This window comes from Clostridium sp. FS41 (genome assembly GCF_000954015.1).
Lineage (GTDB): Bacteria > Bacillota > Clostridia > Lachnospirales > Lachnospiraceae > Enterocloster > Enterocloster citroniae.
In genome coordinates this window covers 461,369-557,812 of the sequence record NZ_JYHN01000059.1, presented here as the reverse complement: position 1 = coordinate 557,812, position 96,444 = coordinate 461,369, and the positions used below count along the sequence as shown (strand labels likewise).

At 49.3% G+C, this 96,444-nt stretch carries 78 protein-coding genes and 2 pseudogenes (1 of these 80 running past the window's edge); 12 read left to right on the top strand and 68 right to left on the bottom strand.

Features of this window, described 5'->3' with window-relative positions; genetic code table 11:
* Positions 1–274: 274 nt before the first annotated feature.
* The 8 genes from CLFS41_RS14525 to CLFS41_RS14490 all read right to left on the bottom strand — a co-directional run bounded on the left by CLFS41_RS14525 (position 275) and on the right by CLFS41_RS14490 (position 10,093).
* Positions 275–1,156, bottom strand: coding sequence for a tyrosine-type recombinase/integrase (locus CLFS41_RS14525; protein WP_045092652.1), 882 nt, complete (start codon positions 1,154–1,156; stop codon positions 275–277).
* Between the two features lie 307 nt (positions 1,157–1,463).
* Positions 1,464–4,238 (bottom strand): transporter substrate-binding domain-containing protein, encoded by a 2,775-nt coding sequence (locus CLFS41_RS14520; RefSeq protein WP_045092651.1) that lies wholly within the window; start codon positions 4,236–4,238, stop codon positions 1,464–1,466.
* A 158-nt stretch (positions 4,239–4,396) separates the two neighbouring features.
* Positions 4,397–5,302, bottom strand: a complete 906-nt coding sequence (locus tag CLFS41_RS14515) for a dihydrodipicolinate synthase family protein (RefSeq protein WP_007871014.1) — start codon at positions 5,300–5,302, stop codon at positions 4,397–4,399.
* A 69-nt stretch (positions 5,303–5,371) separates the two neighbouring features.
* Positions 5,372–6,130, bottom strand: a complete 759-nt coding sequence (locus CLFS41_RS14510; RefSeq protein ID WP_007871013.1) for a GntR family transcriptional regulator — start codon at positions 6,128–6,130, stop codon at positions 5,372–5,374.
* Positions 6,131–6,138: 8 nt separating this feature from the next.
* Positions 6,139–7,167, bottom strand: a complete 1,029-nt coding sequence (locus CLFS41_RS14505) for an SIS domain-containing protein (RefSeq protein WP_045092650.1) — start codon at positions 7,165–7,167, stop codon at positions 6,139–6,141.
* A 34-nt stretch (positions 7,168–7,201) separates the two neighbouring features.
* The gene (locus tag CLFS41_RS14500; RefSeq protein WP_007871009.1) at positions 7,202–8,491 is read right to left on the bottom strand and encodes a TRAP transporter large permease; all 1,290 of its coding nucleotides are present in this window, start codon (positions 8,489–8,491) and stop codon (positions 7,202–7,204) included.
* Complete coding sequence (locus CLFS41_RS14495; protein WP_007871006.1) at positions 8,488–8,985, bottom strand: TRAP transporter small permease; 498 nt, start codon at positions 8,983–8,985, stop codon at positions 8,488–8,490. The genes CLFS41_RS14500 and CLFS41_RS14495 overlap by 4 nt, the downstream gene beginning before the upstream one ends.
* A 19-nt stretch (positions 8,986–9,004) precedes the next feature.
* Positions 9,005–10,093 carry a TRAP transporter substrate-binding protein gene (locus CLFS41_RS14490; protein ID WP_007871003.1) on the bottom strand — a complete coding sequence of 363 codons (1,089 nt, stop codon included), beginning with the start codon at positions 10,091–10,093 and terminating at the stop codon, positions 9,005–9,007.
* A 123-nt stretch (positions 10,094–10,216) separates the two neighbouring features.
* On the opposite strand from CLFS41_RS14490, the gene CLFS41_RS14485 reads away from it, so the two are divergent.
* Entirely contained in the window at positions 10,217–11,257 is a 1,041-nt protein-coding gene (locus CLFS41_RS14485) for a PfkB family carbohydrate kinase (protein ID WP_007871000.1), read from the top strand.
* A 92-nt stretch (positions 11,258–11,349) separates the two neighbouring features.
* On the opposite strand, the gene sufU is transcribed toward CLFS41_RS14485, so the two are convergent.
* The 5 genes from sufU to sufC form a co-directional block, all read right to left on the bottom strand.
* A complete protein-coding gene (gene sufU / locus CLFS41_RS14480) occupies positions 11,350–11,781 on the bottom strand; it encodes a Fe-S cluster assembly sulfur transfer protein SufU (RefSeq protein WP_007870997.1) in 432 nt (143 codons plus the stop codon).
* Positions 11,771–12,991, bottom strand: coding sequence for a cysteine desulfurase (locus tag CLFS41_RS14475; RefSeq protein ID WP_045092649.1), 1,221 nt, complete (start codon positions 12,989–12,991; stop codon positions 11,771–11,773). Before CLFS41_RS14475 ends, sufU begins: the two co-directional genes overlap by 11 nt.
* A complete protein-coding gene (locus CLFS41_RS14470; protein ID WP_045092648.1) occupies positions 12,981–14,117 on the bottom strand; it encodes a SufD family Fe-S cluster assembly protein in 1,137 nt (378 codons plus the stop codon). Before CLFS41_RS14470 ends, CLFS41_RS14475 begins: the two co-directional genes overlap by 11 nt.
* 79 nt (positions 14,118–14,196) lie before the next feature.
* The gene (gene sufB / locus CLFS41_RS14465) at positions 14,197–15,603 is read right to left on the bottom strand and encodes a Fe-S cluster assembly protein SufB (RefSeq protein WP_045092647.1); all 1,407 of its coding nucleotides are present in this window, start codon (positions 15,601–15,603) and stop codon (positions 14,197–14,199) included.
* The gene (gene sufC / locus CLFS41_RS14460) at positions 15,578–16,390 is read right to left on the bottom strand and encodes a Fe-S cluster assembly ATPase SufC (RefSeq protein WP_007870986.1); all 813 of its coding nucleotides are present in this window, start codon (positions 16,388–16,390) and stop codon (positions 15,578–15,580) included. Before sufC ends, sufB begins: the two co-directional genes overlap by 26 nt.
* 190 nt (positions 16,391–16,580) lie before the next feature.
* Here sufC and CLFS41_RS14455 point away from each other — a divergent pair, with 190 nt between their 5' ends.
* Entirely contained in the window at positions 16,581–16,988 is a 408-nt protein-coding gene (locus tag CLFS41_RS14455; protein WP_007870983.1) for an Rrf2 family transcriptional regulator, read from the top strand.
* 213 nt (positions 16,989–17,201) lie between these two features.
* Here CLFS41_RS14455 and CLFS41_RS14450 read toward each other — a convergent pair whose 3' ends face one another.
* The 23 genes from CLFS41_RS14450 to CLFS41_RS14340 all read right to left on the bottom strand — a co-directional run bounded on the left by CLFS41_RS14450 (position 17,202) and on the right by CLFS41_RS14340 (position 49,207).
* Entirely contained in the window at positions 17,202–18,848 is a 1,647-nt protein-coding gene (locus CLFS41_RS14450) for an ATP-binding protein (RefSeq protein WP_048930411.1), read from the bottom strand.
* Between the two features lie 77 nt (positions 18,849–18,925).
* A complete protein-coding gene (locus tag CLFS41_RS14445; RefSeq protein ID WP_045092646.1) occupies positions 18,926–20,308 on the bottom strand; it encodes a GntR family transcriptional regulator in 1,383 nt (460 codons plus the stop codon).
* Between the two features lie 111 nt (positions 20,309–20,419).
* Positions 20,420–22,303 (bottom strand): extracellular solute-binding protein, encoded by a 1,884-nt coding sequence (locus CLFS41_RS14440; RefSeq protein WP_045092645.1) that lies wholly within the window; start codon positions 22,301–22,303, stop codon positions 20,420–20,422.
* Positions 22,304–22,312: 9 nt separating this feature from the next.
* Positions 22,313–24,433 carry an ATP-binding protein gene (locus CLFS41_RS14435; protein WP_045092644.1) on the bottom strand — a complete coding sequence of 707 codons (2,121 nt, stop codon included), beginning with the start codon at positions 24,431–24,433 and terminating at the stop codon, positions 22,313–22,315.
* Positions 24,430–28,767 (bottom strand): PAS domain-containing protein, encoded by a 4,338-nt coding sequence (locus CLFS41_RS14430; protein WP_045092643.1) that lies wholly within the window; start codon positions 28,765–28,767, stop codon positions 24,430–24,432. The genes CLFS41_RS14435 and CLFS41_RS14430 overlap by 4 nt, the downstream gene beginning before the upstream one ends.
* A 60-nt stretch (positions 28,768–28,827) precedes the next feature.
* On the bottom strand, positions 28,828–32,418 hold the full coding sequence (locus CLFS41_RS14425) for a response regulator (RefSeq protein WP_045092642.1): 3,591 nt from the start codon (positions 32,416–32,418) through the stop codon (positions 28,828–28,830).
* 407 nt (positions 32,419–32,825) lie between these two features.
* A complete protein-coding gene (locus CLFS41_RS14420) occupies positions 32,826–33,800 on the bottom strand; it encodes an ROK family protein (protein WP_045092641.1) in 975 nt (324 codons plus the stop codon).
* Positions 33,793–34,257, bottom strand: coding sequence for a ribose 5-phosphate isomerase B (rpiB, locus tag CLFS41_RS14415; protein WP_007870960.1), 465 nt, complete (start codon positions 34,255–34,257; stop codon positions 33,793–33,795). Before rpiB ends, CLFS41_RS14420 begins: the two co-directional genes overlap by 8 nt.
* Before the next feature lie 130 nt (positions 34,258–34,387).
* Positions 34,388–35,464: a D-allose transporter substrate-binding protein gene (gene alsB, locus CLFS41_RS14410; RefSeq protein WP_045092640.1), complete on the bottom strand. Its 1,077-nt coding sequence runs from the start codon at positions 35,462–35,464 to the stop codon at positions 34,388–34,390.
* Between the two features lie 103 nt (positions 35,465–35,567).
* The gene (gene alsK, locus CLFS41_RS14405; protein WP_007870954.1) at positions 35,568–36,476 is read right to left on the bottom strand and encodes an allose kinase; all 909 of its coding nucleotides are present in this window, start codon (positions 36,474–36,476) and stop codon (positions 35,568–35,570) included.
* 12 nt (positions 36,477–36,488) lie between these two features.
* Positions 36,489–37,166: a D-allulose 6-phosphate 3-epimerase gene (gene alsE, locus CLFS41_RS14400; protein ID WP_007870952.1), complete on the bottom strand. Its 678-nt coding sequence runs from the start codon at positions 37,164–37,166 to the stop codon at positions 36,489–36,491.
* Positions 37,167–37,180: 14 nt separating this feature from the next.
* Positions 37,181–38,149, bottom strand: coding sequence for a D-allose ABC transporter permease (gene alsC / locus CLFS41_RS14395; RefSeq protein WP_007870950.1), 969 nt, complete (start codon positions 38,147–38,149; stop codon positions 37,181–37,183).
* A gap of 17 nt (positions 38,150–38,166) precedes the next feature.
* The gene (locus tag CLFS41_RS14390) at positions 38,167–39,687 is read right to left on the bottom strand and encodes an ATP-binding cassette domain-containing protein (RefSeq protein ID WP_007870948.1); all 1,521 of its coding nucleotides are present in this window, start codon (positions 39,685–39,687) and stop codon (positions 38,167–38,169) included.
* A gap of 48 nt (positions 39,688–39,735) precedes the next feature.
* On the bottom strand, positions 39,736–40,734 hold the full coding sequence (locus tag CLFS41_RS14385) for a LacI family DNA-binding transcriptional regulator (RefSeq protein ID WP_045092639.1): 999 nt from the start codon (positions 40,732–40,734) through the stop codon (positions 39,736–39,738).
* 288 nt (positions 40,735–41,022) lie between these two features.
* Positions 41,023–42,021 (bottom strand): LacI family DNA-binding transcriptional regulator, encoded by a 999-nt coding sequence (locus tag CLFS41_RS14380; RefSeq protein ID WP_045092638.1) that lies wholly within the window; start codon positions 42,019–42,021, stop codon positions 41,023–41,025.
* A 210-nt stretch (positions 42,022–42,231) separates the two neighbouring features.
* Positions 42,232–42,849 (bottom strand): 4Fe-4S binding protein, encoded by a 618-nt coding sequence (locus CLFS41_RS14375; RefSeq protein ID WP_007870940.1) that lies wholly within the window; start codon positions 42,847–42,849, stop codon positions 42,232–42,234.
* Between the two features lie 167 nt (positions 42,850–43,016).
* A complete protein-coding gene (locus CLFS41_RS14370; protein WP_045092637.1) occupies positions 43,017–43,715 on the bottom strand; it encodes a carboxymuconolactone decarboxylase family protein in 699 nt (232 codons plus the stop codon).
* 39 nt (positions 43,716–43,754) lie between these two features.
* Complete coding sequence (locus tag CLFS41_RS14365; RefSeq protein WP_045092636.1) at positions 43,755–44,774, bottom strand: aldo/keto reductase; 1,020 nt, start codon at positions 44,772–44,774, stop codon at positions 43,755–43,757.
* Between the two features lie 52 nt (positions 44,775–44,826).
* On the bottom strand, positions 44,827–45,495 hold the full coding sequence (locus CLFS41_RS14360) for a DUF4405 domain-containing protein (RefSeq protein WP_045092635.1): 669 nt from the start codon (positions 45,493–45,495) through the stop codon (positions 44,827–44,829).
* A 34-nt stretch (positions 45,496–45,529) separates the two neighbouring features.
* Positions 45,530–46,984, bottom strand: a complete 1,455-nt coding sequence (locus CLFS41_RS14355) for a flavodoxin (RefSeq protein ID WP_082082589.1) — start codon at positions 46,982–46,984, stop codon at positions 45,530–45,532.
* A 12-nt stretch (positions 46,985–46,996) separates the two neighbouring features.
* Positions 46,997–47,707, bottom strand: coding sequence for a flavodoxin (locus CLFS41_RS14350; RefSeq protein WP_045092634.1), 711 nt, complete (start codon positions 47,705–47,707; stop codon positions 46,997–46,999).
* Between the two features lie 18 nt (positions 47,708–47,725).
* Complete coding sequence (locus CLFS41_RS14345; protein ID WP_330610907.1) at positions 47,726–47,980, bottom strand: hypothetical protein; 255 nt, start codon at positions 47,978–47,980, stop codon at positions 47,726–47,728.
* 324 nt (positions 47,981–48,304) lie between these two features.
* Positions 48,305–49,207, bottom strand: coding sequence for a LysR family transcriptional regulator (locus CLFS41_RS14340; RefSeq protein ID WP_045092633.1), 903 nt, complete (start codon positions 49,205–49,207; stop codon positions 48,305–48,307).
* Between the two features lie 255 nt (positions 49,208–49,462).
* On the opposite strand from CLFS41_RS14340, the gene CLFS41_RS14335 reads away from it, so the two are divergent.
* Positions 49,463–50,101, top strand: a complete 639-nt coding sequence (locus CLFS41_RS14335; protein ID WP_045092632.1) for a hypothetical protein — start codon at positions 49,463–49,465, stop codon at positions 50,099–50,101.
* A 71-nt stretch (positions 50,102–50,172) separates the two neighbouring features.
* Here CLFS41_RS14335 and CLFS41_RS14330 read toward each other — a convergent pair whose 3' ends face one another.
* From CLFS41_RS14330 to CLFS41_RS14300, 6 genes are all read right to left on the bottom strand, one after another.
* Entirely contained in the window at positions 50,173–51,426 is a 1,254-nt protein-coding gene (locus CLFS41_RS14330) for an anti sigma factor C-terminal domain-containing protein (protein ID WP_045092631.1), read from the bottom strand.
* The gene (locus CLFS41_RS14325; RefSeq protein ID WP_045092630.1) at positions 51,416–51,916 is read right to left on the bottom strand and encodes an RNA polymerase sigma factor; all 501 of its coding nucleotides are present in this window, start codon (positions 51,914–51,916) and stop codon (positions 51,416–51,418) included. The genes CLFS41_RS14330 and CLFS41_RS14325 overlap by 11 nt, the downstream gene beginning before the upstream one ends.
* A gap of 186 nt (positions 51,917–52,102) precedes the next feature.
* Positions 52,103–53,857, bottom strand: a complete 1,755-nt coding sequence (locus CLFS41_RS14320) for a GGDEF domain-containing phosphodiesterase (protein ID WP_052665736.1) — start codon at positions 53,855–53,857, stop codon at positions 52,103–52,105.
* Positions 53,854–54,903, bottom strand: a complete 1,050-nt coding sequence (locus CLFS41_RS14315) for a cobalamin-dependent protein (protein WP_045092629.1) — start codon at positions 54,901–54,903, stop codon at positions 53,854–53,856. The genes CLFS41_RS14320 and CLFS41_RS14315 overlap by 4 nt, the downstream gene beginning before the upstream one ends.
* Before the next feature lie 40 nt (positions 54,904–54,943).
* Entirely contained in the window at positions 54,944–55,180 is a 237-nt protein-coding gene (locus tag CLFS41_RS14310; protein WP_045092628.1) for a hypothetical protein, read from the bottom strand.
* A gap of 547 nt (positions 55,181–55,727) precedes the next feature.
* On the bottom strand, positions 55,728–57,011 hold the full coding sequence (locus tag CLFS41_RS14300) for a hypothetical protein (RefSeq protein WP_045092626.1): 1,284 nt from the start codon (positions 57,009–57,011) through the stop codon (positions 55,728–55,730).
* Positions 57,012–57,360: 349 nt separating this feature from the next.
* Here CLFS41_RS14300 and CLFS41_RS30755 point away from each other — a divergent pair, with 349 nt between their 5' ends.
* Together CLFS41_RS30755 and CLFS41_RS30750 are read left to right on the top strand one after the other, a co-directional pair.
* A complete protein-coding gene (locus tag CLFS41_RS30755; protein ID WP_242856863.1) occupies positions 57,361–58,032 on the top strand; it encodes a hypothetical protein in 672 nt (223 codons plus the stop codon).
* Positions 58,033–58,090: 58 nt separating this feature from the next.
* Positions 58,091–59,050, top strand: coding sequence for an EAL domain-containing protein (locus CLFS41_RS30750; RefSeq protein ID WP_242856862.1), 960 nt, complete (start codon positions 58,091–58,093; stop codon positions 59,048–59,050).
* A 101-nt stretch (positions 59,051–59,151) separates the two neighbouring features.
* On the opposite strand, the gene CLFS41_RS14290 is transcribed toward CLFS41_RS30750, so the two are convergent.
* Both CLFS41_RS14290 and CLFS41_RS14285 read right to left on the bottom strand, forming a co-directional pair.
* Complete coding sequence (locus CLFS41_RS14290) at positions 59,152–59,646, bottom strand: GNAT family N-acetyltransferase (RefSeq protein ID WP_045092680.1); 495 nt, start codon at positions 59,644–59,646, stop codon at positions 59,152–59,154.
* A 1,175-nt stretch (positions 59,647–60,821) separates the two neighbouring features.
* Positions 60,822–62,810, bottom strand: a pseudogene (locus tag CLFS41_RS14285) (FAD-dependent oxidoreductase); the annotation flags it as partial.
* 166 nt (positions 62,811–62,976) lie between these two features.
* Between CLFS41_RS14285 and CLFS41_RS14280 the strand changes: the two are divergent.
* Positions 62,977–63,609, top strand: coding sequence for a TetR/AcrR family transcriptional regulator (locus CLFS41_RS14280; RefSeq protein ID WP_045092625.1), 633 nt, complete (start codon positions 62,977–62,979; stop codon positions 63,607–63,609).
* A 160-nt stretch (positions 63,610–63,769) separates the two neighbouring features.
* On the opposite strand, the gene CLFS41_RS14275 is transcribed toward CLFS41_RS14280, so the two are convergent.
* From CLFS41_RS14275 to CLFS41_RS30740, 3 genes are all read right to left on the bottom strand, one after another.
* A complete protein-coding gene (locus tag CLFS41_RS14275; RefSeq protein WP_045092624.1) occupies positions 63,770–64,795 on the bottom strand; it encodes a hypothetical protein in 1,026 nt (341 codons plus the stop codon).
* Positions 64,796–65,108: 313 nt separating this feature from the next.
* Positions 65,109–67,349: an ATP-binding protein gene (locus tag CLFS41_RS30745; RefSeq protein WP_242856860.1), complete on the bottom strand. Its 2,241-nt coding sequence runs from the start codon at positions 67,347–67,349 to the stop codon at positions 65,109–65,111.
* Positions 67,346–68,995 carry a PAS domain-containing protein gene (locus CLFS41_RS30740; protein WP_242856852.1) on the bottom strand — a complete coding sequence of 550 codons (1,650 nt, stop codon included), beginning with the start codon at positions 68,993–68,995 and terminating at the stop codon, positions 67,346–67,348. The genes CLFS41_RS30745 and CLFS41_RS30740 overlap by 4 nt, the downstream gene beginning before the upstream one ends.
* Positions 68,996–69,177: 182 nt before the next feature.
* On the opposite strand from CLFS41_RS30740, the gene CLFS41_RS14265 reads away from it, so the two are divergent.
* Entirely contained in the window at positions 69,178–70,620 is a 1,443-nt protein-coding gene (locus tag CLFS41_RS14265) for a GntR family transcriptional regulator (protein ID WP_045092623.1), read from the top strand.
* Positions 70,621–71,095: 475 nt separating this feature from the next.
* Complete coding sequence (locus tag CLFS41_RS14260) at positions 71,096–73,714, top strand: response regulator (protein WP_242856850.1); 2,619 nt, start codon at positions 71,096–71,098, stop codon at positions 73,712–73,714.
* Positions 73,715–74,157: 443 nt separating this feature from the next.
* On the opposite strand, the pseudogene CLFS41_RS29485 reads toward CLFS41_RS14260, so the two are convergent.
* The 11 genes and pseudogenes from CLFS41_RS29485 to CLFS41_RS14210 form a co-directional block, all read right to left on the bottom strand.
* Positions 74,158–74,307 (bottom strand): annotated as a pseudogene (locus CLFS41_RS29485) (recombinase family protein); the annotation flags it as partial.
* Positions 74,308–74,502: 195 nt separating this feature from the next.
* Positions 74,503–75,300, bottom strand: coding sequence for a class I SAM-dependent methyltransferase (locus CLFS41_RS14250; protein ID WP_045092621.1), 798 nt, complete (start codon positions 75,298–75,300; stop codon positions 74,503–74,505).
* Between the two features lie 34 nt (positions 75,301–75,334).
* On the bottom strand, positions 75,335–75,922 hold the full coding sequence (locus CLFS41_RS14245) for a WHG domain-containing protein (RefSeq protein WP_045092620.1): 588 nt from the start codon (positions 75,920–75,922) through the stop codon (positions 75,335–75,337).
* 333 nt (positions 75,923–76,255) lie between these two features.
* The gene (locus tag CLFS41_RS14240) at positions 76,256–77,632 is read right to left on the bottom strand and encodes an IS1182 family transposase (RefSeq protein WP_045092619.1); all 1,377 of its coding nucleotides are present in this window, start codon (positions 77,630–77,632) and stop codon (positions 76,256–76,258) included.
* Between the two features lie 206 nt (positions 77,633–77,838).
* Complete coding sequence (locus CLFS41_RS14235; protein WP_347468410.1) at positions 77,839–78,393, bottom strand: PDDEXK nuclease domain-containing protein; 555 nt, start codon at positions 78,391–78,393, stop codon at positions 77,839–77,841.
* Positions 78,394–78,488: 95 nt separating this feature from the next.
* The gene (locus CLFS41_RS14230) at positions 78,489–79,451 is read right to left on the bottom strand and encodes an MATE family efflux transporter (RefSeq protein ID WP_161797492.1); all 963 of its coding nucleotides are present in this window, start codon (positions 79,449–79,451) and stop codon (positions 78,489–78,491) included.
* Positions 79,387–79,662: a hypothetical protein gene (locus tag CLFS41_RS30095; RefSeq protein ID WP_007870824.1), complete on the bottom strand. Its 276-nt coding sequence runs from the start codon at positions 79,660–79,662 to the stop codon at positions 79,387–79,389. Before CLFS41_RS30095 ends, CLFS41_RS14230 begins: the two co-directional genes overlap by 65 nt.
* A gap of 42 nt (positions 79,663–79,704) precedes the next feature.
* On the bottom strand, positions 79,705–80,079 hold the full coding sequence (locus CLFS41_RS14225; RefSeq protein ID WP_007870822.1) for a hypothetical protein: 375 nt from the start codon (positions 80,077–80,079) through the stop codon (positions 79,705–79,707).
* Positions 80,080–80,103: 24 nt separating this feature from the next.
* Positions 80,104–81,207, bottom strand: coding sequence for a HAMP domain-containing sensor histidine kinase (locus CLFS41_RS14220; protein WP_045092617.1), 1,104 nt, complete (start codon positions 81,205–81,207; stop codon positions 80,104–80,106).
* A complete protein-coding gene (locus CLFS41_RS14215; RefSeq protein WP_007870818.1) occupies positions 81,204–81,875 on the bottom strand; it encodes a response regulator transcription factor in 672 nt (223 codons plus the stop codon). Before CLFS41_RS14215 ends, CLFS41_RS14220 begins: the two co-directional genes overlap by 4 nt.
* A gap of 170 nt (positions 81,876–82,045) precedes the next feature.
* The gene (locus tag CLFS41_RS14210) at positions 82,046–82,414 is read right to left on the bottom strand and encodes a hypothetical protein (RefSeq protein ID WP_007870816.1); all 369 of its coding nucleotides are present in this window, start codon (positions 82,412–82,414) and stop codon (positions 82,046–82,048) included.
* 182 nt (positions 82,415–82,596) lie between these two features.
* On the opposite strand from CLFS41_RS14210, the gene CLFS41_RS14205 reads away from it, so the two are divergent.
* Together CLFS41_RS14205 and CLFS41_RS29000 are read left to right on the top strand one after the other, a co-directional pair.
* A complete protein-coding gene (locus tag CLFS41_RS14205; protein ID WP_052665735.1) occupies positions 82,597–83,112 on the top strand; it encodes an SDR family oxidoreductase in 516 nt (171 codons plus the stop codon).
* Positions 83,113–83,311: 199 nt separating this feature from the next.
* The gene (locus CLFS41_RS29000; RefSeq protein WP_052665729.1) at positions 83,312–84,391 is read left to right on the top strand and encodes an aldehyde dehydrogenase family protein; all 1,080 of its coding nucleotides are present in this window, start codon (positions 83,312–83,314) and stop codon (positions 84,389–84,391) included.
* 92 nt (positions 84,392–84,483) lie between these two features.
* Here CLFS41_RS29000 and CLFS41_RS14195 read toward each other — a convergent pair whose 3' ends face one another.
* A complete protein-coding gene (locus tag CLFS41_RS14195; protein WP_045092616.1) occupies positions 84,484–85,845 on the bottom strand; it encodes an MATE family efflux transporter in 1,362 nt (453 codons plus the stop codon).
* 258 nt (positions 85,846–86,103) lie between these two features.
* On the opposite strand from CLFS41_RS14195, the gene CLFS41_RS14190 reads away from it, so the two are divergent.
* A complete protein-coding gene (locus CLFS41_RS14190) occupies positions 86,104–87,042 on the top strand; it encodes an AraC family transcriptional regulator (RefSeq protein WP_242856848.1) in 939 nt (312 codons plus the stop codon).
* Positions 87,043–87,119: 77 nt separating this feature from the next.
* On the opposite strand, the gene rpmF is transcribed toward CLFS41_RS14190, so the two are convergent.
* The 6 genes from rpmF to CLFS41_RS14160 all read right to left on the bottom strand — a co-directional run bounded on the left by rpmF (position 87,120) and on the right by CLFS41_RS14160 (position 92,362).
* Positions 87,120–87,302 (bottom strand): 50S ribosomal protein L32, encoded by a 183-nt coding sequence (gene rpmF / locus CLFS41_RS14185; protein ID WP_002564324.1) that lies wholly within the window; start codon positions 87,300–87,302, stop codon positions 87,120–87,122.
* 3 nt (positions 87,303–87,305) lie between these two features.
* Positions 87,306–87,833, bottom strand: coding sequence for a YceD family protein (locus CLFS41_RS14180; RefSeq protein WP_007870803.1), 528 nt, complete (start codon positions 87,831–87,833; stop codon positions 87,306–87,308).
* Positions 87,834–87,930: 97 nt separating this feature from the next.
* Positions 87,931–89,127 carry an acetate kinase gene (locus CLFS41_RS14175; RefSeq protein ID WP_007870800.1) on the bottom strand — a complete coding sequence of 399 codons (1,197 nt, stop codon included), beginning with the start codon at positions 89,125–89,127 and terminating at the stop codon, positions 87,931–87,933.
* A 24-nt stretch (positions 89,128–89,151) separates the two neighbouring features.
* Positions 89,152–90,147 (bottom strand): phosphate acetyltransferase, encoded by a 996-nt coding sequence (gene pta / locus CLFS41_RS14170; RefSeq protein WP_007870799.1) that lies wholly within the window; start codon positions 90,145–90,147, stop codon positions 89,152–89,154.
* A 284-nt stretch (positions 90,148–90,431) separates the two neighbouring features.
* Positions 90,432–90,764, bottom strand: a complete 333-nt coding sequence (locus CLFS41_RS14165) for a cyclic-di-AMP receptor (RefSeq protein WP_007870796.1) — start codon at positions 90,762–90,764, stop codon at positions 90,432–90,434.
* A gap of 134 nt (positions 90,765–90,898) precedes the next feature.
* Positions 90,899–92,362, bottom strand: coding sequence for a trypsin-like peptidase domain-containing protein (locus CLFS41_RS14160; protein ID WP_045092614.1), 1,464 nt, complete (start codon positions 92,360–92,362; stop codon positions 90,899–90,901).
* Between the two features lie 266 nt (positions 92,363–92,628).
* Between CLFS41_RS14160 and CLFS41_RS14155 the strand changes: the two genes are divergently transcribed.
* Complete coding sequence (locus CLFS41_RS14155) at positions 92,629–93,888, top strand: nucleotidyltransferase (RefSeq protein WP_007870789.1); 1,260 nt, start codon at positions 92,629–92,631, stop codon at positions 93,886–93,888.
* A 54-nt stretch (positions 93,889–93,942) separates the two neighbouring features.
* Here the strand turns inward: CLFS41_RS14155 and CLFS41_RS14150 are convergent, their stop codons facing one another.
* The 3 genes in view from CLFS41_RS14150 to CLFS41_RS14140 are tightly spaced (at most 45 nt apart) and all read right to left on the bottom strand, a layout consistent with a single transcriptional unit that may run on beyond the window.
* Complete coding sequence (locus CLFS41_RS14150; protein WP_045092613.1) at positions 93,943–95,160, bottom strand: SAM-dependent methyltransferase; 1,218 nt, start codon at positions 95,158–95,160, stop codon at positions 93,943–93,945.
* A 43-nt stretch (positions 95,161–95,203) separates the two neighbouring features.
* Positions 95,204–95,839 carry an HAD family hydrolase gene (locus CLFS41_RS14145; protein WP_007870785.1) on the bottom strand — a complete coding sequence of 212 codons (636 nt, stop codon included), beginning with the start codon at positions 95,837–95,839 and terminating at the stop codon, positions 95,204–95,206.
* 45 nt (positions 95,840–95,884) lie between these two features.
* Positions 95,885–96,444, bottom strand: the 3' portion of a protein-coding gene (locus CLFS41_RS14140) for a histidine phosphatase family protein (protein WP_007870782.1). 82 nt of this gene lie beyond the right edge of the window; the window shows 560 of its 642 coding nt (coding positions 83–642); its start codon lies beyond the right edge, outside the window; its stop codon occupies positions 95,885–95,887.

Here is a 96,444-nt window from a genome sequence, read left to right as displayed (position 1 = left end):
GCTTTCATTCTGCGGTCAGCCAAATTATGGAAATACCACAGAATATTCATTCTGTGGTGCCATGTCAACATATTTAAATAATTAGGACTTAGACTCCTTGTATTTTATAACAAAAACTGGATGGAGTCAATATACATACACTTATTTTTCTCAAACCAAACAGACCGGGAAGGAAAATATATGCTTGCCGGCCTGTTTGTGCGTCAAAAAATACAATTGTTGTTTTTTCAATATACGAAACATCCCCCCATGTCCATCTCAACCTTGAAAAATACTATGGAAGTACCGCAGAATGAATATTCTGTGGTATTTTTTCGTCCACCACAATGTTCATCCGGTTCATCACCTTTTCATACTGTTTTATGCTGGCTGCCACATAGATCCGCGTTGTTTCAATGGAGGAATGGCCCAGGATGTCCGCCAGATGAGCCAGGTTTTTTTCAATCGCGTAAAAACTTTTAGCAAACAGGTGACGGAAATTATGGGGAAATACTTTTGATTTCTCCACCCCTGCTTCCTGGCATATCTTTTTCATGGAATGGCATATATTGCTTCTGTCCAGACACCGTCCGCTCCTGGTCCTGAAAATACAGCCGCTTTGTATTTTCATGTTTTTTATATATTCTTTCAGCTTTTTAACAAGATTTCTTGGAAAAATAATCACCCGGTACTTTCCTTTCAAATATATTTCCGCTTTTCCCTGGTCCACTGCTTCCACAGTTACATAGGGAAGTTCACTGATTCTGATGCCGGTGCCGTATAGAACCTGCATAAGGAAATACATCTGGGTCTTTCCCTGGCGGATGGTGGTTTCCAGCAGCCGCTTATAATCGCACTCGGTCATCTCCCTCTTTTCATCCACATATGCCTTTCTTTGGACCTTCAGGAATTTGACTTTATACATCTCCATGTTCATATATCTTAAATACGAGTTCACTGCTGATAATTTTCCGTTCACTGTCTGTGCCCTGCACTGTGTGCTTAGATACTGCCTATACTGTATGAGCATTTCTTTGTTTATTTCCCCAAACTTCCCAGCATCCATAAAATCCAACATTTCCGCTGCATCATGCAGATATTTACTGATAGTGGCATCTGATTTCTCCTCCATCTGCAGATAATCCGCAAATTCCTTTATAAGCCTTTCCCTTTCCATAACAACCTCCGTTTCATGGTCGTGTACTCCCAAAGTCTCCTTAGCATCCTGCTTTACGAGAATACACTAATCTTTTAATATGACCTTTTTAGTTTCTTTATTGTAAGGTATATTTATTCATCAAAAAACCGGGGGGTTATTTTCCGGTATGTTTCGGAATCAAAAAACCGCATCCACAACATTTCCTGTGAATACGGTTTTTTGCTTTTTTTATTCTGCTTATTCTGCGGGTGATATCAGAAATCGGATATTAGGGAAGACTGAAAATCCAGTCGGCAATGTCCTTGATCTCCGGGTTATCCTTCTCCTACCCCAAAAATCTCCTCAACACCCGGTAAAGTTCTTCCATCTCAAGAGGCTTTGCCAGATACTCGTCTATCCCGGCTTCCATTGCCTTTTTCCGGTCCTCCGCAAAGGCGTTTGCGGTCATGGCTGTAATGGGGGTTGATACTCCCAGGCTGCGTATGCGGCGGGATGCTTCATATCCATCCATCCGCGGCATCATAATATCCATAAAGATAAGGTCATACGTTCCCGGGCCCGTCTTTTCCATGGATTCCATGATCTCCACCGCCTCCAAGCCATCGGAGGCAGTGTCAACCGTGAGTCCGGCGTGTGACAAAATGGTGGCCGCGATCTCCCTGTTCACTTCATTGTCTTCAACCAGCAGGACTCGCTTGTCATTGTAAAGGGGCGCTTCTGATCTCTCCTTTTCTGTTTCAGCCGGACAGGTATCGATCTCAAGGCGGAATGAAACCGTTATCTCAGTCCCCTTTCCCAGCTCGCTTTCCACCTGGATCTCCCCGCCTATCATATCCACGATATGCTTGACAATAGACAGTCCTAAACCGGTTCCTTCCAGCTTGCTGTCCGTGCTGCTGTGCTCCCGTTCAAACGGCTCAAACAGCCGCTGCTGGAATTCTCTGCTCATGCCCCTTCCATTGTCGCTGACCTTCAGCTGGTATGCGGCCATATTTTCCTGATCCCATTCCTGTTCCGTCAAGCTTACCCTGATCCACCCGCCGGCTTTTGTGAATTTTACAGCATTGTTGATCAGGTTCATGGCAATGCGGTTTAAGTGATCCCCATCCCCGATCACGTGGTCATGGAGGAGACCGGACATGTCCATCTCAAATCTCAGCGATTTGTCTTTGGTCTGCTGCTCCACGATACCGGCAAGTCCGCTTAGCCTTTCTGTGATCTGAAAGGGTGCCCTCTTCTCGGTAAACTTCCCCTTCTCGATGGCGCTCATATCCAGAACATCATTGATAATGGCAAGCAGGTGGATGGAGGATTTTTTGATCTGGCGTACGCATCTTCGCATTTGGTCCACATTGTCCTCTTCCATCCCGGCAATGGTAGCCATCCCGATGATCGCGTTCATGGGAGTACGGATATCGTGTGATACATTGGCCAGGAAATCGGTCTTGGCCTGATTGGCTATTTCCGCATCATGCAGGGCCAGTCTGAGCCTCCGGTGATACCGTCTCTGCACAATAGTGGCTGTACATAAAACCGCGATTACGGCCAGAAAGAGGAACATGGCCGCCATCAACTGGGGAAACTCGTAGAACAATCTGGTGAGACTCATGGGACGCTCTCCGAATTCCGTATTCCTCCAGGTTACATTTTCCAAATAATAAGCATCCAGGCTGTTTACGCCTTTATTCAGAATCGTAAGCAGATTGGAATCCAGATGATGACCAACGCCAATACTGAAACGTTCATAGTGGGATGTGAGCACGGTTGCCAGTTCATTGTGTACATCATCAAACACAAACCGTTCCGCCTGGAAGGTATATGTATAGTAACCGTCCGCCTTTCCGCTGCGCACCGCATTGAGGCATTCTGCCACCGAGTCAAAATAAAGGACCTGGGCATCTCCCACCAGTTCAGGCAAAACCGTGGTAGCTGCAGCGCTGGGGCCAATGGTTGCCACCCGTTCCATTGTCCCGTGAAAATTTTTGCGGACGACCCAGGAAAAATCAGTTAATAAATAACTGTCGGTAATCTTCATCCCCATGGATTCCGCCCTGGAGAAATCGTCATGAATGTCCATACACAGATCCGCCTTATGTGAACTTAGCAGGTCCACATACTCTGGGCGGCTGGCTGTCTCTATGATCTCATAGCGGATGCCTGCCCTCCTGGCTATCTCGGCAAACAGTTCCGGCATGATCCCCCTCGCCGTTCCGTCCTCAAACCAGGAATATGGATAGCGGTCCGGGTTCATTGCAACTTTAAACACAGTGCCCTTCTGGTCGTTTAAAAACTCCCGCTCCTCCACTGACAGATGAAGCTGCTCGCCCATGCCTCTCTGATAGTATTTACTGTAAAGTCCATCCCTCCATTTAGGCGAATCCATATCCAATTTCTCAATAGCATTGTTTACCATGGACAGTATGTGGGAATCCCCTTTTTTTACCATCACATAGAAGGGAACCGTTTCAAACACATTTAAAATCCATTCATCTCTTAATGTCCTGAGATTACTGGTCAGGGCAGCGTCTATCCTTTGGTCTTGAAGGGCATCTGTCAATTCCTGTTCCGATATGAAATACTCAGGGACGTAGCTGAATCCATGTTCCCTGGCAAAATCTGCAAAGCGGTCATTTCTGCTGTTGTCAGCGATCATTCCCACACGGATTCCGTCATAGGTGGTGTAATTACCTGCCACCAGTCTGTCGTTGCCGGCTTTAACCGTTAAAATGGTGCTGCTGGAACCTATGTCACGCTCTGAAAAATCAAATTTTTCCAACCGCTCAGATGTTTTCTCCGCTGATGTAAGAAGGTCAAGTTCACCGGCCTCCAGCATCTCAAGCATCTGGGACCAATTCTTTTCATATCCTGTATATTCGTAAGTGACGTTTTCATATCGGGCCAGCAGCTGCAGGACCTCATAACCATAGCCGCTTTTATTTCCCATGTCATCCATCTCATGATAACCGTCATATTGAAAGAAACCAACGCGAAGCATCTCAGGGTTACTGTTTTTCTGTCCATAAGATACCGTAGGTATGGCCAATGCCATAAATACGGTACATATCAAAACCATGATCAGAATGCCTGAATGTTTTTTCATCCGCCCTCCATCTATCTGAATTCCTGCATTATTTCCTTAAATCAGTATAGCATAACCTGGGGCAAATACAAATATTTTTTTGGTGCAGGAGTTGTATGTGATGAGCCGTATAACATAGAAAGCCTCCGGGGCAAATCCGCCGGAGGCTTTGGGATCTTTTATGATTGGTTCATTTCCTTTATCCTTTTTATGATATTCATTTCTTCCTGTGGAAGCACCTCCACAAAGGGGCGGCTGACCTTGTTGGTACTGTACAGGCCCATCTCCCGCAGAGCCGTCTTGCATGCGCTCTGATATGCGCCGGTGTCAACCATCTCCAGGAAGGTGCAGTACTCCATGATCCGATCCTGCAGGGCCATTGCCTTCTCATAATCTTTTTGGTTGTGGGCGCTCCAAATGCCTGTAAGCTCTCCGGGTATCACGTTGGCTATGGAGGAGACAGAGCCGTCCCCGCCCACACAGTATGAGGGAAGCGTACAGTAGTCTTCCCCATTTAAGACGGAAAACTCAGGATCGCCCTTCATTGTATGTACAAGATTGGTAAAGTAAAAGAAATCATCCCCGCATGCCACCTTGATTCCACAGATGTTGGGATGCTTTGATAAAGCCATCACAGTTTCAGGATCCAGGCTCAGTTTGGTTTCCCCCGGCTGCTGATAAATCCACAGGGGCACCTTTGCCTTGTCGGCAATTGTCTGGTAAAACGTAAGTATGGCCCTCTGGTCGATCCTTGAATAATAGGGAGGGGTAAGCATTACTTCGTCCGCCCCTTCCTCCTGGGCCATTTTAAGTAATTCCAGTACATTTGCGGTGGAACAGTCGCTGATCAGCGCCACAAGAGGCACCCGTTTTTTTATTGTGTCTGCAGCAGCTTTTATTAACTGCCTTTTCTGCTCAAATGTCAGGTTAGCAAATTCCCCTGTTCCGCTTGGGATCAGGAGGGAATCCACCTGGTGTTCCAGCAGAAACAGCAGGTGCTCCTTAAATTCATTGATCGCTATTTCGCCGTTGATGTCAAACGGCGTTAAGACAGGGACCATGATTCCCTGAAAATGTTTGCCCATAACTTCCTCCAATACATATTCGAGCACCCTTGGAAACTCCAAGAGTACGCCTTATTATGTCTGCAGCCGTCACTCCCCGATCACATAAGTGGCCCGGTGCTGTCCGGCGTCCGTATCAACCACGATCTCATATTTGTCAGCCCTGTAAATACTCTCTTCCAGGGATATCAGCCTGTCGTACTGGTCATAGACCCTGCCTTCCATACGAAATGCAGGGGACTTCTTTTTCTGATCCAGGAGCTTTGCATGCTCCTCATCCAGCAGCACCGCGTTATATGTCTCATGTGATTTAAGCACACAGATATCATACGTATCCTTTAAAAATGCGTACAGGGAATTCCCCTGATATAAATGAATGATATCCCTGCAGGTTTCCGTTGTAAAGTAATTTGTCTCTATGCTGTAGGGAATCCCGGCAATCTTCCTGACCCTTACAAGTTTATATAATTCCGTCTTAAAGGGAACTTCAAACCGTTTGGAAAGGAGATGATCCGCCTTGATCTGCTCCGCGGATATGAGTTCTATGGTGCTTTCGATTCCCATTGCTTTGAACAGTTCAGTCCCGCTCTGCAGTACCGTAATATTGTTGGAAATCTTTTTATCCGTCAAAAAGGTGCCCTTCCCCCTTTTTCTGACCAGCAGATCTTCGGACACAAGATTTTCCACCGCATTGCGCACAGTGATCACACTGACCCCATACTTTTCTACGATCTCCTTATCGCTTAAAAACAGATCGCCCGGTTTGTACTGGGTCATTACCAGTTTCCTTAATTCTTCCGTCAACTGATAGGTTAATGTCAATGGACCTTCCCGTTCTAACTTTTTCATAAGATTTATTATTCCTTTTTACATATTTTATTGGTAATATGGAATTCCCCGGCTGCCACACCTCTCATGGACGCCACCTGGTATAAAAGGATCTCCATAAAAAGCGCACCAGCCATCGCAAATCCTTCTTCCGCCATGCTGCCCACAAAGAAATGGGATCCAAAATCTATGGACTGATTGGAAACGATTACCACCTCACTACCATAATACTGCATTTCCCTGGCTAAATTCAATATCTTTTCCATATATTTTCCGTCACTGAGATATAAAACCGCCCGGTGCTGCTTAGAACAGATCTCAATGGGGCCATGTCTGAACCCGCCCACGGAAAATGCCCTTGCCGAGCATTGGGCCCCTTCCATGAAGATTAAAGCTGATTGTTGGGCAAGGGAAGCCGCGGCCGCCCCTGCACCGATAAAGTGGATCACGTCTGCGGGGGAAAGCCGCTGTGCCCACTGCCGGATCTCCTCTTTCCCTGTTTTCAGGAGTTCTTCCATGACGGGAATGGCTGAGTACAGCCTTTCTTCCAGTTCACTCAGATCTTTTCCATTGATCACGGATTCGATCATGTATAAGACGGCCATGGTGTTGGTAAAGGTTTTATTTGTAATGCTCTCTTCTGTTCCGGCATAGAGAAAAAGCGCCAGGTCGCTGTTTTTGGCCAAAACAGATCCTTCATTGTTTGTGATACCGATGATCTTTACCCTTCTTTTTATCTGTTCAAAGAGCCGGCAGATCTCAATGCTTTCTCCCGACTGGGAGATCAGCACCAGTACATCTCCCTCTCTCAGCAGCCCGGGCATTTCCAGCAGCTCCCCTGCTTCCAGCGCCGAGGCGCTTACCTGTTGGCTCAGGCGTCCAAGTATACAGGAAGCCACGTTCAGGGAAGTCCCCATTCCTGCGAAATATACATGGTTTCCCTGTGTGATCATTGCAGCCGCTTCCCTGACCGTCTCATAGCCCTCCTGTTTATAGATTTCCAAAAGTCCGGCCAGCTTTGACGGCTGTGTCATAACTTCCTCATAAAATCCAGTCATAATGTGTTTGCTCCTTTTTGTCCGTATAGTTTCCTTATCCCATTCCCAGCATAGAGGGAATCAGAAGTGACAGGGTTGGAATATAGGTGACCAGCATTAAAATCAAAAAGTTAACGCCATATAGAGGAAGCATGGCCTTTGAAATTTTTTCCACCGACATATGACTGATCCCGGATGCCAGATAAAGACAGGAACCCACCGGCGGGGTTATCAGTCCCATGATAAGGTTAAAGCACATAAACACCCCAATGTGGACAGGATTCATCCCCATCTGTGTGAGCACCGGGAGAAGGATGGGCGCCAAGATCGTAACAGCAGGCGTTGAATCCATAAAGGTACCCACAAACAGTAAAAACACATTGATGATCAGCAGAAGGAGGATCCGGTTGTCCGTAATATTCAGCAAAATGTTCACCACCATCTGAGGAACCTTTTCCTGTGTCAGGATATAGGCAAAGATAGTGGATGCGCTTAAAATAATCATGACAGACCCCACCGTCTTGGCCGACTTCCAGAAAATCCCCGGCAGATCCCTGAGTTTCAGTTCCCTTGACGCCAATCCAAGGATAATGGCATATACCACGGCCAGTACCGCGGATTCCGCCGCTGTCACCACACCGCCCACAATACCGCCGATAATAATAAGCGGCAGGATCATGGTGGGAATGCCTTCGATCAAATATTTCAGGCAGGTTTTCCAGGGGAGTTTTTCACCCACCGGAATGTAATCTTTGTATTTCCTGCTTTTTCCAAGATAAAAGACATACACCATCTGCCCCAGCCCCAGTAAGATTCCGGGGATCAGGCCGCCCATAAACATTTTTCCGATGGAAACGCCTGTGACAGATCCGTATATTACAAAGAGCAGGCTGGGAGGGATGATGGCCCCAATGGTAGAGGACGCCACGGTGATCGCAACGCTGAAATCCTTTCTGTAGCCCTCCTCTGTCATGGCCGGGATCAGCACGGAACCGATGGCAACCGTATCCGCGGTTGCCAGGCCCTGGACGCCGCCAAAAAGCATGCTCACCACCACGTTTACATAGGCCAGCCCTCCCTTAAAGCGGCCCACAACAGCTCTTGCCACATTTACCAGCTTCCGTGTCAGCCCCCCGGTATTCATGATCTCACCGCAGAGAATGAACAGAGGAAGGGCAACGAACAAAAAGCTTTCCAGGGACACGGTCATTTTCTGGGGAATCAGGGTCAGAGGCTGTCCGTTGGAGATCAGATAGGCAAGGGAAGACAGCCCAAGGGAATACGCAATGGGCATTCCGATGACCATCAGCAGCAGAAAGATCAGAAACATAACCGCAATATTCATTCTTTGTCCTCCTCTCCCGGCTTGACTATCAGTGACTTTAAAATGTTTCCGATCTCCAATACCGCATTAAATATAATGATTACATTTGAAACAGAAAATGCTAATGAGACATAGCCCAAATTCATACGCAGGATGGAACTTTTTTTATTCCACATATTTGCAATGATCTCCTGGTTCGCCCAGAAGCCCACCACACAGAACATGATCAGCAGCACCTGCACCAGGATCCTTGCCGTCTTTTTCATGTTTGGTGAAAGCTTATCCACCACAATGGTGAGCGCGGCCACCTCATTGTCCCTAAGCCCCATGCAGCATCCCATAAAAACCAGCCATACCAAAAGATAGGTCACCAGTTCCTGGGCCCACGAAATGGAAAATGAAAATACATACCGGGATACCACCTGTGAGAAGGATAAAACCACGATAACCGCCAAATCCACTGAGATAAACACGCCGGTTATTTTATAAATAAAATCGCTTAGCTTTTTCAGCATCGTATCTTCCTCTCATCATCTAACGGACACTGTTGATTGCATCTATGTACTTCTGGCAATCGGGGTAATCCTTTACCAGATCATCATATACACCCTGCACTTTTTCCAGGTATGGTGCCGTATCTTCCACCACTGAATATTCTTTAAAGGCATTGGCCTTTAAGTCTTCCAGTCCGGCTTTATTCTGGTCCCACCCTGCTTTTACAACACCCGGCAGATCCTCTTTCAAAATGCTCTCCACCGTATTGCGGGTTTCCTCATCCAGCGCATCCAGAGACTTTTTGCTGACAATGCAGGTCTGGGTGGAGGCAAACAAAGGCATATCCGTATAATATGGCGCAACCTCTGCAATAGAAAGGTTCTTGAAGGCAACACCGTCATTCATCCACGCATCCACCACTCCTGTATCCAGGGCTGAATAGATCTCGCTGTATGCAACGATCATGGGATTGGCTCCCAACGCTTCCATGGTCTTGATCTGGATGGGGGAATCCATAACTCTCCATTTTAAGCCTTTAAAATCGTCCGGGGAGTTGATCACCTTTTTAACCAGATTAGGCTGCCTGTATCCGATGATCCCCATATAATACATTTTCAGTCCGTCATCCTCCAGTTTTGCGTACATCTCTTCCGCTTCCGGAGTCTTGGCAAACCGGTCCGCGTGTTCATAGGAATCAAAGATAAAGGGAAGGTCCCCCACATTAAATGCATCGTCATACCCTGCCAGCAGGGAGGCGCCGATCTGTGCCGCGTCAATTCCCCCTGTCTGCAGCATGGACAAAAGGTCGGATTCATTTCCAAGCTGTCCCAGGTCATATATCTCTACTTTTATCTTACCGCCGGTCTCCTCCTCAACACGATCCCACATGGCTTTATAAGCTTCCACATAAGGAGTCCCCTCCGCGTCAAAACAACTGAATTTCCATGTCGCCCCTTCTGTCGGTTTAGATTCATCTGTTTTAGATTCATCCGCTTTTGTCTCAGCGGCAGCGGTCTGTGTCTGTACCGCAGCCGCGGTGGTTTCCACCTTTACATTCTGCCCGCACCCGGACAGCGCCGCCATTGTAAACGCCATTCCTCCCACGATCATACCCGCATACTTCTTCATTTTGTACCCTCCTGTAATTTGTTGTGTTATTAGAGATACTGTGCTATAATAAGATATCATAACCTTATAAACATATAATATTATAAGTATATAATATTTGTCAATTGTTTTAGGAGAATTTGTATGAAAAAAACGGCTTTTATTGGATTTGATGGTTATATTGACCAGATTTTAAGGCCTATTTCTTCTGTACAGGGCCGCAGCTATGATTATTTCACCACCATCAGCGACATGGGACAATACATAATAGGAAAAGGCGGGAAAAGCTGCTCCATCCAGCTGGACCGGGTTTCCAGCCGGCTAGGCGGCAATGGTCCGATCTTTGGACGCACCTTAAAACAGATGGGAATTAATGTGAAACTGGCAGGCATGTTTGGAGCGGATACCATTCATCCTCTTTTTGCGGAGTCTTTCTCTCCGGAAGAATTATGCTCTTTTTCCGATCCCATGGAAACACTTGCGCTGGAATTTGAGGATGGGAAAGTGATGATGTGCCCCACGGCGCCCGACCTGAAAAAGCCCCTTAAAGCATTGCTCCAAGGGGCTGACCGCTGTGGATTTTCCTTAGAAGATGCCCTTGCATCCAATCTTCTGGCCTTTCTCAATTGGGGCGAGGTCTACTTTATGCAGACATTGTGGGAGGAAATCTTCTGTGAGTATTTTTCCCAATTAAGAGAGGACACGGTGAAGGATGAACAGGACATCATATTTTTTGACCCGGCCGATGTCTCCTCCCATGATGAAACCAAGATCCGGGCCATGCTTAACACCATGGAAACATATGGAACCTGCCGTTACGCGATCCTCAGTGTCAATGAAAATGAGGCCCTGCAGATTGGGAAAAGGCTGTTTGGCGCATCTGATTGCGGTCAGATCATACGCTTGCTCCAGCAGACCTTCCGGATCCCGGAGATCGTTGTCCATTCCAATAAAGTTACGCGTTCCCTGGTCCATGGAAAGGAGTACCTTATCCCAACCCTGCATGTGGACCATCCTGTGATCTCCACCGGTGCGGGCGACAATTTTAACGCAGGCTACTGTTATGCCAAATTAAAGGGATGGGCGCCTGAGAAGTGCATCCGCACCGCGCACCGGGCCGCGTCTTTTTACATCTCACATGGGTATCCTGTGTCAGGAGATGTCCTGGAACCCGACTGTGAATAAGAACAAGGGGACACCGCCATGTACCAGGCCAAGAAAAGCGGTAAAAGCACATGGAAAATCCTGAGGAACCGAACCGGTTCCCCAGGATTTTTTCACTTTATATTCTCTTCCAACATTTCACTTAATGTCCGCCAGCCCAGCACCGCACATTTTACACGGGCAGGCATATGGGAAATGTCCCGCAGGACCGAGGCCTCCTCCAGGGCCTGAAGTTCCTCCTCCTTTGCCGTTCCACGGATCATGCTGAAGAAATTTTCAGCCAGTTCCACGGCCTCCTCCTTCTTTTTCCCGATCACCAGATCCAGCATCATATCCGCGGAAGCCTGGGACACAGCACATCCGTCCCCAACAAAAGCGCCGTCCCGGATCACGCCCTCCTCCACCTTCAGCTTGAGCCAGATGTCATCCCCGCAGCTGGGGTTCACACCCTCCAGCACCAGGTTGGCGTCCGGCAGGTCGTGCTTGTGGGCGGGACGGAGGTTGTGCTCCGTCAGTATCTCATTGTAAAAATTCCTATTCTCCATATCCCATTTTCCTCCTGATCCCGGATACACTTCTTAAAAATGCGGCAATCTCCTCCTGGGTATTGTAAAAACAAAGGCTGGCCCTGGTTGCGGAGCTGACCTTCAGATATTCAAACAACGGCTGGGCACAGTGATGGCCTGCGCGGACAGCGATCCCGTCAGAGTCCAGAATGGCACTCACATCATGGGGGTGGACCCCATCTATGGTAAATGTCAGTATGCCGCAGTGCTCCTCCGGTTTCTCAGACCCTAATACATGTACATGGGGAATTTGCCTGAGTCCTTCCAGAGCCGCGGTGGTCAGGGCTGATTCCTGCCTGTGCACCTCATCAAAACCAATGGTTTTAAGGTAATCCATGGCTGCCGTCAGCCCCCACGCTCCGGCTGCATTGACCGTGCCCGCTTCAAACTTATGGGGAACCGGAGCAAATACGGCGTTGGTCCTGGTAACGGAGTCGATCATCTCCCCTCCGGTGAGAAAGGGCGGCATTTCCTCCAAAAGCGCACGTTTTCCGTACAGTACTCCGATGCCCATGGGGCCCATGAGCTTGTGGCCGGAGAATGCCAGAAAGTCCACATCCAGCGCCCGGACATCGATGGGCATGTGGGGAGCGCTCTGGGCCGCATCCAAAACCACCACGGCTCCATGCTTCCTGGCCATGGACACGATCTCTTTAACAGGATTGACGCAGCCCAGCACATTGGACACATGGGCGATGGCCACCAGTCTGGTATGGCGGGAAAATGCCTGATCCAGCCTTTCCTGAGTGATCCTGCCGTCCTCCTCACATTCAAGGAAGCGCAGGCTTGCCCCTGTCTGCCGGGCTGCCATCTGCCATGGAAGCAGATTGCTGTGATGCTCCATCACGCTTACCAGGATCTCATCTCCGGCCTTCAAATGGGACAGCCCGTAGCTGTAGGCCGCCAAATTCAGGCTCTCCGTTGTATTTCTGGTAAAGATGATCTCATCTGCCGATGACGCATTGATAAACCGCCTCACTTCGTCCCTGGCCTTTTCCAGCCGGTCCGTGGCTTCCAGGCTCAGGGCATAGAAACCGCGCATGGGATTGGCATTGTAACGCTCATAGAAGTCACGTTCCGCCTGGATTACGCAGGAAGGCTTTTGGGCTGTGGCCGCGCTGTCTAAATAGACCAGCGGATTTTCCGCTAAAAGAGGAAAATCATTGCGATACTGATTTTTATGATTCATTTCCTATTACCTCCTCTAAGTAATCCTGTACCATTTGTGTGGCCGGCCCGTCCTCCATCCTGCGGCAGACAGCATCCAGCCTGGCCCGGGTGATCATTTTATTGGCAGCCTGCCGGCTCATACCTCTGGAACAGAGATAAAACAGCAGTTCATCATCCAGCCTGCCAATGGTAGCGCCATGGCTGCCCTGGACATCTTCCTCGCCGCAAAGAATCAGGGGTATGGTCTGGTTGACTGCGTCCTCACCCATCAGCAGCACATCCTCCGTCTCCTCGCCTTCTGCTCCCACGGACCCGGCCTTAAAATCAATGGTGCCGCGAAAGAGTTTAAATGCCCTGTCAGAAAGCACACCCTTGGCCCGGGTCCGGCTTTTAGACTTTTCTCCGCAATGGTCCGCCACATAGTTCATGTCAAAATGCTGGCCGTCCCTGCCCAAATATCCCACATCCACATTTAAACTGCTTTCCCTGCCGGACAGATCGGTCCGGCAGCCCGCATAGGTCTTATCGCCGCCTAAAAACATCTGGATCACCTCCGCAGAGGCGCCTGTGTCACAGCTTCCGCCTATATCATTGAGCATGGTATAGCCGCTTCCCAGAAGCTGCATCTGGATCAGGCGAAGCCTGGCATTGGCCTGCACCCTGAACCGGGTCTGCACCGCCGCCAAACCTCCGGCTTCAGGCGCGGAGGTAAAATCCATGACAACGGTCAGCATTTCCCCTTCCCTCACAAGGATCTCCACGGGCTGGAAACTTTTTTTCCCGTCTCCAAAGACAAAGTGAAGAGCTGCACGCCTGTTATCCTGGAATGCCCCGGACCCGGATCCGTACTGAGATCCGTACTGAGATTCGGATTGAGCTGCAGACTGAGCTGCGGACTGGATCCGTATGGGGGAAACATTGGCCTCCCTGGCCAGACGGTCCATATCTGCGCCCATTCCTGTGGCGATGGCTGAGAACTCCTTTTGCCAGGACTCTGTTCCCGTAACTTCTTTTGCAATCCCTTCTGTTATGACCGTGTGTTCATCTCCTGCTTCTATCTGCTTCAGGCTTGCCTCATTCATGTCCAGCCAGTTCCATGTCCTGGCAGGGAGCCTGTTTACTTTTAAATTTAGTCCAAGTCCCATAGGGGACCTCCTTTCCGCTTTCCGGGGAAAACCTGCGATCCCATCAAGCCTGTCAAACGTATTGATCTTATCGCTCCCATTACCCTATACTCCCATTCATCTCCAGCCGGATCAGGTTATTCATTTCCACTGCATACTCCAGAGGCAGTTCCTTGGATACATTGTCCGCAAAACCGCTTACGATCAAGGCTCTGGCATCCTCCTCACTCATTCCCCTGGACATAAGGTAAAAGACAGCTTCATCGCTGATCCGTCCGATCTTTGCCTCATGCCCGATATCCGCGTCCGGGGTCCGTATATCCATGGCGGGGATGGTGTCCGACCGGGAGATCCGGTCCAGCATCAGCGACTGGCAGGAAACAGCGGCTTTGCTGTTTTTTGCTCCCTTGGCCACCACCACGGAGCTTCGGAAGGTGCTTACGCCCCCGCTTTTGGATATGGATCTTGTATTTATGTAGGAGGTGGTCTCCGGAGCGGCGTGGACCACCTTTGCACCGGTATCCAGGTTCTGTCCCTGTCCCGCAAATGTTATCCCTGTAAATTCCATCCTGGCGCCGCGTCCCTTTAAGATACTCATGGGATAAAGGTAAGAAACATGGGATCCAAAGGAACCGGATACCCACTCAATGGTCCCTCCTTCCTCCACCTGGGCACGCTTGGTATTCAGGTTGTACATGTTCTTTGACCAGTTTTCAATGGTGGAATAGCGCAGCTTTGCATTCCTGCCCACAAACAGCTCCACACATCCGGCGTGGAGGTTGGCCACATTGTACTTGGGCGCTGAGCAGCCCTCGATAAAATGAAGGCTGGCGCCCTCGTCCACGATAATCAGCGTATGTTCAAACTGCCCGGCTCCGGGGGCGTTGAGCCGGAAGTAGGACTGCAGGGGTATTTCCACGGTAACACCGGGCGGCACATATACAAAGGAACCGCCTGACCAGACTGCTCCGTGAAGGGCCGCAAACTTATGATCGGAAGGCTTCACCAGCTTCATAAAGTGTTTTTTCACCATGTCCCCATATCCGCCTTTTAATGCGCTCTCCATGTCCGTGTACACCACGCCCTGCTCCGCCACCTCCCGGCGCACATTGTGGTATACCAATTCCGAGTCATACTGGGCGCCTACCCCTGCCAGGGACTTCCGCTCCGCCTGAGGGATCCCCAGGCGCTCAAAGGTGTCCTTGATCTCATCCGGCACATCAGACCACTTAGCCCTCATACCGGTGTTGGGACGCACATAGGTGACGATATGGTTCATATCCAGGCCGTCCAGGGACGGTCCCCAGTCCGGTATATTCATGTTGTTATAGATCTGCAGGGACTGAAGGCGGAACAATTCCATCCATAGAGGGTCCTTTTTTTCCTTTGAGATCTGTTCCACAATGGCCGGACTCAGCCCCTCCTCAATGCGGTAGGAATCCCTTTCCTCATTCCGGATATCATATATGCTTCTGTCTATATCATCTACATATGTTTTTTCTTCCATCGCTGTCCTCCATCCTTTCCGGGCACAGGGAATTCTGGTCCGCCTCATCCAAAAATTGTTCAAACCCCATCCGGTTGATCCGTTCCACCAGGGATGCGTCCCCTGTCTTTACGATCCTGCCATCCACCATGATGTGGGTCTTATCCACCTGCAGGGATTCTAAGATCCGGGTGCTGTGGGTAATGATGAGCAATCCTCCGTCCCGGTCCTTCTGGTACTCCTTTACACCCTGGGACACGGTGCGGACCGCATCCACATCCAGGCCGGAATCCGTCTCATCCAGGATCGCCAGGCTGGGCTTTAAGAGCAGCATCTGAAGGATCTCCGCCTTCTTTTTCTCACCGCCTGAAAAACCTGCATTCAGGTCCCTGTCACCATAAGCCCGGTCCATCTGCAGCAGCTCCATGGCCTTTTCCAGCTCTTTTCGGAAGTCCCAAAGCCGTACCCTGGCTCCCCTGCGCTGTTCCATGGCATTGCGGATAAATGTTCCCAGCGTCAGCCCGGGAACTTCCACAGGGTTTTGAAAGGATAGGAACATCCCTTCCCTGGCACGTTTGTCCGGCGCCTCCCGGGTGATCTCCTTTCCCTGAAACCGGATCGCTCCCGCCGTCACTTCATAGCGCGGGTTTCCCATCAGCGCGTAGCCCAAGGTGGATTTTCCAGCCCCGTTAGGCCCCATGAGTACGTGAGTCTCCCCTTTTTTGATCTCCAGATCGATTCCATGAAGAATTTCTTTATCTTCCACATGAACAGACAGTCCTTTTATTTCCAGCAATTGATTTGACATAGTTGTCCTCCATCTCCCGCTATTTTCGTTTTATTATATTAACCTACTAATTCACTTGGTTTATAAACATCATAATATTATAAACCTACTTTGTCAATAGGTTTATAATTATATTTGCTATTGATATTCCTATTTCCCCTGTTGTATAATAGGAATATAAGATTTGGATCATCAGAGGGAGGGATATGGAATGATCATTTCCACAAGGGGGCGTTATGCACTGCGGGTCATGCTGGACCTGGCCCAGCAGACAACGGACCGGTATGTTCCATTAAAAGAAATTGCCAACCGCCAGGATATTTCTGAAAAGTATCTGGAGATCATACTAAAGGTGCTGGTGAAAAATCATCTGCTCACCGGTCTGCGGGGAAAAGGCGGCGGTTACCGCCTGACAAAGGAGCCCGGCGAGTATACCCTGGGTGAGATCCTGCGCCTCACAGAGGGAAGTCTGGCGCCCGTGGCCTGCGTGGAGGAATCCTTTGGGGAATGCTCCCGGCGCGAAACATGTCTTTCCCGCCCGGTGTGGCAGAAGCTGGACACATTGATCAACGATTATCTGGATGGGATCACACTGGAGGATCTGATCCATTCTCCGTGATTGGATTACTGCTGATCCTTCCGGAAAAAGCAAAGGTTAGCAGTCATGAAGACGCAGTATTTTAGATCAATATAAAGATGTGTTATAAAGCCTGAGGACAAAAATCCCCAGGCTTTTCTATATAACAAAACATAGCAAATGTTATGTTGATTTGGCAACCGCACATGGGGCGAAATGATCCTTTTACCGGAATCCGCGTGCTGCTGCAAATACCTACGAATACACATACTTCCGAATGGTACTGATCAGTCTTTCCACATCCACAGGTTTGGAAAGGTGGGCATCCATCCCGGCATCCAATACCTTCCTGACATCTTCCGTAAAGGCATTGGCGGTCATGGCAATGATGGGTATGGTCCCGGCTTGTTCGCAGTCCAGCTGTCTGATCCTGCAGGCTGCCTCACATCCGTCCATAACCGGCATGCAGACATCCATCAGGATCAGGTCACATCCGCCCGGCTGTAATTCCTGAAAACGCCGGACCGCTGCCTGTCCGTTGGGGACAATTTCGCATTCTGCGCCCGCTATGCGCAATAGTTCTGAGAGGATCTCGGCATTCAGTTCATTGTCCTCGGCTGCCAATACACGGATTCCCTGCAAGGGCAGATAGCCGGCCGCGGCGGCTTTTTGCCCTTCTCTTCCTTCTGTCCTGGGAGAAATGCTGCTTTCTTCGGAGACCTGTGACCGGAACCGGACTGTGAATGTACTTCCCTTTCCCTTCTCACTGTCCACTTGAATCACGCCGCCCATCAACTCCACCAGATCCTTGGTTATGGACAGACCCAGCCCTGTTCCCTGGATTCGGTCCACAACTGGATTGGACTCTCTGGAAAAAGGTTCGTACAGATCTTTTACAAAGTCCGGTGCAATTCCAATGCCGGTATCTTTGACCACAAAACAGATCTCCCCCTGATCATCGGCCCGATGTATTGAACTGCTGACCATAAAGTCAATCCGCCTGCCATCCGGTGTATATTTGACCGCGTTATTTAGTATGTTCATCAGAACCTGGGTGATGCGTATTTTATCTCCTGAGAAATACCGGTGTGCCATTGGCTCTATCTGTACATGGAACTCCTGTTTCCGTGCCTGTGCCTGGGGACGTATCATGGTATCCAGTTCATTCACCAATTCTAAAATACTGATCATGGAGATATTCAGCACGGCTTTTCCGCTTTCAATCTGGCTGATGTCCAAAACATCATTGAGCAATGATAACAGCAGCTTGCTGGAGTTAAGGATTTTTTCCGTATATTCCTGCACCCTCTCCTTGTTGGATGCCTCCCTCTCCAAAAGGGTGGCAAATCCTACAATGGCATTCATAGGCGTACGGATGTCATGGGACATGTTGGAAAAGAACTGACTCTTGGCCCTGTTGGCTTCTTCCGCTGTTTTCAGCGCCTCCTGTAATTCCTTTTGCTGCCTCTGCTGCTCCAGATAAAGGTCCGTCAGGTCGGTTCTGGATAAAAGGACCATCTGCTCATCTCGGTCATAATAGCGATACTCCAGTTTCTTTCTTGTGTAGCCGCGTATGGGATCCTCAACACCGCAGTAAATGACATGCTTTTCATATTGTTCCAGTTGTTCAATGACACGCTTCAGCCGCATTTCCCTGATCACATGCTCCCTGTCCCCGGGTACTACAAAATCATTGGCATATTTGACAATCTCCGTTGAGTAATCCAAACACTCCGATGGAGGAAGGGGGGTGCCCGACCGGCTGCCGCTGAACATGGTATAGCTGTTTTGTTTCACATCCAGATAAATAAAATAATCGCAGTTGTTATAAACGAACAGATTAATGATGCTCCTCAAAAGATTCTCCTGCTGATGCTCCTTGTTTTCTAATTCTTTTATCATATGTGTTCCTTTCACGGTTTATTGGAATCAAAATCCGGCATACAGCGGGCGCTCATTATCTGCCCGTCCCAGGACGCCTATGGGAAGCATCTGGGGACATAGGCTTTTACGTCAGCCTCCAGAACCTGCTTCCACTCGTTTGAAACAGCCAGATCATCCCCTTTCTCCAAATAAGTCTCGATCCTCTCCATTGATCCTGCGTAAATTTCATGGATGCTCCGCCCTTCTTCCTTGGCCCGCAGGATGGCAATCGGGTATCCCCAGGCCAGAAGTTCCCGTATTTTCCGGTAGCATTCCCGAATAAAGGCCATAGGACAGACTTCCTCAATAAAACGCATACACACATCGATCCCCCGGTAACTCTCCTGTTTTTTTCTCAAATATGCATACTTCTGTATATGGGCTTTCCTCTGTTCCGGCGCGGATGTATCCAGAACATGGAGCAGGACAGGCTGTATGGTCAGGGCCAGCATCTGCAGGCTCTCCATAAACAGGTGAAGCCCCTCACTCAGGTCGGGATCTGTAAAATCAATCTCCGCTGGTTTCATACAGGCCAGCGTCCCTTTTCCGTGAAAGGTCTCGGTCACTCCCATCTTGTTCAGGATCTCAAGGGCCCTGCGCACCGTATTGATGCCCACCTCATGCTGCTGTGCCAGAAGGGGAAGGGAGGGCAGATAGCTGCCCACAGGGTATTGCCCGCTGATGATCTCCTGTATGATAAAAGAAGCCACCGTATATCTCATCTGAGGCCGGTTCCGGTAAACATTCCAACGAAACGGGATCTGCTCTGCCTCTGTCAAAGAAAATTCTTCTCCGGCCCTGTTGATAAAATCATACAATTTGGCAACCGCATAATCGCGGTCCGCCTGAAAGTTTTTTAGAAACAAGGCCAAAGCCTCCTCCCGGGAAGCAGCCTCCTTCACCTGTTCCGGTGCATCATCCTCCGCCAGATAGGGAAACCCAAGATACCGTATGATCTCCGAGTAAAGGTTTGGCAGCAGATGATTCCCCGTCCCTTCAAAAACCAGGGCGTAAAACCGGACAGCGGCGGATACCCCTCCGGAATGCGGGTGGAATAAATCATCCTTCAGGCAGTTCCAGTTGTCCTCACCCCATTTTCCCAGTTCCGACTCAATAAGCTGGGACAGCATAAGTCCGCCGGATGCAAGAAGATCTGCGATCCCATCCCTGCGCATCACAAAATACTCCGCCATGTTCCGGCGGTATTTTTGTAAATTTGCTTTATAGACAACCCTTGCCGGCTTCCGGTCCGTTATTTGGATATACCCCGCTTCCTCTAAGCGGGCCAGTGCAAAACGTACCGTAGCCATGGGCATTCTGAAATAGTTACATATTGTGGGGACAGGAGGCAGCAGGTCGTCATAGGCATAGAAACCAAACAGTATCCTTGACTCATAGCACTCATATACAATTTTATAGCGTTCACAATCGGTTCCCATATTCTTCTTCCGCCCTTCCCGTCCATCCTCTTACTTGTTCTTACTTGTCTCTTACGTGTCTCTTATTTGTCTCTTATTTGTCTCTATTCATCTTTGTTTATGGTTATTTGTTTATTCCCAGATCAGGCTCACCCGGCCGTCTCTTGCCGGGCTGATCGTACCTGCAGCCCGGATGGCCGCGGTCATCATCTCCTGGTTGGATCCAGCTTCAGGATACTCCTTAACGGGTCCGGTGATGTATTGTTCATCGATACATCCGGCTCTTGCCGCAACTGTGTACAACCTGTCATTGTCAAGAGCAGTGCCGTCAGCCAAGGTAATGCTGCGCACATTTTCATCCATATCCGCCCAGGGTGCGTACTCCAGCTTCAGCCCGGCAGGGGCATATAGAACATTGACCTGTGTTCCATTGATGACCGGGTGTTCCAACAGTTCCCGCAGCGCGGAGCCGGTGATCTGGTAAGTAGCCAGGTAATCCTTGGCGCCGGTCCCCTTAAGGATAAACCTCTCAGGATAAACAATGGGCCCCTGAAATATCTCCGCAAAATTGGAGCGGTAATAATAATTATTGGGCATTAAGGCAATCTCCGCACCTGTAATCTGCTGCATTACATCCGCCATATAGATGCTGGTCTCCAGTCTGGTAAATGCCTCCTTCGCAGTCCCAATGGGATCTTCCTCCAACAGCTTCAACTCGTCAATGGGCTTAAAATCATCAACCGCCTTTATCATTTCCGCCATGGCCATTTTACCCATTGTCCAATCCCTGAACACAGGAATATCATCATTGGACCCAAAGTAATCTGCAAAGAAAATGCGGCCTGATTGGATACATGTCTGAATATCCTCATAAGCAAAAACAGCCTTCTGCTGATAGGAGGTAAGGCTGCTGACGCCTGAAAAGGACTGGAACAGGGCGCTTTGCCCCTGGTCCGTGCTGAAGTAATCCAGAATATCCAGGAGGATCTGCTGTTTTCCCGTGTCCTCCATGGATTTTTTGGAGGCGGACAGTTTTGTCCCTGATACCATCTGCATCCAACGCTCTCCCGGTGTATTGGTGGGGAAACCGATGAAGTCGATCTCGCAGTCCGGCTGTTCCGATTGATAAAGGGCAACGATATCCAGGTTTGTGGCCATCATGGCGTATTCGCCGGCATATAAGCTGTGGCGGACCTCCGTGGCACTGGAGGAAAAATCCGCTTCCGTGATGATGCCTTTTTCATACAGTGTTCTCAATGTTTCAAATATAGGCTCCATCAGCCCCTCACAAGACGCCTCCTGCCTGATAAAGGCATTGTAATGGGTCTGTTTTTCCAAATCAGAGAAGACACTGTCATAGCTGAGCCCAAGGCCTATGGACTCTAAGGTGGTATAGTATTTCAGACAGGGAACAAAAGGGCGGATCCCGTTTGCGGCAATGGTGTCGCACAGCGAATAAAACTCTTCCAGGGACTCGGGCGCCGTCCATCCGTTCTGTTCAAACAAGGTCTTATTATAAGCAATGCCGATGACCGTATTGGCTGCTGGAATCTGGAAAAGCTTTCCTCCGATGTCCATGGCATTCAGTGAGGAAAGGTTGTACCGGCTGACAAAACTCTCTGCCGACAAGTCGTATAAAAACTCATTATCCGGTGCCGACCGGGTGGAGAGCATCAGGTCCGGAAGGGCATCAGCCCGGCTTTGTAAGGCCATATAGGCAATGGGATCCGATCCCCCAAGAGACTCCACAAAAATGATGTCCAGATCCGGGAACTCAGCTTCGATGGCATTTTCAAGAGGTGTTTCATCAAAAGCCTGATACTTCCCGATAGTGATGATCGTCTTACCGGCTTGCACCGGTGCATAGCTGATAATCTCATTGTCCGCAGTCAGATTCCAATAGCTGCCGGAATCTGATACGGGTGTTGGAGCCTGTTGGGAACATCCTCCCAACAAAAGCAATACGGCCGTCAGGGCTGCTGCTCTTCTTGCTTTTCTAAGACATCTGTTTTGCATCCTTTGTCCTCACTTTATATATAGTTTGAGTATCCGTTTTAACTCAATGATGTCCACGGGCTTTGCCAGATGCGCCTGCATCCCTGCATCCAGCGAGCGCTGTGTATCCTCGTCAAAGGCATTGGCGGAAAGCGCCACAATGGGGATCCTGCGGTCCGGACGGGCGGACGCACGTATCTGTCTTGCGGCCTCCAGGCCATCCATAACAGGCATCTGGATGTCCATCAGGATCATGGAATAGGAATCCGGAGAAGACTGCGTAAATTTGTTCAATACATCCCGGCCATTGACCGCGGTGTCAACCGCAAGGCCCAATTTTTCCAGCATCAGAGAGATGATTTCTCTGTTGATATCGTTGTCCTCGGCTACCAGGACCCTCCTGTCCTTTAATTGCTCCACAAGTCCTTCTTCATCCATCACCGGCCTGGAGGCGGCTGACTTGGGGGCCATGGGCAAGGGCAGTGAAATGGTAAAGCAGCTTCCATGCCCCAAATCACTTTCAACAAAGATCGTTCCATTCATCAGGGATACCAGGCTGTTTACAATGGAGAGGCCCAGCCCGCTTCCCACATAGGAACTGGTAAGTGAAGAATACTCCTGCTCAAAGGGTGTAAAGATCCGCTCAAGGAAGTCCTCACTCATGCCGATACCTGTATCACGTACCTTAAACCGGACCAGGCAGTATGTTTCATCTATGGGCTCCACCCGGTAGGACAGATGGATTTCCCCGCTCTCCGGTGTGAATTTTATTGAATTGGATACCAGATTGATCAGGCACTGGCGTATGCGCAGCGGGTCACCGATGAAATCCGTATCAATGGGGCTTTCCAGGTCAAGAAACAGGGACAGCCTTTTCTCCCTGGCAGGGTTCTCTTCCATCTGCATCACGTGGTCCAGCAGCTCCTCCATGTTAAACTGCCGGTTGCTGACAGTCATTTTCCCGCTCTCGATCTTGCTCATATCCAGCACATCATTGATCACAGAAACCAGATATTCGCTGGACATCTTTGCTTTCTTCAGGCAGTCTGTTACCAGACCCGGATCATCCGGGGAACCCAGGGCCAGTTCATGCATTCCTATGATGGCATTTAATGGGGTACGGATATCATGGGACATCTTGTCCAGGAAATCATTTTTCGCCCTGGCTTTTGCCTGCTCCAGGCTTACCGCCTGGTTCCGCTTGATCATCAGCACCAGGGCGGAAAGCACCAGGGCAGCCAGGAACAGCACCACTAGGGTAATAAGGAAAATAACGCTTCGCATCTGACCATAGGTGTCCTTTGCAGTGACCGAGATGGGAACTGCGATTATGATCCCGCGATTCGCATCTGTACTGACGCTTTGGATCAGCCATGTCATGTCCCGCATGAATGTGACAAACTGGAAGGACTGCCCCTGGGCTACCGCTGTTTTCAGCTGCTCCAGCTCCGTAAGGCTTACGCCTTCTTTTGCCATGATACTGTACAGGTTATACCCATTAAACAGATCATTGGCCTCCGTTGCATTGGGCCGCATCACGATCCGCCCATCGCTGTCTATCACATAGGAAGCCCCCATCCCATTGTAGAGGGGGATGGTAGCAATATCGGCGTATTCCTGCGCATTCACCGGCTTAACAAGGCCCGCGATCTCCTCCCCGTCCAGGGTTACGCCTTTTAATCCCAGGGAAAAAAGCCAAAAGTCCCCCTGTGTCTGTATCGTTGCAAAGGAAGACTCCACATTTGTCCCCTGAGAGACATTGATGCGCAGATCATCATCTTTAATGATCCACATTCTCCCGTCCATTGCCTGAAGATTTCCGGCTGCCGTCACCAGCAGGATATCACCGCTGCCGGAAAACATGCGGCGCATCTCCTCCCTGCTGGTCACTTGGGAATTTTCCAGCATGAAAGCCAGCTGCCTGGTCTCATCCGCGTAAGCGTCCTTTAGCATGGCCACCTTGTCGGAGAGAAGAAACCCTAACTGCTGCACTGCCTCCACCCGTTCATTCAGGATGGATGCATTTAATTTCTGGTAAGCGCGTATAAACAACAGTAAGGTGACCAGGACCCCTATGGCCAGGCCCATTGCCAGCATCCCTGTCAGGTGTTTTGATGGATTTGGGAATCTTTTCGTTTTTCCTAGCCTCACGTCATATTCCTTTCCCGGCTGCCTGCCAGCGTTTTGCCTAATGTTGTCTTCAGTACTTCTATATCCACAGGCTTTGCGATATGTGCGTCCATTCCTGCCTCCATAGCGGCCCTGATATCCTCCTCAAAGGCGTTGGCGGTCATGGCAATGATCGGGATCGTCCCGGCATCGGTACGGTCGGCGGACCGGATGACCCGGGCCGCCTCATAGCCGTTCATCTCCGGCATTTGGATATCCATAAGGATCGCGTCATAGGTTCCGGGCGCTGCGGCAAAAAATGCATCCACCACTTGTATCCCGTTTCCTTTAACCTCGGACCGCGCCCCGTACATCCGAAGGATCTCACACAGAATCTCAGCATTGAGCTCATTGTCTTCCGCCGCCAGGAATCGGCATCCGGCAAAGGGCCGGCCCGCCGGTTCCTCCAACTTTTCTGTTTCAATCCCCTCATCTTCCGGGGCCGGTGCGGCTTCGCTTTCCAACTCTACCGTGAAGACGGAACCCTTTCCCAGTTCGCTCTGTACGGATATAGTCCCATTCATCAGATCCACCAGTCCCTTGACAATGCTCAGACCCAACCCGGACCCCTCCACCCTGGACACCGCATTGCTTCGGATAAATGGTTCAAACAGCTGCGCCTGGGTTTCGCCCGACATTCCGATCCCGGTGTCGCTGACCGTAAAGCGATAGCATGCCTGGTGTTTCCCTTTTGCAGAGGAAAGCTCCTCCACAGAAAATCCTATGGTTCCCCCCGTTGGCGTGAACTTTACCGCGTTTCCCAGGATGTTGATCAAAATCTGGCTGATGCGCAGGGCGTCCCCATAGAAATACGGGGTATGTATCCTGCCGATCCGGACGTCATACCGCAGTCCGGCCTCATCCGCCTGAGTCTCGATGATCTCCGATACCTGTCCGGCCAGTTTGGGCAGGCAGATCCGCTCCCGGTTCAGTCTGATCTTGGCCTGCTCGATCCTGCTCATGTCCAGGATATCATTGATCAGGCTCAGCAGATGCTTGGAAGATGTGGCTATCTTCTGCAGGCAGCTTTGTACACGGTCGGGATCGCCTATATTGGCGTTTGCCAGGGTGGTCATTCCCATGATGGCATTCATAGGGGTGCGGATGTCATGGCTCATTGCTGACAAAAAGTCGCTTTTGGCCCGGCTGGCTTCCCTGGACAGCGACAACGCCCGCTCCAGCTCTGCTTTCGATGCCCGCTCTGCGGCCAGCATTTCCGTCACATCAGACCGCACCAGACAGACCGTCCGGTGGTTCTGGTCTCCCCACAATACATTGACCTGTTTGTACCGCAAACTGTTCTTCCACTGATAAGGCAGAACAAGATCATAGCCCTCCGGTTTTTCCTCCAGCTGATCCATCAGGGTTTCCAGGCAAAATTGCCGTTTTATGGCCTTGCGGTCCGCTGCTGCTTCGTAGTAACCTACCAAATTATCCAATACTCCGTTATAATCCGGTGCCGTATGGGGCGGAAGGTTCTCTAAAACCATCTGTCTGGTATACATGGAAAGACTGCCTGTGGAAACATCAATGAAACCTGCCAGTTCACAGGTATAGGCGATCACCCGCAGCAGGCGCTGCTGTTCCCGGATAGACTCTGTAATGTCTGTTCTGGACAGGCAGACCCGTCCCAGCCGAAGGTCAATGGGGGAAACCGTCATGTTCTTGGTCCTGATATCCCCATCATCATCAATCAGGGAGAAAGAAAATGTATAGGCGCCTTCCTGTTTCAGGCGCCGGGCCATCTGGTCCAGGTTCAGACTGTTCCAATATTGCTTGCGGTCCTTTGGAACGACCCGGTTCTCCATCATATATTCTGTCCACTGGGAGTGGTTTCCCTGTTTGGGAGGCACAAATCGGGCGTTGGCGTCCAGGGACAGGATCTTGTAGGTGTCCCGTGTCAGATCCAGATCGGCTGCAAAATCATAACCGGTAACCGAAAGCTGATGCAGGATCCGGTGAGAAACCGTCTGCTCCGTGATATCCCTTACCGTCAAAATTCCGGTAACATCCCCGCTGTCAGGTGTGGAAACCATGTGCATCTCAAATTGTATATACCGGCCGCTCTCCTCATGGGGCAGTTCCACATAGTATTCATTTGTATGTTCCAGTTCTCCCCGTTCAAAGGCGGCCAGGGCCGGTTCGCGCAGGTAGATATACAGGAATCCCTCTTGTTCCTTTTTATCTGGGATCAGGGTGGAAAGACCGGTGAAAAATTCCTCACGGACAGAGCCGAAGGTCTTTCTAAGGTCCATACCGGTCCGGTCTATGATCTCTATAATATAATCTTGTGTGATGTTGCAGTGGCCCAGCACCAGCGCGTTGGGATCAGATTTCTGATAATGCTGCAGGATCAGGTCGTTATACTGCTGCCGGACGTGGGCCCTTTCCTCCCGTTCTTTTGTCATATCACTGTAGACGGAATAGATCCTCCGCTCCCCGCCTCTGTGCTGAATGAGGGACAGTGTATTCTTGACCCATACATAGTCCCCGGAACCATTCAACAGCCGGTATTCGATCTCCCAGCGTTTCCTGCCGCTGGCAAGGTACTCGGACAACTGCTGCAGTGCATGCTCCCGGTCGTCCGGATGGACACCGGTCAGTGCATCTTTCCGGTAGAGCGCCCATGCTTCTTCCAAAGACATTCCAGTGGTGGCCGCAAGGCCTTCTGAGATATACTCAGGGACCATACTCCCATCCTCCTCATATCGGACCACAGCCACACCGCCGGGCAGATTTTTCAGCATGTTCTGAAAATACTGTTCCAGACGGTCACGTTCCCTGCGCATCTCAGCCTCCTCTGTGGCATCACGGATATATTTCACATAGGCCGGTATTCCATTCCAGTCTATTTCCCGAAAGTGTGTGGTAAAGATCTGGCCGGTATCTTTTATGATCATTTCGTGTTCTTTCCCGTCCGGCTTATGGCTTCTCAACGTACAGAATTCACATGGTTCACGTTTGCCGTGAAGCGCAGTATAGCACTTTTGTCCCAGACAGGAACGGTCTTTGGCAAACAGATCCTCGGACTCGTTTACATAGTACAGCTCATAATTGTCTTTTCCAATCACGTAAATGCCGTCCGCGGTGTCGTTGGCCATATTCTGGAACAGGCGGGTTTCCTCCGACATGCCTGTAAACACCGCATAGAATCTGGCTGTTTCGGTTAATGGACCCATGCGCCGGCCTCTCACATGCAGCCAGATCAGTTTTCCATTCCTGTGATACATCCGGTAGGAGATATCCAGGACTTCTCCGCTGAGCAGCGCCGCGGTTACAGAGTCCCTTACCCTTTCCCGGTCAAGAGGATAGACGGCAGAGAGGGGATCTTCACCCACCAGGGTGTCATACTCCTCTCTGCTGTGACCGGACATGGCCGGTACTCCGTCTGAATAAAAAACAGGGATCAGACGATTTCCCTCCAACCGGTAACTGGCAATCCCGCCGGGAATGGAATTCAACAACTGCTCCATCTCAAACTGCGCGTCCTTGAGGTCTGAAATATTGTGGAAAACACAGTGAAGCAGCGGATACCCTCCATCCTCGCCCATCCACTTGGCTTGGGCCCGGACCCACACCAGGCAGCCGTTACGGTGTTTTTTGCGAAATTCCATCACAGCCGTTTTGCGGCTTTTAATAATCTCCCTTGCCTTTGCTTCCACCAGTCCCAGATCTTCCTCATAGATCATAAGTGCCGCATTCTGTTGGACCAGATCCCTGTACTCTTCCACTGAGTAACCGGACAGGGCCGGAACGCCCTCGGAGAAATATACTGTCTCAAAAATATCCGAGACCCGGTAGATGGCAATGCCGCCAGGGATTGCGTTTATGATATTCTGGGTTTTCTCATTGGCCGAGACCAGTTCCTCCTTGAGCTGATGCTGTTCACTTACATCATCATAAATATTGTACAGCAGCTTTTTCCCGTTTTTCCAGGGCTTGGCTACACCTGTGGTGTGCAGCCAGCGGTACTCCTGGCGCTCATCATTCCACAGGCGGCACGTGTATTCCAGCCGCCCGTTATCCCGGAGCGCCTTTTGCACATGCCCGTTTAACACTGGAATATCGTCCGGGTGCACACCCAGATACGTCATTTCCCGCTCCGCCTGCCGGGCATGCTCCGGTGAATACCCCATGATGGCATAAAACGCAGGGTTATGAAAGACCGGCGTAATGCGTTCCCCGTCATACTGGTACACGCCCAGCCCGCCGGGAATACTGCTGAGGATTCCCCTCAGCTCTTCATTCTGCAGGTTGGCCCATTCCTCTTTCGATTTGTTCTCCGGCGTCCCGGATAAGGAGAGTTCCCCCATCATGCTGCGCGCCTCCTTTCCACTTTGACAAAAAACTCAGGCATCTTTCAGCTCCGATCTTGCCTATGACTCCTCTCTGCCCATTATAAAATCATACAAAACCTGGTACAGCCGCTCCGGTTCGATGGGCTTTGCCAAATGTGCGTTCATTCCGGCTGCTTTGCTCTTTTCCATATCGTCATCAAACGCATTGGCTGTCATGGCAATAATAGGAATGGTCCTGGCATCGGCATTACTCATATGCCGGATGTTTGTGGCTGCAGTGAGACCATCCATCAGCGGCATCCGGATATCCATCAGGATCGCATCATAAAAGCCCGGCTCCGCCTTGCTGAACATTTCAATAGCGCGGAGTCCGTTTTCAGCCGTGTCCACGGCAAATCCCCTGTGTTCCAAAAGGACAACAGCCACTTCTGTGTTGATGGCGTTATCCTCCACAAGAAGCAGGCGGCAGCCGGTAAAGTCGAACACGGCGGGCTTGTCCTCCTGATGGTTTTCCTCTTTTTCTCCCAGCGCCTTGGAAAAGGCGGAGATCAGTGAGGATTTAAACATCGGCTTGCTCATCAGCAGATTGACGCCTGCCCGCCTGGCCTCATGTTCAATGGCGACCCAGTCATAGGCTGTCATTATGATAATGGTGACCTCCGGCCCCGCAATTTCCCGTATGCGCCGGGCTGTCTCAATCCCATCGATGTCGGGCATCTTCCAATCCACCAGGATGATATCATAATATCTGCCCGATGCCCACAGTTGGCGGACGCGTTCAATGGCTTTAAGTCCGCTGTCCCCCCACTCCGCGGTGATGCCGATCTCCCTCAGGGTAGACACCGCGCTTTCGCATACGGCCACGTCATCATCCACCACCAGGGTTTTTAAATTAGAAAAATTATATGTCTGTTTTTTCTTGTTGTAACGAAGCTTTTCCTCCTCGGTGATCCCAAGCCGCACATCCACGGTAAACTCAGATCCGATTCCTTTGATGGACCGCACTGTGATCCTTCCGCCCATCAGTTCCACGATATTCTTGGAAATGGACAGGCCCAGCCCGGTCCCTCCATACAGGGAAGTAGTACCCATGGACTCCTGGGCAAACGGTTCAAACAGATGCGGAAGGAACTCATCCCCCATCCCAATCCCGGTATCATTGACAATGAAACGAAGTTCCGCTCCGCTCTTATCTTTTTTGCGAAGTTCTGCGGACAGGGTGACCTTGCCCTTCTCACCTGTGAATTTGATGGCATTGGACAGGATATTCAGCAGGACCTGCTGCAGCTTCATGGCATCCCCAATATAATAGTCATCCAGCACAGGGTCCGCGATACACTCGTATTCAACGCCCTTTGCCGCTGCCTGGGAATAGCAGATGGAATTGATCCCGCCCAGGAACTCCTCTGTAGGGATCTTTTCATTTTTCAGAAGCATTTTGCCGCTCTCGATCCGGCTCATATCCAGGATATCATTGATAAGTGACAGCAGAAAACGGGAGGCGATGCCGATCTTGGAAATACAGTCCGCTGCCTGTTCATGATCCCCGGATCCGATTGACTGCGCTGCTATGGCACTCATTCCGATAATGGCATTCATGGGGGTGCGGATCTCATGGCTCATACGTGAAAGAAAATCGCTTTTGGCCGCATTTGCCTGTTCTGCGGCTGCCAGAGCCGCACTTAGCGCATCCTTTTGCCTTTGTTCCTGCCGGATCACATCTGTCAGGTCGGACTGGGTCATGCATACCCGCCCCAATTCCTTACTGATATAGAGCAGCCGGAACCGTTTGACCCTGGCACAGCCATCCTGGATCAATTCCACGATAAAGGTATAGGAATCCTGCTGTGAAAGCTGCTGCTTCATATATTCAAAATCAAGTTTTTCCATAAACTCCCGCTGTCCGTCTTCATGAACAGCGGTTTGGGCGATCCGCCTGACCTCCTCCCCAAAATCACCCTGGACGGGAACCGTCATTTCCCAGTCACTGGACCGGCCCGCCAGCCGGTATTCTCCGGTCAAAAGATTGATCTCCGTTACAATATCATACCCCAGATTTGTAACACGGTTGAGCAGCTGCTCCTGTAATTTCTGCTCCGTAAGATCCAGGGTATAGAAAAAAGCAATGATATCTCCGCTTTCCATGTTCTGATGAAACCGGAAATTTGTGCTGCTCCAAAAGGCTCCACCGCCATTTCGTTTGCGGAGAAATTCAAAGTGGTAATCCGTCTTCCCTGCCGCAAAACTGGCTAACGCCTGCTTTCTGCAAAGGACGGTACGGATATGCTCACCATAACCGGGATCCACAGCGGAACCTGCCAGCTTTTTTATGGTTTTTTCATAGGAATCCCCCAGCGCAGCAATGGCGGTATCAGATGCAGCCATGTAGTTCTCCACCTTGTTCTGCGTGACATTGACACGGCCCTGGATGCTCCCCTTTGCCGAGGCTGCCTGAGCAAAATAGGCCAATTCCTTTTCATAAAGTTCCCGGACCCGTTCCTGCACCTGCTTTTCTTCGGTAATATCCACAAAAACGCCATAAAAATACTGCTCGCCGTCTTCCATGAACATCTGGGCTTTCAGGGATACCCATTTTACGATCCCATTCTTGCAGACTAACCGGTGTTCGTCCCGTATGGCGCCCTCGCGGCCCGTGTCCGCCGCGATCTTGCATTTCATGGCCTCCATATCCTCAGGGCAGACCACAGAGGACATCCGGTTCCCCAGGGCGGCAAATTCCTCCCTGGTATAACCTAAAAACTCATACAGGCCATCGTTTGCATCAGCAACCGTAAAGCCGTCATCAAACCGGCAGCGGAACACGGCGCCCGGTACATTATTATACAAGTGCATGATTTCAGCCTGGGCCTTTTTTTGCGCTGTAATATCAATGCACACCGACAGGATAGCCCGCTTGCCGTTCTCCGCTGTTGTCTCGCGGCCCTGGTCATGGACCCAGATGTAGGTTCCGTCCCGTTTCTTCATCCTGTATTCCACCGTATATTCACGGCCTTTGGCCATTTGGCGGACCACCTCCCCGTCCACCATGGACCTGTCATCCGGGTGGATGCAGTTTGAGACCATGCCGTGGATATCGGTAACAAATTCCTCCTCGCAGTCATATCCCAGGTACTCCAACATCCGTTTATTAACAAAATAAAACGGAAATCCCTCTTCCAGATACCCGCCCATCATGCCTCCGGGCAGGGAATCGTTAAGCAGTTCCTGACGCTGGCGGACGATGTTCTCCATAACCAGAGCACGTGGATAGTGCTCATCCCCCCGCTGGCTGCCTCCGGGTTCCGAAAACCACAGCGTGCAAAAACGCCAGAGCCCTTTGATCCGGACCAGGGTAAAAAATCCCCTCAGTCTCCAGCTGTACTGCGTATTGATGAGCGTTATCCCAACAGACAAGTTGCGTACATGGTCATTGAGTTCCTGCTCCTGATAGAGTGTGAGATTGACAGAAAAAGGCTCCGGGATTTCCCGGATGTCATGTTCCAGATATTCACGCATTTCCTGCAGTCCGTTGGCGAACTCATTCTCTCCCGTACCCACAAAGCAGACCTCATCCGCTAAAAAGGCATGGGCCTCCTCAGCGCTGCGATGCTCAAACCAGGCACGGCAAAATTCGAGCAGCGTCTCCCATGCTGTCATTGTACTCTTCATCTCTACCATCCTTTCCACATCCGGTTAATCGCCAACGCCTTTTGCATTTGTTTTGTACAGGACTTAAACGGCATGACGGATCATTTGTATTTTCAACTCATTTATGGAGTAAAATATCCTTTGTTTGATGATAAGAGGCAGGATAATCAGGAACCTGAATGGCCCGGCGAAATTGTATGCGGCGCAGCCTCTTTGAACCTCTGTCCATATTTGTTTATTATAGCATAAGCGCCTGAATCAGACAACATTCCTGTTGATAAAAGCTATCTTTTACTTCTCCTAATCCCTTGTACCCGAGTGACGGATCATAATATAACCATAGATATGCAACTCTGTCTATATTTGTATTTATTTGCTGTGATATAAAAAACACTTGAGTATAAAACCTCAAGTGTCAGCAGTTTCATCTATTCCTTTTCGCCTTTCCACCCGGCCAGCTGCGGCCTTCCCGCCACCAACAGTCCCCCTGCCAGCACCGCATGGTCCATGAGACTGCTTTCCACGATCTCATAATGTCCCCGGTCCGCCACAAAGGAATATTCATCCGTGTACTTCCTGATGCGCGAAAAGAGCGGTTCTCCCATCTTGGCAACACCGCCGCCTATGGCGATCCGGTCAGGTGCTGCGATGGCCAGCACATTGGCCAGACCAATGGAAAAGGTGGAAGCGGTCCGTTCCAGTTCTTCACGGCAGAACCGGTCATTCCTCCCCGCCCCCTCCGCCAGGTCCTGGCATGTGATCCTTCCGCCCTTTTTTGCAAGGACAGACCCGGCAGGGACATAGCCCGGAATATTCAGCCGTTCCTCAATGCTTTTCCCGGAACAAATCAGTTCCAGCCTGGTCCCGGCTCCCGGTACGGAGCACTCTCCCATCACGGCGCCTCTCCAGTCAGGAACCCATGTATTCCCCAGATAGCAGGCGCCGTAGCCTGATCCGTCATAATACCTGCGGTCGATATACAGTCCTCCGCCGATTCCGGTGCCGATATTTGTGTAGAAAAACCGGCTGCTCCCGGCTCCATTTCCCAGGATCAGTTCCCCGATCCCTCCCAGCACCGTATCGTTGACAATCACGGACCGCACATTAAAATGCTCCTCAAACCAGTCCTTCAGCCTGAAATCCTTCCATCCCGGCACCTGCAGGGAACACAGCACCCGGCCGGAACAAGACTCCAGAGGACCGCCAAACCCCACTCCAATGCCTCCCACCTCACACTCGTTCATGATCCGGCAGATATTTTCCCTGATCCAGGCCAGGATATCAGCGGCATTTGTCTTTTCGCCCAGTTTGACCTGTCTTACATCCAGGATGGTCCCGTCCGCCGTGCCCACCGCGATCTGCTGCTTTGTACCTCCTATCTCCACACCGATCAGCTTACTCATGCCATTTTGCCCCGTATTTTGCTTCGATTTCAGATATCATGTCCACACGCATGGCGTGTCTTCCCCCCTCAAACCGGGCTGCAAAGAATTCGTCCACGATCATCTTGGCCAGTTCTGTGCCCACCACTCTTGCGCCCATGGCAATGATGTTGGCATTGTTGTGCTCCACTGTAAGCTTTGCAGAATACGGCTCCGAACACACGGCGGCCCGTATGCCCGGCACCTTGTTGGCTGCCAGGGATATGCCGATCCCTGTGCCGCAGATCAGTACGCCCTTATGGATCTCACCCCGCATCAAGGCCTCCGCCACCAGACGGCCCGGCTCCGGGTAATTCACCTTGTCCGCCGGATCAGAGGGTCCAAAATCAATGCACTCATATCCCTTTTCCCGCAAATGCTCCATCAATACGTTCTTAAGCTCAACCGCCACATGGTCATTACCAAATCCAACTCTCATATTCCGCCTCCTGTATTTGTAAAATTCGTGCTATGCTCCGTCAAATTAATGCTTTGTTCCGTCAAAATTGTACTCTGTTTTGTTAAAACAGGGGCTGCATTGTCTGATGCAGCCCCCATCTCTCATATCATTATTGGAAATCAGCTGCGTTATCAGCAGTTACCAGAACAGACTCAACCGGGGTCTTTTCCGGGAACTTGCCAACCTCGCCCTTGGTTCCGCTTGCAACTGCATCGATCAGAAGATCCAGGCTGGTTGCTCCGATCTGTGCCGGATCCTGTGCAACGGTTGCGCTAAGTTCATTGTTTGCAATGGATGAAACCGCTTCTGTATCCCCGTCCGTTCCCACTACCATGATCTCGCCCAGCTTGTTGGCGTTGATCACAGCCTGGACAGCGCCCAATGCCATGCCGTCATTACAGCAGTAGATTCCCTTAAGATCCGGGTTCTGCTGGATCAGAGTGGACGCGATATCCATGGCCTTCTGGCGGTCCCAGTCAGCTGCCTGGCTGCTGATGATATCCATCTTACCGTCTGTAAATGCCTGCTTTGCGCCCTGTGTCCTGTCCTCGGAGGACTGGTTGCCGGATTTCCCCTCTATGATGGCCACCTTGGCTCCCTCGCCTGCCGTGTCCACAATGTACTGTGCGCCCTTGGCGCCCACGGCCACATTGTCGGTTGCAACAAACGCAACGCATGCGCCGCCTTGGTTAGCCAGCTCTGTCTCGTCAAATTTCTCATCCACATCCACGATGATAATGCCCTTTTCCGTTGCCTCGCCAATGCCCGGAAGCACATTTACGCTGGAAAGAGGGGCGATGGCAATTCCGTCATATCCCTGCTGGATACAGCTTTCCAGGATGGTGAGCTGCCCCTCTAAGTCATCCTCGCTCTGCGCGGAGTACAGGTCCACTTTCACGCCCTTTGCCGCGGTCTCCGCCTCAACGCCCTTCCACATCTTAACCCAGAAGTCCGTGGCCTGTGTTTTTAAGATAACCGCGTATTTTTTGTCGCTGGTGCCGGCGGAAGCTTCTTTGGCTTCCTCTGTGGATTCTGCCCCGCTCTCCCCGTCCTTTGCCGCCTCGGTCCCTGCTTCCTCGGTTTTTGCCGCAGCTGTTGTTGTCTCGGCCGTACCGCCGGACGTACACGCTGAAAGGCTTACCGCCATTACCACTGAAAGTGCTGCTGCTAACATTCTTTTCTTCATTTTTACCTCTCCTTTTTTATCTTGATTTTATTTTTCCCGTCCACGGGGGCATGTCTGAAGCACAGACTGAACGATAGCCCGGCCACGCTCCCTGACGTGAATTTCACTGTCTCTTCATAGCGTCAAAAGCCGCCAGTCCGCCGCCTGCCACACCGCTGGTCTGTGTGTGCTCCGGGAAAATGAATTCCAGGTTCTCCGATGGATAGGGATGGCGCGTTCTCTTTTTTACCTGCCGGATCAGATTGTCCATGGGGAAATCCTTCATGATCATGACGCCTCCCCCCATGACCACATAATCCGGGTCCAGGATCGTCACCTCCGTGCTGATGGGGTAGGCCAGGTATTCCACATACTCACGGATGGCAGGCTCATTTCCGTGTTTTGTGAAAATATCCCCGATCTCCGTCTCCGGGTAGTACTGGTTGCGGATCCGCTGCAGATGGGCGCCCGAGCACCGAAGCTCCGCGCACCCCTCGTTGCCGCAGGGGCATATTTCCTTCAGATGGAAGAAAGGCACATGGCCCAGCTCCCCGGACACCCCGTTCTTGCCAGCGTGGAAACGTCCGTTTACATAGATGGCGTTGCCGAATCCGGTGCCCAGATACATGCCCAGTATGGTTTTATCCCCTTCCGGGTCCAGATTATATTTCTTAATATCATGGCAGAGCAGATAGTTGACGTCCCTGTCCACAAACACCCGGATTCCCAGGCCTTTTTCCAGAAGATGGCCCAGGTCCACATTTTCCAGCCCCTTTAAATTGGGGGTGGAGTACACAAAACTCTTATCCTTGCTGACAGCGGACGGCACTCCCACGGATATGGCGTCCACCTTTCCTGCCAGAGAGTACCGTTCCATGTAATCCCTGATCTCCCTGCACAGGATCTCCACAGCGCCTTCCTTCAGCATGGACGCGCTGGATTTTTTTTCAAAATGGCTTAGCACTCCGTCCTTTGCCACGCAGCCCAGACGGAAATTGGTTCCTCCGATGTCAATCCCTATTACAAGTCCCATATTGCTCCCACCTTACCGACTTACAGCCTTATTAAAGTTATCCATCATTTTATCCCATGCTGTTGCAAGATCCGGGTCCAGATGAAACAGGCCGGATGTGCCTACGATAAAAACCTCTGTGCCGGCCTTTGCCAGATCCCCAAAGGTTTTCTCATTGCAGGAGCCGTCCACCTCGATCAGATACTTGTATCCCTTCTCTTCCTTCAGTACTTTAAGTTCGTTTATCTTATCCAGCATTTCCCTGATAAAGGGCTGTCCTGCAAAGCCGGGGTCCACGGTCATCACCGTCACCTTATCAAGCAGATGGATGTAGTGCTGTATGTAGGATACCGGGGTGGCCGGGTTCAGCACAACACCCACCTTGCACCCCAGGGAGCGGATTTTGTTCACAATACGGAACGCATCCGCGTTAATGGTCTCCGCATGAGGGCAGATGAATCCCGCCCCCGCCTTGGCCAGGGGTTCGATAAAATCATCAGGGGTTGTGACCATCAAATGGCAGTCCAGGGGGATACGGCACACCGGACGGATGGCTTTGCAGAAATCCGGGGACAGGGTGATATTCTTCACATAGTGTCCGTCCATAATATCCACATGGTAAAAATCAGCCCTTGTATTTAAAATCTGAAGCTGCTCCTTGATATTGAGCAGGTCCATGCACATCAGAGATGGGTTAAACATTGGTTTCATTGTAGTTCTCCTCCTTATTTCTTAGCTTTCGCTACAAAATGATCAATGGCCACGGATATGATGATCAAGGCTCCCATTACGATCTTCTGGTAACTGCTGGGGATCATCAGGGCCGTCATGCCGTAGTTGATAATACCGATGATCATGCCGCCGATCACAACGCCCAGGATCTTGCCCTTGCCGCCCATAAAGCTGGTGCCGCCAATGATGGTTGCCGCAATGGCGTATGTCTCATATCCCGTACCTGCCGTGGGCGCAGCCGCTCCCACGCGTCCCAGAAGCACGATGCCTGCGATTCCGGCGCAGGTTCCGGAGATCATGAATACCAGAAGACGGTGAAGGTTTACATTGACGCCTGAGTACCAGGCCGCTTCCATGTTTCCGCCCAGGGCGTAGATGTTTCTTCCCGCCTTGCATTTGGTGGTGAAAAACGCACAGAAGGCAGCCACGATCAGCGCAATGATCACAGGGACCGGTATGTAGAGAATACTGGCGCTCATGGTCCTTGTAAAGGATGCCGGGAAGCCGTAAATATTCCTGGAATTGGAGATCACAAGCATCAGGCCCTGGAAGATGGACTGGGTGCCCAGCGTGATGATAAAGGGATGAAGTCCGGTCTTATTGACCAGCATTCCGTTGCAGAAGCCGATAAACATGCCGATCAGGATGCCTAAGATAAGGGCCGGTATCACGGGGATGCCGTTTACCATCAGCATGGCGGTGAGCATACCCACCAGGCCTGCCACCGCGCCCACGGAAAGGTCGATGCCCGCGATCAGGATTGCAAAGAATTCACCCAGGGCCAGAAGGATATTTACCGCGCTCTGTTTGAGGATCTGCGGAATACTGTCCGGGTTAAAGATACTGGACGGTTTTGCAATGGTCAGCACCCCCAGAAGCAGCAGGAAAATGCCTATGGTGCCGTATTTCTGCCAAAGTACGCCGAAACTTGGTTTTGTTTTTATTTCCGTCTGATTATTCATGGTTCTTCCCCTCCTGATCACTCTTCACCGGTTGATGATTTTAAAATATTTTCTTCTGTTGCCTCACTGATCCCATAGGTCATGCGGATCTCGCCGTCCCGGAACACGCAGATGGTGTCGCACACGGACAAAAGCTCCGGCATCTCCGAGGAGACCATGATGACTCCCTTTCCCTGGTCCGCCAGCCGCCGCATGAGCACGTAGATCTCGCTCTTGCTTCCCACATCGATACCCTTGGTGGGCTCGTCAAATATGATCACTCTGGACTCGGCAGCCATCCATTTTCCCAGGATCACCTTCTGCTGGTTGCCTCCGGAAAGCTCCGTTATATTCTGTTCCACATCGCGGCACTTGATGTTCATATCCAGCTTCTGCTTTGCCGCGTATTCCTCCTCCGCCTTGTTGTCCACCAGGCCCACCAGACCGTTTGCCCTGGATGTCTTTAAAAAGGGGACAATGGAAATGTTCTGTTTAATGCTGAAATTGTTGAGGAATCCAGTCTCGCGCCGGTTCTCCGTCACCATGGCCAAACCGTTTTTGATGGCCTCATAGGGGGAGCGGATGGTCACTTCCTCCCCGCCGATAAACACCTGGCCGGAAAGCTTTGGCTCGGCTCCGAAAATTGCGTTCATCAGCTCGCTTCGGCCCGCTCCCACAAGGCCCGCAAACCCCACGATCTCCCCTTTTCTCACCTGGAAGGACACATTGCGCACCCGGCCGTCCTTCCGGTTCATGTTCCTGGCCTCAAAGATAACCGGTTCCCCGCTGAAGTCCTGGACGGATTCATTGTGGTAGGTTCCCTTGATCTCCCTTCCCACCATCATGCGGATCACATCATCCAGGGTGATCTCCTTCACGTTCCTGGTGCCCACATAGGTGCCGTCCTTCAATACCGTGATCACATCCCCGATCTCCTTGATCTCATCCATTTTATGGGAAATGTACACGATTCCTTTTCCCTCCGCCTTCAGCTGCCGGATGATCTCAAACAGATGGGCTGTCTCGGACGTGGTCAGGGAGGAGGTGGGTTCATCCATAATGATTACATCCGCATTGGAGATCAGGGCCTTGGCTATCTCGCACTGCTGCTTTTCGGAGATGCTGATCTCCTCCACCAGCTGGCCGGGTTTGCGCTTCAGTCCAACCTTATCAAGCACCTCTTTGGCCCTGGCCGTCATGCCCTTATAATCCACCACCGGGATTCCTCCCACCCGCTTTGTGGGCAGCTTTCCCACAAACAGGTTTTCCAGGATGGACAGCTCATTGATCACGCTCAACTCCTGGTAAATGATGCTGATGCCGCACTCATAGGAATCTGTGGGCGTCAGATGGGAAAATTCCTTCCCTTTCACTGTTATCTTCCCGGAGGTGGGCTGGTATACGCCGCTTAATATCTTCATCAGTGTGGACTTTCCCGCCCCGTTCTCTCCCATGAGAACGTGAACCTCTCCCGCCTTGATCTCAAATGAAATGTTGTCAAGGGCCCTGACGCCGGGAAACACCTTGGTAACACCTTCCATTTTTACTAATGTCTCCATAAATCCTCCTCTTTTCTTTTTGGCCTGCGCGGTACTTGCAGTCCATCCTCAGGTCGTGCCTCTTACCTCCAGTGTGACCGGGATAATCGTTGTCTTTTCACGGATCTCCTTCTTCTGTATCATCTTAAGTATCGTGCTGCCCGCGGCCAGGGCCATCTGCCTTGTGTCCTGGGTGATGGTAGTGATCTGGGGGCTGGTAAACCGTGTCAGGGAAATGTTGTCAAATCCCACTACCTTCACCTCCTCCGGTATCTTTACCCCGGCCTCCAAAAGGACATTGATACAGGCCAGGGCCATCATGTCGTTGGTGGCAAATATCCCATCGAAAAAACATCCCCTGGACTTCATGAGCCGGTCCATAACACTGCGCGCCTGGGCATACTCAGGAAAGCAACTCACTTCCAGCTCTTCGTTATATGGGATATTGCCTTCCCTCAGCGCCCGCAGATACCCTTCCTTTCTGTATCGGATGGTGGAGGCACAGCGCACATCCCGCAGCAGAAGAATCCTTAAACAGCCCTTTCGGACCATCTCCCTGGTTGCCAGATACCCGCCCTCCTGGTTATCCGACATGATCAGCATCTCCGCGTTCTTGGGCGCCCGGTCGATGTAAACCACGGGAATGTTCCGGATCTTACCTGTGTGCTTGATCTCATTCTGTCCCGATATGTAGACGATCCCGTCAATGTGCTTTTCGATCAGTCCCCGGATGTGCATATTCTCCAGCTCGTAGTCCTCGTTGGAATTACAGATCAAAAGAGAATATTTGTGCTTCAGCAGATAAAAATCCAGCTCCTGGATGATCCTGGCAAAGAATTCGTTGGTCACATCCGGTACGATCACGCCAATGCAGCGGCTTTTGTTGGTCCTTAGCCCGATGGCATTGGCATTGGGTGTAAACTCGCACTCATTCACTGCCTTTTTCACCTTTTCCTCCGTCTCTCTGGAATAGCCGCCGTTATGGTTGATCACTCTGGATACAGTAGCCGTAGAAACTCCGGCCCACTTTGCCACATCCACAATAGAAGGTTTCTTTTTTTCATCCATCCGCAGCCTCCTGTTTTACGTAAAGGTTTTCGTATCTTGTAACTGAATAGTAAACCTTTACGTAATAAAAGTCAATATAAAATGTTTATTTCTACTATTTTGACGAAATTAATATTGATAATTTGTGCATTATTTATATTAATATCAGTAAACGTTTTCTCAATAAGCGTAAAAAAAGCCTTCCCGCCTTACGGAAAGGTTTTCCTATTCATATAATTTCACCGAAGACCATGTGGTTCTTATGAGACCGTGTGGTTACGCGTACACTTATGTTGGGCCTGCATGCAATTATGTGGTCCCACGTGCGATCAGCCGCACCGGTATGATCGTTTTTTTCTTCCTGATCTCTTTTCCTTCTATCATTTTCAGTATGGTTTCGCCTGCATGGAGGGCCAGTTCCTTTGTGTCCTGGGCAATGGTGGTGATCTGGGGGCTTGCAAACTGGGACAGGGAAATATTATCAAATCCAACCACCCTGATCTGGTCAGGCACTTTGATCCGGTTCTCCATCAGCACATTGATGCATGCCAGAGCCATCATATCATTGGTAGTGAAAATCCCGTCAAAAAAACATCCCTTTTCCCGCAGCAGACGCTCCATCACGCCTCTGGTTTCCTCATATTCCGGAAAACAGCTCATCTCCAGCTCCTCGCTGAAGGATATGCCGTTCTCCCCAAGTGCCCGAATAAATCCCTCCTTACGGCTGCGGATCGTGGACGCATAGCGGATATCCCTAAGAAACAGGATCTTCGTGCATCCCTTGGCGATCAGCTCCCTGCCCGCCAGATATCCGCCCGTCTCATTGTCGGAAAGGATCAGAACCTCCGCGTTCTTGGGCGCCCGGTCGATGTAGACAATGGGTAGGTTCTTGATCTCGCTGATCTCTTTGATCTCATTCTGTCCCGATATATAGATGATTCCGTCCACATGCTTTTCAGCCAGTCCCTTGATATGCATGTTCTCCAGCATATAGTCTTCATTGGAATTACAGACAAGAAGGGAATAGCGCCGGCTTAAAAGAAAGGTATCCAATTCCCGTATGATTCTGGCAAAAAATTCATTGGTGATGTCCGGGACAATGACGCCTATACTGTTGCTGCGGTTGGTCCGCAGGCCAATGGCATTGACATTAGGTGTAAATCCGCACTCTTCTATGGTCTTTCTGACCCGTTCTTCCGTCTCCTTGGAATATCCACCATTTTGGTTGATGACCCTGGAGACAGTTGCGATGGAAACCCCGGCCTTTTTTGCCACATCGATAATGGATACCCTTTTATTGCTTTCCATACATCCCTCTCATTCTTACACCTTCGGGGTGCAATTTACTCTCACCCTTTATTATAATGCCGATTCCGGACATGTCAAGCACCATGCTGGATATCCCAGGCCTGTTGCTTCAAGAAGCATCGGCGCCTGTTCAGTGAATTTATGATAGAAATAGGAAGGATGGACAGTCTGGCGGGCTTGTCAAACAGGATTATCAGTCCTTATATAAGTTTAAATTTCTGTTCTCTGCCGGCTTATAGTCTGCTTTGGGCAGATCTGCGCACACTGTCCGCAGTGCAGGCATTGGTTCTGGTTGATTACTGCCGGCTTTCTGCTGATGTCAATGCATTTTTGAGGACAGACTGAATAGCATAATTTACATCCGATACATTCCACGCCCACAACATAACATGTCTGTATCGCATTCGGCCTTCCGATCAATATGGGTTTCCTGACCACATGTGAGGGGATACTGATATCAAAATACTCTCCCTGGGCCTCGAAAAGCCGGAACACCTCCAGTGCACTCCGGGTGTGGGATGGATATATCTGCTGCATATACGAATTTTTTTCAAAAATCTCATCCAGTTTTTCATTGCCTATATTTTCAATTTTTCCGCGGAGTGTTACGGATTTTTTATCCTTAGCAGCAGAAACAGCTGCGAACTTCTGCTCCATAAGCTGTGCATAAAAGGCTTTTCCCTTTGCTGTGAGAAAATAGACCCCTCTTTCATCCCAAAGCATCATGTCTATTACACGGGTCTGGGGATGTCCGTCTGTTCCAATGGTGGCAATGATGGCGGAATGCATATCCTCCACCAAGATTTTTAAGTACTGATCTCCTGTCATTTCCGCTTCCTCCTGGATCCTTTAGCATATATAGCTATGATTCCCTTCTATGTTCCTCATGCAACTATCATAGGACCGGACAGGCGGATTGTAAAGTAAGCACAATTTTGTGCCATAGTTACCTGGGAGATACTGTTAAATCACAAAAATCCCGTTATTCCCCTCTGTCATTTCCCTTCCGCCGCCTTATTCACGCAAGTGATGGCATTTAAGCTGCGCGGATAGCCAATATAGGGTAAACACTGTGAGATTACTTTCATCAAATATTCCTTTGTATTGCCAAGCCGCATATTAGCCGCCCCATGACTGATCAGCTGGGGCTCGCATCCGCCCTGGGCCGCCAGGAAACAAAATGTGATCAGTTCCCTCTGGGCCAGATTCAGACCCTTGCGTGTATAGTAATCCCCAAAGCAGTTTGCGGCAAGCCATCGGTTTATATGTCCCTTTTTCCAAAAGTCCCGCATCCCTTCGCCAAAGATATCCACCTGCGCCTGGGAACCTCTTTCCAGGCGGTCTTCCAACGTGGTGGTGGCCTGCGCCTCAAGGGGCAGGGAAATGCCCCGGCTTTTAAGCACTTCATTAACCACTGTCAAGAATCCCAGCATCCGTCCCAGACCAACATAATCTGTGGACTGGTAAAGGATCTCTTTTATCATTACCGTTGTCAGCCCTCCGTCAAGGGCTGACGGAAGGAGTTCACGGAAAAGTTCAACACCCTGGCATCCAATCAATGAGGCCAGGATTACCATGGAGCGTACCGGTTCTTCCAGCTGCTGTCCCTCCTCTTTTGTAACTTCCTCCCGTATGAAATATTCCACACGTTCCACAAATTCGGGATCCGTGTCATATAAACTTTTTATTTCCATCTTTCCCTCCTTAAATTCCTTGTCAGATCTTCTGTTCTCCTACGGACCAAAATGCTTGTCACTGATTGTCTCCGGCCTGTTCTGCGCCATGACGCCTGTCAGGCTGTGAGCCACATAGGCTTCTTCCAGATAAGTCAGCTCCTCATCGGTCAATTCCAGTTCCACTGCCGCTGCCGCACCCTCAATATGATGGAATTTCGTGGCACCCACCACCGGGGACGTTACCTTTGTCAGAAGCCATGCCAGCGCGATCTCTGTCATGGATACCTTCCTGCGGTCTGCCAGCTCCGCTACCCGGCTGATGATCACCTGATCCAGCTCAGTTGTCTTATCATATTTGAATCTGGCAAAAGCGTCCTCCTCCAGCCGCTTTGAGGATTCCCCCGGGTGCTTGGACAGCCGTCCTCCTGCCAGTGCACTGTAAGGAGTCAGTGCAATTGTTTCCTCCCTGCAATACGGAACCATCTCCCGTTCCTCCTCCCGGAAAATCAGATTGTAATGCCCCTGGACGGAAACAAATGTTGCAAAGCCTTCCCGTTGCGCCAGTGCATTGGCCTTTGCCAGCTGCCACGCAAAGCAGTTGGAGATTCCGATGTACCGGGCCTTTCCGGTTTTTACCACACGGTTTAAGCCGTCCATTATATCATAAAGAGGCGTTTGGTAATCCCACATATGGTAGATATACAGATCCACATAATCCATGCCCAGATTTTCCAGGCTTTTATCCATCATACGCCTAATATGTTCCTGACCGCTGACACCGTCTGCAATTTCTTCTGCAGTGCGCGGTAGGAACTTGGTGGCGATCGCCACATTACTGCGCCCTGCAAAATCCTTCAGTGCCCGTCCCACATACTGCTCACTTGTCCCGCTCTGGTAGGCGATGGCCGTATCAAAGAAATTAACGCCCAGTTCCAGGGCACGTTTGATGATCTCCCGGGAATGCTCTTCATCCAGCGTCCAGCTGTGCTGCCCTCTCTGCGGATCGCCGAATCCCATACATCCCAGGCAGATACGTGAAACAGTAAGGTCTGAATTTCCTAACTTTGTGTATTTCATAAATTCGTTCCTCTTTTCTCATTTCCTCACATATCCTAATGTCCGGTTTCAGTCAGCCGGCGCCCTGTTTCTTCCTGCCCGCCTTTGCCATATAGTAGGCAATGCAGGCCCACAGTTCCATCATGGCGATATATTCCGCAAAGAACCACAATGCCGGCTGGTCATAATCAAAGAACACAAATAGGTTCCTGAGCAGCATATAGGAAAGCAGGTCGTTTTTCACAAATGCCCATGCGCCGTAGGCTGCAGCTGCCCCTGCCAGGATCTTCCACACAATGCCTTTCCCTATTCCAGGCAGCATTTTCCGTATCATCCCCATGATCATGCCCCAATGAAGTCCCAGGTGTACGGACATCAGCAGGAACGCCCAGTAAGCGCCTGCCATATGCATATTCCTTCCAAGCTCCATCCCTCCATGGATGGGCAGCCATGCAAATACATACCGCGACAAGATCAGGCTGCTTACCATCAGAGATGCCATTGCTGACAGCAACAGCAGATTAACAAGTGTATGGAACATGCGGTAAATGGTATACCTTCCTTTTATCAGGCCACGGTACCAGGAAATGTTCAGGAAATTGTGCAGGAGAAACAGTGCAAACATCCCCATACCCAGCCATTCATGGGCGGTTTCACCGGTAATCATATAGCCCATGAGTAAAAGCAGCAGTACGGTCATAAGGATATCAACTATAATCTTCAGTTTCATTTTCCGGTTCATGAGCAGTCTCCTTTCGCTTTGCTTATGTCTGCTTTCATTGATAGGAGACGCCGTTTTGTTCCAGCCAGTTCTCCACTTCACCGGTCAGGGAGGTCCCGCCGGAATAGTGGACGGATAGTCCTTCACCCATCACAGAATCGGGCGCCAGCTTTGCGATCGCGGTCAGGCTTTGTCCGAACCTCCCGCCGCCATGGCTGCAGAAAGGAATGATGGTTTTTCCTGAGAGATCATATTCTTCCAGGAAAGCGGCAACAGGCATGGGAATGGAAGCCCACCAGTTGGGATATCCGATCAGCACTGTATCATACTGATCCATGTTTTCCACATGTTCTGCCAGTTCCGGCCTGGCCTGAATATTCTGATCGCGCTGCGCCTGCTCCAATACGGTATTGTAATCATCGGAATAAGGAGTGACACAGGTGATCTCAAAAAGATCCGCACCGGTTTGGCGCTCTATTTCCCCGGCAATCCCTGCTGTATTACCACCCCAGGAGAAATAGGCGATCAGCACCTTTTTGTCTCCTGCAGCCGTTTCCTGCCCTTTGGCGGTATCATTTCCGGCGTTTGCCGCGGCTGCCACGGTTCCCATGCCTGCCGCAGCGTTTCGCACCAACCGGAACCCGAGGTTAAAACTGCTTTTGTCCTGCGCTATGGCCGCCCGGTAAGCAGAACGCATATTTTTTGCAAAATCGTTCCATCCCCCGCCCCGGTATACTTTCAGAGTGCCGTCTGCCGGCCCTGATGGGTCGGTCTGTTCCCCGGTATCATATGCGCCGTAATGATCCCAGACCCATTCGCCTACATTTCCATGCATATCATACAAACCAAAGGCATTGGGTGAAAAGCTGCCCACAGATACTGTGGTCTGCCTGTATTCCCCCGGCTTTGTATCCAGGTTGCCCTGGGAAAAATAGTTGTCTTCTATCATGTATGGATAGTAACCGTAATAATTGGCCTCCTCTGCGCTGATGGAGGTCTCTGTGTTAAAGGGAGTGAGGGTTCCTGCCCGGCAGGCATATTCCCATTCCGCTTCCGTGGGAAGTCGGTAGCCGTCAGCGCCGCGGTCCCATGTAATGTTCTGTTCTTCCACCGTATAGGCTGGCGCCAGCCCTTCGGCCCGGCTGCGTGCATTGCAGTAATAGACCGCATCCAGCCATGTGACATTTTCCACGGGCAGATCATTTCCGGAAAAGCTGCTGGGATTCTGTCCGGTTATCTGCTCATATTCTTTCTGGGTCACTTCATATTGACCCATATAAAAACCGCTTACCGTTACGGTGTGCTGTACCTCGTCATTGCTGCGCCAGTTCTCCGATTCCGGACTGCCCATCATGAAGGTACCGCCCTGTATCCGGATGAATCCGTCCACGCTGCTTTGGTCTTTTGTCCCTGAAGGGCTTTCGGTCTCGGACCTGCCGCAGGCTGTCAGGAATACTGCCAGGGAGGCTGTCAGGAGCAGGGTTAAGACTGTCATGATACCTTGCTTCATCTGCGGTCCTCCTTATTCTATCATGCCAATGTTCTTTAGCCACTGGCTGACATCCTTTGCAGGATTTTCTGCTGCAGAACCTCCCAGGGAAAGCCCGTCCAAGATCTCTGCATCCGGTTCCATGGATTTCATTGTTTTGATAGTGCCCGAAAAACCGCTTCCACCGCTGGTAACAAATGGGGCTATGGTCTTGCCGGATAGGTCGTATTCATCCAGGAAGGAGTAAAGGATCATAGGCATGTCGCCCCACCAGTTAGGAAAGCCAAGGTAAACCACATCATAACGGTCCGGATCCTCAATGCTGCCGGCAATTGCCGGACGGGCATTACTTCTCTGCTCCTCCCGAGCAATGTCCAGAAGCTGGTCATAGTCGTCCGTATATTGTTCCTGTGGTTCCAGCTTAAATACGTCAGCTCCGGTCCGGGCTGCAATTTCTTGCGCAACGGACTCAGTATTGCCGGACCAGGAGAAGTATACCACCAGTCCGTTTCCTACTGTGTTTGTGTACGCTGCTGTGTCTGGGTCCGCCGTTGTGTCCGGGTCCGCCGCTGCCTGTGCTGTTAATGGCGCTTCTGTTCGGGCTGAGGTTTCCGCGGCCGTTGTCGCTGTTTTTGTTGTCTTTCCATTAGTATCTGTTGTCTCGGAATCTCTGCTTCCTGAGCATGCTGTCAAACATGCCAGCAGAGCACTTGCCGCTAAAATTGATATTGTTTTTTTCTTCATACGCAATACTCCTCCTACTCACATCCTGTTTTTTTGTATCTCATGTTTGAGATAATCCATGCGCTCTAACTGCCTTTCACGGAAATGGATCTCATCCAATGTGTTGTTCCTTTTTGCATTGAGCATTCCCATCCTCCGGCTTTCTGTTAACGTGCCTTCCAGCATCAGCTTTATATAGGTTTCCACCGCTTCCGTGTCAAAGCCAATATCATGGAGGGTCATGATCATACTCAGCCGCTCCAGATCCTGATCGTCATATTGCCAGTCTCCCATCACCTTTTTACGGTGCCGCAAAGCCCCCAGCTTTCATACTCCCGGAGAATCTCAAGGGGAATCTGATACTGCTCGCTGGCTTCATTAATCGTCATTTTTCATGTCACCCCATTTCCTCATGTTATATGTCGCTGCTTTTTATTTGCAGTTGGTTAATTGCAGTTATAGTTTAAATCAAAGGATACCCTGTGTCTAATACCTGTATGGCATTCTCAGTTATAGCTTTGCGGCATATCTTCACCTCATTGCCTGCCTTTTGTAAACAAAGCAAAAAAATACAGGTGCACCATCCCTGGTCACACCCATATTACAGTTTCCCTGTCTTTAATTGTCATCAATTATCCTCTCATGCACTTCCCTGTTCAGATCCCCCTTAACAAACCGGAGAAACGCCGAGGTGGCCGGAGAAAATACCTGGTTTTTCTTCCATGCCAGCACGGAACCTAATTCCAGGCAGGGGGACAGTGGGATAAAGCTAAGATCATCAAATGTACTGTCCAGTTTCAGGCAAAGAGCAGCACCCATCCCTTCTCGCACCATCATTGCTGCATTATAGATCAGATTATAGGTCAGGGCGACCTCCATCTCTTCTGATAGATCCCCAAACCAGTTGGAAAGTTCATTCTGCACCGGTACCCGTTTTGATATCAGAAGCGGTATCCCTCTCAGATCTTTTGGTAAAATGATCTTTTTTTCTGCAAGGGCAGAATCTCTGCGGACCAGAACTCCCCAGTTTTCCCTCAAGGGCATGCGCAAAAACTCAAACTTCCCTATATCCGCAGGTTCCAGAAGCAGTCCTATGTCAATAAGCCCCCTCTCCATCCTGTCTTTGATATTGTCCACATTGCCGCTATATAGATCAAACCTGACCAGGGGATATTTCTTTTGAAACGCCGCAAGGATTTCCGCCAGGCAGCTCACGCTGCGAAGTTCCCCGCAGCCAATAAAGATCTCTCCTGTAAGCTTGTCCTCCTCCCGGACAAACTCTTTTTTTGTCTTTTCCGCCAGGGAGATCAGTTCCTGGGCACGCCTCCTTAAAAGCATGCCGTCATCTGTCAGGATAATGCTGTGGTTGCTCCTTTTAAACAGCTTAACCCCCAGTTCTTCCTCCAGCTGCATTAATTGTCTGGAAAGGGTAGGCTGGGTCACATGGAGGAGCTGGGCCGCCTTTGTAATATTTTCTTCTCTTGCTACCATCAGAAAATAGTTTAATACCCTTATTTCCATATGTTTTCCTCCTTGGCGCCTGTGGTGGTGGTATCAACCCCTTTTGATGACGGCAATATCGCCGACAATTTCCCCGCCACATTCGGCAATCCACATTTGGTTGTTTTCTGATTTATTTATTATAAAATATGATTACTAAATTCGCAAATTAAAATTAAGAATTATTCAAAGAACAGAGACAGCATGTGTGTTACCATAGACTTATAAAAAATGCCGGGAGTTTTGCTGATTGGCACGGTGCGATTGGAGGGAAAGATGAAAAAGAGATGGCGTGTGGCTGCAGTTATAGCCTGCGTGGCTATATTATCTTACTGTGCGGACAATAGGCCCAATTTGACACTGTCGGAAAAACCTGTGATTTACCTGTATCCCGAACAGATGCAGGAAATCACGGTCAAACTGGATTATAATGGAAGGCTTACAGACACGATCCCTGCTTATAAAAATGGGTGGAAGGTCACAGCCTGGCCGGATGGCAGGCTGAGGAATCAGAGTGATGGACAGGAATATCCCTACCTGTTCTGGGAAGGCGAGGATCGCACGAAGTATGACATGTCCAAAGGGTTTGTGATCCCGGGAAATGAAACCGAAACATTCCTTAGGAAAAAACTGGCGCTTATGGGGCTGATACCAAAGGAGTATGAGGAATTTATCCAATACTGGATGCCCAGAATGAAGAAAAATCCTTATAATCTGATCACATTCCAGACGGATGCCTATGAGGTGACAGCCGGGCTTTCTATTTCCCCGCAGCCGGACAGCCTGCTCAGGGTATTCATGGTATACACCCCTCTGTCCCATCCTGTCCAGGTGGAAGAATCAGTGACGGTCCCATTTGAACGAAAGGGATTTACTGTGGTCGAATGGGGAGGAAAAGAGATTTTAGGACAATGAACAGGGAATCCTGCCACTATTCATCTTGGAGGGGGATCAAAAACTCCCTCCAAGACAAACTTATCAGCAGCTTACCGCGACAGTGCGGACAGTTTTGCATCTTCCACATAGATCCCGTCCACTTCCTCCTGCTTCCCAAAAGAAATAACTCGATCCACATTTCCCTGTATCATCACGCCGTACACACGGATCCCATGTTTCCTGACATAGGATACCATTTCCCCGTAATACTCCCCATTGATTTCATTTACATCAGCCATGGCTTTTAAAAACTGCGGCCGGTCCTCCATGTATTCCAGCATGGATGTGAAATGTTTCTCCCAAATCTTTGCCAGATTCTCCTTATTCCCCGCCTCCCTAGCCATGGTTGGCCTCAGAAAAGGATACCTCTCTTCCGGGTAGACGCCCGCTTCCAGGAATACACCCGTTCCGCTTGGCTCAAACCCCGCAGCATTCATGGTGTCTCCCTGTTCACTGCTCCTGACAGCGGCATAGATGATATCCAGATCCCTTTGTTCAACCGCCCATTTCCAATACAGGGAACTGAAATGTTCCAGAGTCATCTCCTCATCAAAGGTGATGTATGCAGCTACCCAGGATGAGGATGGAAGCTTGCTTAACTGCTCCAGTTGTCCCTGGATCCCATCCTTGGACTGCCTGAACACGTCATTTCCGTCCTGATCCACTTCACAGAAGGTTCCCATCTTTCTGCCAAAGGCATTCACGGGCGGAAAATGCCAATATGACTCCAGCACCGAGCCGGTACGGTTCACAATATTGGAATAATAGCCGGTCATCGGTGCCTCGCCGCCGGCTATCTTCCCACCCACAATCTTTCCGGTAAAATTCTCCTCCCGGCCGCGGAACAGGTTGTTCTGCCGTATCTTCACATAGTAGCTCCCCGGAAGTCCGGGAACCGCCTTTGCCCAATTTGTTGTATAGCCCGGAGAATGCAGTTCTGTAAATACAGCGGTGTCAATAAAAAACTGGCCGTCTCCTCCGTAAGATTCCGGATAGCCGCGGTTGGGGTTATAAAAGATAAGGCTGCATACAGGACCTGAGAGCAGAACCACTGCAGCCACTGTCAGAAAGGATATCACCATGCTTTTAAAAAATTTCCGGTTAACCTTTTTGGTAATTCCACGAATCTCCCTTCTGTCGCTCTCACTTAAAAGTTCCTGCCGGTCCGTCCGTTCCTCCTCCATCTGTTCCATGGTGTGTTCCTCCAGCAGTTCAAATTTTTCAAGTTCCTCCTCCACCATCCTGATCTCCTCCAAAGAGGCTGTTCCATTCTTATACCGCCAAAACACGTCTTTAAATCCCATACATTTCCTCCTTCAGACCCTTTTTCAGCCTTTTCCTAGCCCTGCAGAGCACTGTTTTCACTGCTCCCGGTTTCCTTCCCGTCAGACCTGCGATCTCATTTACACTGTAATCCAAAAAATAGAACATAAAAACAGCTTCGCTATACTGGGGCGGAAGGCTTAAGATCGCCCGGTAAAGCTGCCTTGCCTCCTCACTCTTTAACATTTGCTCCCATACCATGTCCTTTGGCCCGCTTGGAGATTGATGCTCCTTTTGCTCCGGTACGATCCGCGCATCCTTGCGCAGCCGGTCGTAAAATAAATTTCTGCTCACCTTAAACAGCCAGAACTTCACATTCTGCCCCTGGCCTTCCAGTGAAAACAGGGCTTTGTAAAATGCCTCGCTGGTCAGGTCCTCCGCCAAATGGATATTGCCGCACAGGGAAAGCGTATATAAATAGACCTCATGATAATATGCCAGATAGATCTCCTCCAGCATCTCCTTTTTCACTGCTGCTCCCCCTCTCACTTTCGGTTTCACTTTATAGACGTTCGGAGCAGGTAAAGGTTACACCCACCAGCATTTTTGTCAAAATTTCGGGAAAAAAGCAAAAAAGCCCCAAGCGCTTTTCTTGCCATGATAAAACCATGGTTAGAAAGTCACTTAGGGATTCTTTTAACATTTATAAAATGCCCGTCATGTTTCCTTCTTTATCTCCTTCATGGGCAGACACCGGGTAAACTCCGGTTCAGGAACAGGACGGCCATATAGATATCCTTGGGCCAGCCCGCATCCCAGGCATTTAAGCAGCTGGGCCTGTTCCTCTGTCTCAACACCTTCAGCAATAATCTGCAGGTTCAGCTCCTTTGCCAGATTGATCACCAGACGCATAACGGTCTGCCTGCGCGATTCATGGTCTGCTCTGCCTAAAAACATCATATCCAGCTTCATCACATCGATGGGCAGTTCATAAAGGATATTAAGGGAAGAATAGCCGCTTCCAAAGTCATCCATCTCTATCATAAAACCAGCCTTTTTCAAACGTTTGATCGATATAAGCATCTGTGACGCATCCCTCACATAGACGGATTCTGTGATCTCCAGGTGAAGTGCCTGGGGGGATAAGCCATACGTTTCCGTTAATTGGACCAGCCGATCCGGAAGGTCCTCGTGATACAGATCCGTTCTGGACACATTTACGGACACCGGTATTTCAGTAAGGCCAGCCATCCTCCAAGCACGCATCATGCTACACGCTTTTTCCCATACATACAGATCCACTGTATAGATGAAACCGTTCTGTTCAAATACAGGGATAAAATCACAGGGGGAAATGATCCCCAGTTTAGGGTGGTTCCAGCGGACCAATGCCTCAGCTCCGATGATTCTTCCGGTATCTATCTCCACCTTTGGCTGCAGGTAGACCATAAATTCCCCCTTTTCAAGGGACTCCACCATGGTATTGACGATCTTCTGCTCCATCATCATCTTCTCATGCATCTTATCATTAAACTGTATCATTCTGCAATCATAATTCCCCTTGATGCTGACGGCGGCCAGGAGTGCACGGTCACACATTCGTTCCACTGCAAGTTCCCTTTCTTCTATGCGGTAAATCCCGGTCTTGATCTGCAGACGCATGGGCAAGGGATAATTTTCCAAAAAAGAGCAGATACTCCTGTCCAAAACCTCATAGCTTTTCTCCCTTACAAGCAGCATAAAGAAGGTATCCGCCCTGGCTCTTGTCATAAGTTTCAGTTCATCTGTCTGAAATCCTATCAGGGTCGCGGACAGGTCTCTGAGAAGCTGATCCCCTGTCATTGTACCAAAGACATCATTTACAATTTTAAACTGTTCAATATCCACTGCGATGATATCATATTCCTGCTGCGGATGAGCATGAAGTACGCCAGACGCCCGCTCACAAAAAGCTTTTTCCGTATATAAACCGGTGAGCGTATCCCTCTCCAGCATCTCGATCAGCCCCTTTGCCTTCCATGCCTCTTCCAACAATCTCTGAAGCTGGGCATTTGTTTTAGCCTGTGTCCTCTGATAATTGATCAGCTGGCTGTTCAACTTCTGAATCTCATAGTAACCCGCTCCATATTCCTCCTGCCCTGTGGTTTCCCGTACCGCTGCCATAGATGACAGGACCAGTTCCACAAGACGGGACAGATCGGAAGCATCCCCGTCCACATCATAGGCCAGAAACAGCAGTTGGGATTCAATGTTCCTCACCGTAACATAAACCAGAGGGTTCCCTTCTATCTTCATGGGAAGGCGCGGGGAATCCTCAGGACCTGACTGCCCGCAAAGCAGTACATCCAGCTTTTCTCTATCCTCAAAAAGAAGTCTTACATCCTTTCCCTCATTCACAATACCTATGGGGACACTGCGGATCACACGTTTTACAATTCCCCATTTGTCACATAACGCAATATATAAGATCATATTTTATTGTCCGCCCATGTCACAAGTTCTTTTGCATCCTTTGTGTAAATATCCACATCCCAGTTCTTCCACACCTCTGTCTGTTCAAATGCATGGCCCCCTACCGCTATCCTCACCTGGGGACATGTGATCCGCAGACGTTCCACAGCCGCCCTGCACAGCGGCAGATGCTGGGGCATGGTGACTGACAATGCCACCAGAACCGGGGCATGGTCCCTCACCGCATTCTCAACCGCCTCTACAGGAACCGCGGCTCCCAGATAAATGCTGTCCCAGCCGCTGTATTCAAACATATCAGCCACCATGCGGGCGCCTATCTCGTGGAGTTCGCTGCCCACACATGCCACTAAAACCTTCTTTCCCTTCCTCTTCTGATTAAAGATCAGGGGATAAAGCTGGGAAAGGGACATTTGGGTGATGGAGGTGCAGTAATGCTCCATGTCCACTGAGATCTGGTGGCTGTGCCAAAGGTCGCCCACCCTTCGCATTGCCTCCGCCACGATATCCACACAGATATCGCTGAGAGGAATACCAGTCTTTACATATTCTGTAATTAGGGTTATGGCGCCTTTGGTGTCAGCCTGCAGCATACAGTCTAAATACCGTGTAATCTCCTGTTCATATGCTTCTGATACCTTCTGCTGTTGGCTGCCGCAGGCACATTCCTCCACCGTAGCTCGGATCGCGCAGTCAAGAAGTCTGTGAAGCTTTGGCTGTTTGTCGTCCATCATTGATTCCATACAGCTGCGGATCATCTCATAATGGTCCACCATGATATCCCTGAGCCGTTCCCTGGTACAATATGACATAAGGGGAGAGAGCAGCTGGAAAAGCCATCTGGCATACTGCTCAAATATCCCTTCATCTTCCAGTTCCAGGGCGGTATAAAGAAAATCCACATTATACTGCACATCCTGGTACATTTTCTGCCTTTCCCTTCCGTCCAATTCCTCCTGGAGACGGGTATCCGCCCCGAGCTGACGGATAAATATTTCATTGGTTAATCGCTGGAATTTTGGATCTTGTCCCATTAACAGAAGCCCCATTGTTTCTTTGTCCCCTTTCCGCCTGATCTATTTATCTGTCCTATTCATCTGATCTGTCCTGTTTGAACCTCTTTTCAAGTACATTTTCCCGTTCGCTGATTCTTCCCGCAGGAATGACGAAGCTGCTGCGTACCTCCTGCCCTCTTCTTCCCTCTTTGTCATGGTACATAGCCAGATCTGTCCCGGGCAGCATGGAAATAAACTTAAACAGGCCTTTATGTACTCCCCTGGCCAGAGCGCAGAATGCGATAACAACCATGTGAATGGATACAGTCATGATATGCAACAGGTTGACGGAGAAAAGTTCTTTCCACAGCTATCCTGGGTGTGAAGCCACCAAAGGATATGGCAGAAATATGCGATGATGTAAAGCATCAGAAGATTGAGATTAAAGGCACACCAAAAAGTAGACAAAAGTGCATCAGGAAATGCCGCCTTCGGCCAATTGCCAGTTGTGGGTTTTTGAGGATATCCCAGTGTTGGCATTGAATAAAGGGATGTACGGCCATAGATAAAAAACAAACAAATGGAAGGCAGCAATCCCTATCAAAAATAAACCCCAGACGACATCTACTCCCTCCCTTCGGCGCTTCCCACTATATATTAAGAGATAATGATCCAACTCTGCTCATAAGTGTGTTACACAAATTTTACCATAAGAATTACTACCATGCAAATATTTCTTTGCAAAAAAAGGAAACTGTCCGGACAATCGTTCTGCCGGTCAGCCTCCCTTGGTATGGTATATACTGGTTTTAAGTTGTTGGAATAGGCGGCTGATCCGGCCTTGAACATCATCCGGTCAAAGACAGTCACGACCATCCTTACTGCGCGTGTGTTTCTATGGCCCGTATCGCCTCTTCCCTGGTCATCAGCATATCCCTTTCATATCCCCGTCTGGCCTTGTCCCCGTCATAAACCTGATCCAGGGCCTGTTCATACTCCTTTTCCCCCATCCGTACTCCCTCCCATTCATACACATACACCAAATTCCCATTTGCATCAAACTCCCTGGGCGTATCCAGGGCACCGCGGTAACCGGAGGCGATCTGGGTCAGGCGGCCCTTCTCCATACGGTAGACCAGGTCATAATAGTAATCCATGTTTCCCTCTGAATTACACAAAAGTCCGCCTCTTTCAATATAAGAAAAATACAGCCTGTTCAGAGATGTTTCATTTATACCATCATCCCCATAGCTGACAATGCTGCAGCCCATGGCTTCACAGCACCCCACTTTCACCAGCTCCGGTATCGTGTCATCATCTATATAGATCAGACTGTAACCATCCCACCCGTTATCATCCAGCTGCTGCAGATGGTCGATATACGCCTGCTTCCAACCGGACGTTGCCCGGGTATCTGACTGGGTGTCTGGCTGTGCATCTGCCTGGGCGTTCGGCTGTGCATCTGTCTGTGCATTACCGCGGCCCACTCCCATGAACCCCAGGATGGATCTGACCGTTTTCTCTGCAACAGCAGAATTGGCAGCATCCGTCACCCCTCTCTCCAGGGTAAATGAGCCCTGTGCATTTCCGCTGTAGATCCTTGCCTCTGAATACCCGGTTCCCATCTCCGCCCCGGACGCGGGTGTATAGCTGCATATGGTAATTATATCATCATAACCGTCATTGTTGTAATCGGGAAATGAGACGGCCTCCACACGGTTGAAGGACTCCTCTGCACGGATATTATCCCCATACATGCCCTCCAGGGTCTGGGTGACACGGCCGTCCTTTTGTATTTGAAACACAACGTCCGACTGGGGATCCCGGTCCACATCCGGCCCATAGGAAACAAACGTCACCCGGCCGAGAGGAGCCAGGTCCAGTTCAAACGTCTGGTCCGGAATCTGCCTGCCGTCACCGCTATCTGTTCCACCAGCCGCTGTCCCTCCATTTAACGGACCGCCTTCCGGCTGGTCCAGCTGCCGTGGGTCCTGCTGCCGGTCCTCCTGCTGTGTATTTATATTAATCTCCTGCTGTTGTTCTGCACTTGTATCCGTATTCTCCGGCTGCTGTATCCCTTCCTCATGTCCGCAGCCGGCCAGCATACTGCATAATGCAATACTGAACAGCGTGGTCCGCCATCTTGTGATCCTGTGTTCCATCTTCCTTCCTCCCCTTCGGCGTCCTTCACGCCATGTATGTTTGTTGCATGTATCTTTTATTGTATGTACGTTCTGTATCATGATAGCATGGAAATGTATCAAAGTTGCATCACAAAATCGAAATATTTGATTGCCATTTTCTTACAAGTTTTTAAGTATTTTCTAAATAATACCGCAGACGCTAAACGAACCGGCCTGTTAATCTCCCCCTCTTGTAAAAGAGATGCTGGACCCCTTGTGAACAGTATGTTATACTTATTAACAATGAACATGCCTGAAAAACAAGACCTGATCATGAAATAAACATATCAAATCAGAAAGACAGCTTTGGCTGCAGAAGGCAATTTTTATGAAGCGATTTTTCAAAGGCGGGCTTATCTCTTTATTCTTATTACTCTTTCTCTTCAGCGGGGTTACGATCCACACTCTGCTCCAATCCCAGACCAACGGACGGCTTATTAATTATGTGGGTATTGTCCGCGGTGCCAGCCAGCGGCTCATCAAACTGGAGATTTCCGATCAGCCCAGTGATGAGATGATCGAATATCTGGACGGCATCCTTTCGGAACTGCAGGGCGGGGAGGCAATATACGGCCTTCCGGACCCCGGCGATCCTGCCTATCAGATGGAGCTGGCAGAGCTGGAGCTGATGTGGACTCAGATCAAGTCCGAGATCGCCGCCAACCGCAGCGGGTCCGGCGACAGCACAAAGCTCCTTGCTCTAAGCGAGGATTTTTTTGAGCAGGCCAACCGCACGGTCTTTTCCGCGGATGCGTATTCGGCACGGCAAATGCGGTTCCTGTTAAGCGTATGTCTTGTAATGATCGGGATCATGTCCCTTACCTGGATCTTTATCTTTTGGGCAAACTCCAAGAATCTGCTGAGACTTGAGGTCCAGAACAAAAAACTCAGTGATCTGACCCAGCGGGATGCCCTTACCGGTGTCTATTTGATGAACGCCTTCAAGGAAAAGGCGCGGCCGCGTATCGGCGGACAACTTTGTGCTCCTTCTCCATTATAAAGATAAAAGTGAGATTGGAAAGCGCCAGTCAGAGGCAGATTTGGAGATCCTTCAATACATGAGCACGCTTCATGACGGCCAGCTGCTGCCCACCAGCTGCGGCATATGCTGTGTGGAAGATGTTGTTGAGACGCTGAATATCGATGGGCTGTTAGACCGGGCCAACTTTGCAAGAAAAACAGTCAAAACCGGCGCCAATCAGAATTACGCTTATTATGATGAAAGCATTCGCAGCCATCTTTGGGAAGAAAAGGATATTGAAAACAGGATGCTGACCGCCATTGAAAACCGGGAATTTACTGTCTACTACCAGCCAAAGGTGGACCTTGCAACCGGTAAGATCGGCTGCTCCGAGGCTCTGGTCCGCTGGCAGTCCCAGTCAGGAACCATCATTGCACCGGACCGTTTTATTCCTGTATTTGAGAGAAAATATATGATCGACAGACTGGACCAGTATGTGTACGAGAATGTATGCCGATGGCTCCGGAACCTGCTGGATTCAGGAATACAGGCACTTCCTGTATCTGTGAACGTGTCACGGCTTCAATTTTATGACCAGCATTTTGTTGATAAATACATAAGCATCCGTGACAAGTATTCCATCCCGCCCCAGCTTCTGGAAATTGAATTCACGGAATCCATGGTCTTTGACAACTCCGCCCTGCTCCTGCAAACCGTCAAGCGGCTCAAGGACGCCGGATTCTCCTGCTCCATTGATGACTTTGGAAAGGGTTATTCCTCCCTGGGACTTTTGAAAAACCTGCCCATCGATGTGTTAAAGATCGATAGTTTCTTTTTTGAGGAAGGCCCGGATCAAAGCCGTGATCTTTCGCTGGTTGAAAGCATTGTATCACTGGTGAAAAAATTTAATATCCGGACCGTTGCCGAAGGGATCGAATCCATGGAACAGGTTGAATTTTTAAAAGGGATCGGCTGCGATTACATCCAGGGTTATGTGTTCTACCGCCCCATGCCCCAGCAGGAATATGAAGCGCTTCTTTCTAATCCTGTTTCATAGTAAAATCCTCCTGAAGATCCCCTGTTATAACGTCCACCCGGACGACTTCTGCCTGGATGCCATGTGCAGCTGGGATATTTGCAAAGCCTGCAAACCGGGATTTATAACCGCCACCATACAGTATCATTTCTGGCATATTCTCTGAAACCGCATCTTGTTAGAATTCTTTGCGATGAAGCGCCGTCAACATCTGTTTCAGCAATAATGTGCTTGACTTTGTCCTGCTGCAAAGCCCAATTACAAAACGCCTGAACCGTTTCTGTCATATAACCGTTATGCTCAAATTCACGCCCTAAGCCATAGCCTATTTCAACTTCTCCGTCACTGTTAGGAACGTCCTTAAAATCAACCGATCCAACTACACAATGATCCGTCTTTTTAATAATAAACCAAAAAGTGTGCCATAGGTAATTGTCCGGATCCTTTTTAGATTTTTCTGCTTGTCCGCATACAATTTCACGAAATAGGCCTTCCATTGGCTCCGCCTTGTATGAGCATAGCAGTTCCTTTTCAAGTTCTCCAATGCTATGCATCCATAGCTCAAGTTGCTCTGGGGTAAGTGCAATAATATTAAGCCGCTCTGTTTCGATTCTCATTATTATCCCTTCAATAAATTCAATTTGTCGTGTATGCCCTATTTGCCTAATGCGTATAGATGCATAACCAGCTTTTCTCATTCTAATATTAGCGCATGGAAATGTCAATCATCTCATTACTTCATTCTTCTGTTCACAATCCTGTCTGGTCGCTTAGACACCATCTTGCCTCCCCCTCTGTCCCCAAAAAAGGATCCGCCGCACCAATCTGGTACAGCAGACCCTCTCTCTTCCGTTCAATTATCAGTTTCTGGAATCCCTTACTTTTAAACCGGTCTGGTCACATAATTTTTATCCAGATAGATCTGGCAGGAACCTCCGTACCGCCCCTGGGTGAACTTTGTGGCGCGTATGGAATGGGGCAGGCCGGCCGGGATGTACACTGCACAGGGGGATGTTAGATCATAGGTATCATTTCCCAGTGTGATCTGGAATTCCACAACATCCTCATCCCCCAGGATCAGATACATCTCATCCCCTTCGTGGGTATGCGGATTGGCCTTCGGCCCTGTACCGGCTTCCACGATCTTCACCTGGCGCTCGGTTGCCAGAAACAGGGTTGGGCATACCCAGGCATTGGCCTCCGGCACCAGATCTCCGTTCATCAGGATTGGAAAGCCTTTGTCCCCCACGGAACCTTCGTGGTCCGGAAGACTCTTCACCCACTGGATGTCACCTACGATCAGATGTTCCGTATTCTCAATCCGCATCGGATGCTCGGGCACCGGCTTTGTCACGTAATCCCTGGAAAGGTAGATCTGACAGGATCCCCCGTAGGTCCCCTCGGTAAAACGTGTGGGACGGATGGAATGTGGAAGCCCCGCCGGGATATAAACCGCACTGGGTGATTCCAGGTAATAGGTGTCGTCCCCCAACGTAATGCAGAATTCCACATCCCCCTTTTCTCCCAGGATCAGATACATCTCATCCCCTTCATGGATATGCGGGTTGGCCTTTGCGCCTGTGCCCGAAGCCACGATCTCCGACTGGCGCCCGGTGATCTGGAATACGGTTGGGCACACCCAGGCATTGGCCTGCGGCACCAGTTCCCCGTTCATCAGAATGGGAAATCCTTTCCCTCCCACAGAACCTTCATGATCCGGCAGGGAATCCACCCAGCGTATACCTTTTATGATCAAATGCTCATACTGTTTTTTCATTCCTGTTTCCCCCTTTATATTCCTTGCCACTTCATATGCATCCCATATGGCGTACATGATATTGTGAACCCGGCTGGAATCCCCCACATTGTAAAGTTCCCGGTCCATGTTTTTCACTGCCTCATACAGCCGGTTCTCGGACCGGTATCCCACGGCGGAGATCACTGTGTCTGCTTCCAGCTGTGTTATTCCGCCCTCTTGCTCCACTGACGCAATACGGTCATGGATGGAGGTAATCCGGGCGTTCTTTAAAATCTTTACCCCATGATACTTCAGAAGATCCAGGAGCATGGAATAGTTCATAAACGGCAGGGCCTTGGGTCCGCCCAGAATCTCCGGAAGCATCTCCACCACGGTCACCTTTTTCCCCTGCTTTGCAAGCCACAGTCCTGTCTCGCATCCTACCAGGCCGCCGCCGATAATGACCACATGTTCTCCCGGGACCACACGGCCCATCAGCACCTCATCCGCCGTCACGGCCGCGGACAGTTCTTCCCGGCAAAGCCGGATGGGGACGGACCCGGTTGCGATGACCACCACATCTGCCGGAAAGCGCTCCACTTCCCCGGCATTCATCTCCTGTCCCAGACGCACCTCTACGCCGGCCAGCTCCAGCTGCCGTTCATACCAGCGCACCAGCTGATGGTCATAGCGCTTAAATTCCGGCATGCCGCCGGGGATCAGGTTGCCGCCCAGACAGCCGGACTTTTCACACAGGATCACTTTGTGCCCTCTTGCGGCAGCTACCCGGGCGCACTCACAGCCAGCCACGCCTCCGCCCACGATCAGGACGGTTTTCTTCCTGGCCCCGGGGGTGATCCCATAGATCATCTCACGCCCGCAGGCCGGATTCACCGCGCAGGACACAGGAGCCTTTGAAATCCTTCCCAGACATCCTTCATGGCATCCCAGGCAGGGCCGTACCTCGTCCAGACGGCCTCTGCGCAGCTTCTCCGGGTAATCCGGGTCGGCCAGAAGCTGGCGGCCGTATTCCACGATATCGCAGGATTTTCCCAATGCCTCCACGGCAATATCCGGGTTCTCCATCCGGCCCGCCAGGATGATGGGTACATCCACCTCTTTTTTCAGGATCTCACCAAATGGCCGGTACATCCCTTCCTCCTCAAAATACATGGGCGGATGGTTCCAGTACCAGGAATCATAAGTTCCGGCATCTACATTCAGAGCATCGTAACCGGCGGATACCAGTAGCTTTGCCGCCTGGATCCCCTCATCTATATCCCGCCCGGCCTCATCATAGACTTCACCCGGAAGGGCTCCCTGACGCAGCCCCTTCATGCAGCTCTTTAAACTGAAGCGCAGGGACACGGGGAAATCCTGACCGCAGGCATGTTTGATCCCGCGGACAATATCAGTGGCAAAGCGCAGACGGTTCTCCAGGCTTCCGCCGTACTCATCCTCCCGATGGTTATAGAGAGCGATGGCGAACTGGTCCAACAGGTATCCCTCGTGGACCGCATGGATTTCTACTCCGTCAAATCCTGACCGCTTGGCGATGACAGCGCCTTTTATAAAATCGTTTGTATACTGCCGGATCTCCTCCCTGGTCATCTCACGATGGATGAGAGACGGATCAAACCGGTTCTCCTGGGCGGACGGCGCAATACAGTTTTGAACCATGCCGGGCATGGTACTCCTTCCTGCATTGGCAGTCATCTGCAAAAAGATCTTAGCCCCATAGGCGTGGATCCTGTCATTCATCTGGTTCCCGTTATGTACAAATGCCTTGGGGTTCTTGGTTACGCACGGAATACCCGGTGAGCCAATGCCCTCTACATCCACATTCACGGTACAGACACCTGTGATGATCAGACCGATGCCGCCTTTCGCCCGCTCCACATAGTAATCCTGGAGTCTCTGGTTAAAGGCAAAATGTGGGTCCGCATAGCCGATGGGCCCCATGGGAGCCATGGCCATCTTGTTCTTCAGCTTACATTTGCCAATATACGCTGGTTCAAATAAAGCCTCATACCTGGTTTTCATTTTGCTGTCTCCTTTCGCATATCATTGTTCGCCGAACATGTTATCTGAAATGAAGTTTAACAGACTGACAGGAAAATGTCAACGCTCTTCTCTTGTTTTTTTCAACTTTTTATACTAGAATAATCCATAAGCGTCTGACGACCACAAGGAAGATGGAGGATGGAACATGGAAATGACCAACCGGCAGAAACAAGCCATGACAACAAAACGAAAATTATTGTACACCGCATATGAGCTGATCCGCGAGGAGGGCTACCCTGCCCTGACCATCCGCAGGCTCTGTGAAAAAAGCGGCGTTTCCACCGGAGCCTTTTACCACCATTACTCATCCAAGGAAGATCTGATCGCCCAGGGCTTTGCATCCTATGATGAGGGCCTGAGCGAATTTTTAAACTCATATCATGAAAAGGACCCGGTCAAGGCCGTCCGCCACATTGTGCTGAGCCTAAATCAGTACATATTTGATAACGGAGCACAATTTGCCAAAGAGCTTTATATCTCCCAGCTCTCCATCAGGGACAATTATATTACCAAAAAAAGCCGTTCCTACTATCAGGCGGTCCTGGGATTCGTGAGGCAGGCTGTGGATGAGGGACTTATCACCCCGCCTGCCCAGACCATGGACTCCGGCCATGGCAGCATTCCCATGGATCCCGAAGAGATCACGGATTTTTTGCTTCGGGTGGGCCGAGGAACCATTCTGGACTGGTGTCTCCATGACTACACCTATGACCTGATGGAACAGTCTGCAAAGGATCTGGACTTTATTTTAAATCAGCTCACGGCCGGCTCACTGTGAGACTGGTCCAAAGGTCCCGCGGCACTGGTAAAAGCGTTTGAGCTGCCCGCTCCATGGACAAACAAAGGCCGGGATACACAAGGGGATCATAAATCCGCCTGTATATCCCGGCCTTTAGCATAGACCGTTTTATGGCTGACAGTCCTGTCAATGCGGCCTGTCAATGCGCCTTATCCACCACGACTCCTGGTTCATATTCCGGCTGTCCGGTACAAAAGACCCAGTTGACATAGGGCATACTGATATAGCCGTACACTAGCAAAAGGAGGCATATCCCCAACACTGTTTTGCGCGAACGGGCAGGGCGGGCGATCAATAAAACCGGGATCATAAGGATCAGGGCTACCACCGGTATGAATAAATACACCCTTCCTCCCCGCAGGTTAATGCCGCGTGCGTCATAGATTGCAAAAAGCGTGATGCAGGTCAAGGCTGCAAAGGGGAAATTGATATGTGTCTCCTTCCAATGTTTTGTGGCCGTCTTCGGAACCTCAAATACAATGATCCGGTAAAATAAAAGATATGTAATATAAAAGGCAAGGGGACAGAATATGTATACCAGACCTTCCTGTCTTATATCAAATAACTGCCATGCCGCCACCGCAAGCACAACTCCGGCGATATTCATCAGTTTCAACATCAGCCTTACACGCCTGATCCATAACGGTGATTGATAAAAACGCGGGTGTTTTGCCCAAATCCTTTCATTCACTTCGCCCTGGTCCTGTTTTACAGTCACCTTTCCCTCACGGATGGATACATCCTGCAGTGTAATGGGGATTTCTCTCATCTCAAAGAATTTCAGCAGTTCAGCGCTTCCCCTCATGCTGCCCTCCAGACGTGCCAGGCACTGACCGTCCATATTATACAGACGTATCACTGTGTCAGATTTGACCGTGACCTTAACCAGTTTGATATCCCGCAGTTCAAACCGGCGCGTTCTGCCGAACATAGTTCGGTAACAGCACTCTTTTTTGTCTACAGTAAACCGGCGCAGCTTATAATACAGCAGTAAAAGCAAACCGCCGGCAAAGAAACCCGCGGCCATTATATAGCCAAACAAAACTGTCTCATTTCCATTTAGGTCAGAATAGATAATAATAGGTAAAAAGATAAAGGCAGCCGCAAACATCAGAACGGCTATGAGTATCAGTGGCTTATTTCCACGAACAATGATCGTATCCATTCCGGTCATCCTTTTTTTATGGACAGGACCTCTGGGGTAAAAAACCTGAAGGTCCTGTCCTTATTCACTATTAGTAGTTTACCACTATTTTATATAAACAACAAGTTACGCCAGGGTAATGATATCCATATTCCGTAAAATAATAATGGCATCCATCATCCCCGCCCAATATGCAAGGGATGTTTTCTCCATATTCATCCCATCCCTCTCTGCCAGCAGTTGATCGATCACTATCTTTATATCCGGATCCAGATTTAATGCATCAATACACTTTTATTAATAATGCCCATTGGTGGTGTGTATTTGCCCTGTGTCAGAACACCTTACCTAAGGCGGCCCGCAGCAGATCCATGTCAATGGGTTTTGCCACATGGGCATTCATCCCTGCCTCCAATGCCGCCTGGACATCTTCCGCAAAGGCATTGGCTGTCATAGCTATGATCGGTACCTCCTTTGCATCCCTACGGTCCAGGCTGCGGATTGCGCGGGTTGCTTCATATCCGTTCATTCCAGGCATCTGGATATCCATCAGTATGGCATCATAGGTCCCTGGTTCTGCTGATCGGAAGGCTTCCACCGTTCGGACTCCGTCTTCCCTGCGTACACAGGAGGCCCCTTCCATATAAAGGAGTTCGCGGAGGATTTCAGCATTGATCTCATTATCCTCGGCCACCAGAAAGCGGCGTCCGGTCAATAGGTCCGTCATCTTGGAATCAGAGGTCTCTCCCTTGTCCGCGTTCACGTTTAAAGAAGGTTCTGCCTTTTCAAACTCCAGTTCCACGGTAAATCTGCTGCCCTGTCCGATCCTGCTCTCCACTGAGATTTCGCCTCCCATTATATCAACCAGTCTCTTTGCAATGCTTAACCCCAAACCGGTGCCTTCGATCTGTGCCGCTGCCTGTTCCCGGGTAAATGGTTCAAAAATATGCTTCAGGAATTCTCCGCTCATTCCAATTCCCGTGTCCTGCACGGTAAACCGGTACCGTATATCCGCCTGCGTATGATCCGTTGCAGGTTCTTCCGCCTCTGCATCCGCCCCTGCATCCGCCGGTGCATGATCAGGCGCAAACTCTTCCACAAAAAAATCCACCCTGCCGCCAGCAGGGGTAAACTTAATCGCGTTGCTCAACAGATTGATCAGAATCTGATTGATCCTCAGTGAGTCACCGTAAAAAGCGGTATGGGAAGCCTGCTCCAGGCAAACAGACAGCCGCACGCCCTGCTCCCTGGCCTGGGGGATCAGGATCGCAGTCAGCTGGTCCACGATATCGGGAAGCAGAAGCTTCATATGGTTCAGTGATATCCTGGACTGCTCGATCCGGCTCATATCCAGCACATCATTTACCAGGCTTAGTAAATGCCTGCTGGATACAGTAATCTTTTGCAGGCAGTCCTCCAGCCTCTTCCTGTCATCCATATGAGCAAAAGCCAGGGTCGTCATGCCCACAATGGCGTTCATGGGGGTGCGGATATCATGGCTCATGGCGGATAAGAAATTACTTTTTGCCTCATTGGCCGCCTCCGCGTTGGCCAGAGCGTTTTCCAATTCCGTTTTCACCTTGCGCTCCTCAGCGATCATGTCCGTAACATCCGCCCGGACCACACAGACCGTATCATGATTCCTGTTACCCCAAAGCATACTGAACTGTTTATACCTGAGACCATTTTCGCATTGGCAGGCTGCTACAAAATCATATCCAGACGGCTCCTGTTCCAGCCGGTTAAGGATCCAGCGGATCTGAAACTGATCCTGCACATCCTTTACGGATTCAGACACGATATCGTGATCAGTAAAGATCTCAACCGCTTCCTCATAATTCTCTATGGTGTCAGGGAGCAGGTTTTCCAGGACCATGTTTCTGGTGTACATGGTAACGCTCCCGCTGCTGATATCCAGCAGTCCCATGAGTTCAAATGTATATGCCATCATGTGCAGCAGCCCCTGCTGTTCCCTGACAGAATCCGTGATATCCGTACACACCATGCAATAGCGCTCCAGGAGAGGTTCAATGGAGGCAATGGTCATGTTCTTTATGCGGATATCCCCATGATTTGCCGTGGAAAAGGTAATGGTATAGGGACCTTTCTTTAATCTTCTGCGCATTTCTTCCGCATCCAGCGCATATACAAACTGTCTGCTGTCCTTTGGCAGCACTACAGAATCTGCCATATTTGCCGCCTGACCCGAATGAGAACCTTCAAGAGGCGGAATGTAGGAAGCGCCTTTGTAATAAGCCAGTATCCTGTAGGAATCATGGAGAAGGTCCACATCCACCACAAAGTCATGGCTGGTCACAGAAAGCTGATGGAAGATCCGTTCCGATATGTTTTCTTCCGTGATGTCGGTAACCGTAAGGATTCCTATGACCTCCCCCGCCTCCGGCCCTGTGAGAAGATTCACTTTGAACTGGACGAAACGCCCGTATTTCTCCTCCGGCAGCTGGATGAAGCATTTCATCACCTGCTCTGTTTTATTCTGGGAGTATGCTTCCAATAGAGATTCATTCATAAACATGTTTAAAAATGTTTCGTGATCCTCTTTATCTGTGATCATCCCCGCAAGCCCCTGAAAAAAACATCCCGGCTGGTCCCAAACCGCTTCACAAGAGCGGAATTTGTGGAATCCCTCATTTCCACAACACGGTCCCGGGAAATATTACTGTGCCCCAGGATCAGTTCATTGGCTCCTGTCTTATGATAATGCTCCAGAAGTTGCTCATCGTACCGGCGCCGCAGCTGTTCCTGCTCTTTGACCGTCTTGGTGATATCCGTGTACACAATGTAGATCCGGAGGATGTCATCCGTTGAAGGCAGCATGGACAGCATACTGCTGGTCCAGAGATAAGTTCCATCCTTCCGCTGCATACGTGCGATCAGTTCGCATGACCCTTTTTTGCTCTTTAAAAATTTATTTAGCTTACGCAGATTCTTCTTCACGTCCTCGGGATGGATATTTGCAAAGATATCTTCATCATACAGGCGTTTCGCCTCCTCCACGGTCCGCTGCATCATGGCTGCAAAGCCCGGAGAAATAAATTCCAGCTTCATGGTCCCGTCCGGACTATATGCCATCATGGAAATCCCCCCGGGGAACTGTTCTACAATGCTTCTAAAGTAAAGATCCAGACGTTCTTTATCCCTTCGGGTCTGGACTATCTCAGTGACATCCCTTACGTATTTTACATAAGCAGGAATGCCGTTCCAGTCAGTCTCAATGGAACGGGTATAGGTGATCCGCTCAGTTCCGTCTTCTTTAATCTCATACTCTTCGCCTTCCATCCTGCCAGCCATAATGCCGCAGAATCCGCAAGGCGCCTTTTGGTGATGGAGGGCAGCATAACATTTTTCGCCAAGACAGCCAGGCGCTGGTGAAAGTATGCTGTCGGTTTCATTGACATAGAGCAGTTCAAAGGTATCCTTTGCAATGACATAGATGCTGTCCGCGGTTTCGTTGGTGATATTCTGATATAAGCGGCTTTCCGAGGACAGCCCTGTGAACACGGCATAGAACATGGCGGCCACAGAGGAGGATTTAATCTGCCGTCCATTTAAGTGAACCCAGATCAGACGGCCGTCTTTGTGGCGCATCCGGTAAGATACATCTAAAGCCTCCCCCCTTTCCAGCGCTTTTGCAGCGGCTGCCATTACCCGGTCCCGGTCAGCCTCATAGATGACATCCAATGCATCGTTTTTAGCCATTTCATTGTATTCTTCCCTGGTGTGGCCGGAGATTTCCATAACACCGTCCGAGAAATAGACGGGGACAAAGCGGCCCTCCCTCACCTCGTAGCTTGCGATTCCGCCCGGAATGGAATTTACAAGGTGGTCCAACTCCTGTTCCAGCAGCTTTTGTTTGCTGATGTCAGAGATATACTCAATATGTGCCGGGCGGCCGGCCCAGTCAATATCCTTTCCAACAAACCGGTAGGTATGGCCGTTCTCAGGATCATAAAGTTCACGGAGCGCGGATTCCTCCTGTCCAACCCTTCCTGACGGACAGGTAGGACAGGGACTGTCATATCCAAACGCCTGATAACAGGTCAAAGGGCTGTCCTTTCCCTTTTTGGATATTCTGGAACGCGCAGCTTTATTTGCATAAAGAAGCTCCCGGTTGTCCAGAGAACTGATAATAATGGTTGTTGGTGAATGATCCAATATGGACTCTAGCTGGTCCATGGAAATCCCTGTATCCTTTGTCATTGCTGGAATACTCCTCTCACGCCGTCCGGGCTGAATCACTGCAGATTTTATTTCCCTATGTTCACATACATAATAATGCTTCCAGTATACCAAATTTTATTGGGAATAGCAACGTTTTACAAGTAACCGCAATCATGTTATACTTGCTATGGTATATTAAATAGTTAAAACGAGGTGAATACGTGAAAAATGATATGGAACGGTGCCAAATTGTATATGATGTTCTGAAGACACATATACAATTTGGTGCCTATCGCTTTGGCGATGTTCTCCCCACAATGGAAAACAACACTGAAAACTTCCTTGTATCACTGGATACCATACGCAGCGCTTATCTCCAGTTGGAACAGGAGGGATATGTTACCCTGTCCCAGAATGTGGGGTCAACCGTCATTAAGGATTACGGGGAACAGGAAATAGAACAGCATGTCCAGCTTTTCTTTTCCCCTAGAAAGAGCGCATTGATCGATCTGAGCAGATCTTTGCGTCCGCTCTTTACCAATGCCCAGTGGATCGGCCTGAAAAATGCCCCAGGGGAGATTTACACCAATATGATGGAACGAAAGAGGAATCATGGCCTGCAGCCTTTTATAGCATTTAACCATATGATGCAGGCATACGACTCCCTGGGCAACGACCTACTTACCCGGCTCCTCTGGCAGGTCTATATGTTCTTTGAAGCTCCTTTTTTATGTGTGCCGGACAATCCATGGTGTGATTATGCCGTCAATGAATTTGCCCCCCGGTCCCTGGACTTTTGTCTTAACCAAGACTGGGACCCTCTCAGGGAATTGATCTGTCAGGCCCAGGATTTCCTGTCTGTGTCCTTATGTGAATTTTATAAGGAACGGATCACACTGCCGCCGCAGGATGAGATTTCCTTTACTTGGAATTCCTATAAAAAGGCGTCACAGATCTGCTATTCCCTTGCCATGGACCTGCTGATCGACATCAGCCTTGGCCGTTATCCGGTGGATACGCTGCTGCCCTCCCTTAACAGACTGTCCAAAGAGAGGAATGTGTCTGTGAGCACAGTACGCCGCACCCTCTCCCTGCTCAACGGCGTTGGCGCGGTCAAGTCCATGAAACGAATCGGAACCAAGGTCCTTCCTTTTCATGAGACGGCGGGTAACTGCGACTTTGATAACCCGGTGGTCCGCAAACGTCTCTTGGATATGGCGCAGAGCCTGCAGATCTTAACACTGTCCTGTAAAGAGGTTTCAGAACTTACAATATCATCCTTAGATGCTGAACAAATGCAGAAAAGCATAGAATTCCTGACTACAATGGAAGCGCGTCAGATGTATCATCTTATTGCTTATGACGCCCTTGACCTGTTAAGGCAGTTTGCCCCCTACCGGGCGGTCCGTACCGTTTACAGCGAGCTTTTAAAGCAGCTCTTCTGGGGATATGGCCTGCGCAGTATGTGGAAAGAAGATGAGGGACAGACCGATTTCTGTCTCTCATCTTATAAGACCTTACTCCAGTCCCTGAAAGACAGGGATCCCATCCGTTTTTCCGGTGATCTGGAAGCACTCATGATCCATGAGTTCCGTCTTGCAATCACTAAACTGGTCCGGCTGGGAATCGGAGAAGCAGAAAGACTTCTGATCCCTGACCTTTAGGTAAAGTTACCTGACCCTGGAACAAAAGGCTTGTGCACAAAGGCTTGTACGCAAAGCAAAGAACTCTTTCAAATCTTAGGAAAGGAAGAAATGATTAAAATACCAAACCAGGCCAATCTAAAGTTCCAAATGATGACAGATAACTCACTGCACCCCAACAACCATAATAAAAACAGCAAGAATCTGCAGCATCCTGGACACCAAGACACCCCTTGCTATTTTTTATTTCTTTTGTTATACTTATGGCAATAATTAGGTATGTGAACATAGAATTGCAGTTTTTAGGACGGGTGGCCAAACAATGGATATCAAAAAAAGATACAAACGAAGGGATTCTGATCCGCCGCAGTTGTCAGGAAGAACATGTCCTGCAGGAATCGATTTATTAAAGGTCGGTGTTATCTGCTGTTTGTTGGATGACTCCTTAACAATTTTATGGGGGAACTCCGGCTTTTTCCGCCTTACAGGATATACAATGGAAGGATTTTATCATCTCTTCTCAAGTCTGGAGGAGTACTACCGTCCGTTTCCCGATGATTTCACAGCAATACGCCATGAGGCGGCTCAGGCAGCCTCCACAGGTGATCCTAATCTTGATATGACCATCCGGCTGCCCAGGAAGGCAGATGGTTTTTCCTGGGTACGCCTTCTGGGGACCATAACCGCGGATCCGGCAGCAAGGAGCCCGGTGCTCCAATTGGAATTAGCCGATGTAAACGCGCTGGCCTTTGAAAAAGAAGAACAGGCCCGGCTATGCCAACAGCAGCACCATTGCTTCCAATCGGTGCTGGATACATACGAAGGAAATGCCTATGTCAGTGATATGGATACATATGAGCTTCTTTATCTGAATCATACTTCCTGCAAGGTTCTTGGCATGCCGGCAGCGAAAACAGTTGGCCGTAAGTGTTATGAAGTGATCCAGGGACGTACCTCCCCCTGCCCTTTCTGCACCAACTGCAAACTGAACAAAGATAATTTTTATAAGTGGGAGTTCTATAATCCCACTCTGGGCCGGACATTTATGATCAAGAATCTGGAGATCGGCTGGAAGGGGCACCGGGCACGGCTGGAACTCTCCCATGATATGTTCAGCGCGGAGTATAAACTGGCTAAAAAGGACCAGGAGCGGGATGCGCTGATCAACAGTGTCCATGGCGGATTTGCGCGGGTGGATGCCAGAGATATGAGGACAATCCTCTGGTATGGCGGCGGCTTCCTGGACCTGATCGGCTATACAGGGAATGAATTTGAGCAGATGCTGCATTCCCAGTGTACCTATGTGCACCCGGATGATATTGTCCATATAACTGATATTATGGATCAGTCAAGGGTGACCGGAAAACCCACAGCGGCCGAAGGGCGTATTGTCACTTATCATGGCGCTCTCAAAATACTGGCACTGTCCTTCAGCTTTGTCAGTGCCCAGGACAGCTGGGACGGCATCCCCTCCTATTACAGCGTGGGCCTTGACGTAACCAAGGAGCGCATGGAGCAGGCGAGACAGAGGCAGGTGCTGGAGGATGCCTGTAAGACAGCCCGGATTGCCAGTGATGCAAAAACCAACTTCCTCTCCTCCATGTCCCATGATATCCGTACACCTATGAATGCCATCATAGGCATGTCGGTCATTGCACAGTCAAATCTGAACTCACCAGATAAAATACAGGACTGCCTTGCAAAGATCAACACCTCCAGCCGCCATCTGCTGAATCTGATCAATGAGGTTCTGGATATGTCCAAGATTGAAAGCGGGAAGATCGATCTGATATATGAGGAAGTCTCCCTTCCCAAGCTGATCGAAGATGTGATGGATGTATTCCGCCCTCTGGTAGCGGAAAAATATCAGACACTGCAGGTAAATGCCAATCGGGTCCGCCATGAACATGTGGTGACAGACAAGGGACGCCTGCAGCAGGTGCTTGTAAATCTACTCTCCAACGCCGTCAAATATACGCCTGAAGGCGGGAACATCGGGCTGCGGATCCAGGAAACCCCGTCTTTTGCAAAGGGCAAGGGACAGTATTCTTTCGTGGTCACCGACTCAGGGATCGGAATGCATGAGGACTTCATCTCCCATGTCTTTGAACCATTCTCCCGGGCAGATGACGCCAGGATCAACAATATCCAGGGCACCGGCCTTGGAATGGCGATCACACAGAATATCGTACGCATGATGAACGGCACCATCGAGGTGAAAAGCACTCCGGGAAAAGGCAGCCAGTTTGTGGTTGCCGTTACCTTTGATCTGTGCAGTGAGCCGGAAACAGATGACGGGGAACTGGCCGGACTGCCTGTTTTGGTGGCGGATGACGACCAGGCCATATGTGAAAGTGTTTCAGAAATCCTGAATGAACTGGGAATGCAGTGCAGCTGGGTTCTGTCCGGCAGGGAAGCCGTGGACCGTGTTGTTAAGGCCCATGAACAGTCGGATGACTTTTTTGCAGTGATCCTGGACTGGATCATGCCCGATATTGACGGTCTGGAAACCCTGAAGCTGATCCGCACAAGGGTTGGCCCGGATATGCCCATTATCATTATTTCCGCCTACGACTTTTCTGAGATTGAGGATAAGTTCCGGCTGGCAGGCGCAGATGCCTTTATCACAAAACCTTTATTTAAATCAAAAATAGTATATGCTTTCCAAAAATTCCGCAGAAACGACCGTTCTGAATCCCGGAGCGCCATGCACACACGGCCAAATGCTGCCTTAAACGGTAAAAAGCTTCTGCTGGCAGAGGATAATGAACTCAACCGCGAGATTGCAATGGAACTGCTTAAGGCCCATGGCCTTTTGATCGATACAGCGGATAATGGTCTCATGGCAGTGGACCGGTTTAAAACCTCTGCTCCCGGAGAATATGCCTGCATTCTGATGGATATCCAAATGCCCGTCATGGATGGTTACAAAGCAACAAGAGCGATCCGCGCCCTGGAACATGAGGACGCCCATACCATCCCGATCCTGGCCCTGACAGCCAATGCATTTGCATCCGATATAGGAAAAGCCCACAGTGCGGGAATGAATGACCACATTGCAAAACCCATTGATGTGGAACTGCTTATGGAAACTTTGGGGCGGTGGATCGGATAGAGCATGTAATTTCCTCTCATTCACGCCCCTCTCATTCACGCCCCGCTCAGACACATTCCCTCTCCGCCATCTGCTTCCCCATATAAACATTCCTCCTCTGAATTTTCAATATTCTCTCGGAATCTCCTGGTGCTCAGATTTGCGAGGAGACTCCAAGAGTACTGCCATAGAGGAAGTTATCATACCATTATTCCCGTTTTGTCATGATCCTGTTTGAGAGATATTAATCATTCGTTTCTTTTTTGTCTGCCGGAAGAATATATCATATAAATTCCAATCAGCGATACGGTCCCACAGACTGCGGCTCCGGAAATCCCATTCATCAGCCTGGGATCCGGCTCTCCATCACCAAAAGACACAAGAAGGGCAGCCTGTAAAGACATCATTGATACCAGGGCATCTGCATAACCCACATTACGGACAGCGACCAAAAGCGGCGATTTCAGCCATGTGTCGGAAGAAACAAGCCCTTCATGGGGAGCGATAACAAGTATCTGGTCTTTCAGGCTCCTGTCCTTATCCTCCTTCACAGCCCGGCCCTGATAAAGATAACAGCCGTTTGTCCCAGCGAAGTCGGCGGCATCATTGACGATTTAATACACCCTCTATATTCTTTTTTTCAAAAAGAAAACGGCGGTCTGAATTTCTTCAAAACCGCCGCCTCTTTTTTTAAGAAGCAACACGAAATACCTCCGCAACGATGGTTTTTTCTTTCACCGTTATAGCGGTAGGAATTTTATAAATCTATGTAATTTATTTCATAGCTATATAATGTTGGTTTGAGTTATTTATGTAGGTTTTCTAAATATATCAATCGCATGGCTTGTTATACCTATTAAATCCATTCGCTCACAAATAGCGAAATGATACTTTAAATATAATTCAAAAGTATCTTGATTCATTTTATCTATGGCGTCACGCATAAGTAATGCGGTACCATCTGCTGCTACATAATGTAAACGATTTACAGAGAATACAGACATTATGTGATCAATATCTTCTTTACGAACAAGTTCAAATAAATCTTTTGGCTCAGATTTTGCAGCAAATGTTTTTGAATCGAGCAGACCATTTTTTATATATTCAGCAACATTGATATTGCCATGCATAAATCCTTCATCAAGGAGGCAGCCATCTGATATAACATAAGCAGCAAAAACAATTCCTCCCGGTTTTGTTACGCGAATCGCTTCCCTTAAAGCCTGCCGTTTATCTGTGACATTGTATAAATGATAAAGTGGTCCCAAAATCAGGGTAATATCATATGTGTTATCAGAAAAAGCAGATAAATTAATGGCATTACCTTGTGTAATAGTTATGTTTTCACCTGGTTGTGTATTTTTACGGAAGATTTCTATATTATGCTCTACTAATTCTACTGCATCAATAGCATGGCCTTGGCGAGCCAATGCATGTGAATACCTTCCTGTTCCAGCTCCGATTTCAAGTATATGATTGCCAGGTGTTACATATTTTTCAATGTAACGCATAGTGGTAAGAAATTCAACAGAGCCATGCTTTAATAGCAACCGTTTTTCCTCATCATAATTGCTATAAAAGTCAATTAAGTATTGATTTGATTGCACCTAACAAACCTCCTTTGCGTTTAATCTAGTAAAATTATATTTCTAAATGCCAATCAGGTTTTTCTTGCTTTATCAAAATGGATAATACGTTTATCACCATTTTTTGAGCGCTATCTTTATCCAGCTTCATTTTCTTTGTTGCCGTAAGAACAGCAATACCATGAGAGTATAAAAATAAATCCAAAAAAATTGTTTTTGCTTTTTCTAATCTGATTCCGATAGATTCAGAAAAGTCATTAGCTCTTTTTTCATTATCTTCTTCTTTATAAAAATCTGTTGCTTTTGACATATTTAAGTCCATATCATCTATGAACAAAAACTTAAATAAATAGGTTTCATCTTGAGCAAATTCAATGTATGATAGTGGGTAAACTAAAGAAGAATTGATTTTTTCCGAATCACGATAAGATGCAACAAACTGTTCATAGTATTTATACGCAAAATTAAGAAAATCCTTTTTTACTTCATCCATATTTTCATAGCAAGTGAAAATTGGTCGAGTAGAACATTGCAATTTATTGGCAATACTTCTTGCGTTTACCGTTTCAAAGCCGGTTTCTTTTGTGATTTCTAAAACAGTATTCAATATCTTTTCTTTTGTTATTTTTGCTTTTGGTGGCATATTAGTTTCTCCTTCCAGCTTTCGCGTCACTTATGTTGTATAACTACTGTTGCATAACATAAGTGATTTGTCAAGCATATATTGAAAATTGATACTTGTTTACGTTAAGCCAACTTGTCACGAAGCTATGTAATAGATTTTGGGGAAATAAATGACATTCCGGCTCTTCGGCCGGAACGTCAAACATCTGCTTGTTGGGGAACCTCCCCAAACCCGGCTTCGGGCCAACATGGAGCTGTTGATAAACCCCATAAAAAAAATGAGTAGCAGGAATATAGAGATGAATTCGATAGCCAGGAAAATATGAGAGCAAAAAAAGAACACCTTTCGGTGTCACTTTAAACATTTTACCATCCGTTTCAAGTTTAATGCGGTTGCTGATAAGAGGCAGTGTTCTTTTGCTGCCTCTAAACCTCTCCGTAATAAATGTTTTAAGTTATGTCGGGCTTTCTGTACAGCGAAGCTTCCCTCACACCAGATTTGACGCAGCCGTAATACCTCACGATGTCGTTCACTTCCATCCTTACTGTGGTTTTGCTTTACTGCCGGCTCAAATAGATTGACCTGCACACGGCGCTTGGCAGCACTCTTGGTCAGACATTGGCGACGATAGGGGCAGGATTGACAATCCTCCTTTTTCGCTTGGTATTCCCAGTAAACTCCATATTCACTTCTCTGCAACCGTTTCAGATTTAAGCATTTTCCGGCGGGACAGAGAAAGCAGTCACAACCTGCCTGATACGAAAAATCCTTGCGCATAAACGCGGATTGATACTTTGGTTCTTCATGATTGATTGGGGTATACAAACGGATTCCCTCTTCCACAAGCTTCTGATGGACCAGGCCTATATCATATCCGCTGTCAGCTCCCGCTTCTGATATCGCGAGCCCTAATTGTTCGCGGATTTGCATCAGACGGCTTACATACGGCGTTGCATCCGTCACATTTCCAGGCGTTACATGGACGTCCACGATGATCCCATGTGCACCGTCAAGGCTTTGATGGGAGAGATAGTGCATTCCCTCCGGCTTTCCCTTTCGTTTATAGAATCCAGCATCCGGATCGGTACGGCTGATTCGCTTAGGTATTGTTTTGGGCTTTTCCTTTTGACTACGATGGGATTTTTGCGGCGGGATTCGTCCGGCTTGCTCTAAGCGTTTGCGTTCTTCCTGTTCGTAGACGTCCAGGACTGACAGATATTCGGCTGGTTTGTATTCCACCTCGATGACTTGCTCCGACTTACGGGAGGCATTCGCCTTGACATGGGTGGAATCAGTCAAAATCAGTTTTCCTTCTACCAAGCCCTGGCTCATACAGGAGTGAACGACCTGGTCAAACAGTTTGCGGAACAAATCTCTTCCTGAAAACCGTTTTCTTCTGTTTTGAGAAATGGTGGAATGGTCTGGAACCCGTTCATCCAAGTCCAGACCAAGGAACCAGCGATAGGCCATGTTTACTTGAATTTCCTGCTCAATGCGCCGTTCCGATTCTATACCAAACAGAAATCCGATGAGCAGATATTTGATTAAGATAACGGGATCAATCGAAGGCCTTCCATTGTTGTGGCAATAACAATCCTCTACCTCACGGTAAATAAAAGAGAAGTCTATGAGACGATTCAACTTACGCAGCAGGTGATCTTCAGGCACCATGTCTTCAATCGTTACCAAATGAAATTTGATTTGCTTATGAGATGATTGTGTCATCATAGCCTTGGCCTCCATACTTTTCTTTTATTTTATCATACCAGAAAGTATTTGAGGAGGGTTTATCAACAGCTCCAACATGGCCCGAAGAGTCAGCATCGCTTCGCTCCTTATATTGGCTTGAGGCCATAAAATAGCAGAGACTCATTATAATCCCCTGCTATTTTTGTACTAACATAATAAATTGATTTTTTGAAAAACTCTCAACGTCATTGAGAGTTTTTATCCTCATCCACCATTTCCGTTAATTCCTTAAGTTTCTTTTGTAAGATTTCCTTGCTGATTAGTTTCGTCCGATATTCGGAAATCATGGTTGGACTCATGTTCCGGCTCAGGGCATATTCAACAACGTCCTCGTCCTTGCTCTTGCAAAGAATAATGCCAACGCTGGGATTTTCGTGGGGCTTCTTTACATCCCGGTCTAACGCTTCCAGATAGAACTGCATTTTTCCCAGGTATTCCGGTTTGAAATCATCAATTTTCAACTCAATTGCAACAAGGCATTGTAGTTCCCTATGAAAAAAGATTAAATCCGTATAATAGTCGTTCTTTCCTACTTGAAGATGATATTCTTCTCCCATAAAAATAAAATCCCTGCCAAATTCCAGTAAAAACTTTTTCATGTTCTTCAAAATGGCCTTTTTCAAATCATATTCCCTATAAGGCTCTGGCAGATCTAAAAACTCCAACATATACATGTCCCTGATTATGTTCGCAGGCGCAGCCTGGGATATGGCGGAAGGCGCCTTACCGTCTGATAGCATTAAACGCTCATAATATCCGCTGATCATTACATTTCAGAAAAATGAAATACCGCTCTTTGAAAGAACGGTAGAAGTTGCAGGTTGGTAGTCCATTTTTATTGTAATCCTTTGTACACTGAAGCAAGTATTGCAATAAACAGAACGCCGATTACATCTGTGATCGCCTGAGCCCCATAGATCGCCAGCACACTGTAAGCCGGTTTTACCAATGCCGGAAGGATCAAGAGAACGGGCACATACAAGCATTTACTGAACGCAGATACAAGCAGGGATTGTTTTTTCATCCCTCTGGCAATAAAGGACTGGATCAGCGTGGACTGCACACCGGAGAACAGCATGCCAAAGACATAAATTCGGATCAGGTTTTTGGAAACCGCGATCACCTCACCGCTCTCCGTAAACATTTTGGAAAAGCTTCCGGGAACAGCCATCAGAAGCAGCCACAGGACCGCAGCGTAAACGGTTGTTATAACAATGGAACAGGTAATGGCCTGGCGGACCCGGTCTTGTCTCCCCGCGCCGTAATTATAGCTTATAACCGGCTGCAGGCCCTGGCAGAAACCATTGACCGGCTGCCGTATAAAGGAGGAAGTCGCGGTAACGATCGTTCCCACGGAGATTGCAAGCGTGGCCCCGTCAATGGCAAAGCCGGACAGCGCGGCTGCGCCATATTTTCTCAAAGAATGGTTTAAAATAATATTGACAAGACTTTCCGCCCCGGTTGTGATAAAGTTAGAGATCCCCAATGCCACAATGCTGCCAAGAGTCTGTCGATCAGGTATCAGATTGCACCTTCTCAGGCGGATTACCGAGCGGGAGGATATCAGATATCCAACCACCCAGGCTGCCGATACCGCCTGACCGATCACTGTGGCCCATGCAGCTCCTGCCACTCCCATGTCCATGACCAGAATAAACACCGCGTCTAATACAATGTTGATCACGGCACCGATGATCACGGAAATCATACCAATGAATGTTTTCCCCTGGGTATTAATAAAAACATTCATTCCCGTTATCAGCATGGAGAAGGGAATGCCCATGCTGATGATTCTCACATATTGGACTGCATAGGGAAGATTTGCTTCGGTGGATCCAAACAAGGGCAATACCGCCCAGGGCTACTGCTCCGATCCCCGGTATCCTTCCCACAAAAATACGGTCAACAATATTGTAAAGCATACTGACAAACTGTGCGACAACCATGGGAACCGCGGTCCGTACCACCAGCTTTCTGATATTACCTTGTGATAAATCTATTTTCTTCATGTCCGAACCTTTTTTATTTTTTGATTTATTATGCTGGTGTTTTTATTTCATCAGCTCATTTGTAAGCTCCATGATCTTAGGCGCCAGCTTCTCCCTCTGTCTTTTTGTAATACACCGGTACAGGGGAAATGAGGCCCCGATTCCGGCAATGCCCAGAAGGCCAATCCCAATGCCGGGAATAAACATAGTATCCGCCCATACCATTGTGCAGCACATGCCAATGCCAAGAAAAAGTGTGCTGGCGATTCCCAAAACCAGTGAAACTGCCATACCCTTTTTTGTTGCGCTTTCGTCCAGTTTTCTCAGCTGCTCCATCTTATTTTCTTCCGGACGAAGATATTTCTGACGAATCTGTTTGATCTCCTCCTGTTCTCCCGCGGAGTAAGTATATATGAATTTTTTCTCATTCTCTTCCATAAAAATAAACCTCCAACCCTATGTTCATTTTTCCGGCGATGACTGATTCCCCCGCCCTCCGGACGGGATCTTTTTCATCCGCACGGTGAATGTGCTCCCCTCTCCCAGTTTACTCTCTATGGATATATCGCCTCCGACAATATCCACCACCCGTTTTACCAGAGCAAGCCCCAGGCCGTTTCCCTGGGTGGCATGGGAGCTGTCCCCCTGATAAAACTTTTCAAACATGCGTTTTCCCACCTCATTGCTGATTCCGCAGCCTGTATCTGATATTTTTATCACTGCCATTGTGTTATCTGATTTTAAACTGACTGTGATTTTTCCTCCCGGCGGTGTGAATTTTATGGCATTGGACAAAAGATTATTCCAGACCAGGTCAAGCAATTCCTCATCAGACTTTACTTTTACCCGTTCCTCTATATCCGCCTCTACCTCCAGATCTTTCCGTTCCAGCACATTATCAAGACGTATGATACACTCAGACAGCTGGGTATCTAAATCAAACTCCTTTGTTTCCGGAAAAATCTGCTGGTTTTCCAGCTTGTTCAGCTTTAAGATATTGGTGATGAGCCCTGTCAGTCTGCGGCATGCATCCACTATCGCCCCTGCATACTCTTTCTTTTTTTCTTCCGAAAGCTCTGCATTTTGCAATAAAGAAGCATAGTTTTGAATGACTGACAGCGGAGTTTTTATTTCATGGGATACATTGGAAACAAAGTCGGTGCGCAACGTTTCCACCCCGGACAGTTCCTCTGCTATCCGGTTAAAATTTTCAATTAACACATCAAGTTCATTGGTATTGTCAAAATCATGGGCAAGAGGGATCCGGACAGAGTAATCGCCTCCTATCAATTTCTGGGAGGCTTTTAAAATCCGTTTCATCGGATACTCCAGCGTTATCTTACGGTAGATCCCATCTAAAACCGTTAAGATCAGGCTGATCAGCACAACATTCATGGCTGTCAGTTTAGCGCTTTCACGGACACTTCCATAGTCCGGTTCAAGATGGCTCAAAAATAGCAGCAGACAGCAGGTGATGGCAAATGTAATGATCAGAAAATAAAAAAAATATGACTTGATGGAAAACAGGCTTCTTTTATAGCTTAGCTCGGCAGGCTTGTCTTTCATTGCAGCACCGCCTTATATCCAAGTCCGCGGACTGTTTTCAGTGAAAAGCCATCACATGCGGAAAATTTCTTTCGGATTCCCGTGATATATACATCAACTGCCCGCAGCCCGATATCGCTCTCCAATCCCCAGAATTCATCCATCAGCTGCCCTCTGGAAAATGTCTTATTGGGATAAGACAGCAGTTTATACAGAATATTAAACTCTCTGGTTGTAACCGGAAGCTCTGTTCCATCTACAACAGCGGTCACCGCATCCGCATCCAATGTCAGGTTGCCGATGGTTATCTTTCTCTCCACCTCTATATTGGCCCGGCGGAGCAGGGCACGCACACGCAAAAGCAGTTCCTCCACCTCGATGGGTTTTACCATATAATCGTCAATCCCAAACTGAAATCCTTTTTGCTTGGAATTCAAGTCATCCTTTGCAGACATAAACAGGATGGGGATTGTCTTATTTACCTGCCGGACGGTTCTGGCAAATTCAAACCCGTCAATTTCCGGCATCATAATATCCGATATGATCAGGTCATATAACGTGTTATACATTTCATCATACGCATCCCGGGCATTTAAACATCCCTTAGTTATAAAACCGCTGTTATTCAAATAAGAACATACAAACCGATTCAGTTCAGAATCATCCTCCACGATTAAGATATGGACCATAGTAACATCTCCTTCCATTCCGTATGACAATATTACTTTTATATAGAGTATACCATACCTTTTGTTTGAGAATTGTTAAAATTCATTCTTGGCCTGACATGTACCTCTTTCTAATGAGTCTTCCTCTCCTCTGCCAGATGTTTTTTGCTTCCGTTTTTGACTTTAGCGTATTATTTCAAACCTTTACAGATTGGGATTAAACACAGCAGCAAAACAATACCCACAATTCCTATGACAATACCAGGTACCAGCATGTTCCATACCATTGTCAAGCACATACCGCTGCCAAGCACCAGGGCGCCTGCAATGCCGAGTACCACAGATCCCACCGCTTTGGCATTCAGCTGTATTGCAGGTTTTCCCTCCATTTTGCGGCGCACGGACAGCATTGCCAGCAGCACAACCGCGCCAACGGCCGATACCAGAATCCCCTGCCTAAATGCGTTCCACTCAGGTAACAGGCACATACACATGCCGATCCCGAATAAAATCCCTCCAACAGTTCCCATGATCAGTGATACAAAGTTTTTCTTTTCCATGAAATGATCCTCCATTCTTGTTTTGTGTACACCAGCGTACATTTTTTAGTGATTTCTCACTGGATGATTGCATTGTATCCCATGATTGTTATTGGAATGATTGAGAATTGTTTGAGAATTATTAAATGTAATAAGAAATCGGCCCCTTTCTAACATCAACTTCCCGAAGCCGGTGCCAGGTGATGATATCCAGCCGCAGGGAAGATTCCCTCAAGCGTGCCCAGGATGAAATTAAGGCAGGCGGCGGCGCGGATATCCTATACCATGCAGGGGATGCTTCCAAAGAGGAGGATGTGACAGCTCTCCTGTCAGATGCCCTGGAAAAGATGGGAACGGTTGATATTCTTGTTAACTCCCAGGGGGTCAACAAGAAATTTCCCGGAACCGAGTTCCCGGCAGATACGTGGGATGCCATGTTTGATGCCAATGTAAAATCAGTCATGCTTACCTGCAAGCATTTTGGCCGGTACATGAAGGTACATGACATTCACGGCAAAATCATCAATCTCTCCTCTGTCATCGGGATCCGGGCCGTTGGCAACGGCGGCGGAGCCGATGCCAGTTATGTCACATTCAACCCCAAAGCATGGGAAAGACCAGCGGATTATCCCTTCCCCATCCGCGAACCGGAAACCACGTTTTGCTCCGGCAGTATCAGGTTTATCCGTCCTGATCCAGACGATATGCCTACCTACTAGCCCATTGCACAGTATCTGGCCGATTTGAAGATCAAGCGGTATCTGGGAGCACAGCACACCTTCTACAATGACCCCTGCGACTACTCTCAGGTATACCGCGTGAAATAAACTAACAATTCCAGGAGGAAATCACAATGTCTATTGAAAAAAAAAGTATTGCGTATATGGTGAATGGCGCGAGTCCAAAACCGATATTTATATGTCTGTAACCGATTCCAACACCGGCGAAGTGATCGCCGAAGTGCCGCGCTGCACCCAGGAGGAAGTAGAAATAGCGATCACCTCGGCGCAAGAGGCTTCTCCCACCCCCTTAACCGCCATCCGGATCCTGGAGTTATTCTACACTGAAGCAGGATTTCCCAAGGGCGTTGTGAATCTGGTCACATGCAGCCACCACGAAGCGGATATTCTTCTCACCGACCCCAGGGTCAAGGCCGTAACCTTTGTCGGCACCACCGGCGTTGGCAAGGAGATCTATTCCAAGGCGGCTGCTAACGGCAAGCGTGTCCAGGCCCAGTGTGGGGCAAAGAACCATGCCCTGGTTCTGGAAGACGCTGATTTGGAGAACAGTGTCAATGCGGTCATCAACTCCTCCTTTGGCTGTGGGGGTATGCACTGCATGGCTTTGCCTGTCATCTGTGTTCAGGAGAGCATTGCCGATCAGTTTGTAGCTCTGCTCAAAAAGAAATCCCAGGAGCTTGTTGTAGGCTGGGCGGCGATGGGAAATAATCCGGCCTCGGCTTCCATTGTAATTGTAATCACCATGCTGACCCAGGTGTGCGGAGGAATCGAATGGGCAATCACAATCATTGGCTGTATGATGATCCTGCTATGCATCGGAGCAATGCTTATACCTGACACTCCCCAGGAGGCTGGGGAGAATCCGGCTAATCTGACGGATGAGGAGGCAGCCCTGGCGGCAGAAGGTGAACCGCCGGAGCAGGGGACACAGACCTACCGCTGTTTTCTGCGCACCAGAAAATTCTGGTTTGTCAGTCTGGGCGTGGGCATATACATGATGGTTACCGTGGGCGTAATAAGTCAGCTGATCCTACGGCTGACCAGTATCGGACTGTCCCGGAGTGCTGCTATGATAGCCATGTCGGTGTGCGCACTAATCGGCACGGTTGGAAGCTATCTGTGGGGAATGCTGGATCAGAAATGCGGCACAAAGAATGCAGCCGCGCTCTACGGCGTTTGGTATGCAACAGCAGTGGCCTTAAATATGGTGCCTAACCGTCTGTGTATCTACCTGTCCATCCTGATGCATCCAGCCTGAATTATTTAAGACATACATGAACTGCTTTGACCCTGCACTTGCTTTTTGTAAAACGCAATTCCGTAATCCAGGACTTCCGAATATCTGTTCCCCTATGGTTTTCCATCCATCCTCTTAAATTCGCTTACCGCCATCCTGATTGCTACGATCAATACAATCATATCCGTGATCACCGGTGCTGTGAATATACCATGTACCCCCAGTCCAGCCACATGCGGCATAATAATTGCAGCAGGAATATAGAGGACAATCTGGCGCAGGATCACCAATACACTTGCCTTCGTGGCCCTGCCCAGGGACTGCATCAGAGTCAGGACCACAATCCAGAAGCCTAACAGGATAAAGGATATAAAAAACAGGCGAAATGCCCCCGCTCCCTGTTCTGCCACAGAAAGAGTTGTTATAAACATGGATAGGATCGCTTTGGGTGCAGTCATAATCGGCAAATAGAAAATGAGTGCCAGCAAGGTTGCTGCTATGGAAAAAATTTTGGTTATGTATTTTACACGGTCATATTGCTTTGCCCCATAGTTGGTACCCACGGCCGGCTGATATCTCTGTGAAAGCCCCCACAAAGGAATGAAGGCAAAGGAAACCACACGATAAGTTGCCCCCAGAATAATCTGCCATGTATCGCCTCCATGCTGAGCAGCAAGGTTATAAAGCACGGTCTGCTGTACGAGCATCATAACCTGCATGAGCATAGCAGATACACCCACGCCGATAATTTCATGAAATAGATCTTTCTCAATACGTATAGCATGGATCCGCACTGCCCTGCTTTTCTTTTTAAAGTACCACAGTGTGGCAGCTGCATATGCGACCTGGGAAAGAATTGTTGCGTAGGCGGCCCCATCAATTCCCCGCCCATAGGGATTAAGAAGCAGAATGAAAACCGGATCAAGGATAATATTCATGACCGCGGAACCGGCGCTGAACATCATGGCCCGTTTAAGCAGTCCTTCACCGCGCATGATCATGTTTGCCGACTGTGCAAAGTTGACAAACAGACTGCCGGCAAAAATAATACGCAGGTATCGTGTTGCAAGCGATAGGATTTCACCTTTTGCACCGGAAAGCATCAAAATCTGCTTTGTAAAAATCATACCACCCGCCATAATGATAAGTGAAAATATGAGGTTTAGAGCAATTAAATTCCCCATGATCTTATCGATTACAGCCTGGTCCTTCTTCCCGATCGCCCTGGACAGGACCGAGGCAGAGCCAACGCCGATCAGGGTGGAAATCCCGGTATTGGCTAAAGTAAAGGGATAAGACACCGATACTGCGGCCATTGCACGATCTCCTATCATTTGCCCGACATAAACACCATCCATGAAATTATAAAGCCCTACCACCACCATTCCAACAATTGCGGGAACACTAAGTTTTGCTACCAGCTTCCACGGGCTGTCACTCAGCAGCATAGCCCGTGTATTCATTTTTTCAGACATCAGCACGCCTCCATTCTTATAGTTGAGAGTTTTGTAGTGCATTCCACACACCGTCTAAAGATTTCACTTATTGACGGTTTTGTGTGATAATGATATAATGCGGTTAGAATTCGCTAACCTCATGATCAAGATAGCACTTTATTTGAAATGATACAATCATCTGCGCGATTTTATGGCTAATCGTTTCAAAGAAATGGCTGATCGTTTCAATGGAGGACTTAAATGCAGCATACAATGGAATACTGGAATGCCCGTCTCATGGAGTTCTATGGATTTACTTCATGTGATGAACACCCCTACGGCCTATTAGGAACATGCTGGAAAATGGCACCTGAAATGGGGGCCGGCTGCTTTTGGGCCTATGGAGAAAAGGATTTATTCGATATCAAGATTCATGATTTTTATTTTCATAAAGATACACTGGTAGAAAGCAATGTTTCAGGATATTTAAGTGTCATATATTACGACTCCATCTCAGGTGAACAGCTTACCCCCTACAGACGGATCCATGCAGGCTGCATCCAAAACATAGCGGGCAATGAGGAACCGTATAAAATCTGGGTACACAAAAAAATACCGATCCGCAGTGTTGGGATAGGTATTGCACCGGCTTATTATAAGGATTATATGAAGGAAAATTATCCGGAAGAATATTTTAACCCCTCTACCGCTTTTTCCCAATTGGATCAGGAGGCGAATTTCCCGGAATTAGTCATACTTCTAAAACAGGTGGAACATTATCGTGGTGAGGGAATGGCAGCAAAATTGTTTTATGAGGGGAAGGTTGCAGAAGTGGTTTCCACGCTTCTCTCCCGTCTGAAAAACAATCCAAAACATTCCAAACCGGCAGAAATCAGCATGCAGGATTTAAAGCACATCGAATTGGCCGCAGCTTATATCAACGACCATTATGCCGGTGAAATACCCCTGGAGAAGCTGGCCGGTTTTGCCTGCATGAGTCTTTCCAAATTCAAACTTCTATTTCAGAGCGTTTATCACTGCTCTGTTACAAGTTATATTCAGCAAAGAAGAGTGAGCCATGCAGAGTGCCTTTTGACCACCAGTGATCTGACGATCGGCCAAATAGCTAAAAGTGTGGGATATTCCACCTCCAGCCGTCTTTCAGAATTATTCCGCCAAAGTACAGGCCTGACACCTGCTGAATACCGAACTGCTTTTTGGAAAACATCTTTTTAACGCAAGCAAGGCCTCCAGGGCAATACCCCGGAGGCCTTGATCCAACTTCATTTTCCTTGTCACAGAGACGCTGAAAATTAATCCTCAACGCTTACAATCTCTCTCTTGTTATAAGAACCACAAGCCTTGCAAACTCTGTGAGGCATCATCAGAGCGCCACACTTGCTGCACTTTACCAGATTTGGAGCGCTCATCTTCCAGTTTGCCCTGCGGCTGTCTCTTCTTGCTTTTGAAGATTTATTCTTTGGACAGATAGACATGGTTTACACCTCCTTCAACTGTTTAAAAATATCCTGGATAACTGACATTCTTGGATCCAGTGGGCTGTCATCACAGTCACCTTCTCCAGAGCCCGGATTTGTACCATATCTATTAGAAATCCCCTGACAGTCTTCACTGCAGAGAACCTTCATAGGCAGGTTCAAGGTTAACTCATTACCAACCAGCTGGTCGACATCCAGATTATAACCATTAATATAGAACTGCTCATCCAAAGCCTCTACCCGCTCCTCCTCTGTCCGGTTCATGTCCAGTTCCTGGTCAATCTCCAGATGAAAGGGAACTTTCACCGGTTCCAAGCACCTGCCGCACGGCATCTCAAGGCTTAGGTCAGCCTCTCCTGTCACAGTAAGTATCTTATCGCCCCGGTTTGTTATCACCAGGGTCACCGGCTGTTTTTCCACAATCTCATAGGTGCCGTCCGGCGCCTGAAACTGTGTCATATCCAACTCCTGGGTATAAGTTTTAGACTTTCCCTCCACGGGAAACAGTTCCGATAAATTAATCAGCATACCATATACTCCTTGATATGCACCTATGCTATTATACATAGGTGCAAGGGGTTTGTCAATAAAAAGTTTCCAGAAATACGCAATTTCTTATGGAAATTTACTGAACCAGGTCAAGAGTCTCTCTTGCGATCGCCAGCTCCTCATTGGTTGGGATCAGCATAACCTTTACCTTGGAATCAGCAGAAGAGATCACTCTCTCCTCGCCGCGTATATTGTTAAGCTCGTCATCGATCTTCACACCCATGTAAGCCAGATTCTCACAAATAGCCTTTCTTCCGGCCTTGTCATTCTCACCAACGCCTGCGGTAAACGCGATCGCATCTACGCCGTTCATGGCTGCTGCGTAAGCACCCACATACTTGGTCACGCGGTAGATGAACGCATCCAGTGCAACTTCTGCCAGATGGTTGCCCTCTGCCTTAGCATTCTCAATATCGCGGAAGTCACTGGAGATACCGTTTGTCATACCGTAAACACCGGACTTCTTATTCAGAATATTCAGCATCTCGTTGATATCAAGGCCCTCCTTGTTCATGATGAACTGAAGCACGGCAGGATCCACGTCACCGCTTCTGGTTCCCATGATCAGTCCTTCAAGAGGCGTTAATCCCATGCTGGTATCCACGCACTTGCCGCCGATGGAAGCAGACACGCTGGAGCCGTTCCCCAGGTGGCACACGATCACCTTTGCGGTCTTGGGATCCAGGCCGCCGAACTTGATAGCCTCAGCAGATACGAACTTGTGGCTTGTTCCGTGGAAGCCGTAGCGGCGGATGCCGTATTTCTCAAAGTACTCATGAGGGATCGCATACATATATGCTTTCTCAGGCATGGACATGCCAAACGCAGTATCAAATACAGCAACATTGGGCGTTCCTGGCATAGCAGCCTCACATGCCTCGATTCCCATCAGGTTTGCCGGGTTATGCAGAGGTCCAAGGTCAAAGCATTCACGGATCACTCTCTTTACATCCTCGTTCACAACAATGGAATCGCTGTACACAGTGCCGCCGTGCAGTACGCGATGTCCAATGGCGGAAATCTCGCTGGTATCCTTGATCACTCCGTGGTCTGCATCCTGCAGTGCTTCCATTACCATCTCAATGGCCGTCTTGTGGGTTGGCATCGGCTTCTCGATCACGAACTTGTCCTTGCCGGAAGGCTGATGGGTCAGCTTTGAGCCTTCGATTCCGATCCTCTCGCAAAGTCCCTTTGCCACTACACTTTCATTCTCCATATCAATTAACTGATATTTTAAAGAGGAGCTGCCGCAATTGATTACTAAAATCTTCATATTGTAATATTCTCCTTAATCTTATTAATTATTCTGGCACTGTACAGCGGTAATAGCCACAACACCTACAATGTCATCTGCAGAGCAGCCTCTGGATAAATCGTTAACAGGCTTTGCAATACCCTGGCACATTGGGCCGTAGGCTTCTGCCTTGCCAAGTCTCTGCACCAGCTTGTATCCGATATTGCCTGCATCCAGGTCCGGGAATACCAGTACGTTCGCATGTCCGGCCACCTTGCTGCCCGGAGCCTTGGACTCGCCGATCTCAGGAACAATGGCTGCATCCAGCTGAAGCTCGCCGTCCAGTTCCAGTTCAGGAGCCATCTCCTTAGCCAGTCTGGTTGCCTCTACCACCTTGTCCACATCTGCGTGGCTTGCACTGCCTTTGGAGGAATGGGAAAGCATCGCAACCTTGGCATCCCTTCCTGTGAGCAGCTTAAAGCTCTCAGCAGAGGATACTGCAATTGCCGCCAGTTCTTCCGGATTCGGATTCTGGTTCAGGCCGCAGTCGGCAAATACAAAGGTTCCATTATCGCCAAACTGGCAGTCCGGAACTTCCATGAGGAAAAATGCGGATACCAGCTTTGTGCCTGGCTTGGTCTTGATCACCTGCAGGCATGGACGCAGTGTGTTGGCAGTGGAATGGCAGGCGCCGGATACCATACCGTCCGCATCGCCCTTCTTGATCATCAGGCAGCCGTAGTATGCATAATCATTCAGAATGGTTTCCCTGGCCTTTTCCTCGGTCATGCCTTTGGCTTTTCTCAGTTCTACGAATAAATCTATATACTCCTGAGTTTTCTCATATGTCTGTGGGTTGATAATGGTTGCGCCGGACACGTCCAGTCCGTTGCTGTGCTCACCGATATCCTCCGGTGTTCCGATAATAACAAGATTTGCCAAATCCTCTTTTAAAATCTTCTCAGCAGCCACCCATGTCCTGCGGTCCATAGACTCTGGAAGAACAATGGTCTTCTTATCTGCTCTTGCTTTTTCTTTAATAACATCAATAAATCCCATGGTATACCCCTTTCCTTATTGTAAATAATGCATATAGACTTATTATATACGCAGTGAATGGGGGAAACAAGTTGAATTTAACAAATTCTTGCATTTTTTTAAGTACTCTGCATATATATGTTTTTACGGAATAGCAAAGGCACCGGGCCTTATTCTGTCCTATATAGACTTTAGGGTATCCAGATTCTTGAAGAATATCCAATCATTTACATATTTAAAAGGCGTCTGTGCAGATGCTGTTGGTCCCAGCCGTGCACAGGCGCCTTTGCTGCCTGCAATGTGTATTAAATTTTCTCGTAACGGTCTACATTGATCACAAAGATGGTGGCTCCGCCCACTTCCACGGTCATGGGCATGGTGGCGTAATTCACCATGGTGGTACCGGAAATGTATGGCATGTTCACTGTAAGCTTCTGGTGCTGCCCGCACTCCTGCTTGATGATATCAATAACTTCCTGCACCTTATCGTCTTCCGCACCGATCATAAGTGTGGTATTGCCCTTTTTTAAAAATCCGCCTGTGGTCGATAACCTTGTTACGCTGTAGTGGTGTTGGGTTAACTGGCTTACTACATCATCTTCGTTGTCGTTCCTTACGATTGCATAAACTAATTTCATAAGCTGAACCTCCTTTAATGTCTATTAGGTTCAGTATATCATATTTTCCATAAAATAGGTATAAATATTTATTGGTATTTTGTAGCAGTTCAGGGCGGCTTATCTTCCTGACCGGCCTGAACCGTTGCGGTATTTTATGAATCAGCTGCCGGCTTTGTGCCCAGTGTAACCTGCACATCATGCTCCACATAAGCCCCGTTCACCAGGGACTGGACGGTGAGTGTAACGGTGGAACCGCCCTCATAATAGGTGAGCATCTGCTTTAGCTCCTCCATATTGGTCACGGACTGGCCGTCAAACTTGGTTATGATATCTTTTTCCTTTAATTCGGAGGATGCTGCCGCTCCGCCTTCCACGATCTTGTACACGTAGATTCCCACCGGCATACCAAATTCCTGGGCTGCCGATGCATCAATATTGGTTCCCTGGATTCCCAGGTAGCCCTGTGCGCTCTCGGTAACTGCAACACGTGTTTTCTTTGTCATCAGGTTATTTAAAATTTCCTGTGCCTTTGAGATCGGAATGGCAAACCCCATGCCCTCCACCTCGGTGGAAGCCGTCTTGGCAGCATTGATCCCGATCACATTTCCATTAAGGTCGATCAGCGCACCGCCGCTGTTGCCTGGGTTGATCGCAGCATCAGTCTGGATAAATGTCCTGGTGATCCCGCTGCTGTCCGTGATCTCCCGGTCAAGGGCGCTGACATAGCCAACCGTAACGGACTGGCCGTATCCAAGGGCGTTTCCTATGGCAACTACCTGCTGGCCTACCTTAATATTGTCCGAATCCCCAAGGGATGCAACCTTTATCTTGCTCATGGTATCAGAAGGTATATCCTGTAACTGCACTGCGATGATCGCCAGGTCGGAAGCTGAATCCGTACCCTTTACCGCCGCGCTCACATCATTGTTGTCCACAAATGTGACTTTAAGGTCCTGGGCGCCGTCCACCACATGGTTATTGGTGGCAATGAGAAGCTCCGTATCCGTCTGGTTGACAATGATTCCCGAACCGCTGCTCTGTGCCTGATAGGTCTGTGGCATTCCAAAGAAATCCCTTTGCTGCACTGTCATGGTATCATTGATGGCCACAATGGAGGGCATTACGTTCTCCACGATCCCTGACACATCGGTCACTGCCGCCACGGTTGCCGCATTGTCACTGTTTTGTGTGGTAACCGCGGGCGCCACCTGCGGGATCTGAGCCTGGGTCTGGACCTGGGCCGTGGTTGTGCCGTAAAGACCGGTCATCCTGGCTCCCAGATAGCTGACACCTGTCATCACACCGCCTGATACTGCACCGAACAGGACAGCTGCGGCTGTGATCCCTGCCGCCCGTTTCACCCAAGTTCCTTTCTTTGGGCCACGGTGAGGACTGCTTGATCCGTTTCCATGCTGACCGCCTCCATTCACGGGCTGCTGGGAATATATGGGATCATATCCCGGCTGGCGGCTGTTTCCATATGACGGGCCATAACCGTTATTTCCCTGGTTCCGGGAATCCTCCGGCTTTGGAGTGGTCCAGTTCACGGTTGTCTCCGGCATATTTCCTTCGGGGTTTGTATTTTCATTTAAGTTTCTGTTTTCGTTCTCGTACATAAAAAAGTCTCCTTTCATACATTTCTCTATTTTATTTTTTTGATGTTATCCTTTTGATAGTTATAAATATACTCAGGATTTATGGTGGAATTGTGAAGTGATTGTGGAGAATCTGTGTTCGATTTATTATAGATTTATAAACTGAATATAAACTAATTCCAATCCAGACCAAGGAATACTGGACGCGGGTGTGGATTACAGATATAATGGACATGATAAAAAACAGGAAAATGATCAAAATGATACATGATATGAGGTGACAAATTATGAAACTGACCGGAATCATTGCCGAATACAATCCCTTTCACAGTGGTCACGAATTTCATATAAACAAATCCAAAGAACTGACAGGCTCGGATTTCTGCGTGGTGGTCATGAGCGGGGATTTTGTACAGCGGGGAGAACCGGCTGTATACAGCAAATATCTGCGCACCAGGATGGCCCTGGCCTGCGGCGCCGATCTGGTGGTGGAAATGCCCTCTGTGTTTGCTGTCAGCAGCGCCGAGGACTTTGCTGCCTGCGGCGTGGCGCTTCTTACCGCGCTGGGCGCAGTGGATACCATTTGTTTTGGCAGCGAGGACGGTTCCATTCAGGATATCCAGACCGCGGCCGCACTGCTGGCAGATGAAAGTCCGGTATTTTCCGCCGCCCTGTCCCAGGGCCTGCGCCGCGGCCTCAGCTGGCCCCAGGCCAGAAACCACGCCCTTTTGGAAATGGCAGGGGAACACAAAGACATTCCCTTAAGCCGGGACAGCCTGAACAGCCTGCTGGGCTCTCCCAACAATCTGCTGGGTATAGAATACTGCAAAGCCATTATCCGCAGCCGCAGTTCCCTGAAACCAGTGACCGTTAAGCGCAGCGGACAGGGCTATCACGATCAGGAGCTGGAACACGGACAGGCTTCCGCCTCCGCCCTGCGCAGCCTTTTGACAAAAAAAGAGCAGGACACAGCAATGCGCCTGCTCACTTCCCATGTGCCTGCCGCGATCCTTCCCCTGTACCGGGAGGAACCCCCTGTCACAGCCCAGGACCTCTCCGGTCTGCTGGATTATGCCCTGCTCTCCTTATCCCTAGAGAACCGGGACCTGTCCGTTTACGCGGATCTGTCCAGGGAAATGGCCTCCCGCCTGGACACACGCCTTCTGGAACAGGAGTCATGGGAGGGACGCATCCGGCAGCTGAAAACCAGGCAGTACACTTACACCCGTGTCAGCCGCGCCCTTCTCCATCTCCTCCTAGGCATTACGGACCGTGATATGGAGGAATATAAAAGCGCAGGGTATGCACCCTACGCACGTATTCTTGGTTTTAAAAAGGAATCAAAGGAACTGCTCTCCGTCCTGAAAAAGCAGTCCGCCGTTCCGCTGGTCACAAAGACGGCTGATGCATCACGCATCCTTTCAGGGCCATCCATGTCCATGCTGAACCGGGATATCTACGCCTCCCATGTGCGCCAGAGCATTCTGGCACATACCTATGGATACAGGGCCAGGAATGAGTACACCCAGCCGGTGTGCATCCTGTGATCCCTTGTACAGGAGATTTGGGGGCCGGACGTTCCGGGTACAGCAATTCCGGTGTCAGGGGACCAGAGGTTTAGGGGGCAGCAGTTCAGGGTCTAAGAGCTCCGGGGCCAGCAGTTTTACAATTGTGGGCTCTACTCCCATAAATCCTTTCAGCTCCCTGATCCGGCTTCCATTGTCCTTTTTCTTTCCCTGAAGAATGGCACGAATCAGGATATTCTTAGGCGTGTGCTCCATGTCAATAAATTCCAGTATCTGGGTTCTATATCCCCTGTATTCCAGTACCTGTCCCCGAATGGCATCTGTGTAGAGAGCGGCCATCCGCTCCTTGATCAGGCCGTATTGAAGCACCGGCTTCATCAGGTCGTTCTCCATCTGTTTTGCCAGCTCATGCTGGCAGCAGGGCACGGAGAGGATCACCTTCGCCCCCCAGTCCACGGCCTTTTCCAGGGCATAATCCGTGGCCGTATCACACGCGTGGAGCGTTACCACCATATCCGCATGGTCCACGCCCTGGTAGGAGGCAATGTCTCCGTGGTAGAAATCCAGCCTGTCATATCCGTACTGCCTGCCAAGGCTGCTGCAGTGGTCGATCACGTCCTGCTTTAAGTCCAGGCCGATGATGTGCACGGGATATTCCTTGAGCACCTTCAGGTAGTAATACATGGCAAAGGTGAGATATGATTTCCCGCACCCGAAATCAATGATCGTGGTCTCTTCCGTCTGGTCCAGATTGGGAAGGATATCTTCTATAAACTCCAGGAAGCGGTTGATCTGACGGTACTTGTCATAACGGCTGCTGACGATCTTCCCCTCTTTTGTCATAACGCCCAGGTCCACTAAAAAGGGGACCGGCTTTCCTTCCTCCAGGATATACTGTTTTTTCCGATTGTGGGAAAGGGCGGCGGTTCCTGCCTGGATCCGCGCGGGCCGGCCTGAAGACCGCTTCACCTTCACGGTCACCTTTCCCTTTTTACTCACAAGGATCAGGGCGCTTCCATTGGCTGAGGCGATCTCCGCCTGCCGGAAACTCCCGTCCAGCAGCGCCTTTATATAATCCACTGCCTCTTCCTTATTCATATTGCGGTGAAATGCCTGCTTTCCCACCTGTTCCTCGGCCTGGAATACCAGCTCCCCCTTTAACAAAAGGGGACGCAGACGCGATTTTGCCATTACATCTTTGTCCACGGGATTACTCAGCAAAATCCGTTCCAGTGATCCGTCCATAAACAGATTCAGCGCCCGCTCCACATCCCTTAACTCTTCCTGATTCATGTTTTCCTCCCATTGAGACTCCCACTGCTTTCGGTGCAGACCCCTAACCCAAAAGCTGTTTTGCGATTCCCGGCAGCTGTGCCATATATTCCAAACTGGCTGCCGCCCCATCTGTTCTTCCATACCCATAGGCTGCATGGACAAAAGGGACTCCTGCCGCTGCCGCCGCTGCCTGGTCCATGGCCGTATCGCCCACGTAGAAGCACTGGTCCAGATGATTTCTTCTGACCACCATCCTGATATTATCGCCCTTGGGAAGTCCGGTGTTTCCAAAGCATTCCCTGTCCCTGATATATTCCTCCAGCCCCCAGCTTTTCAGCAGTACTTCAATGTACCCGCGCTGGCAGTTGCTGACAATAAACAGCTCATATTGCCTGGCAAGCCGGATCAGAGTCTCCTTCACATCGGGATACAGGGGACCGGGATGGCTTAAGAGATAATGGTTCTCATATTCCATGCACTCAGTCATCAGTTTCATGCATGCCTCATGGGTGAGGGATGGAAAAAATGTCTTTCCCAGTTCATCCATGGTTTTTCCCATATTGTCATACATGTCCTGTGCCGTGATCTTCACATCCAGATCAGGATGCTTTGAAAGCACCTCATTCCAGGAATCCGCCACCTGTACGGCCGCATCCCACAAAGTTCCGTCCACATCAAATATAATTCCTTTTTTCATACCGGCTCCTTTTTGCGCGCCGCTCCCACAGTCTGCGTCCGCGCTTTAATTCTCTGCATCCACCCAGGCATTCCTCAACAGCTCCGGATGCGTCTGCAAATGTGCGTAATCATTGAATCTCTCCATAAGGAAACGGCCTGTTTCCCTGTTCCAGCACAGTTCTGTAATGCTGCAGTTTTCAAGACTGGATCCCAAAAGCCGCCACTTGGCCATGGGGATTCCCAAATAATGGGCAGTCATGGACCGGATGACCCCGCCATGGGTCACCACCGCGATCCGCTCATAGCCGCTTCGGACCATTTCCATAAACACCGGTTCCGCCCTGCGCACCACATCAGATGCACATTCTCCACCAGGATAAGGAATATCCTCCTCCATACGGTTCTGCCGCTCCTTAAATGCCTGATATTTTACTGCAATGGCTTCATCCGTCATGCCTTCCATGTCCCCAAAGCTTATCTCCCTGAGTTCCGGACGTATGATATGCTCCACATTCCAGTACAGGTTGGCTGCCTGGGCCGTTTCCACGGCACGCAGCAGATTGCTGGAATATACAACCTGTATGTTTTCATGAAACAGGCGCTCTCCTAAGAGAGACGCCTGCC

Excerpts from the sequence above, each read along its gene's own strand:
- CLFS41_RS14440 (WP_045092645.1), bottom strand. The coding sequence starts at position 22,303 with ATGCAAAACAGATGTCTTAGAAAAGCAAGAAGAGCAGCAGCCCTGACG.
- CLFS41_RS14280 (WP_045092625.1), top strand. The coding sequence starts at position 62,977 with ATGGAAATGACCAACCGGCAGAAACAAGCCATGACAACAAAACGAAAA.
- CLFS41_RS14510 (WP_007871013.1), bottom strand. The coding sequence starts at position 6,130 with ATGAAAAAGTTAGAACGGGAAGGTCCATTGACATTAACCTATCAGTTG.
- CLFS41_RS14450 (WP_048930411.1), bottom strand. The coding sequence starts at position 18,848 with ATGATAAAAGAATTAGAAAACAAGGAGCATCAGCAGGAGAATCTTTTG.
- CLFS41_RS14380 (WP_045092638.1), bottom strand. The coding sequence starts at position 42,021 with ATGGAAAGCAATAAAAGGGTATCCATTATCGATGTGGCAAAAAAGGCC.
- CLFS41_RS14495 (WP_007871006.1), bottom strand. The coding sequence starts at position 8,985 with ATGCTGAAAAAGCTAAGCGATTTTATTTATAAAATAACCGGCGTGTTT.
- alsB (WP_045092640.1), bottom strand. The coding sequence starts at position 35,464 with ATGAAGAAAAGAATGTTAGCAGCAGCACTTTCAGTGGTAATGGCGGTA.
- CLFS41_RS14500 (WP_007871009.1), bottom strand. The coding sequence starts at position 8,491 with ATGAATATTGCGGTTATGTTTCTGATCTTTCTGCTGCTGATGGTCATC.
- CLFS41_RS14190 (WP_242856848.1), top strand. The coding sequence starts at position 86,104 with ATGGAGTTCTATGGATTTACTTCATGTGATGAACACCCCTACGGCCTA.
- sufU (WP_007870997.1), bottom strand. The coding sequence starts at position 11,781 with ATGGAGAATAGGAATTTTTACAATGAGATACTGACGGAGCACAACCTC.
- sufB (WP_045092647.1), bottom strand. The coding sequence starts at position 15,603 with ATGGAAGAAAAAACATATGTAGATGATATAGACAGAAGCATATATGAT.
- CLFS41_RS14315 (WP_045092629.1), bottom strand. The coding sequence starts at position 54,903 with ATGGGGCTTCTGTTAATGGGACAAGATCCAAAATTCCAGCGATTAACC.
- CLFS41_RS14340 (WP_045092633.1), bottom strand. The coding sequence starts at position 49,207 with ATGGAAATAAGGGTATTAAACTATTTTCTGATGGTAGCAAGAGAAGAA.
- CLFS41_RS29000 (WP_052665729.1), top strand. The coding sequence starts at position 83,312 with ATGTCTGTAACCGATTCCAACACCGGCGAAGTGATCGCCGAAGTGCCG.
- CLFS41_RS14145 (WP_007870785.1), bottom strand. The coding sequence starts at position 95,839 with ATGAAAAAAGGAATTATATTTGATGTGGACGGAACTTTGTGGGATGCG.
- CLFS41_RS14475 (WP_045092649.1), bottom strand. The coding sequence starts at position 12,991 with ATGAATCATAAAAATCAGTATCGCAATGATTTTCCTCTTTTAGCGGAA.
- CLFS41_RS30750 (WP_242856862.1), top strand. The coding sequence starts at position 58,091 with ATGAGCACGCTTCATGACGGCCAGCTGCTGCCCACCAGCTGCGGCATA.
- CLFS41_RS14180 (WP_007870803.1), bottom strand. The coding sequence starts at position 87,833 with ATGCTGATTAATTTATCGGAACTGTTTCCCGTGGAGGGAAAGTCTAAA.
- CLFS41_RS14155 (WP_007870789.1), top strand. The coding sequence starts at position 92,629 with ATGAAACTGACCGGAATCATTGCCGAATACAATCCCTTTCACAGTGGT.
- CLFS41_RS14430 (WP_045092643.1), bottom strand. The coding sequence starts at position 28,767 with ATGATGGGGGAACTCTCCTTATCCGGGACGCCGGAGAACAAATCGAAA.
- CLFS41_RS14240 (WP_045092619.1), bottom strand. The coding sequence starts at position 77,632 with ATGATGACACAATCATCTCATAAGCAAATCAAATTTCATTTGGTAACG.
- CLFS41_RS14215 (WP_007870818.1), bottom strand. The coding sequence starts at position 81,875 with ATGGTCCATATCTTAATCGTGGAGGATGATTCTGAACTGAATCGGTTT.
- CLFS41_RS30095 (WP_007870824.1), bottom strand. The coding sequence starts at position 79,662 with ATGAAGAAAATAGATTTATCACAAGGTAATATCAGAAAGCTGGTGGTA.
- CLFS41_RS14360 (WP_045092635.1), bottom strand. The coding sequence starts at position 45,495 with ATGAACCGGAAAATGAAACTGAAGATTATAGTTGATATCCTTATGACC.
- CLFS41_RS14505 (WP_045092650.1), bottom strand. The coding sequence starts at position 7,167 with ATGACTGGATTTTATGAGGAAGTTATGACACAGCCGTCAAAGCTGGCC.
- CLFS41_RS14515 (WP_007871014.1), bottom strand. The coding sequence starts at position 5,302 with ATGGGCAAACATTTTCAGGGAATCATGGTCCCTGTCTTAACGCCGTTT.
- CLFS41_RS14365 (WP_045092636.1), bottom strand. The coding sequence starts at position 44,774 with ATGAAATACACAAAGTTAGGAAATTCAGACCTTACTGTTTCACGTATC.
- CLFS41_RS30745 (WP_242856860.1), bottom strand. The coding sequence starts at position 67,349 with ATGATCACAGATAAAGAGGATCACGAAACATTTTTAAACATGTTTATG.
- CLFS41_RS14370 (WP_045092637.1), bottom strand. The coding sequence starts at position 43,715 with ATGGAAATAAAAAGTTTATATGACACGGATCCCGAATTTGTGGAACGT.
- CLFS41_RS14445 (WP_045092646.1), bottom strand. The coding sequence starts at position 20,308 with ATGGGAACCGATTGTGAACGCTATAAAATTGTATATGAGTGCTATGAG.
- alsC (WP_007870950.1), bottom strand. The coding sequence starts at position 38,149 with ATGAATAATCAGACGGAAATAAAAACAAAACCAAGTTTCGGCGTACTT.
- CLFS41_RS14245 (WP_045092620.1), bottom strand. The coding sequence starts at position 75,922 with ATGCCACCAAAAGCAAAAATAACAAAAGAAAAGATATTGAATACTGTT.
- CLFS41_RS14335 (WP_045092632.1), top strand. The coding sequence starts at position 49,463 with ATGAAAAAGAGATGGCGTGTGGCTGCAGTTATAGCCTGCGTGGCTATA.
- CLFS41_RS14390 (WP_007870948.1), bottom strand. The coding sequence starts at position 39,687 with ATGGAGACATTAGTAAAAATGGAAGGTGTTACCAAGGTGTTTCCCGGC.
- CLFS41_RS14220 (WP_045092617.1), bottom strand. The coding sequence starts at position 81,207 with ATGAAAGACAAGCCTGCCGAGCTAAGCTATAAAAGAAGCCTGTTTTCC.
- sufC (WP_007870986.1), bottom strand. The coding sequence starts at position 16,390 with ATGTCAAATCAATTGCTGGAAATAAAAGGACTGTCTGTTCATGTGGAA.
- alsE (WP_007870952.1), bottom strand. The coding sequence starts at position 37,166 with ATGAAACCAATGTTTAACCCATCTCTGATGTGCATGGACCTGCTCAAT.
- CLFS41_RS14165 (WP_007870796.1), bottom strand. The coding sequence starts at position 90,764 with ATGAAATTAGTTTATGCAATCGTAAGGAACGACAACGAAGATGATGTA.
- CLFS41_RS14210 (WP_007870816.1), bottom strand. The coding sequence starts at position 82,414 with ATGGAAAAGAAAAACTTTGTATCACTGATCATGGGAACTGTTGGAGGG.
- rpiB (WP_007870960.1), bottom strand. The coding sequence starts at position 34,257 with ATGAGAGTTGGATTTGGTAATGACCATGTGGCGGTTGAGCTTAAGAAC.
- CLFS41_RS14290 (WP_045092680.1), bottom strand. The coding sequence starts at position 59,646 with ATGAGAATCGAAACAGAGCGGCTTAATATTATTGCACTTACCCCAGAG.
- CLFS41_RS14455 (WP_007870983.1), top strand. The coding sequence starts at position 16,581 with ATGATCATTTCCACAAGGGGGCGTTATGCACTGCGGGTCATGCTGGAC.
- CLFS41_RS14225 (WP_007870822.1), bottom strand. The coding sequence starts at position 80,079 with ATGGAAGAGAATGAGAAAAAATTCATATATACTTACTCCGCGGGAGAA.
- CLFS41_RS14160 (WP_045092614.1), bottom strand. The coding sequence starts at position 92,362 with ATGTACGAGAACGAAAACAGAAACTTAAATGAAAATACAAACCCCGAA.
- alsK (WP_007870954.1), bottom strand. The coding sequence starts at position 36,476 with ATGGGACTTGTAATAGGGATTGACATCGGAGGAACCAATTTCCGTCTG.
- CLFS41_RS14150 (WP_045092613.1), bottom strand. The coding sequence starts at position 95,160 with ATGAATCAGGAAGAGTTAAGGGATGTGGAGCGGGCGCTGAATCTGTTT.
- CLFS41_RS14375 (WP_007870940.1), bottom strand. The coding sequence starts at position 42,849 with ATGACAGGAGATCAGTACTTAAAAATCTTGGTGGAGGATATGCATTCC.
- CLFS41_RS14310 (WP_045092628.1), bottom strand. The coding sequence starts at position 55,180 with ATGACTGTATCCATTCACATGGTTGTTATCGCATTCTGCGCTCTGGCC.
- CLFS41_RS14275 (WP_045092624.1), bottom strand. The coding sequence starts at position 64,795 with ATGGATACGATCATTGTTCGTGGAAATAAGCCACTGATACTCATAGCC.
- CLFS41_RS14320 (WP_052665736.1), bottom strand. The coding sequence starts at position 53,857 with ATGATCTTATATATTGCGTTATGTGACAAATGGGGAATTGTAAAACGT.
- CLFS41_RS14420 (WP_045092641.1), bottom strand. The coding sequence starts at position 33,800 with ATGAGTAAGCTGATCGGTGTGGAGATAGGAGGTACAAAGCAGCAGATC.
- CLFS41_RS14195 (WP_045092616.1), bottom strand. The coding sequence starts at position 85,845 with ATGTCTGAAAAAATGAATACACGGGCTATGCTGCTGAGTGACAGCCCG.
- CLFS41_RS14470 (WP_045092648.1), bottom strand. The coding sequence starts at position 14,117 with ATGGGACTTGGACTAAATTTAAAAGTAAACAGGCTCCCTGCCAGGACA.
- CLFS41_RS14520 (WP_045092651.1), bottom strand. The coding sequence starts at position 4,238 with ATGAAAAAACATTCAGGCATTCTGATCATGGTTTTGATATGTACCGTA.
- CLFS41_RS14525 (WP_045092652.1), bottom strand. The coding sequence starts at position 1,156 with ATGGAAAGGGAAAGGCTTATAAAGGAATTTGCGGATTATCTGCAGATG.
- CLFS41_RS14350 (WP_045092634.1), bottom strand. The coding sequence starts at position 47,707 with ATGAAGAAAAAAACAATATCAATTTTAGCGGCAAGTGCTCTGCTGGCA.
- CLFS41_RS14355 (WP_082082589.1), bottom strand. The coding sequence starts at position 46,984 with ATGAAGCAAGGTATCATGACAGTCTTAACCCTGCTCCTGACAGCCTCC.
- CLFS41_RS14330 (WP_045092631.1), bottom strand. The coding sequence starts at position 51,426 with ATGGGATTTAAAGACGTGTTTTGGCGGTATAAGAATGGAACAGCCTCT.
- CLFS41_RS14235 (WP_347468410.1), bottom strand. The coding sequence starts at position 78,393 with ATGCTATCAGACGGTAAGGCGCCTTCCGCCATATCCCAGGCTGCGCCT.
- pta (WP_007870799.1), bottom strand. The coding sequence starts at position 90,147 with ATGGGATTTATTGATGTTATTAAAGAAAAAGCAAGAGCAGATAAGAAG.
- CLFS41_RS14485 (WP_007871000.1), top strand. The coding sequence starts at position 10,217 with ATGAAAAAAACGGCTTTTATTGGATTTGATGGTTATATTGACCAGATT.
- CLFS41_RS30755 (WP_242856863.1), top strand. The coding sequence starts at position 57,361 with ATGAAGCGATTTTTCAAAGGCGGGCTTATCTCTTTATTCTTATTACTC.
- CLFS41_RS14425 (WP_045092642.1), bottom strand. The coding sequence starts at position 32,418 with ATGAAGAGTACAATGACAGCATGGGAGACGCTGCTCGAATTTTGCCGT.
- CLFS41_RS14175 (WP_007870800.1), bottom strand. The coding sequence starts at position 89,127 with ATGAAGATTTTAGTAATCAATTGCGGCAGCTCCTCTTTAAAATATCAG.
- CLFS41_RS30740 (WP_242856852.1), bottom strand. The coding sequence starts at position 68,995 with ATGACAAAGGATACAGGGATTTCCATGGACCAGCTAGAGTCCATATTG.
- CLFS41_RS14385 (WP_045092639.1), bottom strand. The coding sequence starts at position 40,734 with ATGGATGAAAAAAAGAAACCTTCTATTGTGGATGTGGCAAAGTGGGCC.
- CLFS41_RS14205 (WP_052665735.1), top strand. The coding sequence starts at position 82,597 with ATGATATCCAGCCGCAGGGAAGATTCCCTCAAGCGTGCCCAGGATGAA.
- CLFS41_RS14300 (WP_045092626.1), bottom strand. The coding sequence starts at position 57,011 with ATGGAACACAGGATCACAAGATGGCGGACCACGCTGTTCAGTATTGCA.
- CLFS41_RS14490 (WP_007871003.1), bottom strand. The coding sequence starts at position 10,093 with ATGAAGAAGTATGCGGGTATGATCGTGGGAGGAATGGCGTTTACAATG.
- CLFS41_RS14345 (WP_330610907.1), bottom strand. The coding sequence starts at position 47,980 with ATGGGAGACTGGCAATATGACGATCAGGATCTGGAGCGGCTGAGTATG.
- CLFS41_RS14260 (WP_242856850.1), top strand. The coding sequence starts at position 71,096 with ATGGAAGGATTTTATCATCTCTTCTCAAGTCTGGAGGAGTACTACCGT.
- rpmF (WP_002564324.1), bottom strand. The coding sequence starts at position 87,302 with ATGTCTATCTGTCCAAAGAATAAATCTTCAAAAGCAAGAAGAGACAGC.